Consider the following 112,359-nt stretch of genomic DNA (forward strand, 5'->3'; position numbering starts at 1 on the left):
CAGCACGGGTCAACAGGTCAACATCGCAAGCGGCCACCGCATCAAAGGCAGCCCGCAACGCCGACACCGCCTCCCGCAACTCCGTCCCCGACATAACCCGAACATACATTCGACCACCGACAAAAACGACGGCCTCGTTGCCTCATTGGGATATGCGCGCTTAGGCCCAGCGGATGAGGTTGACGTGGGCAGAGCGCCGAGCATCACCGTGATCACCGCGGCTCGTGATCCAACCGGCGAAGAGGCGTGGTAAGAGTCGGATTCTCGAGGAGTTGTGCGCCAAGACCGGCTGGCACCGCCACCATGCCCGCAGGGCGCTCCTGCGCAGTCCCGGATGGGCCCGACGTCGTCGCTGCACTGACTCACCCTGGGCCGTATGGCGCGGGTCCGTCGCGCGGGGTGTAGAGCATCACCCATTGATCACGCTCGGGATCGTGCAACACCTCACTGTCGAAACTCAGCCAACCGCGGGTCGGGTGGCGCAAGAAACCTCCGGCGCCGAGCTTCCCGCTCTGCGGGGCATCGTCTGCAAATGGATGGAGGAGGCAAGCACTTCTGCCGACCACTAGGACTCCCAGACGTCTGGCGGATCAGCGAACCGCGAGCTGCGCGAGTTTCGCGGCTGCGTCGCTGCCAGGTGCGGCGTGGTAGATCTGCAGGTGCTGGCCGTCCGAATCGGGTATGGGAAATCGGTTGCGGCCCAAATGTAATTCGCCGACTCGCGGATGCTGCAGGTGGCTAGTGCCCGCTGGGCGATATCCGATATCGGCCCGGGACCAGAGCAGCTGGAATCGTTCGCTTCTGGCAGAGAGCTCATCGACGATGGCGTCGAGGCGCGGGTCGGCGGCCTCGCCGCCGGCAATCTGCCGCAGACCGCCCACCACACCCGCGGTCGCCTCGTCCCAGTCCAGGTGCAGTCGACGTTCCGCCGGATCAAGGAACAGCTGTCGCAATAGGTTCTGCCCGGGCGTGAAATTCGGCGAAAGTGCCTGCGCGAGAGGGTTCGATGCGAGGCAGTCCAGGCATCGTCCCGCGACGAACGCGGGCACGGAGAGTTGGTCGAGTAGATTCGACATGTCGTCGCTGACGTGCTCGATGCCGGTGTACGAGTGGCGGTTGCCGCGAGCTAGTTGATGCAGGTGCGCGCTCGCCGCGGCGTCCATGCGAAGCGCCCGAGCCAGTGCATCGAGAATCTGCGGTGACGGATGGGCGTTGCGCCCCTGCTCGATACGTAGGTAGTAGTCGGCGCTGATACCGGCCAGCGCGGCCAGTTCTTCACGTCTCAACCCCTCGACCCGTCGGCGAGGGCCGGGCACCAGTCCGACATCTTCTGGCCGGACCTGGCCACGTCGCAGCCTGAGGTACTCACCGAGCGCATCACCGCTGGTCATTACCTCATCGTAGCCAAGGGTGGGTTTGCCAGTACCCGGGATGACCGGGGCGTACCCAGGCCGATGCCGAACCTCTGAGACTTGATGCAGAGCGCACCCACTGGGTGAACACCAGCGACACAAGGAGGTCCGAGCCATGACCGCCACGGTTACCGATCTGGTCCAGGTCATCGCACGCGAACGGGAAGGACGCGACCGGGGTTGGTGGGACCAGATGGCCAGTTGTTATCACCCCGATTCCCAGGTGCGGTCGATGTGGTTCACCGGAACCGGCCGACAGTTCGCCCTCGCGTCACGCGAGATGGCAGCGCGGGGGGACCACGCCCGACACCGGCTCTCGGTTCCCAGCGTTCACCACCATGGAGAACGTGCGGTGGTGACGATGCCGATGGCGATCGAGCTTCGCATCAAAATCCGAGGCGTTGAAGCCGATCTCGTCAGCTACGCCCGCGGCATCTACCGGATGGAGCGGCGCGACGGCTGGTTCGGAATCTGCGAACTCTCCACAATCTACGAACGCGACACACTGACTCCGGTCGTGCCTGGCGAGGCCATCCCCATCGACCGCCAACGCCTGGCGGCGCAGCCCCCCAGCTATCGGATGCTTGCCTACTACTTCGACGGGCGAGGTTACGACGTCGATCCGGATCTGCCCGGTGACGACAGACCAGAATCGGGCGACGCCTTGCTCGCCGACGCCTTCGACTGGCTCAGGAACTGAGAATTGGAGCTTCCATGCGCACCATCACGCTTGAAGAACACTACGTATCGGGGGCGTTTCTCGAGCTGGCCGGCGTGGATCTCGGGCCTCAGCAGGCGGTCGACATGTCCGCAGCAGCGGTCACCGACTTGGGCGAACTACGGCTGAACGACATGGACGTCGCCGGTATCGACATGCAGGTACTGAGCCACGTGCTACCGACCTTCAACGCGATTCCGGTCGATCGCCAAGCAGAGATCGCGACACGCGCCAACGACCAGGCCGCGGAAGCTGTTGCGGCACATCCTGATCGCTTCGCGGCCTTCGCCGCACTGCCCATGGGTGACACCCCGGCCGCGGTGCACGAATTGGATCGGGCGGTCAGCGAGTTGGGTTTCAAGGGGGCGTTGGTCAACGGCCGCGAAGGCGGACGCTTCCTCGACGATCCGGAACTGTTTCCCATTCTGGAACAGGCTGCGACGCTGCAGGTGCCGCTGTACCTGCATCCCGGCCTGCCATCGGATTCCATCCGGCGCGAGTACTACTCCGGCCTTCCACCCGAGGTGGCGTATGCGTTGGCGGCGCCGGCGTGGGGCTGGCACGCCGAAACCGGGCTGCACCTCTTGCGGCTGATCGCCACCGGCACATTCGATCGGCTCCCCGAATTGCAGATCATCATCGGCCACATGGGCGAGATGCTGCCCTTCATGCTCGACCGGATCGACGCCTACCTCACCCCACCAGCACGCCGAAACGGTGTGCAGCGCAGCATCACCGAAACATTCCGAGGCAATGTCTGGGTCACTACCAGCGGAATGTTCAGTACCGGGCCGCTGCGGCTGTTGATCGACGTCATCGGGATCGACCGCGTGCTGTTCTCCGTGGACTATCCCTTCTGCGCCACCACGCAAGGCCGCGACTTCCTCGACCGACTGCCGATGAGCACCGACGACAAGGCCAAGATCAGCCACCTCAACGCCGAGAAACTACTCAGTATCACGCCTGTACCGGGCGCAACCACAACACAGTAGAAGAGGAGATTCCATCATGACCACAACACTCATCACCGGCGCCAACAAAGGCCTCGGCTACGAGACCGCCCGCCAATTGATCGCGGCCGGTCACACCGTCTACCTCGGCTGCCGAGATGCAACACGCGGGCAAGCGGCCGCTGATCAACTCGGTGCCCGACTGGTCCAGCTCGACGTCACCGATGACGAGTCCGTCACGGCCGCAGCCAGCTTCATCGCTGAACAAGGCGGCCTCGACGTGCTCGTCAACAACGCCGGCATCGAGGGTCGCGGCGAGCACAACTCGATCATCGACGCCGCCGCCGTCACGGCCGACATGGTGCGCGAGGTCTTCGACACCAACGTCTTCGGTGTTGTCCGCGTCACCCACGCCTTCCTGCCGCTGCTGCAACGGTCATCGGCGCCGGTGGTGGTCAACGTCAGTAGCAGCCTCGGTTCCTTGAACCTGGCCGGATCGCCCGAAAGCCCTAACTATCACTACCCGGGGGTGGCCTACCCGGCGTCCAAGTCCGCACTCAACATGATCACCGTGCAGTTCGCCAAGCAGTTCCCGGGCATCCGGATCAACGCCGTCGAGCCCGGTTACACCAACACCGACCTCAACGGGCGCACCGGCACTCAAACTGTCGAAGAAGGCGCACGCATCATCGTCGAGATGGCTCAAACCCCGCCCGACGGACGCACCGGCGGCTATTGCTCCACCCACGGTGAGATCCCCTGGTGACCACCAGGACCCTGATCACCGGCGCCAACAAAGGCCTCGGCTACGAGGCAGCCCGTAGGTTGATCGCCGCGGGCCACACCGTCTACGTCGGCGCCCGAAACCCCGTCCGCGGCCGTGAAGCCGCCGCGCGGATCGGAGCACGCTTCGTCGAAATCGACGTCACCGATGACGCTTCGGTGTCAGCGGCGGCCACGGCCATCGCAGACGACGGCGGGTTGGACGTCTTGATCAACAACGCAGGGGTCGCTGAGCGGACGCCAGCAGGCGAGTATCTGCCGGCCGCCGACGAGACCGCCGATTCGGTCCGGTCGACGTTCGAGACCAATGTGGTCGGTGTGGTGCGGGTGATCCATGCATTCTTGCCGTTGCTGGAGATGTCGAACGCCCCGGTCATCGTCAACGTCAGTAGCGGGTTATCGCTGACGCGTGACCTCATTCGCGGAGACGCACCGGCTCATGCGTTCCCGGGGATCGGCTATCCCGCCTCCAAGGCCGCCCTGAACTCGCTCACCGTTCAATATGCCAAGGCATATCCCGACATCCGGATCAACGCCGCCGGGCCGGGATTCACTGCCACCGACATCAACGGCCACACAGGCACACAATCGGTCGAAGAAGGCGCAGAGATCGTCGTGCGCATGGCTCAGATCAGTCCCGACGGGCCAAGCGGGGGATTCTTCGATCTCCGCGGCTCCATCCCCTGGTAGTGGGGTCTCACGCTGCGCTGCAAGGCGACTGCAAGCTATTACACCTACTCCCAGTTAACCTCGCCAGGCACCTTGTCCGGGCGCAGCCCGCGCCAACTCGGTTGGCGCAGCCGGCCGTCAGATGTCCGCTCGCTGTAGCGGACCTCCCCCACCAACTCCGGCCGCACGAACGTCACGCCCTTGGCATCCTGTCTGGGAAGGTCTGCAGCAAACGGTGATTCGTCGGTTCGCAGCGGTTCGAGCGTCTCCTTCAGAGAGGTCAACTCCTTGTCGGTGAAGCCGGTGCCCACCCTTCCGACGAACTGCAATCCGTCCTCGCCGGGAATGCCCAGCATCAGTGCTCCGAGTCCGCTGGTTCGGCCGCCGGTGCCTTCGCGCCAACCGCCGATCACCACCTCCTGGGTCTTCCAGATCTTGTCCTTGATCCACGACGACGACCGTCGACCCGGCTGATACGTGGAATCGCGCTTCTTGGCGACGACGCCCTCCCACCCCTTCTTCCGGGCGAACTCGAGGGCATCGGGTCCGTCACCGTCCAGTACGTCGGGAACGATCAGACCACCGCCCTCGGCGAGCGCCTCGAGCAACCGCCGGCGGTCGGAATACTTGGCCCGCATCAGCGATCGCCCGTCGAGATGCAGGATGTCGAAGGCCCAGAACTCCACCCGGGTGGAGCGCGCCCGGTTCTGCATCTCGCGGAAACTGGGCACCCCGGACTCGTCGAGAGCGACCGCTTCGCCGTCGAGGATCACGTGATGGTCGGCGAGATCGGCGGCCAGTGCCTGTAGTTGCGGGTACTCGTCGGTGACGTCGCGGCCTCGCCGGGAGCGCAGCGTGAGCCTGCCCCGGTCTGCGTCGACGAGCAACCGGTAGCCGTCCCACTTTCCCTCGAACGCCCACTGGGCGGATTTGAGTCGCTGCACCGAACCTTCCGTGGACAACATGGGGGCGAGATCGGCTGCCGTCGGCCGCTTCTGGTCCTTCATCCGGTGAGCCAGCCAGTTCTTGCCATCGGTCTGGATCAACGCGTAGCGGCCGTTGATCTTCTCGCCGTGCAGCGTCACGATCACCTCGCCGCCCCTGTCGGGCCCGTCCGGTGCGTTGTCGTTGAACTTCTCGGCCTCATACGTGCCGGTGTCCCAGACATGGACCTGCCCGCCTCCGTACTCGCCCTTCGGGATCTCGCCGGCGAAGGTCAAATACTCCATCGGGTGGTCCTCGGTGTGCACGGCGAGGTGGTTGACCGACGGTCTGTCGGGCAGGTTCTTCGGCACCGCCCAGCTGACCAGCACGCCGTCGCGTTCCAGCCGGAAGTCGTAGTGCAGCCGCCGGGCGTGGTGTTCCTGGATGACGAACTTGTCGTTGTTGCCGACGGTGGGCGCCTTGGCAGGAACGGGCTCCGGGGTCTTGGCCCGGTCCCGCATCCCACGGTAGGTGGTCAGGCGATCGGCGACCGGCGCCGACGGATCGAGGTCGGCCAGAAGATCACCATCGGAGTCCAAGCGGTCGAGCACCTCGTCGAAGGTCAGATGGCGCAGCTCCGGATCGTCGATCTCGTCCCACGTCCGTGGTGCGGCAACGGTCGGATGATCGCGTCCCCGAAGCGAATACGGTGCGATCGTGGTCTTGTTGCCGTTGTTCTGGCTCCAGTCGACGAACACCTTGCCTGCCCGCAGGCTCTTGGTCATCGTCGCGGTGACCTGCTTGGGCATGGCCTGCTCCAGCTGCTGGGCGACCCTCTTGGCGAGCAGCGATGCCCCGCGAGAGCTGATCGGGTCCTGCAGCGGCACATACAGATGCAGGCCCTTGCTTCCACTCGTCAGCGGGAAGGTCCGCAGGCCGATGTCGGTGATCAGGGCCCGCACCTCGTGGGCGACCTCGCAGAGTTGGCGCATCGTGACACCCTCTCCGGGGTCGAGGTCGAACACGATGCGCGTCGCCGGTCCAACCGTATTTTTGCCCGCCCGCCCCCCGGCCGCCTCGACAAACCGCCACTGCGGCACATGCACCTCCAACGCCGCCTGCTGAGCGATCCAGGCCAGCCCTTCGACGGTGTCGATGACCGGATAGGTGGTGGTGCCCGACCTGTGCGCAATGGTGGCGCGGTCCAGCCAGTCAGGGGCCGAGGACGCCAGTTGCTTCTCGAAGAACGACGCCTGCTCCACCCCGTTTGGCCAGCGTTTGCGCGTCACCGCCCGGCCGGCGATGTGGGGCAGCATCGCCTCGGCCACACCGACGTAGTAGTCGAACACGTGGCCTTTGGTGGTGCCGGTAGCCGGGTACAGCACCTTGTCCGGGTTGGTCAGCTTCACCCGGCCGTAGCGGTCCACCCCTTCCGGCATGAGTCCACGGTATAAGGCTCGGCCCCTGGCGCAGTGCCGGTAGCGTCGGGTCGGTGAGGGCACTGGTCATCGGTGAAGCGCTGATAGACATCGTCGAGCGAGAATCGAGCACGGCACGGGAGGCCACCGAGCACGTCGGTGGCAGTCCGCTCAATGTCGCGGTCGGGCTGGCCCGGCTGGGTCGCGAGGTCGACTTTCTCACCCACATCGGAACCGACGAGCGTGGACGGCGAATCATCGACTACGTCGAATCAGCTGGTGCGCAACTCGTTCCGGGCAGCAACACTGCCTCGCGCACCCCTACCGCGCGGGCCACCGTCGACCGGGCGGGCTCGGCGACGTACACCTTCGACATCGACTGGCAACTGTCAGGGACGCCCGAGGTGGCGCCTCCTCTGGTCCTGCACACCGGCTCGATCGCCGCGGTGCTGGAACCCGGCTGCCTGGCCACCGCGGCGCTGGTGGACACCTACCATCTGTCGGCGACGTGCACGTTCGATCCGAATGTCCGGTCGGCACTGATCGACGACGCCGATTCGGCGAGGGCCCGCATCGACCGGCTCGTCGAACGCGCGGACGTGGTCAAGGCCAGCGACGAGGACCTGCGCTGGATCGATCCGACCCGGCCGCCGGAAGAGGTCGCCACCGGGTGGCTCGCTCTGGGACCGTCGATCGTCGTGGTGACGACCGGTAGCGGCGGGGCGGTCGCGATGTGTGCGGCCGGCACCGCACGGGTACCTGCTTTCGATGTGGACGTGGCGGACACCGTGGGCGCAGGTGATGCGTTCATGACCGGGTTGATCGATGCGCTGTGGTCGCAGGACCTACTCGGCGCCGACCGCCGTCCCCGCCTGGCGGCCATCGGGCTGGACGACCTGACACGCGCCGTGCGCGCGGCGGCGACGGCCGCGGCGCTGACCGTGACACGCGAAGGGGCCGACCTGCCCGACCGCGCATCTCTGAGCCGCTTTTCTCCTCGCGTCCGAGGTGAATCGGCCGGTCCGTCGGACATACTGGGCTGATGCGATCCATCTGGAAGGGTTCGATCGCCTTCGGGCTGGTTAACGTGCCGGTGAAGGTGTACACCGCCACCGAGGACCACGACATCAAGTTCCACCAGGTCCACGCCAAGGACAACGGCCGCATCCGCTACAAGCGGGTCTGCGAGGTGTGCGGTGAGGTGGTCGAGTACCGCGACATCGCCCGCGCCTACGACTCGGACGATGGTCAGACTGTGATCATCACCGACGACGACATCTCCACGCTGCCCGAGGAACGCAGTCGTGAGATCGAGGTACTCGAGTTCGTGCCTGCCGGCGATCTCGATCCGATGATGTATGACCGCAGCTACTTTCTGGAGCCCGACGGTAAATCGTCGAAGTCCTATGTGCTGCTTGCGAAGACGCTGATGGAGACCGATCGGGTCGCCATCGTGAACTTCGCGCTTCGCAACAAGACCCGGCTGGCGGCCCTGCGGGTCAAGGACTTCAGCAAGCGCGACGTGATGATGATCCACACGCTGTTATGGCCTGACGAGATCCGTGATCCCGACTTCCCGGTGCTGGACAAGGAAGTCGAAGTCAAGCCGGCCGAACTGAAAATGGCCAGCCAGGTCGTCGACTCGATGACCGACGACTTCAACCCCGACCGGTACCACGACGACTACCAGGAACATCTACGCGAACTGGTCCAGGCGAAGCTCGAAGGTGGCGAGGCGTTCACCACCGAGGAGGAGCCCCAGGAACTCGACGAGACCGAAGACGTCTCCGACCTGCTCGCCAAACTCGAGGCCAGCGTGAAGGCACGCAACCAGCAGGGTGACACGAAGGCCCCAGCCAAGAAGGCGGCGAAAAAGGCCGCGGCAAAGAAAACTCCGGCGAAGAAGGCCGCCAAGAAGTAGGCGCAGCTGCCGACTTCTGCGTAATGGTTGCCGGGCCGGGCATCTGACGACCTTCATGCAGATCTCGGCATCGTCCAGCCCCGCCGAGCCAGCGCTGATCGCACGCGGTGCAGGATGAAGGACCGGCTGTGTTCCGCCACCACCTTGATATCGATCCAGCCCTGGCTTTCGATGAACTCCGATCGGCCGATATCGCGGACGTACCGCCGCCGCTGGGCGCTGTGATGGGCTCCCTCGTAGTCCAGCCCGACCTTCGGTTCTTCGTAGCCGAGGTCGAGGAAAGCCTCGTTGCAGCCATCACTGACCCGCACCTGCGTCGACGGAACGGGAAGACCGTCGTCGATGAGCATGAGCCGCAGCCGGGTCTCCCGCGGCGACTGCGCACCGGCATCCATCAGCGCCAGCGCCGCCCGCGCCCGTCGCACACCACGTGCTCCGCGATACCGGTTAGCGATCTCCAGCGCCTCGGCGGCGGTGACGCCGGTAGCGCCCGCCAGCGAGTCCAGGTGGGCGACGGCGAGGTCGCGCGGAAGATGGCGCGCGAGATCGAGTGCGGTGCGCGCCGGAGTGGTCACCGCCATATCGCCGATCACCGTGTATTCGTCTTCGGCGATTCGCTCTTCGCGCACGATGACGCCGGATCGCGGCCTGGTGTGTTCGGCGATGAGCTCGACCGGCGTGTCGACGTCGACCCACTTCGCTCCGAGTACTGCAGCGGCCACCCTGCCCGCGATGATGCCGCGCCGACCGGACCACAACCAGGCCGCCTGCGCGTTGCCGAGCACACTGGCCGCCGCACCGTTGGGAACGTAAACCCCGGGCTGCACCGCCCGGTAGTTCCAGCGCAGCTGGCCGCGTGTCAGCCTGCCGTCGGCGACGGCCTCGGCGCCCAGGAACGGATACCGCATGCCGCTGATACTCGGGCGGGCAACCGACAAAACCGGGCGCAGTAGCCCACTTCTGCACCCTGGCTGTGGATAACCCTGCGCCACTGCCATCACGCCGAAACCGCGACAAACTAGAACAGGTTCTTGTTACGGTGGCCCGCGTGATTCTGGACAGATTCCGACTCGACGACCGAGTGGCAGTGGTGACCGGAGCGGGCAGGGGTCTCGGCGCCGCCATGGCCCTCGCGTTCGCCGAAGCCGGCGCAGACGTGCTGATCGCAGCTCGCACTCAAGCCCAGCTCGAGGAGGTCGCCGAGCAGATCGGCAACGCCGGGCGCCGTGCTCACATCGTCGTCGCCGACCTGGCCCGCCCAGAAGACACGGCAGCCCTCGCGGCGCAGGCCGTCGAGGCGTTCGGCAAACTAGACATCGTCGTCAACAACGTCGGCGGCACCATGCCCAACGCACTTCTGGACACCTCGACCAAGGACCTGCGCGACGCCTTCGCGTTCAACGTGGCGACCGCCCACGCGCTGACCACCGCTGCGGTGCCACTGATGTTGGAGCATTCCGGTGGCGGCAGCGTCATCAACATCACCTCGACGATGGCTCGGGCCGCCGGGCGCGGTTTTGCCGCCTACGGCACCGCGAAGGCTGCGCTGGCGCACTACACGCGGCTGTCGGCGCTCGACCTCGCACCGCGCATCAGGGTCAACGCCATCGCACCCGGGTCGATCCTCACCTCGGCACTTGACATCGTGGCCAGCAACGACGACCTGCGTACCCCGATGGAGCAGGCCACCCCGATGCGCCGGCTCGGCGACCCACTCGACATCGCCGCCGCGGCGGTCTATCTGGCCTCGCCGGCGGGGAGCTATCTGACCGGCAAGACCCTCGAGGTCGACGGCGGCCTCACCTTCCCCAACCTCGAGTTGCCCATCCCAGACCTGTGAGGACCCAGACATGGCCATCAAAGTCGCTGCCATCGGCACCGGAAACGTCGGCAGGCACGCGCTGACCCAACTGATCACCGACCCGCGATTCGAGCTCACCGCGGTCTGGGTGTCCTCGGAGGCCAAAGCCGGCAAGGATGCGGCCGAACTTGCGGGACTGCAGGATTCGACGGGCGTGCTCGCCACCACCGACCTGGACGCGGTGTTGGCGACGAATCCGTCGTGTGCGGTCTACACCGCGATGGCCGACAACCGGCTGACCGAGGCGCTCGAGGACTACCGGCGCATCCTGGCAGCCGGTGTCAACGTCGTCGGCAGCGCCGCGGTCTTCCTGCAGTACCCGTGGCAGGTGCTCCCCGACGAGATGGTCACACCCATCGAGGACGCGGCCAAGGCCGGAAACGCGAGCATCTTCGTGAACGGCATCGATCCGGGCTTCGCCAACGACCTGCTGCCGATGGCGCTGGCCGGCACGTGCCAGAGCGTCCAGCAGATCCGCTGCATGGAGATCATCAACTACGACACCTACGACAGCGCGACGGTGATGTTCGACGTCATGGGCTTCGGCGGCAGCCTCGACGACACCCCGATGCTGCTGCAGCCCGGCGTGCTGAGCCTGGCGTGGGGTTCGGTGGTACGACAGTTGGCGGCCGGCCTGGGCATCGAACTCGACGAGGTGACCGAGACCCACGTCCGGGTCCCCGCACCGGAGGACTTCGACATCGCCGCCGGCCGGATCGCCAAGGGCACCACCGCCGCAATGCGGTTCGAGGTGCGCGGCATGAAAGACGGCGAGGTCGCGGTCGTCCTCGAACACGTGACCCGGCTGCGCGACGACCTGTGTCCGGACTGGCCACAGCCCGCCCAACAGGGCGGCTCCTATCGGATCGAGATCACCGGCGAACCCTCCTACGCTCTCGACCTGTGCCTGAACAGCCCGAACGGTGACCACAACCACGCCGGTCTGGTGGCCACGGCGGCGCGTGTGGTCAACGCCATCCCTGCCGTGTTGAGCGCTCCGGCGGGAATCGTCACCGCGCTCGACTTGCCTCCCATAACTGGCAAGGGGCTGTACGCTAAGCGATAACCCACGCTGGAAGGATCTGAAGAACATGAAGTCTCGCCTCAGCACCCTCGCCGCTTTCCTGGTCGCCGGCGGTGCGTCCGTGGCGATTGCTGCCGCACCAGCCGCACTCGCCCAGCCGAACTGCGTCGAGACCGGCCAGGGTGGCGGCTATCAGGGCGGCTCGACCACCGTGTGCCAGTCACCCGGCAACGCCCAGATCGATTCGCGGCCAAGCGTTCTCGCGCCCAACGTCGACCAGGGGATGTTCCCGTGGGGCATGGGGATGTTCATCCTCTGACGAGGACGGACAGACACCACAGCGAGTAGCCGGTCATGAGAATACTTGCACTGGCCGCGGCCGGAGCCGCCCTCGCCATCTGCGGCGCGCCCAGCGCTGCCGCAGCACCCGAATGCACTGACGTCGGGGCGACGATGACGTTCTGTGAGACCAACGGCAGCACGCAACTGACCACCACCCCGCCGCCGTGGAATTACGGCGGCTGGCAGGGCATCGGGTTCTGGCCGCTCGTCGGCGGCTTCGGCATCGGCGACTGACACCGCCGCGCCGTCCGCGGCGCACATTGGCCCATCGCGAAGGTTTCGTTTACCCTAACTTTTCTGTTCGTCGAACCGGATAGAAGAGGGGTGTGGTGACGCGAGACCTCCGTCCACGGACGCGGCCCGGCTTGCTGTTGCTCGGACCCGCGTTCGTCGCATCGATCGCCTACGTCGACCCCGGCAACGTCGCCGCCAACGTCAGCGCCGGAGCACAGTTCGGCTTCCTGCTCGTCTGGGTGATCGTCGTCGCCAACCTGATGGCGGTTCTCGTCCAGTACCTGTCGGCGAAGCTCGGGCTGGTGACCGGCCTCTCGCTGCCGGAAGCCGTCGGGGCGCGGATGGGGCGACCCAGCCGCCTGGCGTACTGGATGCAGGCCGAATTGGTGGCCATGGCAACAGATCTCGCCGAAGTGGTGGGCGGCGCGATAGCCCTGTATCTGCTGTTCGACCTGCCGCTGCTGGTCGGCGGCGTGATCACCGGCGCGGTGTCGTTGCTGCTTTTGATGGTGAAGGACCGCCGCGGTCAGCAGACCTTCGAGCGGGTCATCACCGGCCTGCTGCTCATCATCGCGATCGGCTTCCTGACCAGCCTGGTGGCCGCGCCTCCACCGGTCGACGACGCCGCGGCCGGCCTGATACCGCGGTTCGACGGCGCGGAGAGCATTCTGCTGGCGGCGGCGATGCTCGGCGCCACCGTGATGCCCCATGCGGTGTATCTGCATTCCGGTCTGGCCCGCGACCGTCACGGTCATGAGCCGCCCGGCCCGGCCCGGCGGCGACTGCTGCGCGCGACGCGCTGGGATGTCGGCATCGCCATGTTGCTCGCCGGCGCGGTGAACCTGTCGATGTTGCTGGTCGCCGCCACCAATCTGCAGGGTATCGAGAACACCGATTCCATCGAGGGCGCCCATCAAGCAGTGCAGGACGCGCTCGGATACACCGTGGCGCTGTTGTTCGCGATCGGCCTGCTGGCCTCCGGCCTCGCGTCCTCGTCGGTGGGCGCCTACGCCGGGGCGATGATCATGCAGGGGTTGCTGCGCCGCTCGGTGCCGCTGTTGACCCGCCGACTGGTCACGCTGTTGCCGGCCCTGGCGATCCTTGCCGTCGGCGTCGACCCGAGTCGGGCACTGGTGTTGTCGCAGGTCGTGCTGTCCTTCGGGATACCGTTCGCACTCATCCCGCTGGTACGGCTGACCGCGAACGCGACTTTGATGGGCGGCGACATCAACCATCGCGTCACCACAGCTCTGGGCTGGACGGTTGCGGGAGTCATTAGTCTTCTGAACGTGGTCCTGATCTATCTGACGCTGACGGGCTGAGTGGCAGCCCGGCACATCTACTTCGCGTACGGGTCCAACCTGTGCGTGCGGCAGATGGCGCAGCGATGCCCCGATGCGACCGATCCGCAGCCTGCGACACTCGCCGACCACGACTGGCTGATCAACGAGCGCGGCGTGGCCACCGTCGAACCGTTCACCGGCAGCGAGGTCCACGGCGTCATCTGGCAGGTGTCCGACCGCGACCTGGCCACCCTCGACAGCGCCGAGGGGGTGCCGCTGCGCTACCGCCGGGACCGGCTCACCGTGGCCACCGGGAACGGCTTCTCGCCGGCCTGGGTCTACATCGACCACCGCGTCGAACCGGGGCCGCCCAGGCCCGGGTATCTGGAACGCATTCTCGACGGCGCCCGCCACCACGGTCTACCGCACCGCTGGATCGCGTTTCTGGAACGCTGGGACCCGGCACGCTGGCCGCAGCGCAGGGACCACTCCGATACCGCTGCGCCACAGACGCTTTCAGAGTTGCTCTCCGACCCGGCGGTCACCGAGGACAGCACGCTGCGGTCCAGGTTCGGGTTCCTGGCCATCCACGGCGGCGGGCTGGAGCAGATGACCGACGTCATCGCCGAACGCGCCGCCGACGCCGCAGGCGCATCGCTGTATGTGGTCCGCCATCCCGATCACTATCCACACCACCTTCCGTCGGCGCTCTACCGCCGCGACGAGTCGCCACGGCTCGCCGAGTTCCTCGACCACGTCGACGTGGCGGTGTCGTTGCACGGCTACGGCCGGTTGGGTCGCAGCACCCACCTGCTGGCCGGCGGGCGGCACCGCGAACTGGCCGAGCACCTCGCTCACCACGTTGACATCCCGGGCTACCGGGTGATCACCGACCTCGACGCGATCCCGCGGGAACTCCGGGGACTGCACCCCGACAACCCGGTCAACCGGATCCGCGGCGGTGGCGCCCAGCTGGAATTGCCGGCCCGGGTACGCGGCATCAGCCCCCGCAGCGCCATGCCCGGCGACGACGGTCTGTCGCCGGCCACTTCGGCGTTGGTGCAGGGACTGGCGCAGGGTGCCCGATCCTGGAAACCCCGTTTGTGACGTTAGCTACGCTGCACCTGATCGGCCCGCACCACACCCATCCGTCGGTCACGCCGCTCCGAATAGGCGTATGTGGAACCCATGTACGCAGGAAAGCAGTCGATCCCCGTCATCGACGCCGGCGCGGTGAGTGCCGCGCTGTACCGCACCCGCATCACCCACCTGCGTCGGGCACCGGTGCACCATTACTTCGAGCACCGCAGCTACAGCTGGTTCGTCGACCTCGACGCTTTGCCCCGGCTGCCGCGCTGGCTGCGTCCGTTCGCCACCTTCGATGCTCGCGACCATCTGCGGGGCGCTGAGGACGACACGCTCCGGGATCGCGTGGACGCGTTCCTGGCCGACAAGGACATCGACCTCGGCGGGGGGCGGGTGACCGCGCTGATGCAGCCCCGGGTGCTCGGCTACGTGTTCAATCCGCTGAGCCTGTACTGGTGCCACGACACACGCGGGGTGCTGCGCTACGTCATCGCCGAAGTGCAGAACACGTCGGGCGGACGCCACGCCTACCTGCTGCCCCCGTCCGACGACCGGCCGGCGATGGTGTGCAAGAAGCTCTATGCCTCGCCGTTCACCGGTATGGACGGCCACTACCTGGTCAGGGCGCCACAGCCGGATGACCAGCTCAACATCCGGATCTCGCTGCACCGTGACGACCACCCCGCCTTTGTGGCGACGCTGCGCGGCACCAGGAAGCCGGCGGGCGTCGCCCAGATCCTGGCCATGCAGGTCGTCGCTCCGCTGGCCCCGCTGATGAACGCTCTGAGCATGCGGGTGCAGGGGATCCTGCTGTGGCTGCGACGGGTACCGGTGGTACCGAAGCCGAGCGTGGAGCGGGAAAAGGTGGACCAGCTGTGAGGATTCCGCGCAGGCCGATGACCACCTGTCGGGCGTTCGGTGAATATCGTTCGCGGACTTCATTTTTCATAGCGACACCACCGAAGCACCGATTAACGTGACTATGAATGCGCTGGTAGCTAGGCTACCGCTCGTGACCGCCGAACTCGACGCACTGTTGCGCCAGGTGGCCCGGCAGGACGTGGACGCGTTCGCCGCCTTCTACGATTTGACCCGCTCGCGGGTGTTCGGCCTGGTCACGAGGGTGCTGCGGGACCCTGGCTACAGCGAGGAGACCACCCAGGACGTCTACCTGCAGGTGTGGCGCACCGCCGAGAGTTATGACCCGTCGGCCGGATCTCCGCTGGCCTGGCTGATGACGCTGGCCCACCGTCGCGCGGTCGACCGGGTGCGCTCCGAGCAGGCAGCCAGCACGCGGGAGTCCCGCTACGGCGCCGCGAACGTGGAGCCGGTCTCAGACCACGTCGCCGAGACCGTCATCCGCGGCGACGAGCATCGTCAGGTGACCGAGTGCCTGGGGGCGCTGACCGACCACCAGCGCGAATGCATCCAACTCGCCTACTACGACGGGCTGACCTACGCCCAGGTCTCCGAGCGGCTGTCGGCGAACCTGGCCACCATCAAGTCGCGGATGCGTGACGCCATCCGCGGCCTACGCAGATGTCTGGGGGTCGCATGACCTATCCGCCTGGTCCGTCTGGCCCTCCCGGGTCCACCGGCCCCCTCGACATGGACCTGCTGTCCTTGGCGACGCCCTACGCGTTGCACGCGCTGACCGACGCCGAGATCGCCGAGATCGACAGGCGCCTCGCCGAGGCGCCTCCCGACGTGGCGGAGGCGTTCGTCTCCGAGGTGCGGGCCGCGCGGGAGACGATGGCGGTGATCGCGGCGGCCACCGCCATCGAACCTCCCACGCATCTGCGCGACCGATTGCTCGAGCAGATCTCCGACGGTCGCATCCAGCAGATCAGGCCCGCCGAGCGCCGGACCAGCCGCTGGGCCAAGCCGGTGCTGGCTGCAGCGGCGACCGTGGTGGTGGGTCTCGGCGCGCTCGGTGTCGGGCTCGCGATGCGACCGACCCCGGCACCGTCGACCGCCGATCAGGTGTTCGCCGCACCCGATGTGCGCACCATCTCCGGCGAGATCCCCGGCGGTGGGGTCGCCACGGTGGTGTTCTCCCGTGAGCGGGACTCCGGCGTGCTGGTGATGAACAACGTGCCGCCGCCGCAACCGGGCACCGTCTACCAGATGTGGCTGGTCGACGCCGAGGGGCCGCACTCGGCCGGGACCATGGACGCCGAAGCCGTCGCACCGTCGACCACTGCGGTGCTCCCCGATCTGGGTTCGTCGCGGGCGCTGGCGTTCACCGTCGAACCTCCCGGAGGTTCGACACAACCCACCGGCCCGGTGTTCGCCGAACTGCCGCTCACCTAGGGCGCTTCCAGCGTCGCCGCCGCGGCCGCGGCCAGCACATCACCCATGTCGTGGCGACGCTCCCAGGCCCGCCGCTGACGCATCGCACCATTGCCCAGCTCGGCGATCCGTGCCAGCCCGGTCGTCACCAACTCGTAGTCACCGGCGGCCTCCAACGCTGGGCGGACCCTGTCCACCAGACCTTCGAGGAGCTCGAGGGCGGGCGCCGTGGCGCGGTTCTGCAGATCAACACCGTCGCCGTCGAGTCCGTCGCGGGCGGCCTTCCAGTACGCGGCCTTCAGCAGGAACGGCGCCAGCGACAACGTGTGTTCACCGCGCCGGGCGTCGTCGAGGGCCGTGGTCACGCATCCCCGGACCAGCGCGGCGAACAACACCGTCTCGGCCACCGTGGCGGGGACGTCGGCGACCCGAACCTCCACGGTCGGGAAGTTCGCCGACGGCCGGACATCCCAGTAGACCATTCCGGGGTCGCGCATCACTCCGGTGTCGCACAACAGCTGTACCGCTGCGTCGTACTCCTCGGCGGAGCCGAACTGGGGCGGCGGGCCGGCGCTGGGCCAGCGCGCCCACAGCACGCTTCGCCAGCTGGCATGGCCGGTGTCGGTGTTGCGGTAGATGGCCGAGTTCGCGGTCAGCGCCAGCAGCTGCGGCAACCAGGGCCGCAACCGGTTGCTGACGGCGATGGCGGCGTCGCGATCGGGTACCGCGACGTGCACGTGGGCGCCACAGATGCCTTGCTCGTGGGCGATCATGCCGAACATCTCGCCGATGTCGCGGTAGCGCGGGGTGTCGGTCACCGGAAACTCCCGGGGCAGCGTCGGAGGTAACCCGACGGCGAGCAGCTGCGCCCTGGTTCGTTCGGCGGCGTTGGCCGCGGTGCGGCGCAACCGAACCAGTTGCTCGCGTAGCTCGTCGGTCTCGGTGACGACGCCGGTCGCGGTCTCGACCTGGCAGCTGGTCAGCTCGAGCTGCAGTTCGACGCCGTGCTCGGCGGCGCGGTCGGCCACCGACTTGTTGCGCGCCACCGGCGCGCCCGAGGTCGGGTCGACGAGGAGGAACTCCTCCTCGACGCCGAGCGTGGGTGTGGTCGTCATGGTGAAAAACCGATCCGGCCCGTCGGATGGTTCAACGACGGGCCGGATCTGGGTGAGAAAGTCACTCGCCCATATGCCCGGCGCCCGTCCGCCTCAAACATGGCGCCTACGATCACTTTTGTGGCCAAAGATTTCCGGTTCGGCGTGGGCGTCACGCGGGGTGGCTCACGGACGGCGCTCGAGGAGACGGCGCGCCGGGCCGAGGGGCTCGGATTCGACATCATGCACGTCCCCGACCATCTCGGCGGTGTCGCACCGTTCCCGGTCATGACCGCCATCGCGATGGCAACCTCGACGCTGCGGGTGGGCACGTTCGTCATCAACTCCGCGTTCTATCGGCCCGCACTGCTGGCCCGCGATGTGGCCGCGCTGCACGAGCTCAGCGACGGCCGGTTCGAGCTCGGGCTGGGCACCGGCTACGTCAGGGAAGAGTTCGACGCCGCGGGGATCCCGTTTCCGAGTGCGGGCGAGCGCGTCGACCACCTCAAGCACACCACCGCCTACCTGGCCGAGCACCTGCCTGAGGTGCCGATCATGATCGCTGGCAATGGCGACCGGGTGCTGCGTACCGCCGCGCGCTGCGCCGACATCATCGGGCTGACCGGCGGAGACCGGGCCCCGAGTGGCGACGAGGATCCGCTGGCCGACCGGATCGCGTTCGTACGTGCGGCCGCTGGTGAGCGCTTCGACGAACTGGAGCTCAACGTGGCCGTCACCGCGATGCCGGTCGACGACTCCGGACGGCCCGATCTGACGATCACCCGTTACTCCCTGCCGGGGCTGTCCGACGACGAGCTGCTGCGCCACCCCGGGGTGCTGTCCGGGTCGACACCGGCGATCGCCGAGCGGATTCGCGGCTATCGCGACACGTACGGCATCAGCTACGTGATCGTGCAGGCACGCCACGCCGAGGCGTTCGCGAAGGTGATCGCGCTGCTGAAGTAGCGGCCGCGGTCACAGATAGAGGTACAGGGCCGACAGGAGCGCCCACATTCCCACGCAGTAGAGCTCGAACGCGGCCCGCAGCGGCAGCGGCGCATGGCGCAGTTCCATGAAGTCCAGTCCCACCAGGCGCACCTTGATCGCGGCGATGCCCAGGACGAGGACCGCCACCAGGGAACCCGTGCCGTGTTCGGCGCCAACGGCCCAGGACAGCACCGTCGCGGCGACCAGGATCAGCCAACTGACCCCGGCGCGGTTCTTCAGCAGGTTGAGGGCGGTCATCAGCTCACCAGATACAGCAGTGCGAACAGGAAGATCCACAGCAGGTCGACCAGGTGCCAGAAGCAGGCGGCGCCTTCGACGAGTGCGGTGCGGGTCGCGGTGAGTTCGGCCCGCCGGGTCTGGGTGAGCACAAACGACAGCGCGGCCAGGCCGAGGCAGACGTGGAACAGGTGCAGCCCGGTGAGGATGAAGTAGTACAGGTAGAAGTCGTTGGCGCCGGGTCCGTGTCCTGCGGCGGCCAACGAGACGTACTCGAACACCTTCAGCGCGATGAAGACCAGACCGCACGCGATCCCCCCAGCTACCGCGCGGGTAGCGATCGATCCGGCGCCGGCCCGCAGGGCGTTCAGCGCCAGCACCACCAGCAGCGAGCTGGTGAGCAGGACCAGGGTGTTGAGCACGCCGACGCCTAGGTGCAGGGTGGTGCGCGCGACGTCGAACACCTCGGGGGCTTTAGCGCGCTCGACGAGAAAGGTGACGAAGAAGGCGCCGAAAACCAGCATGTCGCCGAACAGGAAGACCCAGGTGCCACTCTCCCCGGGGATCCGCCGGGTGTCCGGCGGCGTCACGGTGTCTGTCACGCCAGCGCGGCCTGCTCGGCCTTGATCGACTTCAGCATCACCGCGGTGGTGGAGAACAGCCACACCACCAGAACCAGACCCGGGATGTAGAAGGCGAACACGCCGTTCCAGGCCAGCGGCCCGTCGTTGAACACCACCACCACGCAACCCGGCAGCGACAGCGTGGCCACCCACAGGTTGAGGTAGCCGTACCAGCGCGGGAACGTCGGCGGGTCGGCCTTGTCGGTGAACGCCGCGATCGCCAGGGTGATGTTCTGGACGATGATCGTGCCGACGATGCCGATGAACCACAGCCAGAACACGTCGTTGAGCGCCTGGGTGAGTTCGGCGGACCGCTCTTCGGGACGGTAGGCGGCCACGCCGAGGAAGAACTGCGGGAACAGCAGTGCCGGGACGAAGACCGTCGCGGCCATCAGCTGGGTCATCGACAGCATCCCCCAGCCGCCCTCGGCCCGGCGGATCCGCAACACGATCGTCGCCAGGAACGGCAGCGCGAGCGCCGCGCTCAGCAGCGCTCCGGAGACGCCGAAGCGGATCCACAGCTTCTGGTCGACGAAGAACGCGGCGATCTCGTCGGCCGGAGCCGCCGGGGACAGCGGCGGGAAGAGCTGGGCGATACCGGAGAAGCTGGCGCCGTACAGAAGGATCATGATGCTGCCCGACCAGGCGCCGATGCGTTGCAGTGTCAGCTCCACGGCTGGCACGCTACCGGCCATCCCCGATGTTTTGACACTTTTGCCAAAACTTGGTGCTGCCGCGGTTCCCGGACCGCGCCGGCACCCGGGTAAGCTGCCAGCGGTGTCAGCCCCCGTAGCTCAGGGGATAGAGCACGGCTCTCCTAAAGCCGGTGTCGCAGGTTCGAATCCTGCCGGGGGCACCACCTTAGTTCGCAGGCGCACCCACACGAGCCGCGCCTAGTGTGCGGCCAGAGCGGAATTCGGGGCCGTCTGACGCGCTGAGTACACACTCGGTGAGGATGGTGACGTGCGCCTGCTGCTGATCGCCGACACGCATGTCCCGACCAGGCCACCGCCGCCGCAACCACCTCGCAGGCAAGCACCCCGAAGCCCGAAGCGGTTGATGACGGCGAAGGCCCCCAGAAACGGGAAATGCGTTCCGCCGCCACCTGGTCCGGAGATCCATTTGAACCGGGGCCCTCGTATCTGACTCTGTACCCAGTCCCCCAGGAATCCGACGAAGAACACCGCCACCACCCGCGCCTCCGCCGGGTGAAGTCGGTCGGGCGTCACTTGCCCCTGGTCTCGATCACCCGCGCCGCGACCTCGGTGAGCCGGGTGTTGCTGTCCTGCGACAGCTTGCGCAACATGTCGAACGCCGCGACGTCGTCGACGTCGTAGCGCTCCATGATGATGCCCTTGGCCTGCCCGATCCGGTCTCTGGTCGACAGCGCCGATTCCAGCTGCTCGCTCTGCCGGCTGGCCAGAATCGCGGCGGCGGCGTGGGCGGCGAGCACCGCGCCGATCGTCTCGGCCTCTGCGTTGAACACGTTCGGCTCGAAGGCGAACAGGTTCAGCGCACCCGCGGTCTGCGAGCTCGTGTAGAGCTTGAACGACAAGCCGCTCAGCACCCCGAGCTCGGCGGCCGCGGCCGAGTACATCGGCCAGCGCTCCTCGGAGCGGAAGTCGTCGGTGCGCACGATGAGGTCGTCGAGCGCCGCCTGTACACACGGGCCCTCGCGATACTTCATCTGCATCTCATCGAGCCGATGCGGTAGCTCGTCGGTGCCCGCCAGGGAGTCGAACCTGCCTCCTTTGCCGATGAGCAGCACGCCCGCTGCATCAACGCCCGCGATCAGCTTCTTGGCCTCTGCGGTGACGTCGGACAGCACGTCTTCGGCCCGCCGCGGCGTGGCCGCCGTCCGTGCGAGCTCGGCCATTCTGTGCGCCAGCTCATGGTTCGCGGATTCGTCCATTCCCCCAGACTCCCCCATCCGGAGCACGTCGTACAACCAGCGGGGTTTGCGGTGCTCCTGCGCGGGCAATGCAGCCATGAGGCAGAAGCGACGGTCGACCGTCACCTCTGTCAGGTCTCGTCGGTTCAGACACGCAGCCGGCGGGGCCGCCCGCCTTTCGCTCCAGTCACTCCGTTAGTTGTAGTAACGTGCCGGGCATGGGTACGCAGAGTGTGTGGATCCTGGGCGGGTACCAGAGCGACTTCGCCCGCAACTTCGACCGCGAAGGCCTCGATTTCTCCGATCTGACCGGCGAGATCGTCGACGCCACCCTCGATGCGGCGGGTCTCGATGCCACCGACGTCGACGTCGTCCACGTCGCCAACGCGTTTGGTGAACTGTTCGCCCATCAGGGCCACCTGGGCGCGATGCCCGCCAGCGTCAACGAGGGACTCTGGAACACCCCCGCGACCCGCCACGAAGCAGCGTGCGCATCGGGCAGCGTCGCGACCCTCGCGGCGATCGCCGACCTCCGCTCCGGCGCCTACCGCACCGCGCTCGTCGCCGGGATCGAACTGGAGAAGACGGTGCCGGGCACCACCGCGACGGCGATTCTCGGCGCGGCTGCATGGACCGGTCACGAGGGCCAGGACGCCAAATTCATGTGGCCGCACATGTTCGATTGTGTCGCCGCCGAGTACGACCTCCGGTACGGCCTGGACGAGGCACACCTGCGCGCCATCGCGGCGCTCAACTTCGCCAACGCCCGCGCCAACCCCAATGCCCAGACGCGAAGCTGGGCGGTTCCCCAGCCGATCACCGCCGAGGATCCCGACAACCCCGTGGTCGAAGGCCGGCTGCGACGCCTGGACTGCAGCCAGATCACCGACGGCGGCGCCGGGGTCGTCCTGGTCAGCGACGACTGGTTGGACGAGCACCCCGGAGTCCGCCCTCTGGGCCGGATCGACGGCTGGGGTCATCGAACCGTCGGCCTCGGGTTGCGGCGGAAGCTCGACCGCTCCCGCGACGACCCCGACGAGCAGTACGTGCTGCCCCACGTGCGCCTCGCCGTGCTCGACGCGTTCCGGCGCGGCGGCGTCACCCTCGACGACGTCGACGGATTCGAGGTGCACGACTGCTTCACACCGAGCGAGTACCTGGCGATCGACCACATCGGGCTCACCGGCCCGGGCGAATCGTGGAAGGCGATCGAGAACGGGGAGATCGAGATCGGCGGCCGGTTGCCCATCAATCCCAGCGGGGGCCTGATCGGCGGCGGCCATCCCGTCGGCGCCTCGGGGGTCAGGATGCTGCTCGATGCCACCCGGCAGGTCAGTGGGACCGCCGGCGACTATCAGGTCGAAGGCGCAAAAACGTTCGGCACGCTCAATTTCGGCGGCAGCACCGCCACCACCGTCAGCTTCGTCATCGGGAGTCCACAGTGAGCCTTCACACCCACCCAGAGGTCGTCGGCAAGTTCCTGTCCACCCTGCCCGAGCAGGACGACCATCCCTATCGCACCGGCCCGTGGCGACCCCAGACCACCGAGTGGGACGCCGACGACCTCGCTGTCGTCGAAGGCGAGATCCCGCGCGACCTCGACGGGGTGTATCTGCGCAACACGGAGAATCCGCTGCACCCCGCGCTGAAGCACTACCACCCGTTCGACGGGGATGGCATGCTGCACATCGTCGGGTTTCGGGACGGAAAAGCCTTCTACCGCAACAGATTCGTCCGTACTGACGCGTTCGACGAGGAGAACGCCGCAGGCGGTCCACTGTGGCCCGGCATCGGCGAACCGGTGGAACTGGCACAGCGCGACTACGGTTGGGGCGCACGCACTCTGATGAAGGACGCCTCGTCGACCGACGTCGTGGTGCACCGCGGCACCGCGTTGACAAGCCACTACCAATGCGGCGACCTGTACCGCACCGATCCGTGTTCCGGTGACGCCCTCGGCAAAGAGGACTGGCACGGAGCCTTCCCCTCGGAGTGGGGCGTGTCCGCTCATCCGAAGGTCGACGACCGCACCGGAGAACTGCTGTACTTCAGCTACAGCAAGCACGCCCCGCACCTGCGCTACGGCGTCGTCGACGACACCGGCCATGTCGTGCACCGCGTCGACGTCCCGCTGCCCGGTCCCCGACTGCCGCACGACATGGCGTTCACTGACAACTACGTGATACTCAACGACTTTCCGATGTTCTGGGATCCGGCGCTGCTCGAGTTCAATGTGCACGTTCCCGGCTTCCACCCCGACATACCGTCCCGGTTCGCGGTCCTCCCACGGCGCGGCGACACCTCGCAGATCAGGTGGTTCGAGGCCGACCCCACCTATGTGCTGCACTTCCCCAACGCCTACGAGGACGGCGACGAGATCGTGCTCGACGGGTTCTTCCAGGGTGACCCCGAACCCGCCGACGACGGCCGGGGTGACAAGTGGCAACGGCGATTCCGGTTCCTTGCCATGGACCGCATGCAGTCACGGCTGCACCGGTGGCGCTTCAACCTGGTCACCGGCGAGGTGCGGGAGGAGCAGTTGTCGGACAGCATCAGTGAGTTCGGCATGATCAACTCCGGTCACGCCGGACGTGCCTACCGCTACACCCACGCGGCCACCGCCAAACCCGGCTGGTTCCTGTTCGACGGGTTGGTCCGCCACGACGTGGAGACCGGCACCGAGGAACGATTCACCTTTGGCGACGGGGTGTTCGGCAGCGAAACGGCGATGGCGCCACGCACAGGCGACGGCACCGGCACGGCCGAGGACGACGGATACCTGGTGACACTCACCACCGACATGGCCGCCGACGCGTCCTACTGCCTGGTGTTCGACGCCGCGCGGGTCAGTGACGGTCCTGTGTGCAAACTCGCCCTGCCCGAGCGCATCTCGAGCGGAACCCACTCGACATGGGCACCGGGAGCCGACCTACGCCGATGGCGCGAGACCGACAGCGCGGCAGCCGCGATCGGCCTGTAGTTGGCGCCACCACCCAACGCCGTGGCCCAGATGCTCGGGATGCTGGGCGATGAATGGACGCTGCTGCTCATCCAGCGTGCACTGCTGGGCGCCAGGCGCTACGGCGAATTCGCTGCGGCGCTTCCGGTCTCGAACTCGGTACTGAGCGCCAGGCTGCAATCGCTGGTCACCGATGGGTTCCTGATCCGCCTCGAGTACCAGACCAATCCATCACGTTCCGAATACCTGGTGACGCCGCGCAGTCGTTCACTGTGGCCGATGCTGGTCTCGATCTGGGAATGGGAGCGCCGCTGGGTCGCCGACCATGCCGAGCAACTGCCCGGCATGCGGCACGAGGTGTGTGGCGGTGATTTCGCACCGCAGACTACCTGCCTGTCCTGCAACGGTGCGGCGAGTGAGAAAGACGTCACCGCACAATGGGGGCCGAGCGGCGGCTGGGGGCGATCCATCCCGGCGACCTCGAACCGCCGCCGGTCAGGTGGGCGCCGCAGCGGCGCCGTCGCGCTCTTCCCGCAGACGATGAGCGTGATCGGCGACCGGTGGGCGTTCGCCCTGCTGGTCGCGGCCTTCGTCGGGGTGTCCCGGTTCACCGACTTCCAGGCCCAACTCGGCGCCCCGCCCAGTACCGTCGCCGCACGCCTGTCGGTGTTCACCGACGAAGGAATCCTCCTCAGCACAGGTAACGGGTACCGGCTCACCGACAAGGGCCGGGCGTTCTTTCCCGTGCTGGTGACCGCGCTGCAGTGGACGCAACGCTGGTATCCCGACCCCGACGGTCCGGCAGTGGTCCTCACCCACACGGTGTGCGGCGGCCGGTTCGCCCCGGTTCTGGTCTGCGACCAGTGTCGCAAGCCGCTGCGCGGCGCACAGGTGGCGCCGGCCTAGCCGCGTCCGCCAGATCGTGGCCCAACCGGCACTGAAGCTGTTGCGGGACAGGGTGAGCCGAGGACAAGCGCGAATGCTGCCGGGTGAATTTCCCCAGAAACTGGGCTGGCACTCTCGCACCGAGAGTGCTAATCTCGGCGGTGCACAGTGATTGGGTCGCCCGCCAGGGTGGCGGGCTCTGGATGACATAGGAGGTGGATTGCTGTGCTTCGCTTCGATCCTTTCGGCGACCTTGATGCCGTGACCCGGAGCTTGCTCACCAGCCAGACCGGATCAAATCGCACCCCACGGTTCATGCCGATGGACCTGTGCAAGATCGACGACCACTACATCCTGACTGCCGACCTCCCCGGAATCGACCCCGGATCGGTGGACGTGAATGTGGACAACGGCACGCTCACCGTTTCGGCCCACCGAACCGCCCGCTCCGAGGAGTCCGTGCAGTGGCTGGCCAACGAGCGGTTCTTCGGCACCTACCGCAGGCAGCTGTCGCTCGGCGAAGGCGTTGACACGTCGGCGATCTCGGCGACCTACGAGAATGGCGTGCTCACCGTGACCATCCCGGTCGCCGAACGCGCCAAGCCTCGCAAGATCGACGTCGCCCACTCAGGGGCACAGAAGTCGATTCAGCCGACCACCGTCGACTCGGGCTAACCGACGATCGATCGAGACTGCGGGCAGCTCGCGGATCGTGCAGATATCGCGATCTGCCCGCACATCGGCGGCTCAGGAGTGCCGGTCCAGCCGGAACTGCAGGTTGTTGCGCACCGCGGGCCATTCGATGTCCAGAATCGAGTAGACGACGGTATCCCGGCGGGACCCGTCGGAGGAGATCTGGTGGCTGCGCAACACCCCGTCGAGCTTGGCGCCCAGCCGCTCGATCCCGGCCCGGCTTGTGGAGTTGAAAAAATGCGTGCGGAACTCCACTGCGACACAACCCAACCCGTCGAATGCGTGGCCCAGCATCAATAGCTTGGTCTCGGAGTTGATGCCGGTTCGCCGGGACGCCGCCGAATACCAGGTGTTTCCGATCTCGAGGCGGCGATTGGGCCCGTCGACGTTGAGATAACTCGACGACCCGACCAGGACGCCGTCCCGGCGGCTGCGCACCACGAACGTCAACCCGGTGTCCGGATGCTGCACCGACAGCCGCGTTTCGACCCAGTCTGCGGCACCGCCCATCTTCGGCGCGAAGGTGAACCACAGCCGCCCCAGCTCACCGTCGGCGGCGGCTGCTTCGATCTCGGGAATGTGTTCGCGGCCAAGAGGTTCCAGCGTCACCCAGCGGTCACCGACAAGCGTCACCGGTTCGACGAAACCGGTCATGACGGCGCGCTCCCGGCCGCCGCATGCTTCCATGCGGCCAGCATCGTCCACACCGACAGCAGAACGGCCAGCAGCGCGACCGCCCCGCCGAGATAGAGCCCGTAACCCGCCGCGATGGGCGGATAGACATAGAGCCGATAGAACCACACCGCCAGCACCACCAGGACCACCGAAATCCCCAGCGCCACCGTGGAAGCCATTCGCGCCGAGATTCCACGGGCAGACATCGCCCCGGCGACCACCAGCGACGACGCCAGCAGCACGATGAACTGTCCGACCCCGAACCCGGGAGGCGGCACCGGCATGGCTCCGGCGACCCCGCCGATCGCATTGGCCCGTCCACCGCCGTCGGCCGTGGACGTCAGCCAGGGAAACCAGGCGCTCACGGCGACGACCAGCGCGCACAACGCCACCAACCAGCCGGGACGCACGCGAGCCATGCCCGCACCCTACTAGGGTGGGGCGATGAGCGATCTTCCGGAATGGGCGCGTCGGCTGGAGCTTTCCCCGCATCCCGAGGGCGGCTGGTACCGGGAGACCTGGCGCAGCGACCTGACTGTCCCGCAGTCGGTGCTGCCGACGGACTACGCCGGCCCCCGCAACGCCGGCACCGCGATCCTGTTCCTGCTCATGGCCGGCCAACAATCCGCGTGGCACACGGTGCGCAGCGCCGAGTTGTGGCTGTATCACTCCGGTGGTCCGCTGCTGCTGGAGGTCGGCGAGGAACAGGACTCCGCCGAGACGCATCTCCTCGGCGCGGACATCATGGCCGGGGAGAACCCCCAGTTCGTCGTCCCGCCCGGGTACTGGCAGCGGGCGCGTCCCCGCGACGACCAGCCCTGCCTGGTCAGCTGCGTGGTGGTGCCGGGGTTCGACTTCGCGGACTTCGCCCTGGGGGCCCCTAGCGACTGAGCAGGTCGATGGCGGCCGACACCAGCGCGGCGTTACCCGTGGTGACGGAGCCGTCCGGAAGCGACAGCGTGTCCTCCATCCCGATGCGGGTCTGCACACCCCGCACGCCTGCATGTTCCAGTAGCGGCCAACAGCTTTCGTCCAGTCCGTGCAGCAGCACCGGCGCGGGCGATCTCGCCTCGGCCACCATGGCGAGCAGTTCGTCGGCAGTGGCGACATCGCCGTCGGCTCCGAGTTCGATCATCACCCGCAGGCAGTGCGGGGCCAGCGCCGACGCGGCCCACGACTGCGCCGCCTCGGCGTGGAAGATGCCGACCTCCACGCCGAGCCCGCGGCCGAGCAACACCTCGGCCAGCTCGGGCGATCCGGGCTCATGCCAGTTCAGCGACGCGAAGTCGGGCAACACGCTCCAGCTCTCGACGGCCTTGCACCGCTGTCGCGCGTCCGGCAGCGCCCAGAACCCCGTCGTCACCCCCAGCGGCAGACCGGGCGCGGCGTGGCGGACCGCGGCCACCGCGGCGTCCACCTGTTCGGGCAACAACGAATCGACACCGTCTGCGGTCTTGGGGTGCATGTGCACGGCTTTGGCTCCCGCTCCGTGGGCGGCCAGAGCCTCGGCCGCGAGCTGCTCCGGGGTGACGGGCAGGTCGGGATGCTGGTCTGGGGTGCGGGCACCGTTGATGCATGCCTTGACGTAGATCTTCGGGCTGCGGGGCATACCTCAATCTTGACCTACGTGTCGAGACTCGGCAGGTCGCGCCCGGCGCCCAACACCCGCAGCACACGAAGCCGGTGGTGGCCGGCGACGTGCTGACCTGCTGAGCTCGCAGTGGCCCGAAGTCGTTAGGGTCGTCGGAGGACACGCCCGGCAGGCCGTTTTCCGCAGCGGCAGGACGGGTAGTAGAAAGGCACAGGCGTGCCGTGGGGCACGTCACAATGGTTTTTGCAGACAGGATGAGTCGATGCCGAACAGCTCAAGCGGAGAGTCGAACACCGCACAGTCCGCGTGGTTGTCGAAGTCCGCGTCGCAGACACGCGGGTCGGACAAGAAGGAAGTCCAGTTCCACTACGACATCTCCAATGACTTCTTCAAGCTGTGGCAGGACCCCAACCAGGTCTACAGCTGCGCGTACTTCGAGAAGGACGACTACACGCTCGAACAGGCGCAGATGGCCAAGATCGACCTCTCGCTCGGCAAGCTGGGCCTGGAGCCGGGGATGACGCTGCTCGACATCGGCTGCGGCTGGGGCGCCACCATCATGCGGGCGGTCGAGAAATACGACGTCAACGTCATCGGTCTGACGCTGTCGGAGAACCAGAAGCGGCACATCGAGAATCACTGGTTCGCCAACTCCACGAGCGATCGCACGATGGAAGTGCGGTTGCAGCCCTGGGAGGACTTCGACGGCAAGGTCGACCGGATCGTCTCGATCGGCGCGTTCGAGCACTTCGGCTTCAACAAGTACGACGACTACTTCAAGAAGACCTACAACTGGATGCCCGACGACGGCGTCCAGATGCTGCACACGATCACCATCCCGGAGGACGAGGAGATCAAGGCCAAGGGCCTGCCCCTGACGATGTCGCGGGTGCGTTTCATCAAATTCATCATGGACGAGATCTACCCCGGCGGCCGTCTGCCGCTGGCGTCGATGGTCACGGACCACGCCGTCAAGGCCGGCTACACCGTCACCCGGGAGCAGCACCTGCAGCCGCACTACGTCAAGACGCTGGACACCTGGGCGAGGAACCTCGAGGCCAACAAGGATGAGGCCATTGCGATCACCTCCGAGGAGATCTACCAGCGATTCCTCAAGTACCTGGACGGATGTGCCGATTTGTTCCGTGAAGGCTACACCGACGTCGTCCAGTTCACCTGCGAGAAGAAGTAACTGACGGCCGTGTAGTAACTTGTGGCCACAGACGTAGCCTGATTGTCAGCGCACGAGAACAGTGGCCGCACGGTTCGGATGGAGGTCGGTCGACCTATGGTCGAGAGCACGGGGGAACCGCGGGAAACAGGCAACACGATGGAGCCCCACTTCGAAGAGGTCCAGGCACACTACGACCTCTCCGACGTGTTCTTCGGACTCTTCCAGGATCCGTCCCGCACCTACAGCTGCGCGTACTACGAGCGTGACGACATGACGCTCGGCGAGGCGCAGATGGCGAAGATCGATCTCGCCCTCGGCAAGCTGGATCTGCAGCCCGGGATGACGCTGCTCGACATCGGCTGCGGCTGGGGCTCGGTGATGCAACGGGCGGTGGAGAAGTACGACGTCAACGTCGTCGGCCTGACCCTGAGCAAGAACCAGGCCAAGTTCGTCCAGGAGCTTCTCGACGGCATCGACACCGACCGCACCCGGCGGGTGCTGCTGCGCGGCTGGGAGCAGTTCGACGAGCCCGTCGACCGCATCATCAGCCTGGAGGCGATCGAGGCGTTCCCGCAGGAGCGGTACGCGCCGTTCTTCAAGGCGTGCCACAGCTTCCTGCCCAGCGGCGGCCGGTTCGTCATCCAGGCGATCCTGGGGCACCCGTTGAAGCGCTGGCCCGAGCTGGGCATCCCGATCGTGATGTCGGACCTGAAGTTCATGCGGTTCATCGCCAAGGAGATCTTCCCCGGCGGCTCGGTGCCGTGCGACGACGACATCATCGGACTCTCAGCCGACGCGGGGTTCTCGCTGGAGCAGAAGCAGCTTCTCAACGAGCATTATGTCCGCACCCTCGACACGTGGGCCGAGGCGCTGGAGGCCCACCACGACGAGGCCGTCGCCGCCACGTCCGAGGAGGTCTACCAGCGGTACATGAAGTACCTGGTCGGCTGCAGCGACTTCTTCAAGCGCGGTATCAGCGAGCTCGGGCAGTTCACCCTCACCAAGGCCTGATCGGCTCCGCTCAGGCGCGGCCGAGCACCAAGGCCACGTTGTGGCCGCCGAACCCGAACGAGTTGGTGACCGCGTACTGATAGTTGCCGGGGCGCGGGCTGCCGGCCACCACGTCGAGGTGGATGTCCGGGTCGAGGTTCTTCAGGTTGCGGGTGGCAGGCACGATGCCGTCGCGCAGGGCCAGCAGCGTCAGGATCGCTTCGACCGCACCCACCGCTCCGACCGAGTGCCCGAGCGCGCTCTTGGGGGCGTACACCGCCGGAGCGTGGCTGCCGAGCGCGTTGTTGATCGCAACCGACTCGGCGACGTCGCCGACCGTGGTTCCGGTGGCATGCGCGTTGACGTGGTCGATGTCGGTCGGGGCCAGGCCCGCCAGCTGTATCGCCCTGCTCATCGCAAACCCGGCACGCCTGCCGTCCGGATCGGGAGCCACCATGTGGAAGCCGTCGGAGGTGATGCTGGCTCCCATCAACCGGCCCAGGATCTTCGCGCCGCGCGCTTTGGCGTGCGCCTCGGTCTCGATCACCAGCAGCGCCCCACCCTCGCCGAACACGAACCCGTCCCGGTCCCGGTCGAACGGCCGGCATGCGCCCTCGGGATCGTCGTTGTTCTTCGACAGCACGATGCGCATCTTGGCGAACCCGGCGATCGGGACCGCCTCGATCCTGGATTCGACGCCGCCGCAGATGGCGATGTCGGCCTCACCGAGCACGATCTGCCGCCAGGCCTGGGCGACGCCTTCCGATCCCGACGCGCAGGCTGAGATGGGGGCGAGCGCCCCGGCGCGGGCGTGACGTTCCAGCGCGACCGCTGCCGCAGGACCGCTCGGCGCGTACTGCTGTACCGCGGTCGGGGACACCTGATCGAGCCGTCCCTCACGCAGATGTTCGTAGGCGAACAGGATCTCTTCGATACCGCCCATGCCGGTCCCGATGGAGACCGCGAGCCGGCGGGTGTCGACGTCCGGTGACCCGGCGTTCTCCCACACCCGCCGTCCCAGGACGACCGCCATGTGCTGCAGATAAGACCACTGCTCGACCTCCTCGGGGGTGAGCTGATGGTCGAACGTCTCCAATAGATGACCGCCGATGCGCACCGGCAGATCGAATTCGTCGACGAACGAGTCCTGCAGCCTGCGGATGCCGCTCCGGCCGTCGAGCAGTGCCTGCCATGTGGTCTCGGGGTCGGTCCCCAGGGCTGTTGTCATCGCAACCCCGGTCACCACCACGTCCGGGAACTTGCTGTCCATCGTCATCGCCACCCTTATCCCTGCGAAGCTTCTCGCCGGGTCTACCCGCTGTGTCAGCGTTTACTCACGGATACCCGGCGTCGCCACGGGGTATCCGCCCCTCCATGAAACAGCATAATTTCCGTAGCGGCGACAAAGTCACCTGCGAGGTCACCTGCGAGCGGTAGCGAGGCCGAGGGCACCGTCCGCGCGTATGCGCCCGAGAGTACGGTTTCTGACGGAAAACCGCCGAGATCCGTCAAAAACCGTACATTCGCTGGTTACTGGGGCGTGTAGCCGAGCGCCGCCTTGGTCTCCAGGTACTCGTCGAACCCGAAATTCCCCCATTCGCGGCCGTTGCCGCTGCGCTTGTAGCCGCCGAACGGCGCGTTCAGGTCGAAACCGTGGTTGATCGCGACCGACCCGGCGCGGATCCGGCGGGCCACCGAACGCGCCTTGTCGAGATCGGCCCCCGAGACGTAGCCGGCCAGTCCGTACTCCGTGTCGTTGGCGATCTCGAGGGCCTGGTCGAGGTCGTCGTAGCCGAGGATGCACAGCACCGGGCCGAAGATCTCCTCGCGGGCGATCGTCATGTCGTTGGTGACGTTGGCGAAGACCGTCGGCTTCACGTAGTAGCCGGTGTCGAGTCCATCGGGGCGGCCCACACCACCGACGACGACGGTGGCGCCCTCGTCGATGCCCTTCTGCAGCAACGCCTGAATCTTGTCGAACTGCGCCTTCGACGCCACCGGACCGATCGCGGTCTTGTCGTCCGGGTCACCGACCTTCACCGCTCCTGCGGTCTCCGCGGCGATCGCAATTGCCTCGTCCATCCGGGAGTTCGGCACCAGCATGCGCGACGGAGCATTGCAGCTCTGGCCGCTGTTCATCATCATCACCTTCGTCCCGGCGGCCACGCTCCTGGCGAAGTCGTCGTCGTCGAGCACGATGTTGGGGCTCTTGCCGCCGAGTTCCTGAGTGACCCGTTTGACCGTCGGTGCCGCGTTCTTGGCCACGTCGATGCCGGCGCGGGTGGACCCGGTGAACGACACCATGTCGATGTCCGGGTGGCTCGACAGTGCCGCACCGACACCCGGGCCGTCGCCGTAGACCATGTTGAACACGCCGGCGGGAACGCCTGCGGCGTCGATGATCTCGGCGAAGATCTGCGCCGAGTACGGGGCCACCTCCGACGGCTTGAGTACCATGGTGCAGCCGGTGGCCAGCGCCGGGTAGACCTTGCACGCGATCTGGTTGATCGGCCAGTTCCACGGTGTGATCAGGCCGCAGACGCCGATCGGCTCCTTGACCACGAGGGTGCTGCCGTGCTGCTGCTCGAACTCGAAGTTCTTCAACACGTCGATCGCGGTGGCCAGGTGCCCGAGGCCCATGTTCACCTGCGGACCAGCGGCCAGCGATGCGGGGGCGCCCATCTCCTCGCTGACCGCGTCGGCGAGATCGGAGGCGCGCTTCTGGTACTCGGTCAGGATGTTGCCGAGCACCTCGAGGCGTTCCTCGCGGGTGGATTGTGACCAGGTCGTGAAAGCTTTGCGGGCGGCCTCGACCGCCTTGTCGACGTCGGCCGCACTCCCGATGGCGATCTGGCCGGAGACCTGCTCGGTGGTCGGGTTGTCGACGTCGAGGGATCGCTTCTCGACCGGGTCCACCCACTGGCCGTTGATGTAGAACTTCAGGTACTCACGCATGGGTCTAGCCTTCCCTAAATCGCCCGGCTACTGGGTGCCTTCTGCATACCAGGTCCGGAACCGGTCGTACTTGGGCATCTCCTCGGAATTGGCGGTCGGGTCGATGCACACATGCACCACACCCACCTTGCCGCTGGCGTAGGCGCGGGCGATCGCCGGCCCGATCTCCTCTTCCTTCTCGACGTACTCACCGTGGCAGCCGAAGCCCTCGGCGATCTTGTCCATCCGGACATCCTTGCTCCAGTGCACGCCGGGTTGTGGGGACGGCTGTTCGAAGGTGCGCTTGTACACGCCCACCTCCAGACCCCACTGGTGATCGACACCCACGACACACACCAGCGGCAACTTCCGGCGCGCTGCGGTCTCCAACTCTGCGATGTGGAACAGGAACGCCGAGTCACTGGTCAGCAGCATGACCGGACGCTTACCGCCTTCGGCGACCGAGGCGCCGACGGCATACGGCAGGCCGGTGCCGAGGTGCCCGAAGTTCTGGTTCCAGATCACGTCGCGCGGTTTGGACTGCGAGTACGTCCACTGGAAGATCACGGTGGCACCGCCGTCACGCACCATGATGCCGTCGTCGAGTTCGGCGAACGCCTTCGTCGCCTCGACCACGTAGCGCGCCGGGTGCACCGGCGTCCGGCCACTGGGGGCCTCGTCGGCCACCCGCGCCAGTTCGGCGGCGTCGGCCTTGACCAGGGCCTCGAGTGTCGCCGACGGTGCCCGCGGGGTCTCCCGCAACGCCTCGACCAGCTGCGGGACCACGCCACGCAGATCGCCGACCAGCGGCACGTCGACGGGCCGGTTCACGCCGATCGCGGTCGGGTCCTGCTCGACCAGAACCCACTTGCGATTCGCGTCGTTGCCGGCCCAGTGCTGGGTGCGGCCGTAGTGCATCGGCTCACCGAGCTCGGTGCCCAGCGCGACGCACAGGTCGGACTCCTCGACCGCCTCGTTGGCGGCCGGCGAGAACAGATAGGGAAACGTGCGCTCCTGCAGTCCCGGGATGAACGATGTGCCGCCGGAGGTCTGGATCACCGGGCAGGCCATCAGCTCGGCCAGCTCCTTGACCTGCTGCTGGGTGCGAGACGTGTGGACACCGTGGCCGACGAGCAGGATCGGGCTCTTGGCGTCGCGGATCAGCCTGGCCGCCTCGGCGACCTCCCGTTCCCCTGCACCCTGGTCGACCAGGCGATACCTGTTGGGCGGCAACGGATCCGGGACGTCGAGCTCTTCGAGGATGACGTGCGACGGGTACTCGATGTAGCTGGGCCCGGGCGTTCCGGACATCGAGCGGCGGACGGCCTCGCGGATGATCTCGTCGGTCTGGTCGGCGTACTCGATCGAGCTGCTGTACTTGACCGACGGCGTGAAAAGCCCTTCCTGTTGGATGAACTGGATGCGTCCGCGGCGCACCCGACGTTCGGTGACGCGAGCGCGCTGGCCACCGAGGAAGATCACCGGTGAGTTCTCCACGAGCGCGCACATCATCGCCCCGGCGATGTTGGCCACGCCGGGTCCGAGGGTGCCGATGCACAGCCCGGGCTTACCGGTCATCCGGGACGCGGCTTCGGCCATGAAGCCGGCACTGAGCTCGTGGTGCGGCGCGACGACAGACCATCCCCTGGCTTCGGCCTCGGTGAACATGTGCACGAAGTTGGGGTCGGGGATGCCGAACAGCGTGTTGACCCCCTCAGCCTCGAAGAGGTCGAGAATTCGTTTGTATACGGGTACGCCCATCAGTGCTCCTTCATCGGTATCGCTGTGCGAGTTTTTGTCGTTGTGCTGCAGGCGAACCGAAGAGGGAACGGTTCAACGCGGCGCGCTTGAGGTAGATGTGGATGCCGCTCTCCCACGTGTAGCCGATGCCGCCGTGTAGCTGCATGGCCTTGCCTGCGACGTCGACGGCCGCCAAGCACGTGTACGACTTCGCCATCGCCGCCGCCACCCCCGCGTCGGCGTTATCGGAGACTGCGCCCACCGCTTCAGCGACGAGCTGCCGCGACACCTCGACGGCGACGAGCATGTCCGCGCACGCGTGCTTGACGGCCTGGAAGGACCCGATCGGACGGCCGAACTGGTGGCGTACTTTCAGGTAATCGACGGTGGCTGTAAGCATCTGCGCGGCCACGCCCAGGCTGTCGCAGGCGATCGCCACCGCGGCTCGGTCGTGGAAGGCCTGGGTGGCCGCCGCAGGATCACCGGCGAACTCCAGAACCTGGTCGATCTCGACGGCATCGGCGGTGACCGCGGCCAGCCGGCGCGTCTCGTCGACGACGGGCTGCGCCTGCACGGTCAGCCCGGTGGGCGGCACCACCGCGACCCCGGTCGCGGTGATCAGCAGCAGGCGGTCCGCACCGACGGCGTCGGCGACGAATTCCGCGCGCCCACTCACCCGCCCGTCGTCGATCACGAAGTCACCGGCCACTGCGCACAGCCTGCTGGGACCGTCGGCGACGGTGGTGAACAGTTCGTCGCGTATCTGGCTGTCCTGCAGCAGGTTCAGCAGACCACCCGCGAGCACCGCCGAGCCCAGGTAGCTGTTGGCGCTGGATGCCCGGCCGATCTGCTCGAGGATGACAGCGGTCTCGCCGAAGGTCGCCCCGGCGCCGCCGAGCGCGTCGGGCACCTCCAGCCCGGTCCAGCCGGCGTCGACGAGCATCGCCCAACCGACCTCGCGATCCTTGGCCAGTAGGTCACCTGCGACCGAACGCAACTCGTCGTGAAACTCGGTGAACTCGTCGGCGGCCATCACACCACGCTCGGCTCTCGCGGCAGGCCGAGCGCGCGTTCAGCGATGATGGTCCGCTGGATCTCGCTGGCGCCGCCGGGAATCGTCCATTCCCAGGAGCCGACGAAATCGAGTACCCACGCGCCCGACTCCCAACCGCTGGACATCGGTTTCGTCAACACGGTGTGCGCCGCAGGCCCGCCGATCTCGGCGGCGAAGTCGGTGAGCCGCTGCAGAAGCTCGCTGTAGTAGAGCTTGACGATCGACGCGTCCGCCGGCCCACGGGGGCCGTGCTCCACAAGTCGCCGGCACAGGCCGCGCAACCCGGTGATCTCGGTCTCGAACCCGGCGAGCCGGTCGGCCACAATCGGATCGTCGACCGGCGCGGACCGCACCAGCCGCCGGAGCCCGGCGTTGGCGAGGCGTTCGGCGAGCTCCAGCATTGTCATCCCCCGCTCGGCGCCGAGCGTCTCCTGCGCTACCCGCCAGCCGGCGTTCTCGGCTCCGATCAGATTGGCGGCCGGGACTCTCACCTCGTCGAGGAAGATCTCGCAGAAGTGTGAGTCGCCGACGGCGTTGCGGATCGGGCGCACCTCGACACCGGGCGTCGTCATGTCGAGCAGAAAGTACGAGATGCCTTTTCGTTTCGGGGCTTCGGGATCGGTGCGGACCAGCAGCAGGCACCAGTCGGCGTGCATGCCGCCGCTCGCCCACAACTTCTGCCCGCTGACCACGAACTCGTCGCCGACGCGGCGTGCGGTGGTGCGCAATGACGCGAGGTCGGACCCGGCCTCGGGTTCGGAGAAGCCCTGCACCCAGATCTCGCCGTCGAGGATCGCCGGCAGATGCCGTCGCCGTTGCTCTTCGGTGCCGGCGACCAGCAACGTCGATGCCGCGTGGTGGATTCCGACGAAGGCGAGCACCAACCGCGGGGCGTCGTGGGCGGCCAGTTCCTGGTAGAGCACCACCTGTTTCTCCACCGGCATGGACATTTCTGCTCCTCGCGTCCGCGTCGACATTTCTGCTCCTCGCGTCCGCGGACCCCCGCCCCACTCCGCCGGCCAGTGCGGGACCGCGAAGCCCGCGCTGTGCAGTTCGGCGAACCATGCCTTCTGGAACCGGACGAACTCCTCGTCGGCGACCCCGGACTGCGCGGTGCGCCAGTCCGCCGGAACGTGCTCGGCGCACCAGGCCCGCACCTCGGTACGGAAGTCGTCCAGTTCGTTCACGAGTACAGTCCTGACAGGCCGCGCCGCCCGGCGGTGCGCGTGAGGTGATCGCGGGTGGCGGACAGCCCGAACGGAAGGCGCCGCAGCGGCTGGCTGTAGCGCGACAGCCACGACAGGGTGGTCTCGTCGCAGAAGCCGACCGCGCCGTGCAACTGATGGCACACCCGGAACACCACGTCGGCTGCCTCGATCGCGGACATCCGCAGCGCCAGTGCGTCATAGAGTGCTCCGTGCTGACCGGTGGCGATGCTCCACAGCGCATGTTTGGCCAGAACGTCCAGCCCGCTGCGCTCGACCTCGGCGTCGGTCAGTTGGAACTGCACGCCCTGGAACGACGACAGCGACTGGCCGAACTGCTTGCGCAGCGTCACATGCGCCACCGTCAGCTCCAGCGCACGGTCGAGCATGCCGAGCAGAGTCCAGCACGGCAGCACCAGACCCAGCGCCACATCCCGTGAGCCGGCATCGTCGATCGGCGCCAATTCCAGTTCGGCGACGAATCCCGCCCCGGCCGGTCCGACCGCGGTGACCCGGCTGCGGTGTCCGTCCACGGTGACCGCTGCCCAGTGTGATCGGAGTCCGGCGACCGTGCCGGCCGGCCGGGTCGCGCCGACGACGATCAGGCCGTCGACCTCCAGATCGACCGGTTTGGACAGGCGCTCGGCCAACGGATAGGGCAGCGCCCAGTAACCCGCGCTGCGGCACAGTGCGGCGGCCGCTTCCAGGCCGTCGGTGTCGGCGCGCGGATCGAGCTCCCACGCGCCGAGCCCGGAGAGCACCGGCGCAACCAACGACTCCCGGACATCCGGGGCCGCTTGGGCCTGTTCCACGAGTCGGTCCCCGCCGGCGGTCTCAAAAGCGTGCCGGGCCTGGCGCCCGTACTCGAGTGCGTCTTCGCTGAGGTCCAGGATCACTTCCTGCCTCCCGCCAGCATCGCACGGGACAGCAGAATTCGTTGCATCTCAATGCTTCCCGACGACACCGTGGAGGCCTGAGAGTAGCGCCAATGGTCCTCGACCTCAGCGAGGAACCATTCCGCGCGGGCATCGGAGTGCCGCACCTCCGCCGCGATGTCCATCAGGACCTCGGCGCTGTCCTGGTCAAGCTTCGTCACCGCGATGCGGTAGGCGGCCGCGTCGCCAGGCGTGATCTGACCGCTGGCCTGCAGGGCGACCACCCGGTAGGCCAGCAGCCGGGCGCGACGGCAGTGCGTAAGCATCCGGACCCAGCGGCCGCGCAACTCGGCGGGCAGCTCGTCCCACCGCACCCCCAGCACCTCGGGAGCGGCAGCGAGCAGCCGTTCACACCGGGCATACCTGGCGATGCCAACCCTTTCGAAAGACATCACGTCCTGCACGATCGACCAGCCCTGATCGACCGTGCCCAGCACGTCGGCCTCGGTGACCCGCAGGTCGTCGAAGAACACCTCGTTGAGGTGGTGCGGGCCCATCATGCAGCCGATGGGCCGCACCGTGATGGCCGGATCGTCCATCGGCACAAGGAAGACGGTCAGGCCCTGTTGCTTCTTCTGGGTGGCGCCTTCTCCGACCCGGGACGTGCGGGCCAGCAGGAAGCACCACTGCGCCATCGTCGCGTACGACGTCCAGATCTTCTGGCCGCTGACCAGCCAGCCCTCGGATCCATCGTCGGCGCGCCGGGCATAGGTCCGAAGCGACGCCAGATCCGAACCCGCCTCGGGTTCGGAGAAGCCCTGGCACCAGATCACCTCCCCGGCGGCGATCGGCGGCAGGTGGGTGCTCTGCTGTTCGGCGGTGCCGTGGCGCATGATGATCGGCCCGACCCAGTTGACGCCCATGTACTGAGCACCGCGCGGTTCGTGGTGCGCCCACATCTCCTCGCGAACCACCGTCTGTTCCCAGACCGTCGCTCCCCCGCCACCGAACTCCTCGGGCCACGCCAGGCACAGCAGGTTGCGTGCGGCCAGGGTGCGACAGAACCGCTGCGCGGTCTGCAGGTCAGCAGGATCGTCGGTGAACGCGCCGAGAAAGTGTTCGGGTACCTCTTCGTCGACCAGATCCCGTAGTTCTCGGCGCAGAGCGGCGGCCCGCTTGCCCATGTCGAAATCCATTGGCGCCCCTACCCCGGACCTATCGCATCGAATGTCGGCGTCGGGGCGCCTCCGGCGGCCGCGGGGTCCAGCCCGAGCTCCTCGAGCACCGTCGCGGTGTCGGCACCCAGTTCCGGCGCCGGACCGCGCACCTTGCCAGGAGTTCGGGAGAACCACGTCGGCACGCCGGGGAACCGCACCTTGCCGTGCGGGGTGTCGACGGTCTCGAACAGGCCCACGGCGTTGAGGTGAGGGTTGTCGAACAACGAATCGGGAGTGTTCAGCGGTGCCGCAGGAATCTCCAGTTCACCGAACAGCGCCAACCATTCGGCGGTCGTCCGCTCTGCCAGGGTCTCGGCGACCAGTCCGTACACCGCGTCGATCTGGTGGGCGCGCATCTCGAGGGTCGCGTACAGGTCCGACGCCCACGGCGGCTGCACCGCGGCGATGAAGGCGTTCCAATGCTTGTCGTTGTAGATCAGCACGGCGATGTGGCCGTCCTTGGTGCGGTACGGACGCCGGTTCGGCGCCACCGTGCGGGGATAGACGGCAGGCCCGAGCGGGGGGTCGAACATGGCACCGTTGGCATGTTCGACCAGCATGAAGGACGCCATCGTCTCGAACATGGCGACCTCGACTTCTTGTCCCTCGCCGGTCCTCTCGCGGTGGAACAGCGCCATCATCGTCGCGTACAGCGCCGTCAACCCGGCCACCTTGTCGGCGATGATGGTGCCGACGTAGTCGGCCTCACCGGTGAGTTGCTGTTGCACATAGGGCAATCCGCACTCTGCCTGGATGGTGTCGTCGTAGGCCGGACGGTCCCGTTCGGGCCCCCGCCGCCCGTATCCGTAGCAGTTCGTGTAGACGATCGCGGGGTTGATGTCCGCGACGTCGGCATAACCGAACCCGAGCTTGGTCACGGCCTTGGACCGCATCGAGTGGATGAAGACGTCGGCGCGTTCGATCAGCGCCCGCATCGCGGCCTTGCCCGATTCCTCCTGTAGATCCAGCACCACGCTGCGCTTGCCGCGGTTGACGTTGACGAACACCCCGCTCATCCCCGATACCGGACCCACCGAGATATAGCGCGTGTTATCACCCTGCGGCGGTTCGATTTTGATGACCTCGGCGCCCATGTCAGCCATGATCTGTGTGCAGTAGGGGCCCATTACCATCGCGGTGAGGTCGACCACGCGCACCCCGGCCAACGGACCAGGCTTCGGTTCAGGCATGGCCGGCCGCCGCCATCGCGAAGCTGTACCTGATGTGGTCCCCGTGTCCGTCCGGCACCACCGGGAACCTGACGGGTTCGGACATGTCTCGGATCGTCGAGAGGTGCTCGGCGACGTCGGCGATCGTCCACGAGGGACGGTACACGCCCGGCGCCTCCGCGACGGTGGCAGCCGCCACCCGGCCGGCCAGCGCGATGAACATCTCCCCTGTGACCGAACAGGTTTCGTGTGCGAGATAACCCACGACCGGGGCGACGAGTTCGGGACCCATCGGCGGGTAGGCCGAGGTGTCGATGCCTTCGGCCATCCGGGTCACCGCCGCAGGGACGATCACATTGCTGGCCACGTTGCGCGCGGCGCCCTCCATCGCCGCGACGTTGGACAACCCGATCACCCCCGCCTTCGCGACCGCGTAGTTGGCCACTTCGTGGTTTCCGTAGAGACCTCCGATCGAGGACGTCAGCACGATGCGCCCGTAGCCCGCGTCGCACATCCGCGGGAACGCGGGTCGGACCACGTGGAAGGCGCCGCGCAGATGCACGTCGAGCACCGCCTCGAAGTCGTCGTAGGTCATCTGCGCCAGCGACGCCCGGCGCACGATTCCGGCGTTGTGCACCAGGATGTCGAGGCCGTCGAAGCGCTCGAGTGCGGTGTCGATGATCGCCTGTCCACCGGCGGGGGTCGCAACCGAGTCGGTGCTGGCCACGGCTTCACCGCCGGCGCCGGCGATCTCGCGCACCACGTCGTGGGCGGGGCCCGAGTCGGCACCGTCACCGTCGAGTGCACTGCCGGGGTCGTTGACGACGACCTTCGCTCCCTGCGATGCCAGCAGCAGGGCGTAGGCGCGGCCCAGGCCTCTGCCGCCGCCGGTGACGACGGCGACGCGGCCGTCGAATCTCAGGTCACCCATTCCCACTCTTCAGGGTCAGGCCGTCGAGATCACCCGCGTCGCGCCATTCAGCGAGCAGCTCATCGAAGGCGTAGAAACCGGGCGAGTAGAAGTCGCCGAGGAACGAGCCGTTGCCTTCCGCACCGCCACGGCCCTCGTTGTTGTAATAGCCGGGTGTGCAGGAGAGTTCGAACGCCGAGTTGTCGATCGCCAGTTCCCTGACCGTCGCGACCCAGGCGCTCTGTCCCTCATCGCTCGGCTCGACCGTGGTGGCGCCGCGATTCTGCGCCTCGGCGAGGATGTAGGCGATGTGCTTTGCCTGCTGCTCGAACATCGCGGTGGTGTTGGCTGAAACCCCACCCTGGATGAAACCGGTGAAGAACATGTTCGGAAAGCCCTGGGTGGTCATGCCGTGCAGCGTCTTGTAGCTGTCCTGCCAGTACTCGAAGAGTGACAGCCCGTCGCGCCCTTCGATGGCATCGATCGCATATCGTCGGCTGATCTCGGTGGAGATCTCGAACCCGCTCGCGAAGATCACACAGTCGACGTCGTACTCGACACCGTCGGCGACGATCCCGTTCTCCGTCAACCGTTCCACTCCCTTGGTGGCGGACACGTCGACGAGCGTCACGTTCGGCCGGTTGAAGGCCGTCAGATACTCCTCGCTCGAACACGGTCGCTTGCACATGAACCGGTAGTACGGCTTGAGGGCCTCCGCCGTCGCGGGATCGTCGACCACGGCTGCGACGCGGCGCCGCAGCCGCTCCATGATCTTGTAATCCTCCTCTTCCCGGAAGGCCATGATCTGTTCGATCGTCACCGCCGTGGGATCCTCGCTGCCCGCGATGCGCGCGGTCAGGTTGCGGCCGAGCTCGGTCCAGAAGTCGCACACCAGATCCGGCTCGCCGAACACCACTCCGACGAACGGTGACCAGTTGTGGAAGTTGCGCTTGCGCTCCTCCTGCCAGCCCGGCTGCAGGCCGGCGGCCCAGTGCGGGTCGGTCGGCGTGTTCGCGCGCTCGTCCACCGATGAAGGGGTTCGCTGGAATACGTAGAGCTGCTTGGCGTCTCGGCTCAGGTGCGGCACCAGCTGCACACCGGTGGCACCGGTGCCGACCAGTGCGACGCGCTTGTCCGCCAGCTTGTCCAGGCCGCCGTCGGCGTCGCCGCCGGTGTAGTCGTAATCCCAGCGGGCGGAGTGGAAGACGTGCCCCGCGAAGTTCTTGATGCCCGGGATGTCGGGCAGCTTCGGACGGTTGTACGACCCTTGGGCCATGACCACGAAGCGGGCCTTGATGTCGTCACCGCGGTCCGTGCTGATCTGCCACCGCTCGAGGGAGTCGTCCCAGCGCAGTTCGCGGACCTGGGTGGAGAACAATGCGCCGTCATACAGGCCGAAGTGCTTACCGATGTTGCGGCAGTGCTGAAAGATCTCCGCGCCGTCGGCGAACTTCTTGCTCGGCATGAAGTCGAGCTCTTCGAGCAGCGGGATGTAGCAGTAGGCGTCGTTGTCACACTGGATTCCGGGGAAGCGGTTCCAGTACCACACGCCGCCGAAGTCGCCGGCCATCTCGATCACGCGGACGCCCTCGACCCCGGCCTTCTTCAGGTACGCGCCGGCCAGCAGCCCGGCGAAACCTCCGCCGAGGATCACGACCTCGGCGTTCTCGACCACGGGGTCGCGCTCCGTCACCGTGGTGTAGGGATCGATCTCGTAGAACTCGGCGAAATCGTCCTTGAGCTCCAGATACTGCTTGGCGCCTTCTGGTCGCAGTCGCTTGGCCCGCTCCTGCGCGTATTTCTCGCGCAGTGCCGCAATGTCGATGTCGGTGGGCGTGTCAGTGGGACCGCAGGTCTCCATGTCTCTCCTCTTCGTGGCGATTTCGGCGTGTTCATCGTCGGTGGGCGGCGACAAGCACGCCCAAATCGCTCAGAGTTCCTGGGGTTCGCCGGTTCCCATGTACTTGGACAGCTGGTAGTGCAGGTTGACGGTGCTTCGCTCGCGGTACGGGTTGGGCTTGGTCCCGGGGAAGCCCGCCGACTTCATGCCCTGCTGAACCGCGGCCATGTTGGAGAAGTCCTGCGGAAGCACCGACAACCAGTTCGGGCTGTCCTTGGGGGTGTACTGCCATTCGGTCTGCGGCTCTTGGTCTTTGGGGTACAGCTCGAACACGGCAACCTCGAAGATGCATTTGTCGGGGTTGTAGCTCGGATCTGGCCGGGCGGAGTAGCACAGCGCGCTGGTCAGGCCCTGACCGATCTGGAGGTTCGGGAAGATCTGCCACGCCGTCCCGCTCTGGCCGAGAATGTCGGGCGGGATCGTCGGCCAGATCACGCCGCGGGCCTCGTCGTCGCGACGGGCCGAGGCCAGCCAGTGCTGCAGCACCTTGTCGGCCGGGGTGCCCTCGGGCAGTTCGTCGACCAGTCGCTTGGCCGCGTTCACCAGCGTTTCCGTGGTGGTGGCGTTGGTCTGTTCCCAGGTGTACATCTGCATCTCCGCGGTGGAGACGCGCGGGTCGTCGCCGGTGCCGAGGCGGATCTTGGACTTGGTCTCGTCCATCCCCTTGGGTGCGTCGTAGCCGATGTTGCTGTGCCTGCCCTGCGCCTTGGCCCAGCCCTTGAACTCCCCGAACTTGTTGAACTCCGGGTGCGTGGTGAACACGTGGTAGGTCTCATTGAAGGCCTCGAGCGCGACTTTCCAGTTGCAGTCGAAGTACAGCCACTTGCGCCACTTGTAGCGCATGTTCTCCAGCCCGAAGGGGTCGAGGATCTTCGCCGCCGGGAACAGGTAGTCCGCCAGCGGCTCGCAGTCGGGATCCATGTTGACGAAAAGCCAACCCCCCCAGGTGTCCACCCGGACGGGAACGAGGTGGGTGTTCTGCGGTGTCAGCGCGCCCTTCCAGTCGTCCTGTTCGCGGATGTGGGTGCACGATCCGTCCAAACCGTATGTCCAGCCGTGGAATCCGCACACGAAGGATTTCCGGGTGCGACCGACCGTGTTCTTGTCGCCTTCGGGCGTGTCGACCAGCTTTCGACCACGGTGCATGCACACGTTGTGGTGGGCGGAAAAGGTGTTCGCGCCCGTTCGTACGACGATGATCGAGTCGTCCAGGATGTCGTAGGTCAGGTAGCTGCCGATTTCGGGGATCTCCGCGACCCGCCCGACCTGCTGCCACACCTTTCGCCACAGTCGGTCCCGCTCGGCTCGGGCGTACTCTTCCGAGATGTAGGCGTCGACACCGATGGTCATCGGCTCCGACAATTCCTCGGCGACATCCACGTTCGCGTCGAGATCGGTCATCAGATCCTCCTCATGGCTGCTCGGAAGGACTCGTCTTTGAGGAACAGCGACGTGTTGTCGGCGCCCAGATGGGTCCACTTCAGGTTCAGGCCGCCATCGACCAACAGGGTCTGGCCGGTGATGTAGCTCGACAGGTCCGACAGCAGGAACAGAATGGCCCCGGCCTGCTCGTCGGGTGTGCCGCGACGACCCATGGCGATCGCGGTTCGGTCACGCTCAGGGTCCTCGTCTACGTAGGTGGCCGACGCCGCCGTCTCGGTGACGCCGGGAGCGACGGCGTTGACCCGGATGCCTTCCGTGGCCAACTCGACGGCCATGGTGCGCGTCATCGCGACGACCGCGGCCTTCGCCGTCCCGTAGGCGATATGGAACGGGGCGGTGTTCATGCCGCTGATGGAGGAGACCGACACGATCGACCCCGGGTTCCCCTGAGCGCGGACCTCGGTGGCGACTGCCTGGCTCATGAAGAACGCCGTCTCCAGGTTCGCGGTGAACAGGGCGCGCCAGTCGTCCCGGTTCACGCGGGTGGCGGGCATCCAGGTCGCGGGAGCGGCACCGCCCGCGATGTTCACCAGTCCGTGGAGATTTCCGTCGGTGCGCCGGACCTGATCGATGACCGTCGCGATGCCGTCGTCGGTGGATGCGTCAGCAGCGACGGGCACGACGGACAGCCCGCGCTGCGCCAGGGGAGCCACGTGCTGTTCGAGATTCTCCGTGGAGCGACTCACCGCCACGACCGTGGCGCCCGCCTCGGCGGCCAGCCGCGTCACCGTCGTTCCGATACCGCCACCACCTGCGCCGGAGACGACGACCACGCGGCCGCCGAGGTTGATTTCCAGGCCTGGCGACATCTCACTTGTCCGGACAAATAATGATACTCTGCATATTGCAGAACACTATTCCGCAGGACTTATACGGCCGTCAAGGCCGATTCTGTCGCCGCGTGCGCGCTATTGTCTGGACTAGGGCAGCTTGCTAACGTCCGAACGCATGAACGCCAGGTACGTTGCGCAGGACCCGACCACGGCTGCGGGATGGCAGCTCCAGCGGGTCACTGCACCGAGCCGGCTGTTCGGCGCCAACGGCCTGCGCACGGGCCCCGATGGACGCATCTATGTCGCGCAGGTGACGGGCAGCCAGATCAGCGCTCTCGACCTGGAGACCGGGGTGGTGGACACCGTCAGCGCCAAGGGCGGGGACATCGTCGCGCCCGACGACGTCGCCTTCGGCGCCGACGGCACGCTGTACGCGACCGAGGTGATGGACGGCCGGGTCAGCGCGCGCGACCCCGCGGGTCGCACCCGGGTGCTGCGCGCCGACCTACCGTGCGCGAACGGCATCACCGTGCACCGGGGCCGCCTGTTCGTCGGAGAGTGCCGGGACGGCGGCCGGCTGATGGAACTCCCGCTCGACGGCGGCGAACCGCGGATCCTGCTCGACGACCTGGCCTCTCCCAATGCGATGGAGGTGGGCCCCGACGGGTTGTTGTACTTCCCGCTGATGACGGCCAACGAGATCTGGCGAATCGATCCCGACGGTGGCGAGCCGCAGCGCGTCGCAGGCGACCTCGGGGTTCCCGACGCCGTGAAGTTCGACTCCCACGGATACCTGGTGTCGACGCAGGTGGCCAGCGGGCAGGTGCTGCGCATCGATCCGCGCACCGGTGACCAGGCGCTGCTGGCCCAATTGAGCCCGGGGTTGGACAATCTCACGTTTGTCGGCGATCGGTTGTTCGCGTCCAACTTCACCGGTGAAATCACCGAGATCCTTCCCGGGCAGCACACACAAACGGTGCTGCCAGGTGGCCTGAACTGGCCGCTCGACCTCACCGTCGCCGACGACGGGCAGCTGTACGTCGCCGATGGCACGTACTTCTATGCCGTCACCCCCGAGGGCGCACTGCAGACCGTCGGCATGCTGTTCTCTCCGGGCTACCCCGGCTTCCTGCGCGGCGTCGCGGCGGTCGGCTCCGGTGAGTTCGTCGTGACCACCTCTGGCGGACAGGTCGCGCGATACCGGCCGGCGGCGGGCGAGACCGACTATCTGGCAACCGACTTCGATCAGCTCTACGGCGTCGCCGTCGACCGTGACGGCGCGATCGTGTTCGCCGAACTCGGTACCGGACGGGTCCTGAGTCTGCGCGGTGACGCCGTGGAGACGCTGACCTCCGGGCTGCGGCAGCCTGTCGGTGTGGCCTTCGATCTCGACGGCGCCCCACTGGTGGCCGAGTCCGGGGCGGGCCGGGTGGTGCGGTTGACCGGCGGCGGGGCGGAGACGGTGGCCGAAGGCCTGCAGCGGCCGCAGGGCATCCACGTCCACGACGGTCGGCTCTACATCGTGGACGCGGGCGCGAAGGAACTCGTCGAGATCGACCTGAACACGAACGATCGGAGCACCATCGCGAGGGGCCTGCCCGTCGGTCCCCCGCCCGGCGTCGAGCCCAAGCCACTCAAGGGGATGCCGCCGTTCTCCGGTCCACAGGGTCCGTTCGCCGGGGTGACCAGCGGACCCGATGGCACGCTGTACATCTCGGCCGACGGTGACGGCAGTGTGCTGGCGGTGCGCCGAACATGACCACCACGGCCGGCGAACACCGCTACCTGCAGGTGGCACGCGCGCTCCGCAAGGAGATCGTCGACGGGGTCTACCCGGTGGGCTCGCAGCTTCCCACCGAACACGAGCTCTGTGAACGGTTCTCGGTGAGCCGCTACACCATTCGCGAGGCGTTGCGCCGGCTGCGGGACGACCATCTGGTCTCGTCCCGTCCGCGGGCGGGCACCCTGGTGGTCCCCCGCCCCAACACGAACTCCTACGAGCAGGACGTCATGTCGATCGACGACCTGCTCGCCTTCGCCCAGGGCGCCCGCTTCGCGATCGACACCAACGCCATGATCACCGTCGACCGCACGCTCTCGGAGCTCACCGGGCTGGCGGCGGGCACCGAATGGCTTGCGGTGAGCGGATACCGACGCGCCGATGAAGACTCGGCGCCGATCTGCCGGACCGAGTACTACATCAATCGCGGCTTCGCGGCGGTCGGCAGGCTGCTGCACCGCCACACCGGACCGATCTTCCCGCTCATCGAAGATCTGTTCGGCGTCAGCGTCGTCGAGGTCCACCAGGAGATCTCCGCAGTGATCCTCGACGCCGAGATCGCCGAGCACCTGCAGGTCGAGGCAGGCACCGCTGCGCTGCAGATGCAGCGTAGCTACACCACTTCCGACGGTCAGATCGCCCAGGTGACGGTCAACACGCATCCGGCGTCGAGGTTCAGGCACACGATGACGATGCGCCGCGTGCGGGACGCACAATGAAGCCGGAGCCGGGACGCACAATGAAGCCGGAGCCGGGACGCACAATGAGGCCGGGGCCGGGACGCACAGAGAGCCCCGGGAGCGCGACTTTGGCCGACGCGCTGCGTCACGCGGCACGTGCCACCCCCGACCGAGTTCTGTTGCGGGACGACGCTAACAGGGTGACTTGTGCGCAACTGCTGGATCAGGCGACCGCGCTGGCGCACGCACTGCTCGCGCGGATGCCGGTCGGCAGCGTGGTGTCGTTCATGGTGCCGAACTGGCGCGAGGCCGCGGTCATCTACCTGGGAACCACGCTGGCGGGCATGGTCGTCAACCCGATCCTGCCGTCGTTACGTGACCACGAGCTTGCCTTCATCCTGTCCGACGCCGAGAGCCGGATGATCTTCATCCCGCACACCTTCGCCGGCCACGGCTACGCCGCGATGCTCGACCGGGTGGTCCGTGGGTTGCCGTCACCTCCGCAGGTCGTGGTGGTACGCGGCGACGCAGGGGAACACACCGCGTTCGAGGATCTGTTCGGCGAGTCGACCAGCGGGACGCTGCCGGCCCTGGACCCCGGCGCCACCCGCATGATCCTCTACACCTCCGGAACCACCGGCCGGCCGAAAGGCGTTCTGCACAGCCATGCCTCACTGAACGCGCTGATCACTCAGCTGGGTGAGCACTGGATGATCGCGCCCGGCGACACGTTTCTCGTGCCGTCTCCGATCGCCCACATCGGTGGATCGATCTACGCGTTCGAGTGCCCGCTGCTACTGGGCGCCGAGGCCGTTCTGATGCAACGCTGGGATCCCGACGCCGCTGTGGCGCTCATGCTGGAGCACCGATGCAGCCACATGGCCGGGGCGACAACGTTTCTCGAGGGGCTGCTGGCCGCTGCGCAGCGGGCCGACACCCGCCTTCCGGATCTCAAGGTGTTCATCTGTGGTGGCGCCTCGGTCCCGCCGTCGCTGATCCGCCGCGCCGCAGACTACTTCGAGCGTGCTTGCGTGACCCGGGTGTACGGCTCCACAGAGGTGCCGGTGACCACCGTCGGTTCCCTCGGTGACGTCGACAGCGCCGCCGACACCGACGGCCGTCCCGGCATCGCCGACATCAGGCTTGTCGACGGTGAGATCCGCGCCCGCGGACCCCAGATGCTCGCCGGCTATCTGCATCCGGAGGACAATCGCGACTCCTTCGACGACGCAGGCTATTTCCGCACCGGAGATCTCGGCCGCTTCACCGACGACGGCTGCCTGGTGGTGACCGGCCGCGCCAAGGACATCATCATTCGCAACGGCGAGAACATCTCTCCCAAAGAGGTCGAGGACATTCTGATCACGCATCCACAGATCACCGAGATCGCGATCGTCGGCGTCCCCGACACCCGCACCGGTGAGCGGGCCTGCGCGGCCCTCGTTCCCACCACCCCACCCGGGCCCGACGTCTCAGAGCTGCGGAAGTTCCTGGCCGATCGCGGGGTCGCGAAGTTCAAGGCGCCCGAGGACGTGGTGCTGTTCGAGGCGCTACCGAAAAACGCTGCGGGCAAGGTCCTCAAACACACGATCAAGGCGAAGCTCATGGAAGGTGCTTGACATGCAGGTGGCGATTGTCACGGGTGCCAGCAGCGGCATCGGGTTCGGCTGCGCGACCATGCTTGCCGAGCAGGGCATGGCGGTGTTGGGCACCGGCCGCGATCCCGACCGGCTCGCAGAGCTCGAGCGAGCCGTCGGCGATCCCGATCGGATCGCGACGCTGGCGGTGGATCTCACCGCGGACGACGGGCCACAGCAGATCGTCGCTGCGGCCCTCGATCGGTGGGGGCGCATCGACTTCCTGATCAACAATGCCGGTGTGGGCAGCCCGAAACCGCTGCACGAGACCGACGACGAGTCGCTGGACTATTTCCTGGGTCTCATGCTGCGCGCACCGTTCCGGCTGGCACGCGACGTCGTCGTCCACATGGAGCCGGGGTCGGCGATCATCAACGTGACGTCGACGTTCGCGGTGGTCGGCGGCCTGCGAGGCGGCGCCTACTCGGCCGCCAAGGGTGGCCTGACGTCGCTGACCACCCACATCGCCTGCCAGTACGGCGCGCAGGGAATCCGGTGCAACGCAGTCGCTCCCGGTGTGACCCTCACGCCAATGGTGGCCACCCGCCTCGAGGATGAGCGCTTCCGCAAGATCAACACCGAGATGACGCCGCATCAACGGCTGGGCAAGATCGAGGACATCGCATCCACGGTGGCGTTCCTGTGCTCTGAGGGTGGCAGCTTCATCAACGGGCAGACCATCGTCGTCGACGGCGGGTGGAGTTCGACTAAGTACCTGTCCGATTTTGCGCTGAACGCCGAATGGATCCCGCGTGGGTCTTCATCATGAACCTGTTCGCCCTGCTCGACCAGGCCGCAGCCCGGCACGGTGACCGGGGCGCGGTGTATCACGGCGAGCGCCAAGTGCATTCGTGGTCCTCTCTGCGGGAGCGGGCGCTGCGGCTGGCTGGTTCGTTTCGTGAGCTCGGGTACGGCGCACGGGTCGCGGTGGCCAGCGAAAACTGCCCGGAGATCGTCGAGTTGATGTTCGCGATCTGGGCGGCAGAGTGTGTCTTCGTGCCGATCAACTACAAGCTGCATCCCCGCGAGATGGAACAGATCGTCGCCGACTCGGGTGCCACCCGCATCTTCGCCTCCTCCAAGATCGGCGCCCAGCTGGAGGCCGGGACTGCCGTTCCTGTCGAGACCATCGGCGGCGAGCGGTACCAAAGCCGCTGTGCCGCTGAGATGCCGGACCCACCCCGGTTCACCGACCCCGGGACCCTGGCCTGGCTGTTCTACACCAGCGGCACCACAGGACGCTCCAAGGGCGCGATGCTGTCGCACCGCAACCTGATGGCGATGACGGTGTCACACCTCGCCGACTTCGATGCACCGGACCAGAACTGCAGCCTGATCCACGGCGCCCCGATGTCACACGGATCGGGACTGTATGTGCCGCCCTATGTGTTACGCGGTGCCCGGCAGGTGGTGCCGGCGTCGGGGGTGTTCGAGCCGACGGAATTCCTCGACCTGTGCGAACAGCACCCCGGGTGCAGCGCCTTTCTGGCACCGACGATGGTGGCCCGGCTGGTTCAGACCGGGCGTGCCAAACCCCGCAATCTGCAGACGATCGTGTACGGGGGCGGACCGATGTACGTCGAGAGCCTGAAGAAGGCGATGGCGGCGTTCGGTCCGATCTTCGTCCAGCTCTACGGGCAGGGCGAGGTACCGATGACCATCACCGGTCTGCGCCGGGCCGACCATGTCGCCGCTGACGGATGGGCTTCCGACGCGGTGCTCGGCTCGGTCGGGTACGCGCGCTCCGGCGTCGACGTCGCGGTGCTCGGTCCCGACGGCGCGCCCGCCGGTATCGGGGAGATCGGCGAGATCGTCTGCCGCGGAGACGTGGTGATGTCCGGGTACTGGCACAACCCGGACGCCACCGACGCGACATTGCAGGGCGGCTGGCTGCACACCGGCGACATGGGGTCCTTCGACGCCAACGGCTTCCTCACGCTGCGCGACCGGTCCAAGGACGTGGTGATCAGCGGTGGCAGCAACATCTACCCGCGCGAGGTCGAGGAGGTACTGCTCGAGCACCCCGCGGTCGTGGAGGCCGGCGTGGTGGGCGCTCCCGATGAGGAGTGGGGCGAGGTCGTCGTCGCGTTCATCGTCGGCGAGGTCGCGGCGGCCGACCTGGACGCGCACCTGCTCGAACGCATCGCGAGGTTCAAGCGGCCCAAGCGCTACGAGTTCGTCGACGAGCTGCCGAAGAACAGCTACGGCAAGGTCCTCAAGCGGGAGTTGCGCGCCCGAGTTCAGTGAGGCGAATGGTCCGTAGGATGGCGCCATGGGTGTCTTCGCCTCTGCGATCCCGCGGTTTCATCTGGCGGTGCCGGTCGACGATCTGGCCGCCGCCCGCCACTTCTACGGTGAAGTGCTCGGTCTCGAGCAAGGACGCAGCGACCAGACCTGGGTTGACTGGAACCTGCACGGGCACCAACTCGTCACCCATCTGGCGCCCGACCGGATGGCTGCGGTCCACAACCCCGTCGACGGACACGACGTGCCGGTCCCCCACTTCGGATTGATCCTTTCCCAGACGGCTTTCCACGAGCTCAGCGACCGGCTGCGCACCGCGGGCGTCGATTTTGTCATCGAGCCGTACGTGCGATTCGCGGGTGAACCCGGCGAGCAGTGGACGATGTTTCTTCTCGACCCCGCCGGGAATGCTCTGGAGTTCAAAGCGTTCGCCGACGATTCACAGGTCTTCGCGACCTAGGAGGTACGACGATCTAGGAGGTACGACGATGCACGTGGTGATCGCCGGAGGGCACGGCAAGATCGCGATGTCCCTGGAACGGTTGCTGTCCCAGCGCGGCGACACGGTGACGGGCTTCGTCCGCAACCCGGCGCACTCTTCGGACCTGGAGCGCGTCGGAGCAGACGCCGTCGTGGTGGACCTCGAGGAGGCGTCGGCCGACGACGTCGCCACCCATCTGCGTGGGGCCGATGCGGTGGTGTTCGCCGCCGGCGCCGGTCCGGGCAGCGGAGCGGCACGCAAAGAAACCGTGGACCGAAACGCGGCGATCCTGCTGGCCGACGCCGCCGAACAGGCAGGGGTTCGCCGCTACGTGATGATCTCGTCGATGGGAGCCGACGCGGACGCACCCGATGATGTCGGGGATCCCGTTTTTGTCACCTACCTGCGCGCGAAAGGCGCCGCCGACGACAACATCCGCAGCCGCGACACACTCGACGCCACCATTGTGCGTCCGGGTCTGCTCACCGACGACCCGGGGACCGGCCTGGTGACGATCGCTACTGAGACCGGTCGCGCCAGCATCCCCCGCGAGGACGTGGCGGCCGTCCTGCTCGCGGTGCTCGACACCCCGGAGACCGCCGGTCAGACGTTCGAGGTCATCTCCGGTGACACCGCGATCGCCCAGGCGGTCAACGCGCCGACCCGCACTTGACGACGGATTCCGTCGCACCTGAGCGCCTGAGCGCTACATGGTGGCCGCTGCCGGGGCCGCCTCCGACGGGAACCGGCAGCTAGCGCGGCAGAATCAGAGTTTTCTCAAGGTGCGGACAGACAACTGAATCCGCACTATCCTCACAAGCGGTTGAGTTCCCAGCCTGGGTACGTCGGCGCCGTTGGCGTACCGCAACAGCTCTGATGCAACACAACCCGGGGGATGTGAGCGATGACCGCACACGGTGACAACCTGATCTTCCGACCGGACCCGGCATCAGCGGTCGGGACACAACGGTGCGGCGGGGCGACCTTCGCCGTTCGACAGCCATCGTCGACCAGGATCTGTGTGGCCGTCATGGGCGATGTCGACGCGGTCAACGGACGTGCCCTGGGCCGCTACGTCGAACGCCACACGAGAGGTTCCAGACAACTGGTTCTCGACCTGCGCGCCGTCGACTTCTTCGGGACTGCCGGGTTCACCGCGCTTCATTTCACCAGCGTGCACTGCACCCGCAGCGATGTGGACTGGGTGATCGTCGGCAACCGCTCGGTGCGGCGTCTTCTCTCCGCATGCGATCCGAACGGCGAATTGCCACTGGTCGATGAGCTTTCGTCAGCTCTGCTGCGACTCGACCGCCTCGCGCAGTGCTGTCATCCCGTGGTCTGGACCGGACGATCCGGGTGGCACACCGACAATGGGCCACGGGCTCCCGTCGACCATCCGTCGGTTGCCAGCTGACCGTCTCACCACATCAACCCGCGGATCAGCTCGGTCGGCGGGATGTCCTCCACCGGCCGGGTCTCCCCCAGCGCCGTGTAGACGACACAGTCCGGCTTCAGCGCGATCAACGCGTCCAGGTCGCCGGTGGCGACCGATCTTGTTCGCACCGGAGGCGTGCACACCCACCAGTTCAAGATCGGGTCTGCCGATGATCGCCCGTAACGCATGGCGTCCCGCGTTGCCGGTGGAGAACTGCACTACTCTGCGCATCACCCGCGCGATGTCCTGGCCGACGCCTTGCCTGCCCCGGTCACGATGGCGACCTCACCACTCAGGTCGAACTGTTTCAACGCCATCAGCGATTCCCCTCCACGAGTGCTGCCCATCTAACGGGTCCTTCTGACTTAAGTCAATCAAAAGCTCGTGCGGATCGCCCTGCCAGACGATACTGTTCGCGAATGGCACTGGTAGGCAGGCCCTCTCTCCGGCAGACGCGGCGCCTCCAGACTCGCGAACGGTTGTTGGGAGCAGCAATCGCCGAGTTCAAGCGGTCAGGACTCGCCGCGGCAGACGTCGGTGCCATAGTGTCGGCCGCCGGGGTCGCGCACGGCACGTTCTTCTTTCATTTCCGGACAAAGGAACACGTGCTACTGGAGTTGGAGCGCCGCGAAGAGGAGCGCATTGCCAAGCAACTCACCCGCTTCGCCCGCTCACCTCGCGATCTGGAATCCATCCTCCACGAGTCGGTCCGACTGGTGATGGGATTGGAACGTCGACTCGGTGCGCTGTTGTTCAAAGATTTTCTTGCTCTGCACTTCTCACAGACGCGACCGCCAGCCGAGGCGGTCGACCACCATCCCGTGGTCGTCGCGGTGGCCCAAGAGATCGAGCACGCCCGAACACTGGGCACGGTTGATCCGGATGCCGACCCGATGAACTGCGCGGTGTTCTTCCTGCTCGGTCTGTACGCGCTACTGACTACCACGCACGAGTGGCCCGGCCAGGCCGCGATGCTCGATGAGTACCTGGCGCGGACATTGCGCAGCATCTGCGCGGAGTAGCGGATTGACTCCTTCGTTTCATTGACTATAGTCAGCTCGCATGAAGCTGCCCACGGTCGGAGGGCGCCGGGATTCCGGCGGTGCGGCCACCCCCACACGCTCCCCGAGTGGACTCGACGAACACATGGAGGCGTCCCAGCGGGCACAGCGCCAGGCGGACAAATGGCTCATTTCCGGCAGCCTTCTGATCGGGACCGCCGCTCTGGGAATCTTCGGCCTCCCACTGTTCCTGAGGGGCGTCTGGTTGCTCCGCAGGGCGCAACGCCAAGGCCTGTCCGTGCGCCCGATGCTGGTGACCCTGATCGGCTATCTCGTCATCATCGACGCGGCGATCAACACCGTCGGATGGGCCCTGGACCTGGTCGCCAACCACACCATCCTCGCCCGAATCCTGTTGAACGGCTGGGGGGCGATGTTCGACGCCGGCTACTTCTGGCACTACAACGAGCTCTGGTTGGGTGGCGCCGCCGGGCCCGGTGAAAAGGCCATGGAAGTCGGCATGATCCTGACCGTCTTCACCATGCGTATCGCGGCAGCCATCGGTTTCCTCCAGATGAAGCGATGGGGCCACCAGTGGATGATCATCACATGTTGGATGGGCATCCTCATCTGGTGCCTGTACGTGTTCAACATGACGATGTACGCCGATGTCCGGTTTGCCGGCGTCGTGCTGCCCGTCGTCGGATGGTGGCTCTACGACATCTTCTACATCACCCCCTTCCTCGCGATCCCGTACCTCCACTCGGTGAACCGTGAAATCTTCTCCGACTAGCTGTAATGACTTCACTCATTGACGACACTCAATGCCAATCGACGACTGGAGGTCCGATGACCAACCCCAGCTACGAGGAGAACTGACGTGGGCGGCTGGATCTGGGAGATACTGCGCTACGTGGCCGCCTGGGGCGGAACCGCACTCATCATCTGGTTCTGGTACTGGATGTTCTCCAATATCGGCACCTTCTGAGGCCGGACACGCGATGTCTGAACTCTCCGACGCGCACGCCATGGCGATCGAGCGCAGTTGCGCCCTGAGCGCCGTCGCGCTGAGCGAGCAGCGCCGCACCGGTGCGCATCTGGTCACCGGGCAGCACCGTGGCTTCGGTTTGAGTTCGATGCTCGACGTGGTGCATGTTCCCTACCCGGTGACAGATCGTCTGTGGACACGCCGGACACTGACATGCGGTGTAGCCCTGCAGTGTTCGCCCTCCAAGGATCGACTCACCGACTATCGACTCAACGAACTGTCCGGGCGTGAACTGAGCGCGCTCGCGCTCGTCGAGGCCGGCGTCGCCCTCGGGTGGATAGCCGCCAACTGGCCCGGGCTGCTCACCGAGATGCGGCGCCTTCTCCCCGACCTCGAGATCTCATCGGCCGATATGGACGCCAAAGAGATGCTCAACCGCGCGGTCGTGTTGGCCCGCACCAAGCATCCGCTTGTCGTCGACCCTATCCTGGGCAGCTTGCCGCGGGCGTACACGATGCCGCAGGGACTGTCGGACAAGCTGCGACGCTCCTTCGGGCGCCTGCCGTGGACGACGAACCAGAAACGGGCACCGCAACCGCATTCGGTCCCGGCAGGCGGCGATGGCGGGGTACGCAATCCGAACCTGCCGCCACCGAGCCGCCCGCAGGACAACGACCTCGACGTCACCCCGGAGCACCGCCCCGGTATCCCGTACCCGGAATGGAATGCGTGGACCGAGAGCTTCATGCCCGATCACGTCGCTGTGCTCGAGCAGGCACACAACGGCAGCGGCGGACCGCCCGGCGCCATCGCCGTCGACATCCGCAGGTGGTTCGAGAAGAACACCCACCGTGCGATGACGAACCGGCTGGAAGACGGATCCGATATCGACATCGACCAGTACGTCAGCCATTACATCGACGTGACCACCGGTGAGGCGGTGGAGCCGCGCATCTTCCGCGAACTGCTGCCCGCCTGCCGCGACGTCACGACGGCGGTGCTCCTCGACGGCAGCTCCTCGCTCGGAGTGCACGGCGGTTCGGTCTTCAAACTCGAACTGGCCTGCGCTGACGCGCTGTCCCGAGCGATGACGTCGGCCCGCGAGCGGCACGGCATCTTCACCTTCACCGGGAACACCCGGCACCGTGTCGAGGTCACCTGCCTCAAGGACTTCCCCGATCGCCGGTTCGTCCCGCCCGGCAGTCTCGGTCTGGCCACCGGCGGCTACACCCGGCTCGGTGCGCCGCTGCGCCACATGACGAGTCGCCTTCTCGCTCAGCCGAGTGAACGACGTCTGCTGATCGTCATCGGCGACGGCCTGATCTCCGATGAGGGCTACGAAGGGCGGTACGCCTGGGCGGACGCCGCCCACGCCGTCGAGGAAGCCAATGACGCCGGTGTCTGCATGTACTACGTCGGCGTCGGCCCGACCCGGGTCGATCCCCTTCCTGAAGTCTTCGGGCCGCGACGGTCCCAGCGAATCCGCCGGGTCGAAGACCTTCCGCGTGTTCTCGCCCACGTCCACAGGGAGCTGGTGACCGCATGAATACCGACAACTATTACGCGAACGGCAATGAGGTCCAGCTGTTCGAGCAGGCCTATCGGCAACGGCTGCCCGTGATGCTCACCGGCCCCACCGGATGCGGGAAAACCCGGCTGGTCGAGCACATGGGAACGCTCCTGGGCCGCCCTGTCGTCACCATCAGCTGCCATGACGACCTGACCAGCTCTGATCTGGTGGGGCGGTTCGTGGTCACCGGCGGTGACGTCACGTGGACCGACGGCCCGCTCACCCGCGCGGTCAAGGCGGGTGCGATCTGCTACCTGGACGAGGTCGTCGAAGCGCGGCATGACTCACTGGCCGTCCTGCACTCCCTCACCGACCACCGGCGCACCCTCTACCTCGATCGCGCCGGGGAAGTGGTCCAGGCACCGGAGACGTTCATGCTGGTGTCTTCGTACAACCCCGCCTACCGCAGCTCGCTCAAGGAGCTGAAGCCGTCGTTCCGACAGCGGTTCGTCACGCTGCCCATGCGTTACCTGCCACCGGAGCGCGAAGCCGAGGTGATCGTGGCCGAAGCGGGCATCGGGCTGCCGACCGCTCAGCGCCTGGTCCGATGTGCCACCGCGATCCGGACGGCGGACGAGGCGTTCCATTTCGAGCCGCCCTCCACCCGCGTTCTGGTCACGGCCGCACTACTGATCGCCGCGGGCGCAACGGAATTGGAAGCCGCACAGGCATGCGTACTCGCGCCCCTGTCCAGTGACGGCGCCATCTCCGAGGGGTTGCGCGAGGTGGCCGCGGCCAGCCTGGCCGATGCCGACAGCCCCCGACCGAACCGCTAGAAGGGAATCGCCGACATGGTCGATCAGAAGGAAAAGAACCGCAAGAAGGCCCTGATCATTCTGCAGGTCGTGATCTACGGGTATCTGCTGACGATGTTCCTGATCCAGCTCTACATGTCGTTCACACGCGGCTGGTGGGATCTGTGAATTTCCCTCCCCTCAAACGGAAGCCGGCGGTCGCGGTGACCGCCTCCGTTCCAGCCGAGGGTTCGATCAGCCTCGAGGGGCACCATGAGGAGTCCCGGCTGGCGCAGCGGCGCGCCGACAAGTGGATGATCGTCGGCGCGGGCCTGATGGGGATGTGGGCGCCGGGGCTGATCGGCTTTCCCATCTTCATGCGCGGAGTGTGGCTACAACGCCAGGCACTGCGTGCCGGCTACTCCGTCCGACCGATGATCGTCACGCTCATCGGCTACCTCGTGCTGATCGACGGCATGCTCAACAGCCTCGGGTGGGCCCTCGACCTGGTCGCCAACCACACCCTGATCAACCGGGTGCTGATGGTCGGCTGGGGCGCGATGTTCGACGCCGGCTACTTCTGGCACTACAACGAAGCGTGGGTCGGCGGTGCCGCCGGACCCGGCGAGAAATCCATGGTGTTCGGCATGATCCTCACCGTCTTCGCGATGCGTTGCGCCGCGGCGATCGGCTTCCTGCAAATGAAGCGGTGGGGCCATCAGTGGATGATCATCACCTGCTGGATGGGCGTACTCATCTGGTGTCTGTACGTCTTCAACATGACGATGTACGCCGATGTCCGTTATGCGGGCACCGTGTTCCCGGTCATCGGCTGGTGGCTCTACGACATCTTCTACATCACCCCCTTCCTCGCGATCCCGTACCTGCACACGGTGAATCGTGAAATCTTCTCCGACTGAACACCTTCGAGGAGTAACTGTGAGCACCACACCCGAGACCATCGACGAGAAGCCCGAGGATCTTCCCCCGGGCACCACCCCCTACTACGCGCGGATGCACAAGTGGATCAAGCGCGCCGTTTTGGTGTGCCTGGTCGCGCTCGTCATCGAGGGCGCCTTCACGCTGCCGTTCATGGCGGTGTACTACGGCTACCCGACGCTGAGCCTCACTGAGATCTGCAGTGAGCTCCTCAAGGTCCGCTACTCCGACGATGAACTGGAGTGCAAGGTTCCGTACCCAGCGTTCGGTCCGCCGGAAGGCGCCGAGGGCAAGGACACCGCCCGCGACGAATGGGGTATCCAGCCCGTACCCAGGTACGAACGGATCGGTTTCCGTGAGCTGGTGCGCAATCACGAAGAGCGTGAGGCGCGACGGGCCGCCGAACAGCAGGAGGCCGGGAATCCATGACTGACCTCGAAGCGCACGCCGAGAACTGGGACCTGCGCCACCAGGACTTCAACGATCCCGACTTCTTGTACGACGTCTACGCGGTGATGCGCCAACAGTCGCCGTTCGCCCGCACCGACAATCCATTTCTCAGCGCGACGCCGACGGGCGCCTGGGTGGCGGTGCGGTACGCCGAATGCGTCAAGATTCTGCAGGACTGGGAACACTTCTCCAGCAACCCGACGCCTGAGGGGGCCGAACAGCTCGCCGGTGATCTGGTGATCACGCTCGACCCGCCGCGGCAGCAGAAGTTCCGCAAAGTACTGAACCCGTACTTCTCGCCGGCGCGGATGAAGGCCCTGCGGCCCGAGATCGGCGCTGAAACCGACCAGCTGATCGATGATTTCATCGAGTCGGGGTCAGGCGATCTCGCGCAGGTCGCCTGGCGTCAGCCCGGCATCGTGTTCTTCAAGTACCTGCTCGGCATGCCGGTCGAGGATGTCGCGTTGTGCATCGAACTCACCGACACCTCGCTCAACGGCGCCACCGAGCAAGACCGCATGGGCGCCTGGGGTGGGCTGTATCAACATCTGCACGACGCTGTGACGACGCGGGTGCATCAGCCGCCCCGAGACGACATGATCGACGTACTGCTGTCCGCCGAGATCGACGGTGAGAAACTGTCGTTTCCCGACGTCGTGTCCAACGCGATGCTGCTGGTCCAGGCTGGTCTCGAGACAACCGCCAGCGCAATGTCTTTCGCCTACCACTATCTCGCCACCAACCCCGCTGAGCGGGACCGGCTGATCGAAGAACCAGAGCTGCTGGCCAGAGCGGTGGAGGAGTTCATCCGGTTCGCCGGTTCGATCCATGGCATCCCCCGCACCGTCACCAAAGAAGTCGAGATGAGTGGATGCACCTTCGCCCGCGGCGCGTCGGTGATCGTCAACTACGCCGCCGCCAACCGCGACGAGCAGGAGTTCCCCGATGCGCACCGGTGCATCATGGACCGTCGGGAGAACCGGCACCTCGGGTTCGGCGCCGGGGTGCACCGTTGCCTCGGCTCCAATCTCGCGCGACTCGAATTTCAGGTCGGTCTCGAGCGGGTGCTGTCCCGGATGCCCGATTTCACCATCGCGCCCGGGCAGGAGGCGAAGTTCCACGGCAACTCCGTGACACGTGGATTCCGCTCGGTCCCGGTGATATTCAGCCCCGGCGAACGGTCGAGGCCGTGACCTACAACGATCTTCCGCCGCTTCTGCCCCGCGGGGTTCTGTCAACAAGCTGAGAGGGTGCCCATGAAGACCTACCGAGTGATCCAATGGATGACCGGCGACGTAGGCCGGGTCGGAGTCCGCCACTTCGCTGACAACCCCGTGTATGACCTCGTCGGCGTTCTCGTCCACAGTAAGGACAAGGTGGGCAGGGACGCCGGCGAGATCGCCGGTATTGCGCCGACAGGCATCACCGCAACCGACGACATCGAGTCGATGATCGCACTCGTTGCCGACTGTGTGTTCTACACACCGATCATCATGGACGTCGACACCCTGTGCCGGTTGTTGAGGTCCGGTAAGAATGTCGTCACCACGAGCGGATTCTTCCATCCCTCACCGGACTTCGAAGAGCCCGCCAGGGCGATACGCGCGGCATGCGAGGAGGGCGGCTCGTCGTTCCACGGTGGAGGCATCCATCCGGGATATGCGGGCGACGTCCTGCCACTCACGCTGGCACGGGTGATGAGCCGGGTCGACTCCATCAACGTGTACGAGGTGGTCAACATCCTCGACGACGCACCGGTCGACCACATCGACTGGATGGGGTTCGGCAAGGACAAGGAAAAGTTCCTCGCCGAGCCGACGATCCTGGGTCTCGGTCTGCCGTTCTTCGCCCAATCGATGTACATGATCGCCGACGGCCTCGGCGTGACCATCGACGAGGTCACCGCCGCGGAGGTCGCGGTCGCGACGGCGGTGCGGGACATCCCGCACGACGAGGGAGCGATTCCGGCCGGAACGGTTGCTGCGCAGCGGCATGAGTGGACAGCATGGGTAGGTGGACAGCCGCTGATCGTCTTCCATGCCATCTATGTGAGCGCCGGGCCCGAACAACTGGAGCCGGCATGGGATTGGGGCAAGACGCGGTACGAGATCGTCATCGACGGAGATCCGCCGACAGAGCTGACGCTGCAGGGTGTCCGGCAGCCCGACGGGACGATGGCCCACCCCGGCTACAACTGGACGGCGATGGGTGCGATCAACGCGATTCCCGACGTCTGCGACGCCGCACCCGGGTGGGTCACCCACCACGACCTCGGCATGGTCCGGCCCCGGGGCCTGGTGCGGCAATGACCGCCGAGCAGGTGCCGCACCCGTCGGTCGATCTCCCCCATGTCCGCTATGCCGACCTGCCCATGGAGCGCGACCGCGGCGAGGGGTGGGCGGCGCTACGCCGGTTGGGTCCGGTGCTGTACGGGGACGGGTGGTACTACCTCACCCGGCGGGAGGATGTGCTCGCCGCGCTGCGTGATCCCGAGGTCTTCTCGTCCAGAATCGGTTACGACGAGATGATCAGCCCGGTGCCGTTGGTTCCCTTGGGGTTCGACCCACCGGAACACACCCGGTACCGCCGGATCCTGCACTCGTACTTCAGCCCCCAGACCCTGAACGCGGCGCTGCCGTCGCTGCAGGCTCAAGCTGCCGAGATCATCTCGTCGATCGCCCGACGCGACCACTGTGAGGTGATGGCGGACCTCGCGACTCCGTACCCGTCGCAGGTCTTCCTCACGCTGTTCGGGCTGCCGCTCGAGGACCGAAACCGTCTGATCGCCTGGAAGGACGCGATCATCGGATTCAGTCTCACCACCGATCCCGACAGCGTCGACCTCACCCCTGCCGCCGAGCTGTACGGCTATCTGACGGAGGCGGTTTCGACACTGAGGGCGCAGCCACGGGACGGAATGCTGTCGGACCTGCTGCGTGGGGACGACCCACTCTCGGACGCCGAGGCCGTCGGTCTGTCCTTGGTGTTCGTTCTCGCCGGTCTCGACACCGTCACCTCGACCATCGGCGCGACCATGCTGGAGCTGGCACGACGGCCGGAACTGCGCGCCTCACTGCGCGAGAATCCGGGCGGCATCGCCGCCTTCGTCGAGGAGATGATCAGGCTCGAACCGTCGGCGCCGGTGGTCGGTCGGGTCACGACGCGGCCCGTGACGGTCGCGGGCGTCGACCTTCCCGCCGGCGCCGAGGTTCGGTTGTGTCTGGGCGCGATCAACCGCGACGGCAGTGATGCGCAGTCCGGCGACGACTTCGTACTGGACGGCAAACTGCACAAGCACTGGGGCTTCGGTGGCGGCCCGCACAGATGCCTGGGTTCACACCTGGCTCGGATGGAGCTGAAACTCGTTGTCAGCGAATGGCTCTCACGGATACCGGAGTTCGAGCTGGTATCCGGATTCATCCCGGAGATCACCTGGCCGTCCGCAACCTGCACATTGCCCGAGCTGCCGCTGCGGATACTTCGCTAGGGAAAACCATGGATCTCGGCACCGCAAAGCGCCCTAGAATTCGATCGATGAGCTACCAGATCGACCCGAACGTGCTGCATCGCGTCGCCAAGCAGATTGCCGGTCTGCAACTCGACGGCGATGAGCTCATCACCAGGACTGTGGAGTTGCTCAACGGCGAGTATCCCGACCTCGTCGACGCCGCACCGGGGCGGTGGGTGGGCAGCAAGGCCGGCGGAATCCTGGGAAAGGTCCGATTCCTGCACTTCAGCCCGCGCGAATACCTCGTGATCTTCGGGTCTCCCACGGGCACCCAGGGTTTCTCCGGTCGCTACAAGCACGTCGACATCCACAAGTTCCTCATCGCGGGCCGGATCGACTCCTATGATCTGGAATCCGACGACACCGCCCCGCTGCCCCCGCTGCTACCGGGTGAGCGCACCTGCCTGGAGAGGGGACATGCCCGGGGTCTGACCATTCATCCCGGCTCCTGGCATATCGAGTACGGCCGCGGAGCCGTGATCACCACGCTGCCGTTCGCCATGGTGGACACCCTGCTGGTGTCACTGGAGGTCGAGTCGGTGCGCCGCTCCACGGTGGAATTCGCGAAGCTCGTGCGGCGACGACTTCGCCGCTGACTCGCGTCGAGCGCGACTATCCTTGGCCTGTCGTCCTGATACAGAATCCAGTGAGGAATTCCATGCCGGCTGCCGACCGCCCGGCCACCCTTCCGGAAGCCTTTCAACGCACCGCATGCATCGCTCCCGACGCGGTGGCACTGCGCACGGTCGGTGACACAGAGACCTTGGTGTGGCGCGACTATGTGACCCGCGTGCGCCAAGTGGCCGCGGGCCTCGCCGCGCTCGGTGTCGGTCGCGGCGACACGGTGGCGTTCATGATGGCCAACCGGATCGCGTTCTACCCGCTGGAGGTCGCCGCGCAGCACGTCGGCGCCACCTCGTTCTCGGTCTACAACACGTCGACCGCGGAACGCCTGGCTCGTGTGTTCGCCAACACCGGCACCAGGTTGGTGTTCTGTGAACATCGCTATGTCGACCGGATAAAAGCCGGCGGCACACCGATCGACGTCATCGTCTGCATCGATGACTCCCCCGACGGCACCATCTCGGTCGAACATCTCATCGGTGGTGGCACAGCGGATTTCGACTTCGACGCGACATGGCAGGCGGTGCGGCCCGACGACGTCGCCACACTGATCCACACCTCCGGCACCACCGGTGATCCCAAGGCGGTGGAGGCCACACACACCAACCTGTTGTGCGAAGTGTTCGGCCTCGACGAGGTGCTTGGTCTGCGGTACGGGGACCGGATCACCTCGTTCCTGCCGACCGCACACACCGTCGACCGAGTGACCGCCCTTTACCTTCACGAGGTCATCGGAGCTCAGGTGACCGTCGTTCCGGATACCGCCGACATTCTCACCGCGCTGCCGGATGTGCGACCGACCGTGTGGGGCGCAATGCCTCTGCTGTGGGAAAAGCTCAGGACCGAAATAGAAGCCGAGGTCGCGGCCCGCACCGGTGTGAAGAAGGCACTGGGCGCCTGGGCGCTGGGCGCGGCGAACATCCGCGCCCGTGCGCTGCTCGACGGCCGCCGACCGGTCCTCGGCGACCGAATTCAGTACGCGCTTGCCGACAAGCTGGTGCTCGGCAGGATCCGCGCGGCGGTCGGACTCGATCGCGCCCAGTGGTTGATCTCCGGGGACGCCCCCATCCCCAAGGAGACGTTGGCCTTTTTTGTCGGCCTGGGCCTGCCGATGACCGAGGTCTGGGGGATGTCCGAACTGAGCGGTATCGCAACCGCTAGCCACCCCCGCGATGCCGTCTTGGGCTCCGTCGGACGACCACTGCCCGGCCTGCAGACAAAGGTGGCCTCCGACGGCGAGTTCCTCGTTCGCGGGCCGCTGGTCATGAGGGGCTATCGCAACCAACCCGAGAGGACCGCCGAGGCCATTGACTCCGATGGGTGGCTGCACACCGGCGACATCGCCACCCTCGATGACAACGGCGACGTGTGGATCATCGACCGCAAGGAGGAACTGATCACCAGTGCGGCCGGCACGACGATGTCACCGTGCCGCATCGAGAAGGCGATCAAGGCCGAGTGCGATCTGATCGGGGCGATGACCACCATCGGCGCCGCTCGTTCCTTCAACACCGCGCTCATCGTGCTCGACGCGCAAACCGCGATCGCCTATGCAGCCCGCAACGGTCTCGCCGACGCCTCCGCGCAGGCACTGGCCGCCGATGCCGAGGTGATCGCGCAGATCGCGACCGACGTCGGGCGGGGAAACACGAAGCTGTCCCGCGCGGAGCGGATCGAGCGGTTCACGGTGCTACCGGTCTTCTGGGAGCCGGGCGGCGACGAGATGACGCTCACGATGAAGCTCAAACGCAAACGGATCGCTCAGAAGTACGCCGCCGAGATCGCCGACCTGTACTCGGCCGAGCCCCCGTCGACAGTGCACGAGCCCTGCACGGCCACGCTGCCAGGGAGAATTAGCTGCTCGCGCGCCACCCCGCTCAGGCGAACACGGTCTTGAAGCGCTCCAGAGACTCCCGGATATCACCCTTCAACGAGCTGGCGACGACCATCCCGATCGGACCGAACAATGCCGGCCCGCCCAGGTGCACGTCGAACGTCACCGTGGACAGATCGTCACCACTGGGCTTGACCTTGCCGATCAGCTTGACCTTCACGCCGCCCTTGCCGTCGCCGTTGAGCGTCATCGCCTCCGGCGGCCGGTAGTGCACGACCGTCCACCGCATCCGGTTGGGCATGCCCTTGACCTCGACGATCGAGTCCAGAACCGTGCCCTTTTCGATGGTGTCCGGCAGCGTGGAACGCCACACCCGGTGGATGGACAGCCATTCCCGGTAGCGGGACAGATCCGATGCGCTCTCCCATGCCTTCTCCGGTGGCAGCGGTACGTCGACGGAGACCGATAACTTGGCCACGCGCGAACCGTCCTAGGAGGAAGGCGGCGCCGTCGGGGGTTGCTGCTGCTGCGGCGTCCCCGGCGGTGTCTCGGAGGTGGGGGGCTGACCGGACTGCTGTCCGGGCGGCACCGGTCCGGACGGGGCGGTGTTGTCCTGGACGGCCTTCTTGGCGGCATCCTGCACCTTGTCCACCTGCGAGGCGTACTTGCCCTGCGTCTTCTTGTCGACGAGGTCACCGGCCTTGTCGATCACGGTGTCGACCTTGTCGGCGTTCTTGCCCAGCAGATCCTTGGCCTTGTCGAGAAATCCCATGTGCCCAGGCTACCGTTCGCGCTGGCGCCACAACCCGCGGCGTTCGCCGAGGGCGGCGCCCTGTACCCACCAGATCACCTCGATGGCGAGCGCGCCGAGCAGGCCGATGCCCAGGGCCGTCGACGTGGCCGCGACGTTGGCCGTGTCCAGGATGAACAGCTCCCGAGCCGCCGGGATGCTGAAGATGACGAGGTAGGCCAGGGCGGACGCCGCGACCAGCGCCACCCGCCACCACTCGTAGGGTCTGGCCACCACAGCCAGCACCCACAACGCGGCGACCAGCAGGGTGATCAGCGCTGCGGTGGACGCCTGGGTCTGCTCGGTCTCGGTGGCCGCGCGGCCCTCGTAGGCCAACAGGTACGAGGTGAACGTCGCGACGCCGACGACGATCCCCGACGGCAGGGCCGAGGTCATCACCCGCCGCACGAAGCCCGGGCGGGCCCGTTCCTTGTTCGGGGCCAACGACAGCACAAACGCCGGGATCCCGATGGTGAACCACGCCGCGATGGTGACGTGGATGGGCTGGAACGGGAAGGGCAGTGGGTCGGAGCCGAACAACTCCGCAGACAGCCCGGCCAGGCCCACGAGAACGGCGAGCAACACCGAGTAGACCGTCTTGGTGAGGAACAGATTCGAAACGCGCTCGATGTTGCCGATGACCCGGCGTCCCTCACCCACCACATAGGGCAGGGTGGCGAACTTGTTGTCCAGCAACACGATCTGCGCCACCGCCCGCGACGCCGAGCTCCCCGAACCCATCGCGACCCCGATGTCGGCGTCCTTGAGAGCCAAGACGTCGTTCACGCCGTCTCCGGTCATCGCGACGGTGTGCCCGCGTGACTGCAGCGCGTGCACCATCGCACGCTTCTGATCGGGCCGCACCCGGCCGAACGTCGTGCACTCCTCGAGGGTGTCGGCGAGGTCGTCGGGGCGTTCGGGTAGTTCACGGGCATCCATGGTGTGTCCGGCGAGACCGAGCGAACCTGCCACCGCCCCCACCGACACCGCGTTGTCACCCGAGATCACCTTGACCGACACCTGCTGTGAGGCAAAGTAATCCAGAGTGTCCCGGGCGTCTGGACGGATGCGCTGCTCGAGCACCACCAGCGCCGCGGGGGTTACCGTGCCCGGAGCGGCGGGATCGTCGACGGGGCAGTCGCTGGAACCGAGCAGCAACACCCGAAGGCCCCGCGCACCGATCTGTTCGGCCGCCTCGGCCGCCGGGGACGCCGGGTCCAGCAGCACGTCCGGCGCGCCGATCACCCAGTCACCGTGCCCCGCGTAGGACGTACCACTCCATTTGGTCGCCGACTTGAAGGGCGCGGTGGCGGTGGCGAGCCAGCCGGGCGGACTGGTGAACGCCTCGGCGATCGCGGTCATGCTGGCGTTCGGGCGGGGGTCGTCGGCGGCCAACTGGGCCAGGACGTCACCCACATCTACTGGGGCCACTTCAACTCGGGCCAGCATCTTCAGATCGCAGACCCGCATCCCGTTCTCGGTCAGCGTTCCGGTCTTGTCGGCACACACCACATCGACGCGGGCCAGCCCCTCGATGGCCGGAAGCTCGTTGACCAGGCACTGCCTGCGACCGAGCCGGATCACCCCGACCGCGAACGCGATCGAGGTCATCAGCACCAACCCCTCGGGGACCATCGGTACCAGCGCTCCGACCATCCGCAGCACCGATTCCTGCCAACCCGCACCGGTGGTGAACAGCTGGGTGTAGATGATCAACGCGCCGGCGGGGACCAGCAGATAGGTGATGAACTGCAGGATCTTGTTGATGCCGCTGCGCAGTTCGGATTTCACCAGCGTGAACTTGGAGGCCTCTTCGGCGAGCTTGGCGGCGTACGCCTCGCGACCGACCTTGGTGGCGCGGTAGGCGCCGGTTCCGGCGACCACGAAGCTGCCCGACATCACCTGGTCACCGGCGTCCTTGGCGATCGGGTCGGCCTCCCCGGTCAACAGGGACTCGTCGATCTCGAGGTTGACCTCTTCGAGGACCACCCCGTCCACCACGATCTGGTCACCGGGCCCCAGCTCGATGACGTCGTCGAGCACCACACCACTGGGGGCCATCGCGTGGGTGCCGGATTGCCTGCGCACCAGCGGTTTCGCCTGGCTGACGATGGCCAGTTCGTCCAGGGTCCGCTTGGCGCGCAGCTCCTGGATGATGCCGATCGCGCTGTTGGCGATGATCAACAGACCGAACGCGCCGTTGATCACCGAGCCGGTGGACAGCACGATGATCAGCAACACGCCGAGGATCGCGTTGATGCGCGTGAACACGTTGCCGCGGACGATCTCCGATACGCTGCGCGCCGCCCGGGTGGGGACGTCGTTGGTCTTGCCCTCGGCGACGCGCTGGGCGACTTCGTCGTCGGACAGGCCGACGACGACAGCGCTACTCATCGGGTGAAGGTTCCTTTGCCGTCCTGGTCGTAGTACTCCAGCTCCAGCCAGTCACCGTCGAACGTCGCCTTCGAGATGGTGCCCGGCGGCGCGTTCTCGGTGACGAACGAGAACGTGAACACGTCACCGTCCCAGTGCTTCAGCGGCACCACCATCTTCGGCCCGAGCGCCAGCTGCAACCCGCCGTCCTCCTCTGTCACCCTTGCCGGACCCCAGAAGAAATTCGAGTACTGACCCACATAACTCGCCAGCGGTGCCGGCGGAGCGGGGTCGGCCGGCGGTCGCTGACCGACCAGCGACCCGACGGGTTGCTCCATCTCCTCGAAGGCGCCCTTGTAGAGCGCGTACCAGTCCTCGCGGACCTCACCGAACTGCACCAGGTCGGCGAACTGGGCCGTGAGCGCCTCCGGTACGCCGGACGGGGTGGCGTTGGTGAGCGCCACGATCGCCACGTCGGCCGCGGGCAACATCACGAAGTTCGTGCCCGAACCCAGCTCGAACGCTCCAGAGTGCGAGATCTCCATGCGTGCCGAGGCCGTCGCGTTGACGTTGAACCCGAACCCGTAGAAGCCCGATCGCATCGCGGGTTCGCTCGCCCGACTCGACACGCTCTGCGGGGTCAGCGCGGGCAGCAACGCATCGGGGTCGACGATCTGCTTTCCCTGGTAGCTCCCGTTGCCGAGCATCATCGTCAGCCACTTCGACATGTCGTTGAGCGAACTGCTGACCCCGCCGGCGGGCGCCTCGGCCTGCGGGTCGCGGACGAAGTCGGGTTGGTACCCGCCGTCGACGTGGATGTGCCCGACGGCGCGATTCGCTCGGACCACGTACTCGTCGAACCGCGAACTGGTCGAACCCATCCCCAGGGGTTGGTACAGCACCTGCTGGCTGAGTTCCTCCCACGACCTCCCGGCCGCGACGGCGACTGCCTCGGCTCCGGCAGTCAACCCGAAGTTGGTGTATGCGTAGGAGATCCGGAACGGGTCGAGCGGGTACTCACGCAGCTTCTCCAGTACCAGGCGCCGGTCGTAGCCGAGATCCTCCAGCAGGTCGCCGGCGTGGTCGGGCAGACCCGACCGGTGCGAATACATGTCGCCGACGGTGACCATCCTGGTGACGGCGGGATCAGAGAGCGAAAACCAGGGCAGATGGTCGACGATCGGGGTGTCCCAGCTGATCGCACCCTCGCCGACCTGGTGGGCGACCACGGTCGCGCCCAACGGCTTCGACAGCGACGCCAACTGGAACACGGTATCCGGGTCCACCCGGTTGTCCGGTCCGTCGCCATTGCGCACATCCTTGACGCCGAAACCCTTGCTGTACACGGTTTCTCCACCGTGTACGACGGCGACCGCCATCCCGGGCACGCCTGACTTCGTCATCAGGTCCTCGACCATGCCGTCGAGCTGGGACACAGCGTCGGCCACCGCGTTCTCGGGCAGCGGCATCGCGGGCACCAGGGGTGGCGGCAACTCCGGGGACGGCCCTGCCGACGGCGACGCAGAGGTCGTCGGCCCGGCGGGTTCGGCACCGTCGGTGCTGCAACCGGCGAGCAGCGTGACCAGCAATGCGACCGCCACCAGCCGGCCCGAGGGTTTCATGTTCAGACCGTAGCGCGTCGGGCCGGTCTACATCCGCCACCACGGGTCATATGTCGACTCGGAATCGACCCGCGCACCCGGAATGGGCACCACGATGCGAACCCGCTCTGCGTCGGCAGCCGACACCAGCCGCTCGGCCGGCTCCGCCCACGGGTGTGGCGCCAGGCGGTAGGTCGCCCAGTGGATCGGCACCATCAGGCCGGCATCGACGTCGGTCAGGTCGCGGNGCGCGCGCACCGCGTCCTCGGGGTTCATGTGGATGTCGGCGAACGCCGGGTGGTATGCCCCGATCGGCAGCAGCGTCAGATCGAACGGGCCGTGCTCGGCCCCGATCTCGGCGAAGCTCTTGGTGTACCCGGTGTCGCCGCCGAAGAACGCACGGTGCGCCGGCCCGGCGATCACCCACGACGCCCACAACGTGGTGTCACGTGCGAGCAGCCGGCCGGAGAAGTGCCGGGCCGGGGTGCAGACCAACGTCAGCTCACCGATCCGGTGGCTCTCGTCCCAGTCGAGTTCGACGATCCGGCCCTCGGGTATCCCCCACTTGCGCAGGTGGGCGCCGATTCCCAGCGGCACCACAAAGGGCGCGCGCTGAGTGCGGGCCAGTGCGACGATCGTGTCGATGTCGAGGTGGTCGTAGTGGTCGTGGCTGATCACCACCGCGTCCACGGCGGGCAGCGCCTCCAGCAGCAGCGGCACGTCGTGCATCCGCTGGGGGCCTACGGCGCGCGACGGCGAGCAGCGCTGGCTCCAGATCGGGTCGGCCAGCACCCGGTAGCCGTCGATCTCGATCAACACGCTGGAGTGCCCGTACCAGCTGACGGCAGCCTGTGACGGCGCGATGTCGGCGGGCGGTACCTCGGCCAATGGGATGGGGCCGGGCGGTTTGCCGTGCGACCCGGCGTTGGCGAGGTCGCGCAGCAGCATGCGTTGCATTTCACGATTCATCGTCAGGCCCGACGGCGGCTCGAGGTTGGTGAACACCCCGTCGCGAAAGTGCGGAGAGCGGGACGCCACCGCGGCGATCTCGGCCGGGCCGGCGCCCAGGGCCGCCGGGGTTCCGTGCAACGCCCGCAGCACCCACCCGCCGGCCAGCAGGGACGCCGTGCCGAACCCGAACCGAAGCGCCGCCAGCAACATCGTCAGGCGCCCTGGAACCGTGGCGGGCGCTTCTCGATGCGCGCCACCTGGGCCTCGATCACGTCCTGGCTCGCCCATGCCCGGTCGAACAGTTCCTGATGCTGCGGCCAGGGATCCTCGTAGGCACCGTCGTCGTTGAGCACCCGCTTGGCGTGCTGCAGAGCCAGCGGCGCGAAGCCGGCGATCTCGGCGGCCCACGCCTGCGCGTCGGCGAGGGTGCCGACCCGGTTGGCCATCCCGGTCTGCAGCGCGACGTCGACCGTGAGCCGCTCGGCGGCCAGCAGCATCCCCCGCGCCCGGCCCGCCCCGACCAGCGAGGTCAAGCGGCGGATGCTCCAGTTGTCCAGCGCCAGACCGTACCTGGCGACCGGGAACTGGAAGTACGCCTCCGGCGCGACCACGCGCAGATCGCAGATCATCGCCAGGATCACCCCGGCCCCGATCGCGGGTCCGTTGATCGCGCCGATCACCGGGACCGGCGCCTGATCGATCGCGATGTTGAGGGCCTTGGCCTTCTCGGGCAGCGCCTCGGCCACACCCGCGGCGTCGGACAGATCCGCACCCGAGCTGAACACGTGGCCCTGGCCGGTGAGCACGATCGCGCGCACATCCTCGGCGGCGGCTTTCTCGATGGCGTCGCGCAGCGCGTCGACGAGTTCGACGTTCAACGCGTTGCGACGCTCGGCACGCTGCATCTCCAAGGTCATCACGGCGCCGTCACGGGTCACACCAATCATGGGCGCAAGCCTATATAAAGCGCTCTAGCCTGCTTGTGTGAGTCGGATCGGTGCGCTCAGGTTGCGCGACACATTGCTGGACCAGGGGTCTTTCCGCAGCTGGGACGACCCTCCGCTGGACATCGGTGCCGGTCAGGACTACCGGCGGGAGTTGTCCGCCGCCGCCGCGAAGACCGGTCTGGACGAGTCGGTGCTGACCGGGGAAGGCCGGGTGTTCGGCCGCCGAGTGGCGCTGGTGGCCTGCGAGTTCGACTTTCTGGCCGGGTCGATCGGGGTGGCCGCGGCGGAACGAATCACCGCGGCGGTATTGCGCGCCACCGCCGAGAAACTGCCACTGCTGGCGTCGCCGAGTTCGGGCGGCACCCGCATGCAGGAGGGCACCGTGGCGTTTCTGCAGATGGTCAAGATCGCCGCCGCCGTCGAACTGCACAAGCAGGCCCACCTGCCCTACCTCGTTTATCTGCGGCACCCCACCACCGGCGGGGTGTTCGCCTCGTGGGGCTCGCTCGGGCACGTCACCGCCGCCGAGCCCGGCGCCCTCATCGGGTTTCTCGGGCCGCGGGTCTACGAACACCTCTACGGCGAGCCGTTTCCGTCCGGGGTACAGACCGCGGAGAACCTGCAGCGCCACGGCGTCATCGACGCCGTCGTCCCCGTCGAGGTGTTGCGGTCCACCCTCGACCGCACGCTCAAGGTCGTCTCCGACGCGCCCGGGGAACCACCACCGGCACCCGAGCCCGAACCACTTCCGGACATCCCCGCCTGGCAGTCGGTGGAGATCTCGCGCCGCCCTGACCGGCCCGGTGTCGGCCACCTGCTGCGGCACGGCACCACCGAACGGGTGCTGCTGTCGGGAACCGGAGGCGGCGAGGCCGCGACCACCGTGCTGGCGCTCGCCCGATTCGGCGGCCAGCCCGCCGTCGTGCTGGGCCAGCAGCGGGTGGTGGGTGGCCTGGTGGGTCCGGCGGCGCTGCGGGAAGCCCGCCGCGGCATGGCGCTGGCCGCCGGCCTGAGGCTGCCGCTCGTGCTTGTCATCGACACCGCCGGACCGGCGCTGTCCACCGAAGCCGAACAGGGCGGGCTGGCCGGTGAGATCGCCCGCTGCCTGGCCGAACTGGTCACGCTGGACACTCCGACGGTGTCGGTACTGCTCGGGCAGGGCAGCGGCGGGCCCGCCCTGGCGATGGTGCCCGCGGACCGGGTGTTGGCCGCGCTACACGGCTGGCTGGCGCCACTGCCGCCGGAGGGGGCCAGCGCGATCGTGTTCCGCGATCTCGAGCACGCACCGGAACTCGCTGCTGCACAAGGCATTCGATCAGCCGACCTGCTGCGCAACGGCATCGTCGACGCGATCGTCGCCGAGCGACCCGATGCCGCCGACGAACCCGAGGAGTTCACCCGTCGGCTGTCGGCCACCATCGCAGACGAGCTGCATCGGTTGCGGTCGGTCCCGACCGAACAGCGGCGCGCTGCCCGGTTCGAGCGCTACCGCCGCATCGGCCTGCCGAATTGACGTTGAGGCGGCGCTCACGCAGACAAAGTGCGAGTAGTCAGCCGCGTGGCTGCAGTCTCAACGGCTCCGAACTCATCCGGCCGCGAGTGCCGCCAGCATCGCCGCACAGGTGATCAGGCTCAGCGGCAGCCGCAGCAGGCTGCGCCGGGTCCAGCGGACGGCCGCAGCCTCGTCGACGTCCGCAGGATCCCTCCGCTCGAACGCCGCGGCCTTCGGCAGGAGGTCGAAGGCCGACCAGATCCGCATCACCGCGTGGCTGACCAAGGCCACCAGCAGTGCCGCGCCGACATCGGCGTCCCCCCAGGTGAGGACCAGGGTGACGACGAGCAGCACCTCGAACACGGTGTGTACCGGCAGCCAGAACCGCACCCGCGAGATGCCACCGTTGTGCGATTGCACGATGCCGGGCCGTTTGGGCCAGTAGGGGTCGACGACGACCGCCTCGTAGACGGCACCGCCCAGCGAGATACACGCCGCAAGCGTCGTGGCGGCGATCAGGACGAGAGTCGGGGTACCCACAGCCAACGATTATCCTTGCTGCACCATGGCCCAGATCCAGCCTTTCCGAATCGCCGTATCCGATGAAGACCTCGTCGACCTCGCCGCGCGATTGAAACGCACCCGCTGGCCCGAGGCCGAATGCGTCGACGACTGGAGCCAGGGCATCCCCCTGGCCTACACCCAGGAGCTCGCGCGGTACTGGGCCGACGAGTACGACTGGCGCGCCAGGGAAGCGGCACTGAACCGGTTCGACCAGTTCACCACCGAGATCGACGGTCTGCCAATCCATTTCATTCACCAGCGATGCGGGCGCGACAACGCGTTCCCGCTGGTGATCACCCACGGCTGGCCGGGTTCAGTGGTCGAGTTCCACAAGGTGATCGAACCACTGAACGACGCCGGATTCGACGTCGTCTGCCCGTCGCTGCCCGGCTACGGGTTCTCCGGCAAGCCGACCGCCACGGGCTGGGGCGTCGAGCGCATCGCCGAGGCGTGGGATGAACTGATGGTCCGTCTCGGCTACAAACACTACGGCGCGCAGGGCGGGGACTGGGGCGCCGCGGTGACCACCGCGATCGGCCGCAACGGCCGACACTGCGTGGCGATTCACACCAACATGCCGTTCGGCCGCCCGCCGAAGGACCTGCGGGAACCCACCTCAGAGGAGGCCGCCGCCCTCGAGCGACTCGGCTACTACCGGCAGTGGGATTCGGGCTATTCGAAGCAACAGGCGACCCGGCCGCAGACGCTCGGCTACGGGCTGGTCGACTCACCGGCCGGGCAACTGGCCTGGATCGTGGAGAAGTTCTGGTCGTGGATGGACTGCGATGGTCACCCCGAGAACATCCTCACCAAAGACGAACTGCTCGACAACGTGATGCTGTACTGGGTCAACGGCGCAGCCGCCTCCTCGGCCCGGCTGTACTGGGAGAGCTTCGGCAGCTTCGGCGGCGGCGCACCGGTGGTGCTACCCACCGGCGTCGCGGCCTTCCCCAAGGAGATCCTGCGGGCGCCGCGACATTGGTGCGAGGCCAACTACAACATCACCCGGTGGACCGACATGCCACGCGGCGGCCATTTCGCCGCCTTCGAACAGCCCGCCCTGTTCGTCGAGGAGGTCAGCGGCTTCTTCGCCGGTTTCCGTTAGCCCTCACAGCACCGAGGGCGGTGTGACCGTGTGCACCGTGGTGACATACCCGGTGCCGACCCGTTCCGTCACTGTCACATACGGCGTGCCGTCGCGCCCGAAGGTGACCGGTTCGACCGTGTCAGCCGGGCCCAGGTCGAGATCGAGGACCTGGCTGGCACCGCCCTGCGTCAGGGCCCACACCCCGGCATCCGCACCGCGGACGGTGATGTACGCGGTGCCGTCGGCGCCGAATGCCAACGCCGACTGTTCGAACACGTAGTTCGACTGTTGCGGCACAAGCGCACCCGTGACGTCGAGGGTGGCGACTGTCGAGCCGTTCTGATCGAAGCCGAGGATGTGGTGGGTGAATGTTGCCGATTCGACGGTGACGAGATACGCCGTGCCATCGGGACCGTATTGCAGTCCCGGGAAGTTGGGCCGCAGCGGACCACCCGGGAGTGCCGGGGTCACCGCGTCGTTGGTCAGTGTGAGCACGGCCTGTGACGTGACCTTGCCCTGTGCATCCTTGAACTGGATGACCTGGTAAGGCACGCCGTTGGGAGCGAAACTCACCGGATTCCCGACAGTGCCGCCCTCGGGGAGGGGCACCGTTCGTGTGATCGTCCCGTCGGCATCGAGCACTGCGAGATAGGTGGTGCTACCGGAGGTATAGGCGACGTAGCCGCTCTCGCCGCTGTTCGGGTTGCCCGCCTGACCATCGCCGACCACGGCAGGAATCGCGCCGGGGACGGCCACGGTGGTGACGCCACCGTCGCTGTCGACGACGGCAACGCTGAACACCTCGGTGGCGGAATCGCGCACCGGGACATACACGGTGCCATCGGCAGTCACGCTGATCGGATTCCAGATTCGGCCCTCGATGGGATCAGAGGTCGTGATGGTGTCCGCGGTGATCTTCGAGATGTAGGTTCTGCCGGTCGCTTCGTCGTAGGTGGCCTGGTAGACGCCGTCGGCAGTCACCATCTCGGCGGTGACCGGAGATCCGGGGATCTCGCGCACCGTATTCGATGTCCCGGTCAAGGTGTAGACGCGAGTCGTCGTGGTCCCGAAGTAGTTTCGCGCGACCGTGAGGTATCCGCGACCGTCCGGACCGATCACGATGTTCTCGGGCGCTGAAGTCCCCGACGGCAGCGACACCCGTCGCGAGTTCCCGTCACGGTCGACTGCCAACAACAGCGGATTGCCGAACAGTGGGGTTGCGCCCACGATGTAGGCGCTGCCGTCCGGCGCCACGGCCAGCTCTCCGCCGGCTCTGCCGACCTGAAACACCCTTACGGAGTTGGTTTCCGAGATGCGGACGAGGCGATCGCCGGACAACGAGAACTGGCGGGTCTGCAGGAACACCGAACCGTTCGGCGCCACCTTCATCGGCAACGAAGGCTGCCCGATCACCGTCCCGATGGTTTTCACCGTCCCGAAGCCGTCCACGGCCGAGATGGTCGACGTGTTGGTGGACTCGCGGTAGGTCACCAGGACAAGGCTGCCGTCGGCGCGCACCACCGCAGGCGCCTGTTCCCGCGGCGCACCGGAGATGTTGCCTGTCGTCGTCAGCACCTGCCCGTTCTCGTCCAGAATGCTGACCCTGGTGCCGATGGGCGACATCGTGGTCGGGTCCACGTCGTAGGTCACCTGGTAGATGGTGCCGTTGGATCCGACGATGACGGGCCCGGCGGATTTTCCGGGTGTCGACGCGCTTGCCTCGATGACGGGCGTCACGCCGACATCGATTGTCGTGGTCCGAATCCCACCGTGCCCGTCGCTGACCGTGAAGACCAAGGTGTCGGTGCGGGCAGAGGCAGGTGCGCCCGGTTCGCCCGCGGCCGCGCGTGCCGCCGCGGTGGGTGTGTAGGTGAAGGTGCCGTCGCCGTTGTCGACCACGGCGCCTTTGTCGGTCGGCGCGGGACCGGTGAAAGTGAGTGTGTCGCGGTCGAAGTCGAAAGCATCGACCGTGACGATCACCGATCCGGTGCTGAGATTGCCGGCACTGGCGCGGGCCCGGGCACCAAAAGGGACCACATTGGCCGGCGAGATGTCCACGCTGACGTTCTGTGTCGCAATGTTCCCGGCACTGTCGGTGATCGTGACCGTGAAGGTGGTGGTCTTCTGTTCGTCGGTGGCGTCGTCGGCTGCTGCAGCGTGCCGGGCAGCAGCGGTCGGTGTGTAGGAGAAGCGGCCGGAGGAGTACACCGTCACCCGACCCCTGTCCGTGGCCGTCGATCCCGTGAAGGTGAGCCGGTCGCCGTCAGGATCCGTCGCCGTCACCCGACCGCTGACCGAACCGGTGAAAAAGCCTGGATCGCTCGTGGTCACCTCTACGGGCACGGGAGCCGTGTTGTCTGTGTCCTCGACCAGTTCGGTGAGGCCTGGCTGCGCCCACGACTCACCGATCTTTGCCTTCTGCGGGTCGAACTGGCGTCGCGCGTACGCCAGAACCGCCCACAGCAGCGGTGATTCGGCCGGCCCCTCAGGGGAAGTGGCGCTGGAAAGCGGGGCGAAAGCCGTCTCAGGGACGCTGATCGGGGTGGTGGACGTCTCCTCGACCGCCGGTACCGTCGTAGTTTCCTGAGCCGGCACGGTGGGCCCGGAAATGACCACGTCACGTCCGCCGTCGCCCTGCACAGCCGGCTGCTCATCGGGAACCGTCCTCGGAATGTCCGGCTCCGCAGCGGGTACGGACTCGTCGGCATCGCCGCTGAACGAATCGGTCAGGCGCTCCTGCGTCTCATCCTGTTCGCTCTCACGGGAGGAGCGTTTCCGTGGCTTCGCCGGCTCCTCTTCGGCGTCCTCGTCACCATCACCGACCGACTCATCGTCGTCGGTGTCGTCGGTGGGGTCGGTCCGCGGGGCGTCGGCGTCCTCACCGTCCGCTTTCTCCGGCCTTGATTCCTGTGAACGCTTGTCGGTGGTGTTCTCGGAGCTGCTGTCAGCGGTGTCACTGGAGGACGCCTCCTCGCCGGACTGAGCCCATACCTGCCCGGGAGCGGTGACCACAGCGGTCCCGATTCCCAATGCGACAGCCAGCGCGCCGACCCGGCCGACATAGTTTGCTTTCGCCACCGACAATTTCCCCCCGGACCCGCAGACATTGACCAGGCAACATTAAGGCACGATTCCCGAATGTGGGCAAAAACGTTGAGAAGACGCCAGACCCGGGCCGCCATGACGGTGCGCTGACAGTCGGCTGCGTCAGCTGATCGGCAACCTCGTCGTAGCAAAACACCGTTGCTGTAACGCGGCCGCCACGCTCGGTCCCGGCACGGCAGCGCGGTCGACACAGCGCATCGTGTCCCGCGAAACATCGCGAGGTGCGAGTACGGGCGATGGCCGCCCCCAACGAGGAGGTACTAGAGCACGAGTTCGACGGCGTCGCCCACGTTCACGGTGACGACGTCACCGGAGGCCGCGACCGACAGGTCCTGTGGGAGCGCGTCACCGGCAAGGCGGGCGAGTTCGGCCACGCCGTTGGCGATCGGTGTCGCCGCGACGCCGAGGAGCTGGTTCTTCCCGGCGTCGAGGAAATCGCCCTTGGGCCTGCCGGGTGACCGGGGGACGTCGATGCTGAAAGTCTCGGCACGAGAAAACAATTCATGGACGTCGAACACCTTCACCCGGACCGTCTCCTCGGACAGCCTTCCCAGGACGCGGCCGGACTCCGGATCGGTGACCACCTGGCCCGTCCCCGAGAACACCGCGAAGACCATGCCGGGCGCCACGCCCGCTCCCGCGCCCCGGTTGATGACGAGCGTGTACTCGTCCTCCACGAGCGCCACCGATCCGGTGATCGGCTCGTTCATGAACGTTCCGGGTCCGCAGCGGCGACCTGCCGCGAAATCGTCGGCGTGCCACCGTCTCTGATCCGCGGCCTGGCGGACGGGACGGCCACTGGCGCTGTCGACCTCGCGAGCTCGGTGGCGGTCTTGGCCTGGATCAGCGCGATCACGGCCTGCTGATGCCGCTCGGTGCCGAACGAGTTGAGGGCGAACGCCAGCTTGGTGTCGACGAACTCGACGGAGCGCTCCAGCTCGCCGGTCGGACGGGCGACGTGGTGGGCGTCCTCACCGGGCACGGCTTCCTCACCGGGCACGGCGTACCACTTGTGAGCGACGACGCCGAGCGCAAGCGAGAAGCACGGGACCAGCACGACGGCGAACATCGTTCCGAGCGCGCCGTCGAACGTCACCGACCCGAAGACGCTCAACACCACCGACAGCGCGAGGGCACCGAACAGCCGAAGCGCGGGCGGTATCTCGGCGACGATGCGCCACCCGAACGTGACGAGGCGGGCAAAGGCCTTGACGAAGGCCGCACCGAATCGGGCCACCCGCACACCGAAGCGGGACATCGCCGAGCCGGCGGTGGTCGCGAACCGCCCGAACTCGGCGGCGTAGTCCCGCGGTGGACGGGCCGGTTTCGGGGTCGGTTCCTGCCGAGGTTCGGGTTGTTCCTGCGCCGTGTCGGGCTGTGCCGCCGGCTGTTCTGCGAGTGCTACTGCCACAGTGCCGGCTCGAGCCGTCGGCCTCTCGTCGATCGCGCCGATGCTAACCACTTCTGCATCATCCATTAACACCCGTCACAGGTACACCTGACGCGCCGTGTCCGGAGCAGAAACCGCGTGAGGCGGTCAGGCCAGTGACTGCACCCACGACTGGTGCAGTGCGGCGTAATGGCCGCCCTCACGGGAGGTGAGCTCTTCCGGCGACCCGTCCTCGACGATGCGGCCGTGCTCGAGCACCAGCACCCGGTCGGCGATCTGCACCGTCGACAACCGGTGGGCGATCACCAGCGCGGTCCGGTCGGCCAACACCGTCTCCAGGGCCCGTTGCACCATCCGCTCGCTCGGAATGTCCAGCGACGACGTCGCCTCGTCGAGGATCAGAACCGCGGGATCGGCCAGGAACGCCCGCGCGAACGCGACGAGCTGCCGCTGCCCCGCCGACAGCCGCCCGCCCCGCTTGGCGACGTCGGTGTCGTATCCCTCGGGCAGGGCCTCGATGAAGCTGTGCGCGCCCACCGCCTCGGCCGCGCCCCGGACCTCTTCGTCGGTGGCATCCGGTCTACCGAAGCGGATGTTGTCGGCGACGGTGCCGTCGAACATGAAGTTCTCCTGCGTCACCATCACCGCGTGGCGGCGCAGTTCGGCCTGTGTCATCTGGCGCAGGTCCACCCCGTCGAGCGTCACCGATCCCGACACCGGGTCGTAGAACCGGGTGACCAGTTTGGCGATCGTCGTCTTGCCCGCACCCGTGGTGCCGACCAGGGCCACCGTCTGGCCTGCCGGCACCACCAGGTCCAGGCCGGGCAACACCGGCCGGCCCCGTGCATACTCGAAATACACGTCGTCGAAGGCGATCTCGCCGCGGACCGGGTCGAGGGTGACGGGGTGCTCGGGGTCCCTGATGCCCGGCTTCTCGGCGAGCACGCCGGCGAGTTTCTCCAGCGCCGACGAGGCTGACTGGAAGGTGTTGAAGAACTGCGAGATCTCCTGCATCGGCTCGAAGAACATCCGCAGGTAGAGCAGGAACGCGGTCAGCGTGCCGATCGTCATCTCGCCCTGCAGCACCCGGTAGCCGCCGTAGAGCAGCACCACCCCGGTGGTCAGGTTGCCGACCAGCTTGACGCCCGGCATGAACACCGCCAGCAGCCGAAACGTCTTCTCGTTGATCACCCGGTAGCGGTCGGCGACGTCTTCGAAGATCTCCTGGTTGCGCGGCTCGCGCCGGTAGGCCTGGACCGCCTTGATCCCGGTCATCGTCTCCACGAACTGGACGATGACCAGCGCCGAGATCTCGCGCACCTCGCGGTAGATCTTCGACGAGCGATCGTGGAACCACCAGACCAGCACCACCAGCACGGGGAATGCCGCCAGGCACATCAGCCCGAGTTTGGCGTCGAGCACCACCAGCAGAACCGCGGTGCCGAACAGCGTGAGCACCGCGGTGATCAGGCTGTCGAACCCGGTTTCCAGCATGTCCTGGATGGCCTCGACGTCGTTGGTGGATCGGCTCACCACCCGGCCGGAGGTGTAGCGGTCGTGAAACGCGATGTCCAGACGGCCGAAATGGCGGAACACCCGCCGGCGCAGCTCACGCAGCACCTTCTGGCCGATGCGCCCGGAACGACGCAGGAAGAACATCCGGCTGACCGCCTGCACCACCACCACGGCGCACAACGCGCCGACGATCATCAGCAGGGTGTTCGCCGGGCCCCCGTCGACCAGCGGCGGGATCCCGTCGTCGATGCCCTTCTGCACCAGCAGCGGAACCGACAGCCGGGCAACGTTCTCCACGACGACGACGACGGCCAGTGCCGACAAGCTCCACTTGTACGGCCGCAGCAGCGAACCCAGCAGCGCCCGCGCTTCGCGCCGTCGCGGCACCGTCTCATCGATCGGCAGGTCACCCTGCTCGTCGAACTTGCCGCGCCAGTCGGTGGTCGTCTTCTCCTCGCGCGAGCGCTCGTCGGTGGTCGTCTTCTCCTCGCGCGAGCGCTCGTCGGTGGTCGTCTTCTCCTCGCGCGCGCTCACCGGCCCTCCAGCACTCGGTCTTCGAGCTGCGAACGCGCATCGTCGTCATCGCCTTCGATCCGCGCGACCGGCTTGTCGGCCTCCCAGACACAATCACGCTCGGCGCCGTCGTCGAGCTCGTCGTCGGCGGCCAGCAGGTACCGGTATTCGGGAACCTCGCTGAGCATCTCCGCGTGGGTACCGACGTGGGTGATGGTGCCGTCCTGCAGCAACGCCACCCGGTCGGCGAGCATCACCGTCGACGCCCGGTGCGCCACCACGATGCCGGTCACGTCATGGAGCACCCGGCGCAGCGCCTCCTCGACCACCGCCTCGGTATGGACGTCCAGCGCGGACAGCGTGTCGTCGAGCACCAGGATCCTCGGATCAGCCAGGATCGCGCGGGCCAGCGAAAGCCGTTGGCGCTGACCACCGGACAGGCTCATCCCCTGCTCGCCGATGCGGGTGTCCAAGCCGAACGGCAGGTCGTAGACGAACTGCGCCGCGGCCACGTCGATCGCCTGGCGCAGCTCGGCGTCGGTGGCGCCCGGACGACCCAGCCGCAGGTTCTCCGCGACCGACATCGAGAACAGCGTCGGATCCTCGAACGCGGTGGCCACCGCGTCCCGCAGCGCATCGAGGGACAACTCGCGGATGTCCTGGGCGTCGATGCGGATCTCCCCTTCGCTGACGTCGTACAACCGCGAGATCAGTCCGATCAGCACCGACTTGCCCGCACCGGTGGCGCCGACGAGCGCCAGCGTCTCCCCGGGTTCGACGGTGACGGTGACGTGTCGCAGCACCCAGTCCTCGGCTCCCGCTGCTTCGTCCGGCCCGCCGGACGCGGGGAACTTGAAGCCGACGTCGATGAGCTCGAGCCGCCCGCCTCGCGGCGTCTGGTCCCGTGGGCCGTCGGTGATGTCGCGGGGTGCGTCGAAGATCTCGGCGATGCGGTTGGCCGCGGTGAAGGACTCCTGCGTCATCGACAGCAGAAAACCCAACGAGGCGATCGGCCACACCAGGGACAACATCATCGTGATGAAGGCGACCAGCGTGCCCATCGTGACGTACCCGTGGCCGGCGGCGTATGCGCCGAAACCGAGCACGACGATCAGCGTCAGGTTCGGGATGATCTCCAACAACGTCCAGAACTTCGCCGACACCGACACCCGGCGCACCTGGGTGTCGTACAGATCCGTGAGTTGGTCGTCGAACCGCTGGTAGACGTAGTCCTCGCGGCCGAACGACTTGACGACCCGAAGACCGAGGGCCGACTCCTCGACGTGTGTGGCCACGTGGCCGGCCTGGTCCTGGGCCTGTCGCGACAGCCGGGTGTATTCCTGCTGGAAGTGCAGCACCGTCAGCGTGATCGGGACGATCGACACCAGCACGACCACCCCGAGCGGCCAGTACATCGCCAGCAGGATCGAGGTGACCACCACGATCTGCAGGACGTTGAGCATCAGGAAGATCAGCCCGAACGACATGAACCGGCGAATCGTGCCCAGATCGTTCATGATCCGCGACAGCAGCTGACCGGACTGCCACCGGCCGTGAAACGACATCGGCAGGATCTGCAGCCGCGCATAGAGGTCCTTGCGGATGTCGGCCTCGACACCCATCGTCGCGCGCGACACCAGCCAGCGCCGGATGAACCACAGCACCGCCTCGGCGACGCCCACCGCCATCGCCGCGGCGCCGACCACCCACAGCCCCTGCTGGTCCTGATGACGGACCGGGCCGTCGATGACCGCCTTCGTCATCAGCGGGATGGCCACGGTGGCGCCCAGGCTGGCGAGCGCGGTGACGATCATCGCGATCCAGCGCACCCGGTAGGGCATCAGGTACGGCAGCATCCGCCACAGGTCCGAGCTGGGCCTGACACGCCTGGCCGGCGGGCCGATTGCGGGCGCAGCCCGAAGCGCGTTCAAGGAGTCACTCACTTAGAACATCTTCCCATTGCGCGCAACCGATTAACCCCTCCGCCGGAATTGCATTCCGTGCGCAAGAAGGCGAGTGAGGACCACGCGGAACACAGTTCCGGCGGGAGGTGCCGAACTGGGTGCGGTACAGCTCGGCGTACCGGCCGCCGCGGGACAGCAGCTGCTCATGGGTGCCACGCTCCACGATCCGTCCGTCCTCGACGACCAGGATCACGTCGGCGGCCCGCACCGTGGACAGCCGGTGGGCGATGACGATCGACGTCCGGCCGGCCAGCGCCTCCGCCAGCGCCTGCTGCACCGCGACCTCCGACTCCGAGTCCAGCGACGCCGTCGCCTCGTCGAGGACCACCACCTGCGGGGACGCCAGCAGCACCCGCGCGATCGTCAGCCGCTGCCGCTGCCCACCGGACAGCCGGTAGCCGCGCTCACCCACCACCGTGTCCAGCCCGTCGGGCATGTCGGCGACGAGGTCGGCGAGCCGGGCCCGGTCCAGCGCCTCCCACAGCTGGTCGTCGGTCGCGTGTGGCGCGGCCAACAACAGGTTCGACCGGATCGACTCGTGGAACAGGTGGCCGTCCTGGGTGACCATGCCGACGGTGTCCTTCAGCGACGCGAACGTCAGGTCGCGCACGTCGACCCCGTTCAGCCGCACGGCGCCGGAGTCGACGTCGTACAGCCGCGCCAGCAGAGCCGCCGTCGTGGACTTGCCGGCTCCGGAGGATCCGACCAGCGCCACCATCTGACCCGGCTGGGCGGTGAACGACATGCCGTGCAGCACCTCCTCGCCGCCACGGTCGTCCAGCTCGGCCACCTCCTCCAGCGAGGCCAGCGACACCTTGTCCGCGGCCGGGTAGGAGAACCGGACAGAATCGAATTCCACGGCGACCCCCGCGTGATCCGGCCCGGCCGGGACGACGGTCGCACCCGGCCGCTCCCGGATCAGTGGAACCAGATCCAGCACCTCGAAGACCCGCTCGAAGCTGACCAACGCGGTGGCGACCTCCACCCGCGCATTGGCCAGCGCGGTCAGCGGCGCGTACAGCCGGGTGAGCAGCAGCGCCAGCGACACGATCGCGCCGGCCTGCAGCTGCCCGCCGATGGCCAGCGCCCCGCCCAGTCCGTACACCAGCGCCAGGGCCAGCGCCGACATCAGCGTCAGCGAGTTCATGAACGTCGCCTGCAGCATCGCGGTACGCACCCCGATGTCGCGCACCCGCCCGGCCCGCACCCGGAACTCCCGGGATTCGCTGGTCGCGTCGCCGAACAGCTTCACCAGCGTCGCCCCCGGCGCGGAGAACCGCTCGGTCATCTGGGTGTTCATCGTCGCGTTGTGCGCGGCCGCCTCCCGCGACAGCCGGGCCATCGTGACGCCGATCCGACGGGCCGGAATCAGGAACAGCGGCATCAGCGCCAGCGAGGCCAACGTGATCTGCCACGAGATGCTCAGCATCACCGCCAGCGTCAGCGTCAGCGTGACGAGGTTGGACACCACCCCGGACAGCGTGTCGGAGAACGCCCGCTGAGCGCCCATCACGTCATTGCCCAGCCGGCTCACCAGAGCGCCGGTTCTTGTTCGGGTGAAAAATGCCACCGGCATCCGCTGGACGTGGTCGAAGACCGCGGTGCGCAGATCGAGGATCAGACCTTCGCCGATCCTCGAGGACAACCAGCGCGTGACCAACGACACGCCCGCTTCGGCGACAGCGACAACGGCGATCACCACGGCCAGCGCCACGACCACCGCCGAACTGCCCGCCCCGGTGATCTCATCAACGACACGCCCCGCCAACAGGGGCGTCACCACGGTCAGTACCGCGCCGATGACGCTGACCCCCAGGAACACGGCCAGCCTGCGGTGATGCCGCGCGGCGAACCGCCAGATCCGGCGCAGCAGGCGGCGGTCGGTCAGCGATCGCAGATCTCCGCCCCGCGCCCGCGTCTGCCGGTACAGCGATTGCCGGGCCACCGTTTCCAAACTCATGTTTTCACCGTAGAACCTCAACGATGGATGAGGTCAAAGCCTTCCCCGGCGGTGATCGGTGATCATTCGATGACGAGGTCCGGGTTTTGCCGGGCTGGTGCGGGCAGACAGCGCCAATAGTCGGATCTCGTGCGCTGGCGCCGCCGAACGCACAGCCTCCCCCAGCCTGGGCCTCGCATCGGGCAAGATTGCAGGCATGGACAGTGGTGTGGGGTCGCCCAGAGTGCTCGTGGTCGACGACGATCCCGACGTCCTGGCCTCGCTGGAGCGGGGACTGCGACTGTCCGGGTTCGAGGTGTTCACCGCGGTTGATGGGGCCGAGGCGTTGCGCAGCGCGACCGAGACCCGTCCCGACGCGATCGTGCTCGACATCAACATGCCGGTGCTCGACGGCGTCTCGGTGGTGACCGCGCTGCGCGCGATGGACAACGATGTGCCGGTGTGCGTGCTGTCGGCGCGCTCGTCGGTCGACGACCGGGTGGCGGGGCTGGAGGCCGGCGCCGACGACTACCTGGTCAAGCCGTTCGTGCTGGCCGAGCTGGTGGCTCGGGTGAAGGCGCTGCTGCGCAGGCGGGGCTCGACGGCGACGTTCTCGTCGGAGACCATTGCGGTCGGCCCGCTCGAGGTCGACATCCCCGGCAGGCGGGCGCGGGTCGACGGGGTCGACGTCGATCTGACCAAGCGGGAGTTCGACCTGCTCGCGGTGCTCGCCGAGCACAAGACCGCCGTGCTGTCCCGCGCCCAGCTGCTCGAGCTGGTCTGGGGTTACGACTTCGCGGCAGACACCAACGTCGTCGATGTCTTCATCGGGTATCTGCGACGCAAACTCGAGGCCAATGGGGCACCGCGGCTGCTGCACACCGTCCGCGGCGTGGGGTTCGTCCTCAGACAGCAGTAGGTTGCCGTGATGAGCGCTTGCGCGAAGAACCCACAGTCGTGATCGCGCTGTCGCGGATCTTCCGGCGCACCCCGTCGCTGCGCACCCGCGTCGCGCTGGCCACCGCGCTAGGCGCGGCGATCGTCGTCGTCATCGTCGGCAGCGTGGTGTGGATCGGCATCACCAATGACCGTAAGGAACGCCTCGACCGGCGGCTCGATGAGGCTGCCGGTTTCGCCGTTCCGTTCCTGCCCCGCGGCCTCGACGAGATCCCACCATCACCCAACGACGAGGACGTCATCATCACGGTGCGCCGCCCCGGCGGCCCGGAGACCTCGAACTCCAAGGTGGTGCTGCCGCAGCTGGAACCCGGCTACGCCGACACCTATGTCGGGGATGTCCGCTACCGGGTGCGCACGGTCGACATCCGGGTGCCGGAGCCGATGTCGGTGGCGGTCGGCGCGACCTACGACGCGACCATCGCCGACACCAACAACCTGCATCGCAGAGTGCTGATCCTGTGTGTGTTCTCGGTGGGCGCGGCGACCCTGCTCGGCTGGTTGCTCGCGGCGTTTGCGGTGCGACCGCTCAAACGGCTGGCCCAGCAGACCCGCCAGATCGACGCAGGCGACGAAGCGCCCGATGTCGAGGTGCGGGGCGCCAGCGAGGCGGTGGAGATCGCCGACGCCGTCAACGGCATGCTGCAGCGCATCTGGAAGGAACAGGGCAATACCAAGGCCGCGCTGGACTCGGCGCGGGACTTCGCGTCGGTCTCGGCGCATGAGCTGCGGACACCGCTGACCGCGATGCGCACCAACCTCGAGGTGCTCTCGACGCTGGACCTCGCCGAGGACCAGCGCAAGGAAGTCGTCGGTGACGTCATCCGCACACAGACCCGCATCGAGGCCACGCTGGGAGCGCTGGAACGTCTCGCGCAGGGCGAGTTGTCCACCCAGGACGACCACGTTCCGGTCGACATCACCGAACTGCTCGACCGGGCCGCTTTCGACGCGATGCGGGTCTTCCCCGACCTGGATGTGTCGCTGGTACCGGCGCCGACGGTGATCATCGTCGGCCTGCCCGCCGGCCTGCGACTGGCGATCGACAACGCGATCGCCAACGCCGTCAAGCACGGCGGCGCCACCCGGGTGCAGCTGTCGGCGGTCAGCTCGCGGGCCGGGGTCGAGATCGCCATCGACGACGACGGTGTCGGGGTGCCCGAGGAGGAACGCACCGTGGTGTTCGACAGGTTCTCCCGCGGGTCCACCGCGTCACACTCGGGCTCGGGACTGGGCCTCGCGCTGGTGGCCCAGCAGGCCGAGTTGCACGGCGGCACCGCGACGTTGGAGGCCAGCCCGTTGGGCGGGGCGCGGCTGCTGCTGCGACTCCCCGGCCCGCGCTAGTTCAGCTCCGCCGGAACGGTATTCCAGGCGGGAAATCCGGCGCCGAGACCGCGTGGAATACCGTTCCGGCGGAGTGTCAGCGCGTGGCCAGCAGGTCGATGACGAAGATCAGCGTCTTGCCGGAGAGTCGGTGCCCGCCCCCGGCCGGTCCGTACGCCTGCGCCGGCGGAACGGTCAGCTTGCGTCGCCCACCGACTTTCATGCCGGGGATGCCGTCCTGCCATCCCTGGATCAGTCCACGCAGCGGGAACTCGATCGACTCGCCCCGGTTCCACGAGCTGTCGAATTCCTCGCCGGTGTCGTACTCGACGCCGACGTAGTGCACCTCCACATTGGCACCCGGGACGGCCTCGATGCCGTCGCCGACGACGATCTCCTCGATCACCAATTCGGTCGGGGCGGGGCCGTCGGGGAAGTCGATTTCTGGTTTGGTAGCCACCACGTCACCCTACTGCGAGGTCACACGGCATGCCGTCATCGACGAGAACGCTCATCGCGGGCGGCGGGGGCCGCAGGGACATCCTCTGGTAGCAGCAGCCTTTCGCGACACCGAGCTCGCCGATGATCACCGAGACCGTCGGTTTGTCGACAGTCCTTGGGGTGGGCGCCGCCATCCGGCAGACTGGTCAGGTGGCATCCGACAGAGACATCCTGGACCGCGTCAACGAGTTGATCAGCCAGGAGAACGAGCTACGCGACAAGCTGCAGCACCGCGAGATCGACGAATCCGAGGAGCACCGCAGGCTGCAGTCGATCGAGGTGCAACTCGACCAGTGCTGGGACCTGCTGCGTCAGCGCCGCGCGCTGCGGAACAGCGGCGGCGATCCCCGGGACGCGCAGGTGCGCCCCGCCGGCGAGGTCGAGGGCTACCTCGGCTGACCGGGGCGCAGCCGGTGACGCAGACTGACGTCGTCATCGTCGGCGGCGGACACAACGGCCTGGTCGCCGCGGCGTATCTGGCCCGGGCAGGTCGCCGTGTCCAGGTGCTCGAGCGCCTCGACCACGTGGGCGGAGCGGCGGTGTCGGCGCACGCCTTCGAGGGGGTCGAGGCGCGCCTGTCGCGCTACTCCTACCTCGTCAGCCTGCTGCCGAAGAGCATCGTTGACGACCTCGGCGTCCGGATCAGGCTGTCCCGTCGGCGGTACTCCTCCTACACCCCCGACCCGGGCGACGGCGGGCGGACCGGGTTGCTGATCGGGCCCGAGTCGACCTTCGGCGCCGTCGGGGCAGCCGCCGACGAGCCCGGTTTCGACGACTTCTACCGCCGCGCCGCAACGGTGACCTCACGCCTGTGGCCGACGATGACCGAGCCGCTACGCACCCGCGCCGACCTGCGCCGGGCAGTCGTCGCCGACGGTGGAACAGACGCAGACGCCGCATGGCAGGCGATGATCGACCGTCCCATCGGCGAGGCGATCACCGCGGCGGTGGGCAGCGACCTGGTGCGCGGGGTGATGGCGACCGACGCGCTGATCGGCACGTTCGACCGGGTCGACGACGAATCGTTGCGCCAGAACGTGTGCTTTCTGTATCACCTGATCGGCGGGGGAAGCGGGGATTGGGACGTGCCGATCGGCGGGATGGGCGCTGTCAGCGGGGCGCTGGCGGCCGCCGCCACCGGGTTCGGCGCCGAAGTCATCACCGGCGCCGATGTTTTCGCGATCGAACCGGACGGCCAGGTGCGATACCGAAGCGGCGACGCCGAGCATCGAGTCGTCGCCGACCGAGTGCTGGCCAACGTGACGCCCGCCGTCCTGGCCCGGCTGCTCGGCACAGCCGAACCCGAACTGGCCCCCGGCGCGCAGATCAAGGTCAACCTGATGCTGCGACGCCTACCGCGGCTGCGCGATCAAACCGTCACGCCGGAACAGGCTTTCGGCGGCACCTTCCACATCAACGAAACGTTCAGCCATCTCGACACCGCGTACCACCAGGCCGCGGCTGGCTCCGTGCCCGACCCGCTGCCCTGTGAAATCTACTGCCATTCGCTGGCCGACCCCACGATCCTCTCCGACGCGCTGCGTGCCGCCGGCGCTCAGACACTGACCGTGTTCGGGCTGCACACCCCCCACAGCCTGGCGCGTTCAGGGACACCCGAGCGGATCCGCGATTCGCTGACCTCGGCGGTGCTCACATCGTTGAACTCCGTGCTCGCCGAACCCATTCAGGATGTGCTGATGGAGGATTCCGCGGGCAGGTTGTGCATCGAGGCCAAGACGACGTTCGACCTCGAGCGCTCCCTGAACATGACGAACGGCAACATCTTCCACGGCGCGCTGACGTGGCCGTTCGCCGAGGACGACGAGCCGCTGCAGACGCCGGCGCAGCGGTGGGGCGTGGCGACGGCCCATGACCGGATCTTGTTGTGCGGATCGGGATCTCGACGCGGCGGTGCCGTGTCGGGCATCGGCGGCCACAACGCCGCGATGGCCGTGCTGCAGCGTTAACGCGCGCTCAACTTGTCCAGGATCGCCCGCAAGGTCGCGACGTCGTGATCGTCGAGTTCGGCGAGGACCTCAGGAGCAGGATTGCGCACATCGTCGATCATGCCGAGCATGTCGCTGCCCGCGACGGTCAGCGAAACCACCTTGCACCTGCGGTTCGTGGGGTCCGTCCGCCGCGCCACGAGCCCGCGATCCTCGAGATCGTTGACGGCCACCGTGGCCGCGGGCGCGTCGACGGTGGCGGCCGCAGCGAGTTGCTTCACTGTCAGCGGGGATCGACTCAGACGCTTGAGGATCCGGATCCTGCTGAACGGCAACCCCGATCGCTCGACGACCGCATGTTTCCAGACATCCTGGTGATCGAGGACGAATGCGGCGAGGTCTTTCCACACCGCGTCGGCGAGCTGTCTACTGGACATGCGCCTCCTTCGGAGGAAGTAACGGACCGGCGATCAGCGGCGCCAACCGTTGCGCCGAGCGCAGGCCACGTTGCGACGTCGAGTACAGGCCGAGCACCAGGATCACCAATCCCATTGCCGCGCAGATGAACCACAGCGGTCGCGCCGCCGTCGCGAAGTCGGTGCCGTCCATCGCCAGCGCCGGGCCGGCAACCGAACCGCAGAGCGCGACACCGATGCTCACACCGACCTGGCGGCTGGTGGACGTCACCGCCGAGGCCGCGCCCGCACGGTCGAGCGGCATACCGCTCACCGCGGCGTTGGTGATCGGCGCGTTGACCATCGAGAAGCCGATGCCGAAGACGGTGAAGATCACCAGCAGCGACCATACCGGCGTCGTCGCGGTCAGGAAGGTGAGCATCACCGCGGCCACCGAGATCAACACCCCCGCCACGACCAACGACGGCCGGGCACCGTAGCGGCCCACCAGACGTCCCGACAACGGGGAGAACAGCAACGCACCGAGCGCGATCGGCAGATACACGAGCCCGGTGTGCATCGCCGAGAAACCACGTTCGCCCTGCAGGTACAACGACATCATGAACAGGAACGCACCCCACGCGGCGAAGCCGCTGACGGCGGTCACCGTCGCCGCGCTGAAAGGGATGCTCCGGAAGAATCGCAGATCGAGGAACGGGTCGGTACGCCGCGATTCGTACCGCAGGAAGGCCGCGAAGACACCCGCGGCGACAGCGGCGATGGCGATGACCCGGGCACTGGTCCAGCCCAGCACGGGACCTTCGATGAGGGCGAAGACCACCCCGAACAGGAAGAGCACGGCCAAGCCCTGTCCGACCGGGTCGATGTTGCGCATGGTGCCCGATTTGGACTCCGGCACGAACAACGCGGTCAGCAGGATGGCCACCGCGCAGATCGGCAGGTTGATCCAGAAGACCGAGCGCCAGCCGATGGTTTCGATGAGCAACCCGCCCACGATCGGACCGAGCGACATCGAGATCCCGACCACCGCGCCCCAGGCTCCCAACGCGCGTGCTCGCTCCACGCGGCCGGTGAAGATCTGCGAGATGATGGACAGCGCAACGGGGTTGAGCATCGATCCGCCGATCCCCTGCAGGAAGCGGGCGCCGATGAGCGCGTCGATGGACGGCGCCAGGCTGCACGCCAGCGAACCGATGGCAAAGAGCGCCAGACCGGTCTGGAACACCCGCCGGCGACCGAGGCGGTCCCCGGCCGCGCCCGCGAGCATCAGCAGCGAGGCCAGCACCAGCGTGTAGATGTCCACGACCCACTGCAGTTGTGCCGGCGAGGCGGACAGGTCGGTGCGGATCGCCGGGATCGCGACGTTGACGATGGTCGCGTCCATCGAGACGATGAGCAGGCTCAGGCAGCAGGAGACCAGGATGATGGCCTTGCGCCTGGGCGTCATCGCCGCGACGGTTTCATTCACACAACTATTGTGAAAGTACAACTGTTTGTCGGCAAGCGACAGAGTTGTGACGTTCGACGCAGACGAGCGCGCGCGGAATGACAGTGTTTACGGCGCGTCGGCGTGCAGACGTGCGCGCTCGCGGAGACTAGCGGCTGTCGAGGTCCGAGTAGTCGCGCTCGGTGTAACCGGTGTAGATCTGGCGCGGACGGCCGATCTTGTTGGGTTCGCCGTGCATCTCCCGCCAGTGGGCGATCCAGCCCGGCAGCCGGCCCAGCGCGAACAGCACCGTGAACATCCGCGTCGGGAAGCCCATGGCCCGATAGATCACGCCGGTGTAGTAGTCCACGTTCGGGTAGAGCTTGCGCTCGACGAAGAAGTCGTCGGTCAGCGCGATCTCCTCGAGCTCCTTGGCGATGTCCAGCAGCGGATCCTGGACGCCGATCTTGGCGAGGATCTTGTCGGCCTGCTCCTTGACGATGCGCGCGCGGGGATCGTAATTCTTGTAGACGCGGTGCCCGAAGCCCATGAGCTTGACGTTGTCTTCGCGGTCCTTGACGCGCTTGACGAAGGTCGCCACGTCGTCGTCACCGTCGCGGATCTTCGACAGCATCTCCAACACCGCCTGGTTCGCGCCGCCGTGCAGCGGGCCCCACAGTGCGTTGATGCCACCGGAGATCGACGTGAACAGGTTGGCCTGCGACGAACCGACCAGCCGCACGGTCGACGTCGAGCAGTTCTGCTCGTGATCGGCGTGCAGGATGAACAGCATGTCGAGAGCCCGCACGATCTCGGGATCGACCTCGTAGGGCTCGGCGGGGAAACCGAAGGTCATCCGCAGGAAGTTCTCGACAAGGGTCAGCGAGTTGTCCGGGTACAGGAACGGCTGCCCCTCAGACTTCTTGTAGGCGTACGCCGCGATGGTCGGCAGCTTTGCCAGCAGCCGGATGGTCGACAGCTCCACCTGGCCGGGATCGAACGGATCGAGCGAGTCCTGGTAGTAGGCACTCAGCGCGTTGACGGCGCTGGAGAGCACCGGCATCGGGTGCGCATTACGCGGGAAGCCATCGAAGAAGCGCTTGAGGTCCTCGTGCAGCAGAGTGTGCCGCTGGATCTGGGTGGTGAACTTCTCCAACTGCTCGGCCGTGGGCAGTTCGCCGAAGATCAGCAGGTAGCTGACCTCGATGAACGTCGACTTCTCGGCGAGCTGCTCGATCGGGTATCCGCGGTACCGCAGGATGCCGGCGTCACCGTCGATGTAGGTGATGGCGCTCTTGGTCGAGGCGGTGTTGACAAAACCACCGTCGAACGTCGTGTAGCCGCTCTTGGCCAGCAATGACCCCAGCGCGATGCCATCCGCGCCCTCAGTGGCCTCGACGATGTCAAGGTCGAGCTCGCCACCTGGGTACTTCAGGGTGGCATGTTCCTGCCCGGCTTCGGCGTTATCGGCCACTGGGATCCCTTCTTGCTTCTATTGGATCTGTCGGGGAATCGCTGAGTCTGCCTACAAAAGGTAGTCCCATTGCACCAGTCACGCCCGCGGGGGGCGGACAGGGGGTCAGACGGCCTGTCCGAGGCCGGCGATTTCACCGGCGAACTCGGCGTAGGTGAGGTCGAGGACGGCCACCATGTCGTCGATCTCGACCCTGCCTCCCGTGGTCAGATCATCGGTCAACTCGGTCAGCGCGGTCATCAGAACTGCCGCCCAGACCGCAGCGATCAGCTTGATCCGCCGGTCGCCGACGGTGGTACCCAGGCGCTGCGCCATCACGGTGTCCACGGCACTGGCCCGGTATTCGGTTGCCGCATGCCGCAGTGCCGGGGAGGTCACGATGATGCGCATGATCTGCAGCAGCCGATCCGAGGTCAGCGCACCGGCGGGCGCCCGCCGGGTGCCCTGGGCCATCGCGATGTACGCGCGCCGCAGTGCTTCGAACTGGCCCAATTCGCGCGGTAGACGCACGAGTTCGCGGGCCACCGTCGAGAGGACCTCGTCGATCAACGCCGTGGCGATGGCATCCTTGGTGGCGAAGTAACGGCTGAACGTGCGCGGTGACACATCGGCGACGGCGGCGATCTGGTCGACCGTGGTGCCGTCGAAACCTTGCCGGTCGCACAGGGCGACGGCCGCGTCGATCAGGGTGGCGCGAGTCCGGCGTTTCTTGCGCTCGCGCAGACCGAGGGCCGGCTCCCCCCTGACTTCAGCCACCTCTGGATGCTATCTCGGCCGCCTATGAATTCAGTGAGAAAATGGCACCCCCGGACATGTTGTACCGCTCAGCGGGACGCTTCAGGGCTGCAGGCGTTCGACCCTTCCATCGCAGACCCGAATCCTGTTGTGCACCCGGTTCTCCCGGCCCTGCCAGAACTCGACCGCCTCGGGGGCGATCAGGTAGCCACCCCAGTGCGGCGGCACCGGGACGTCGTCGACGTCGGCGAACCGTTCGGTGACGTCGGCCAGTCGTCGCAGCAGCGCCGCCCGCGACGCGATCGGCCGACTCTGCAGCGAAGCCCAGGCGCCGAGCTGCGACCCCCGCGGCCGGTTGGCCCAGTACGCTGCCGTCGCCTCGGGCGACACCTTCGTGACCGGGCCGCGCACGTGCACCTGGCGGCCCAGCAGATACCACGGGAACGTCGCCGACGCGTGGGGAGTGCCGGCCAGCTGCTCGCCCTTGTCGGAGTCGTAGTTGGTGTAAAACGAGATGCCGGATTCGTCCACGCTCTTGCACAGCACCGTGCGGGTGACCGGCCGTCCCCCGGCATCGACGGTGCCGACCACCATCGCGTTGGGCTCGGCGACACCCCCCTGTTCGGCCTCCGACATCCAGGTGCTCAGCAGCGCCACCCAGCCGGCGTCGAGCCAGCCGACGTCCAGGTCGCTGCTGCCGTCCTTTTCCACCGACCCGTATTCCACCCGCATCCCGGCCAGGTGATCAGAAGTGCCCACGTGACAACGCTACCGCCGGCGGACAGACTGACGACGAGGCCGACGGGGCGGGGTGCAAGAATCGGCCCATGACTGCGGTGCCGAAAGATTTCGCTCCAGGGTTGGCGGGCGTGGTGGCGTTCGAGACCGAGATCGCCGAACCGGACAAAGACGGCGGCGCCCTGCGCTACCGCGGCGTGGACATCGAGGATCTGGTCGCGAACCGGGTCACTTTCGGTGACGTCTGGGGGCTGCTGGTCGACGGCCGGTTCGGGCGCGGCCTGCCTCCTGCCGAACCGTTCCCCCTGCCGATCCACAGCGGCGACGTCCGCGTCGACGTTCAGGCGGGCCTGGCGATGCTGGCGCCGATCTGGGGTTATCCCCCGCTGCTGGACATCGACGACCAGACGGCGCGCGACCAGCTCGCACGCGCCTCGGTGATGGCACTGTCCTACGTCGCCCAGTCTGCGCGCGGCATCTATCAACCCGCGGTGCCGCAACGCACGGTCGACGAATGTCAGACCGTCACAGCACGATTCATGACCCGATGGCAGGGCGAGCCTGATCCTCGCCACGTCGAGGCCATCGACGCCTATTGGGTGAGCGCCGCCGAACACGGGATGAATGCCTCCACCTTCACCGCCCGCGTCATCGCGTCGACGGGCGCCGACGTGGCCGCCGCGCTGTCAGGTGCCATCGGGGCGATGAGTGGGCCGCTGCACGGTGGCGCTCCGGCTCGGGTGATCCCGATGATCGAAGAGGCCGAGCAGACCGGCGACGCACGCTCGGTGGTCAAGGGCATCCTTGACCGCAACGAGAAGCTGATGGGTTTCGGCCACCGCGTGTACCAGGCCGAGGATCCGCGGGCGCGGGTGTTGCGTGCCACCGCCCAGCGGCTCGCGGCGCCGCGGTACGAGGTGGCCGCCGCGTTGGAGCAGGCCGCGCTCACCGAGCTGCGGGAGCGCCGTCCCGACCGCGCCATCGAGACCAACGTCGAGTTCTGGGCGGCGGTGATCCTCGACTTCGCGCAGGTGCCGCCGAACATGATGCCCGCGATGTTCACGTGTGGACGCACCGCAGGATGGTGCGCACACATTCTCGAACAGAAGAGGCTCGGCAAGCTGGTGCGGCCGTCGGCGATTTATGTCGGGCCGGCGCCGCGAAAGCCCGAGTCGGTCGAGGGTTGGGATCTACTCGGCTGACATGACCGGTAGCCAACCGCGGGTGGTGTTCGCCTCGGCGGCAGACAGTTTCGCGGCGCTGGTGCGGCGAATTCCGGACGGTTGCTGGGACGGACCGGGCCTGGGCGACTGGGATCTGCGCTCACTGGTCGGCCACACGTCCCGGTCCCTGGTCACGGTGAGCAGCTATCTGCAGACCGCCGCCGAGCGCGAAGACGTGCTCGACGCGGCCGACTACTACGCGAAGATCCGCGACGTCGCCGCAGGGATGGCGTCCTCAGCCATCGTCGAGCGGGGCCGGCAGGCCGGGCGTGACCTGGGCGCGGATCCGGCTGCCACGATCGACACGCTGGTGGCGCGGGTGCGTTCCGATCTGGACCGGGCCGGCGACCCACTGATCGAGGTGATCGGCGGTCTGGGCATCCGGCTCGACAGCTACCTGCCGACCCGGACGTTCGAGTTGGCCGTGCACGGAACGGACATCGCCCGCGCCGTCGGGGTCGAGTTCGTAGCGCCGGACGAGGTACTGACCGAAGCCGCGACGCTGGCGGCCCGCATCGGCGTCCGGCTGGGTCACGGACCCGAGGTGCTGCTCGCGCTGACGGGGCGGGCGGACCTGCCTGCCGGATTTTCGGTGGTCTGAAGCCCCCGATGAGTTTCCTCCGCCCGGCTGGTCTCTATCCACGTCCCATCCCGATCTGTTGAGGAGACCCCATGGCCGTCAGCCCTGAAGCCAACCAGCCGATGCTGGTGCCGCACCTCGTCGTCGACGACGCAGCCGCCGCGCTCGACTTCTACGCCAAGGCGTTCGGTGCCGAGGAGATGGCGCGGCTGCCCGGACCCGGCGGCAAGCTGATGCACGCGGCGTTCCAGATCAACGGTTCCATGGTGTTCCTCAACGATGACTTCCCCGAGTTCAACGACGGCAAGTCGACCACCCCGACCGCGCTGGGCGGCTCACCGGTGACCCTGCACCTGCACGGTCGCGACGTCGACGGACGGTTCCAGCGGGCGCTCGATGCCGGTGCCACCGTGGTGAATCCCCTCGAGGACCAGTTCTGGGGTGACCGCTACGGCGTGGTCCGCGATCCGTTCGGTCACCAGTGGTCGCTGGCCGAGACGGTGCGCGAGGTCGACTTCGCCGAGATGACCGCGAACATGGGCAGCGAAGGCTAGCTCGTCACCGCATTCGGGACGTACTGCCCGAGCAGCCACCACGGCAGTCCGTAGGACGCCGCGGCGATTCCACTGAACGCGGCGATGCTGTCCGGTTTCGGGGTGCGCACCAATTCGGGAGTGTTCGGATCCGAGTCGTACAGACCGAATTTCAGGTCGAGCTTGGGCGCAGGTGACGGTTCAGCGCCGGAGACCGGCGAGCAGTCGCTGATGCACCGGCGGCGAAGGTGCGCAGGCCGCGGCCTCGACCATGCCGGCGACAGTGGTGAACTTGACCCGAGGTCGCAGTTCGCCGCCGCGGCCGATCTCGGCGTCGTCGATCGCCTTCCACCCGGCGGCGTCGACGACCGCGGGCTGCCTACCCCGCACGAACCGGTCCAGCGAGGCGACCTTGTGGACGGGGTCGGTCAACAGCCCGTTGTTGTAGTCGGCGACCAGGTTGTGGACCGTCTGGGCGGCGCACGACTTGTTGGTCCCGATGAACCCCGTCGGGCCGCGCTTGATCCACCCCGCGACAAAGCTGCCCGGCACCGGGCGGCTGGTCTGCGGATCGAGCACCCGGCCGCCGTCGTTGGGCACCACCGCGGCGACGTCGTCGAACGGCAGACCGCGGATCGGCTTGCCGCGGTACCCGATCGACGTCAGCACCAGGTCGGCGGAGATCTCGCGGACCTCGTCGGTGCCCGTCACTGCGAACTCCACCCCGGTGGCCGCGTGCTCACCGAGCACCCGCTTGGGCGTCAGCCCGTAGGTCAACCGGATTCTGGGCCGTCCCCCCCGGGAGTCGCAGGCCTGGCCCAGTCCGGCCAGGATCTCGAGCTTGTTGCGGGTCAACGGGTCGGCTTCGTGTGCGAGATCGCGGATCACCAGATCGTGGTCGGCGGTGTCGAGTACCACCTCGCACGCCGACGTCAGACCGATGAGTTCGGGCAGGGTGAAGGCTGACGCTGCCGGTCCGCGGCGGGCTGCGATCACCACCTCCCGTACCTGGGACGCTCGCAGGGCGTCCAGAGCATGGTCGGCGATGTCGGTGCGCGCCAAGGCATCCGGTTCAGTCGTCAGGATGCGCGCCACGTCCAGCGCCACGTTCCCGTTGCCCACTATGAGGACACGTTCGCCACTGAGGTCGACGGGCAGCCCGGCGTACTCCGGATGCCCGTTGAACCAGGCCACGATTTCGGTCGCGGTCGACGTCCCGGGCAGCCCCATCCCCGGCACGTCGAGACGACGGTCGTCGGGGGCGCCGACCGCGTACAGCACTGCGTGATGGTGCTCGAGAAGTTCGTCGTGGGTGAGGTCCGACCCCACCTCGCAGTTGAGATAGAAGGAGAACCCGGGCAGTCGGGCAACGCGCTCGAAGAGCTTGGTCACCCTCTTGGTGCTCTGATGGTCGGGTGCCACACCCGCGCGTACCAGGCCGTAGGGCGTCGGGAGCTTCTCGAAGACGTTGACCCGAACGCCCTGCTGCGTCAACAGTTCGTCGGCGGCATACATCGCCGCGGGACCCGATCCCACAACGGCGACCCGGAGCGGGCCGCCCGGCCGCGGGTGCACCACCGGCGCCTCGAGCACCGGAGCGAGCTTGGAAGTCGGCGGCAGCTTGGTCTCCCGCTTCGGATAGAACGCCGCGTTCAGCTCGATGAACGGCAGCTGCGTGTCGGTCAGTCGGGTATCCGGAGCGATCGCACCGACCGGACAGGCGGATACGCAGGCACCACAGTCGACGCACGCCACCGGATCGATGTAGAGCATCTCCGCGGTGGCGAAGCCCGGCTCGTCGGGGGACGGGTGGATGCAGTTGACGGGGCATGCATAAACACACGACCCGTCGCTGCAGCACGACTGGGTGATGACGTGAGGCATGGGAAACCCTGGGTTCCTATCCGAGATGAGGTGGCCGGGCGATGACCACCTAGGCGGCGGTCACCACGTGCTGACGGGCCGGCTCACTGCGGTAGCGGCTGGGCGGTCCGTCGATCCGGCAGGCCCGCCACATCAGCTTGGCAGCCGGATTCATCAGCCCCGTCTCGTGGCACAGCATCCGGACATCGCCGAACATGTCACGCAGGAACTGCCGCGACTCGGGTGACCGGAAGAACAGCTCTCGCTTGACCTCGCGCGGGATGTCGAATTCCTTCCAGAAGGATTTCGGTGGCTTCACGATCGCCTGACACAGCACCCGCATGATGATCGGCACGTGCAGTGACAGCCAGAAGCGCTTGCGGCGCGGCAGGTGCGGAACCCGCTTGCGCAGGTACTCGTGGGCGAACGAGATATGGCGGGCCTCCTCGGCCACATGAATGGCCATCACGCGCTCCATGATCGGATGCAGCGTCTTTCCCTCCCGCAGGATGTTCTTCTGGGTGTGGTCGATGGGCTCCTCGCCGGCGAGCACCCCGAAGAAGAACGGGATGGGTAGCGGGCCGGCGGCCAGCGGGATGAACTGCGACAGCCACTTGAGCATCCGCGGCATACCCGGCACGTCAGCGCCGATGCGGTTCACCATCTCCTGGAACATCATCGTGTGGTTGCACTCTTCGACCGATTCATGCAGGCAGTACCGGTATTCCGGGGAGCCGTTCGGAACCCAGAACGAGTAGTTCATCAGCCCGCGGATCAGGATCGACTCGAAGTGCAGGCCGACTTTGGCCACGTTCGCCTGGCGCCACATCCCGATCTCGATCTGCCGCTCGACGGACTGCGACTTGTACCAGGGGTGGCGGCCGATCGGGTCGGTGCCGGGCAGGATCCAGCGGGTGTCGCCGGGAACCACCTCGAACTCGGGCGAATCCCAGTCGATGTCGGTGTACGGATTGAAGTTCCGCCGCACCGAGCCCTCGGACAGGATGGTCAGCATGTCGACGTACTCCCGGTCCTCAGGGCTGTCGCCGATCTCCATGTTCTTGCGCCAGCGCCGGATGATCGGCGTTCGAGCTTCCTTGACAGCCATCTTGAGCCTCCCGTGAGGTTTACATTCGTCCGGTCGCTGTCCAAGAACAGTACCCGTGGTCCCAGGAATTGAACAGGCCGTTTTGCGTCAGTGTGGCCGCCCGGGGTTACCTGCGTCACATGTGAGCCAGATCACATGCGATGGGCGGCACTGTGGCCTCGACCGTGGGGCCTGTGCTCGCAGCTGGAGCGTCTTGTGTACCCGGGACCCACGCTCGGCGGACCGGACGGCGGAACTTAGGCTGGTCGCATGGCCGACGCGTCGACTTCTGAGTCTTCCCTGATCATCCCGCCCGGGCTCAAACCCGCAGACGGCCGCTTCGGCTGCGGACCGTCCAAGGTCAGGCCCGAACAACTGCAGGCGCTGGCCGCCGCCGGCGAGTTGTTCGGCACCTCTCACCGGCAGGCGCCGGTGAAGAACCTGGTGGGCCGCGTGCGCGACGGACTGCGCCAACTGTTCTCCCTGCCCGAGGGCTATGAGGTGGTCCTCGGCAACGGCGGATCCACCGCGTTCTGGGACGCCGCGGCGTTCGGATTGATCGACAAGCGCTCACTGCACCTCACCTACGGCGAGTTCAGTGCCAAGTTCGCCTCAGCCGTGGCCAAGAACCCGTTCGTCGGCGACCCGATCGTCGTCAAGGCGGATGCCGGCAGTGCGCCCGAACCGGTGTCGGACCCCTCCGTCGATTTGATCGCATGGGCACACAACGAGACCTCCACCGGCGTCGCGGTCCCGGTGGTGCGCCCCGAGGGTGCGGGTGACGCGCTGATCGCGATCGACGCCACCTCCGCGGCCGGCGGCCTGCCGGTCGACGTCAACAACGCCGATGTCTACTACTTCGCACCGCAGAAGAACTTCGCCGGCGACGGGGGCCTGTGGATCGCGCTGCTGTCTCCGGCAGCGCTCGCCCGCGTGGAGGCGATCGCCGGTTCGGGACGGTGGGTGCCGGAGTTCCTGTCTCTGCCGATCGCCATCGACAACAGCGTCAAGAACCAGACGTACAACACCCCGGCCATCGGCACGCTGGTGCTGCTGGCCGAACAGATCGACTGGCTACTCGGCAACGGTGGTCTGGATTGGGCCACCGCGCGCACCGCGGATTCCTCGGGGCGGCTGTATTCGTGGGCGGAGGCGTCACCGTTCGCGACGCCGTTCGTCACCGACCCGAAGCTGCGCTCGCAGGTCGTGGGGACCATCGACTTCACCGAGGCCGTCGATGCCGCGGCTGTCGCCAAGATCCTGCGTGCGAACGGCATCGTCGACACCGAGCCGTACCGCAAGCTCGGCCGCAACCAACTCCGCGTCGGGATGTTCCCCGCGGTCGAGCCGGACGACGTGAGCGCGCTGACTGCGTGCGTCGACTTTGTGGTGGAGCGGCTTTAGCCGCGACAGAAGGTGGCGAGCGGCTTTAGCCGCGACAGAAGGTGGCGAGCGGCTTTAGCCGCGACAGAAGGTGGCGAGCGGCTGCCGCGTGTCACCTCGGTTACGGACTGATAACGCAGTAGGGTCACCTGCGTATCGGGTTTGACATCAGCCCGGAGGAGGTCGCAATGCGGGAACTCAGGGTCCTAGGACTCGACGTCGACAGCCGACGGATCATCTGCGAGACCGACGACTCCACGGAGAAGTTCATCCTGCGCTCCGACGAGCGCCTCAAGGCCGCTGTGCGCGGTGATCAAGTCGGCTCAAACCAAACCACGATCGAGGTCGAGGCCAAAAACGTGTTGCGCCCCAAAGAGATTCAGGCAAAGATCCGCTCGGGCGCGTCGGTCGAGCAGGTTGCGTCGGCGTCCGGCATGGACATCTCCCGCGTCGAGCGATTCGCCCACCCGGTTCTGTTGGAGCGTGCCCGCGCCGCCGAACTGGCCACCGCCGCGCATCCGGTGCTCGCCGACGGACCGTCGGTGTTGACCCTGCTGGAGACCGTGACCACCGCACTGGTCGCCCGCGGCCTCGACCCCGACGTCACCAACTGGGACGCCTGGCGCAACGAGGACGGTCGCTGGACCGTGCAGATGTCATGGACCGCCGGCCGGTCCGACCTGCAGGCACACTTCCGGTTCGCCCCGGGGGCACACGGCGGCACCGTCACCGCCTTCGATGATGCGGCCTGCGAGCTGATCGACCCGAGCTTCGCCCGTCCCCTGCGGCCCCTGGCGCCGGTGGCGCAACTGGCTCTCGATGAGCCGGACACCCCCCTGACGCCGCCGGCCGAGGCACCCGAGCCGCCCCCGACGACAAAGCCGCCACGCCCCAAGAAGGGCCGGCCTGCCGTCCCGGCGTGGGAAGACGTGCTGCTAGGCGTTCGTTCCAGCGGCGGCCAGCGCTAACAGCGCAATCCAGGAAACCCCGACGCCGACAGCTGCTCCGAGCACGAACCAGCGCCAGACCGGCACCGTGCGCCACCCCCATACCGTCGGGGCCAGGCCGCCGACGGCGACGAGGTTCAGCCCGACCGCGAGCAGTGGATGCACCCGCGTCAACCCGATGCTGAGCACGACGATCGCCGATCCGATCACGGCGGCGACAAACGCCGCCACCGTCAGCCCTGTTGCCCACGGCTTGGAATCGTCGGTCATTGCTCCTCGCGCAAGCGCTCGTCGGGTGTCACTGCTCCCCCACCCCGCCGAGCCTATCCCGCTCATAGAAGGCCAGCGCCGCGGCTGTCGCCACGTTGAGCGAGTCGGTCCCCCGCGACATCGGGATCCGCACGCGGACATCGCTCGATCGCATCGTCCGCTCCTGCAGGCCCGGACCCTCCGCACCGACCATGACGGCCACCCGCTGCGCCGCCAGCCCCGGCATCGCCTCGGCCAGCGACAGCGCGCCCGGGTCGGGCGTCATCGCCAGCAACTGAAAATCGGCTTCCCGCAACAGTTCCAGATCGGCCGGCCACTCCTGCGCCCTGGCGAACGGCACCAGCAACGCGTGTCCCATCGACACCCGGACAGCGCGCCGGTACAGCGGGTCGGCGCATCCACTGCCGAAGATCACCGCATCCACTCCGAGTCCCGCGGCGTTGCGAAAGACGGCACCGAGGTTCTCGTGGTCGTTGACACCTTCGAGGACCGCGACGGTTCGGGCGCCAGCGAGCACCTGCGGCACCGTCAGCTCGGTCGCACGCGACGCCGAGGCGAGCACCCCCCGGTTCAGATGGAATCCGACGACCTCGGCCATCACCTCTGCGGTCACCCGGTAGAACGGCGCGGCCACACCGTCGAGGTCGGCACCGAGTTCAACTCGCCGCCGCTCGGTGCCGAGGAACGCCCGCGTCGTGAACCGGGAGGCGAGCATGCGCTGCACCACCAAGACACCCTCGGCGATCACCAGCCCTTTGCCGGTCGGCAGGTCCGGCCGCCGGTCGACGCTGTTGAGGTCCCGGAAATCGTCGAGCCGGGAGTCGCGCGGGTCGGCGACGTCGATCACGTTGGCCATCACGCGTTTTCGTCACCATCGACAACAGATCCGACGGCACTCACAACGTGGAGACTACCCAGTTGGTCTCGAGCGCCGTTCATCGATCGACTACGTTGAACGCAGTGACCAGCGACCATCGACCCCCGGAGCCTCCCGCGCTGCCCACGGCGCTGCTCGCGCCGTGGCCCGTCATCGTGGCCATCACCTGTGGCTGGTTGACCGCGGCAGTGCTGGCGTTCACCGTGAGCCCGCTGCACGACTGGCGGCCGATCACGATCGCCGGGCTGGGTGTCGGCGTTCTTGGCACCTCGATATTTCTGTGGCAACGTCACGCCGTGCGTCGCGGGTCTCGTGGCGCCCAGAGCGGCCTCACCTAGGAGAAGCGATGGCAGCACCCGTCCTGCAAGCCCAGATCGACATCAACGCCCCGGTTTCCAAGGTATGGGCCCTGGTTTCCGATCTGAGCAAGATGCCGCAGTGGAGCCCGCAGTGTCGCCTGATGAAACCGATCGGAGGGCTGCGCCAAGGCGCGCGCACCGTCAACGTCAACCGGCGCGGCCTGCTGTTCTGGCCGACCACGAGTCGCATCACCGAGCTGATCCCCGAGCAGAAGCTGGCGTTTCGGGTCAACGAGAACCACACCGTCTGGAGCTACGAACTCGAGCCCACCGAGTCGGGCACCCGGCTGGTCGAGACGCGCCACGCCGAGAACGGCACGACAGCGGTGTCGAACTTCCTGGTCAATTCCGTGATGGGTGGTGTGCCCAGCTTCGAGGACGAACTCGTCGAGGGCATGAACGCCTCGCTGACCCGCATCAAGGCGGCCGCGGAGAGCTAACTGTCGGCGGGCTCGACCACGTCGAGCACCCCGTCGTCGTACGGGTCGTGCACCGGCGACCCCGTCCCCGCGGGCGCCGGAGTGTCCGAGTGTGCGCCGCATCCGTACTCGGCGTCGACCACGTGACCGTCGGAAGCCAATTCGTTGGCGCACACGCCGAACATCACACCCAGTGCCCCACCGAGAGGCACATAGAAACCGCAGTCGCGACACAACCGCCTGGTGGCCCTGGCCATCGACGACCCGGGCCCGTGGTCGCCGTCGTGCCAGCGTTGCGCGGCCTCGTGACGACCCCACAGGCTCAGCACCTGTCGACGTCCCAGCCCGACCTCGACGGCGACGTCGTCGATCTGCGGATCCCCGGTCGCCGTATAGCCCGGCGCCAGGCGGGGGTCGTCGGTCGCTGGGGCGAGGAGATCACCGGGGCCCAGATCACCGGGCCGGACCCGTTCGTCCCAGGGCACCCATTTCGGTGCGAGCAACGCGGTCGGGCCCGGCACCAGCACCACCTCGCTGATGGTGGCCTGCGCCGCTCCGGGACATGCGGCGACGACAACCGCCCACTGCCACCCCTGATAGCCCGGCAGCTGGGCCAGGAAGCGGTGGGTGGCCGCCGTCGGATCCTCGAAGCCGGCGCCGAGGTACTCGCCGACGGTGTCCTCCCCGCTGAACTCGACGATCGCCGCGCGGGCCTCGTCGACAGCACCCATCAGCACCGCCTCGAGGCCAGGGGAGGCATCGCCGGACGACGGGTCCGGATCCGCCGCCTCGGGCGTATCCACGTTCTGCTGGTCGGGTTCGGTCACGCTGTCCATCGCCTCCAATCTTGCACGACAGGACCAAGGTGTAGCCACACCGGCCGCCCACACGCCCACCGTCGTCCGCATAGGGGAGAATCAACGCGTGACCGGAGCGCGGCGTGACCACCGGGACCCCGACGGTCAACAGGGTGAACGCTACTACCCACCGCGTCCACCTGCGGGGGAACACCCGGGGATGGCCAATTACCCCAGCGACCCGTTGCACACCTCCGGCCATCGCTCGTCGCGCCGCTCTCCCCCGTCCAACCACAGCGCCAATCGGTGGCTGCCGCCCTTGGATGAAAACGCCCGTCACGCCAGGGCACACCGCGACCGCTTCGATCCGCCGCCCGGCCGGCTGGGGGCGGGCGCCGGCGAGAAGGTGACCGTGACGCGGGCGGCCGCCCAGCGCAGCCGGGAGATGGGCTCGCGGATGTACGGCCTCGTGCACCGCGCCGCCACCGCCGACGGTGCGGACAAGTCCGGTCTGACCGCCCTGACCTGGCCGGTGGTCGCCAACTTCGCGGTGGACGCGGCGATGGCGGTCGCTCTCGCCAACACATTGTTCTTCGCCGCGGCGTCCGGGGAGAGCAAGGGCAAGGTCGCCCTGTATCTGCTCATCACGATCGCACCGTTCGCCGTCATCGCCCCGCTGATCGGACCGGCGCTGGACCGGCTGCAGCACGGCCGCAGGGTCGCGCTGGCCACCTCGTTCGCGCTCCGCACCGTCCTTGCCGTGGTTCTCATCGCCAACTTCGACAGCGCCACGGGCAGCTTCCCGTCCTGGGTGCTCTACCCGTGTGCCCTCGGCATGATGGTGCTGTCGAAGTCGTTCTCGGTGCTTCGCGGGGCCGTCACCCCGCGGGTACTGCCGCCGTCGATCGACCTCGTCCGGGTGAACTCACGGTTGACCACGTTCGGGCTGCTGGGCGGCACCCTCGTCGGCGGCGGCATCGCAGCGGCCGCCGAATGGGGTTTCCAGCTCTTCGCGATGCCCGGCGCGCTGTACATCGTCGTGGCAGTGACCGTCGCCGGTGCCGGGTTGGCGATGCGCATCCCCAAGTGGGTCGAGGTCACCGAGGGCGAGGTGCCGACCACCCTGAGCTACCACGGCGGGGCCGATGAACTGCGCCGCCAGCCCGAACCGTACAGCTCGACGACAAAAGCCCGGCAACCCCTGGGTCGCAACATCATCACCGCGCTCTGGGGCAACTGCACCGTCAAGGTGATGGTGGGCTTCCTGTTCCTGTATCCGGCGTTCGTCGCCAAGGCGCATGACGCGAGCGGCTGGGAGCAGTTGCGCATCCTCGGTCTGATCGGAGCTGCGGCGGCCATCGGTAACTTCACCGGCAACTTCACCGCCGCGCGCCTGAAACTGGGTCACCCCGCGAGGCTGGTGGTGCGCTGCGCCATCGCGGTCACCGCGGTGGCGCTGGTGACCGCGTTGACCGGCAACCTGATGGTCGCAGCGGCGGCCACCTTGATCACGTCTGGAGCAAGCGCGATCGCCAAGGCGTCGTTGGACGCGTCGCTGCAAGACGACCTGCCGGAGGAGTCGCGGGCCTCGGCGTTCGGACGGTCAGAATCGTTGCTGCAGCTCGCCTGGGTTGCCGGCGGCGCGACCGGGGTGTTGATCTACACCGACCTGTGGGCGGGCTTCACCACGATCACCGCCATCCTGATGCTCGGCCTCGCCCAGACGATCGTGAGCTACCGCGGCGAATCGTTGATCCCCGGCCTTGGTGGCAACCGACCGGTGTTCGCCGAACAGGAAGGCGTTCGGTCAGGCGCGGCGGCGGTGACGCACGAGTGAAACGTGTTGTCGCCGTGCTCGCGGCGGTGGCGCTGCTCGCGTCCACCGGCACCGGGGTGCTGGTGTGGCAGCTCACCACAGACCACGAACCGCAGCTGCCCGAGATCTCGGCGTACTCGAACGGGGAGCTGACCCGGGTGGGTCCCTATCGCTTCTGTGAGGTGCTCAACCCCACAGACTGTGTGGTGCCCGGCGAGCAGGGCGAGCTGCCGGTGACGGGCCGCCACCCTGTCCAGCTGTCGGTCCCTGCAGCGGTCGCGCAGGCACCGTGGATACTGCTGCGTGCCTACGAGGACGACGATGTGATCGAGGAGTTCCGTCCCGACAGCAGGCTCGCGGTGACCATTCCCACCGTCGACCCACAGCGGGGCCGGCTCAACGGCATCGCCGTGCAGCTGCCGACATTGGTCCGCGACGAATCGGGCAACGAGTTCCCGGTACCGCACGCCGAGTGGTCGGTGCGGACCGTCTGGAGCTAGCCGGCAGAATGGGCGGCCGGCACGCGCTCGGCCTCCCGCGGCGGGCCCGGGGGCGTTCCGTCCCCGAACGGCCTGCCACCCAAGGATTCCCGACCGTGCGGCGTCAGCCAGTTCGCGAGGTCCGGGCCCTTCGGCACTACGCGGGTGGGGTTGATGTCGGTGTGGACGATGTAATAGTGCTGCTTGATCTGGACGAAGTCTGTGGTGTCACCGAAACCCGGTGTCTGGAAGAGGTCTCGCGCGTAGGCCCACAGCACCGGCATCTCGGCGAGTTTGCTCCGGTTGGCCTTGAAGTGACCGTGGTAGACGGCGTCGAAGCGGGCCAGTGTGGTGAACAGCCGCACATCGGCTTCGGTAATGGTGTCCCCCACGAGATATCGCTGGTCGGCCAGCCGCTCGGAAAGCCAGTCGAGTGCGGTGAACAACCGGTCGTAGGCCCGCTCATAGGCTTTCTGCGATCCGGCGAACCCGCATCGATAGACACCGTTGTTGATCTCGGTGTAGACCCGCTGCGAGACCTCGTCGATCTCCGCGCGCCAGCGCTCCGGGTACAACTGCGGCGCACCGTCGCGGTGGTAGGCGGTCCACTCAGTCGAGAAGTCCAGGGTGATCTGGGCGAAGTCGTTGGTCACCACCTGTCCCCTCGCAACGTCGACGACCGCGGGAACCGTCACCCCTTTCGGATAGTCGGGGATGCGCTTGTTGTAGGCGTCGCGCAGGTAGTGGATCCCCAACACCGGATCGACCCCCTCCGGGTCGAGGTCGAAGGTCCAGCTCCGCTCATCGTGGGTGGGGCCACAGAAACCAATGGAGAGTGCATCTTCCAGACCCAACAGCCGTCGCACGATGATGGTGCGGTTGGCCCACGGACACGCCCTGGCGACGACGAGCCGGTAGCGACCGGGCTCGACGGGATATCCGTCGCGCCCGTCGGCGGTGATCCGGGTGTCGATGTAGGCGGTGTCGCGGGTGAAGTCACCATCGGCGGTCGAAGAATCGGCGACGTAGCTCATGCCTCAGTCATACCCGAGTCATACCCGCCGGAATCGAACTCATGTGTGTCGTCCGGTGACGAGTCTGGCGCGAAACTCAGTTTCGGTGCAACCTCAGGCGTCGAGTTCGCGGGCGACGGCCTTGACCACTTCGGAGACCCGGCGAGCCACCTTGCGGTCCGGGTAGCGACCTTTGCGCAGCTCTGGCTGCACCGCACCCTCCAACAGCGTGATCATGTCCTCGACCATGCCGTGCAATTCGTCGGGGGTGTGCTTGTGCTCGGCGGCCGATGCTTCCCGGCGGGTCTTGCTCAAGCTCGGCGGCGGATCGATGAGCTTCAGGGTCAGCGCCTGCGGGCCGCGGCGGCCGGCGGCCACCCCGAACTCGACACGTTGCCCGGCCTTGAGGCCGTCAACACCGGCGGGCAACGCCGAGGACCGCACGTAGACGTCCTCGCCGTCTTCCTGCGACAGGAACCCGAAGCCCTTCTCCGCGTCGTACCACTTCACCCGGCCGGTCGGCACTGGTCTCACCCGCTTGTCTCTTTGAAGCCAATAAATGTCTGCACCTGTCGGGGTACATAACTAACGCGCCCCGCCTGCGCCGGGACGCGTCCGAAGAGATCTTACTCGGACGCTGGCACGGCCAGCATCCCCTGATGTCGGTAGGCTGCAGTCACCGTTGGAGGAAGAAGATGCGACTGATACTCAATGTCATCTGGTTGATCTTCGGCGGCCTGTGGCTCGCGTTGGGGTACCTGTTGGCTGCCCTGATCTGCTTCATCCTGATCGTCACGATCCCGTTCGGGTTCGCGGCCCTGCGCATCGCGTCGTATGCGCTGTGGCCGTTCGGTCGCACGATCGTCGACAAGCCGGGCACCCGCCCCGGCGCCCTGGTGGGCAACGTCATCTGGGTCATCCTGTGCGGGGTGTGGCTGGCCATCGGCCACATCGTCAGTGCGGTCGCGATGGCCATCACCATCATCGGTATCCCGTTGGCGTTGGCCAACCTCAAGATGATCCCGGTGTCCCTGATGCCCCTGGGCAAGGAGATCGTGCCCGTCGACTCGGTCAACGCAACCGCCGGAGCCCTGCGGTGACGGTGGTGGCGCTCGGGCTGCCGTCCCTGCACCGCCCCCGCGCGCCTGCCCCGTCCGACGGCCCACTGGTCGACACCTTCGGCCGGGTCGCGACCGACCTGCGCGTCTCGCTGACCGACCTGTGCAATCTGCGCTGCACCTACTGCATGCCCGCCGAAGGTCTCGACTGGCTGCCGAGCGACCAGAAGCTGAGTTCTGAGGAACTCACCCGGCTGCTGCGCATCGCGGTGACCCGGCTGGGTATCACCAGCGTGCGTTTCACCGGGGGCGAGCCGCTGGTGGTCCCCCATCTGGAGGATGTGATCGCCAGGACGGCGGCGCTGCACCCGCGCCCGGAGATCACATTGACCACCAACGGTGTCGGGCTCGAGCGCCGCGCTGCCGGGCTCAAGGCCGCCGGCCTCGACCGCATCAACGTCTCACTCGACACCGTCGATGCCGCCCACTTCGCGGCGATCACCCGCCGCGACCGGTTGGCCGACGTACTGGCCGGACTGCGCGCCGCTAAGGCCGCCGGGCTGAGCCCGGTGAAGGTCAACGCCGTGCTCGACCCGGTCACCGGACTCGACGACGCGGTGGCGCTGTTGCGCTTCTGCCTCGAGCACGGCTACCAGCTGCGCATCATCGAACAGATGCCGCTCGACGCCGGCCACTCGTGGCAGCGAGAGCACACCATCAGCGCCGAGGACGTGCGGCGCACGCTGAAACGGCATTTCACGTTGACCCCCGACCCGGCCCCGCGGGGCTCCGCCCCCGCGCAGCTGTGGCAGGTCTCGTCGGCCGAGACGGGCGACCGGGTGCTCGGTCGGGTGGGCATCATCGCCTCGGTCTCGCAGGCGTTCTGTGCCGCCTGCGACCGGAGCAGGCTCACTGCCGACGGGCAGGTCCGTAACTGCCTGTTCTCCAGTGAGGAGACCGATCTGCGCGCGCTGCTGCGCGCCGGGGCCGACGACGCCGCCCTCGAGGCTGCGTGGCGGGCTGCGATGTGGGCCAAAGCCGCGGGGCACGGCATCAACGACCCCGACTTCGTCCAACCCGACCGGCCGATGAGCGCGATCGGCGGCTGATCGAATGCAGACAGACCTCGACGTACGTGTCACCGTCCGGTACTTCGCCGCGGCACGCGCCGCCGCAGGCACCGAAACCGAGACGATCGCGGTGACCGCCGGAACGACGATCGCCGAATTGATCGGCACGCTCCAGGCCCGAGACTCGGGGCTGTCCCGGGTGCTCGCCCGATGTTCGTTCCTGTGTGACGGAATCGCGGTGCGTGACATGGAATCTGCGCTCGCAAATGCGCAGACCGTGGACGTGTTGCCGCCATTCGCCGGCGGTTGAGACGGTCCCGTGATCAAAGTATTCCGTGATATGCGTCACATAACAGAACGGTCACGGGATGGCTACGCCGCGGTTTCGACGTGCGGCACCTGCAGGAACAACGCAGTTTCCTGGGTTTTTAGAGTTTTTTTAGTATTTGCCCGGGTCAGAAACGCCGGAGTCGCCAGAAGGTGACGGGACCAGGGTCACCGATTACCGTCTTGACTCAGGTCGTCGACCCCAAACCCGACGGCTCGCTGTGTGACCAATTGCGCCGAGCTCCATCCGTTGGTCCGCGGGGACATCGAGAAACAACCTGGATGGAGGCGGGGGACCCACCGGTCCACCGAACACAAGGGACCTGGGGCCGTTTCCGGCTCCTAGGGGTGAAGCCGTCCTCGTTTCGACGATGCCGGCCGGGCGACCTCTCCAGCCCGAACCCGACAGCTGACCTCGCGGGCGCTTCAGAGAGGACCACACGCACTATGAGTGGACGGCATCGCAAGCCCACTTCGTCATCTGTCAGCGTCGCCAAGATCGCCTTCACCGGCGCGGTCATCGGCGGCGGTAGCGTCGTACTCGCCGGGCAGGCCGGAGCGGCAACCGACAGCGAATGGGACCGCGTCGCCAGCTGCGAATCCGGAGGCAACTGGGCCATCAACACCGGTAACGGTTACCACGGTGGTCTCCAGTTCTCGCCGAGCACCT

Annotated in this window: 111 protein-coding genes, 1 tRNA gene, 1 pseudogene and 1 riboswitch (1 of these 114 only partly in view); of the genes and pseudogenes, 63 read left to right on the forward strand and 50 right to left on the reverse strand. The window is 67.1% G+C overall.

Translation table 11 applies throughout. From position 1 onward, the window contains the following. Positions 1 to 590 precede the first annotated feature (590 nt). Positions 591 to 1,391, reverse strand: coding sequence for a helix-turn-helix transcriptional regulator (locus BEMPMBAN_RS10615; RefSeq protein ID WP_159230351.1), 801 nt, complete (start codon positions 1,389 to 1,391; stop codon positions 591 to 593). A gap of 136 nt (positions 1,392 to 1,527) precedes the next feature. On the opposite strand from BEMPMBAN_RS10615, the gene BEMPMBAN_RS10620 reads away from it, so the two are divergent. The 4 genes from BEMPMBAN_RS10620 to BEMPMBAN_RS10635 are packed head-to-tail and all read left to right on the forward strand — an operon-like array spanning position 1,528 to position 4,553. Beyond that, positions 1,528 to 2,112, forward strand: coding sequence for a nuclear transport factor 2 family protein (locus BEMPMBAN_RS10620; RefSeq protein ID WP_159230352.1), 585 nt, complete (start codon positions 1,528 to 1,530; stop codon positions 2,110 to 2,112). Positions 2,113 to 2,126: 14 nt separating this feature from the next. Next, a complete protein-coding gene (locus BEMPMBAN_RS10625) occupies positions 2,127 to 3,122 on the forward strand; it encodes an amidohydrolase family protein (protein WP_159230353.1) in 996 nt (331 codons plus the stop codon). Positions 3,123 to 3,138: 16 nt separating this feature from the next. Further along, complete coding sequence (locus BEMPMBAN_RS10630; RefSeq protein WP_159230354.1) at positions 3,139 to 3,846, forward strand: SDR family oxidoreductase; 708 nt, start codon at positions 3,139 to 3,141, stop codon at positions 3,844 to 3,846. Further along, positions 3,843 to 4,553 carry an SDR family NAD(P)-dependent oxidoreductase gene (locus BEMPMBAN_RS10635; RefSeq protein WP_159230355.1) on the forward strand — a complete coding sequence of 237 codons (711 nt, stop codon included), beginning with the start codon at positions 3,843 to 3,845 and terminating at the stop codon, positions 4,551 to 4,553. The genes BEMPMBAN_RS10630 and BEMPMBAN_RS10635 overlap by 4 nt, the downstream gene beginning before the upstream one ends. Positions 4,554 to 4,597: 44 nt before the next feature. Here the strand turns inward: BEMPMBAN_RS10635 and BEMPMBAN_RS10640 are convergent, their stop codons facing one another. Next, a complete protein-coding gene (locus tag BEMPMBAN_RS10640; RefSeq protein WP_159230356.1) occupies positions 4,598 to 6,895 on the reverse strand; it encodes an ATP-dependent DNA ligase in 2,298 nt (765 codons plus the stop codon). Between the two features lie 53 nt (positions 6,896 to 6,948). On the opposite strand from BEMPMBAN_RS10640, the gene BEMPMBAN_RS10645 reads away from it, so the two are divergent. Both BEMPMBAN_RS10645 and ku read left to right on the forward strand, forming a co-directional pair. Further along, positions 6,949 to 7,917, forward strand: a complete 969-nt coding sequence (locus BEMPMBAN_RS10645) for a carbohydrate kinase family protein (RefSeq protein ID WP_159230357.1) — start codon at positions 6,949 to 6,951, stop codon at positions 7,915 to 7,917. Further along, on the forward strand, positions 7,917 to 8,795 hold the full coding sequence (gene ku / locus BEMPMBAN_RS10650; RefSeq protein ID WP_159230358.1) for a non-homologous end joining protein Ku: 879 nt from the start codon (positions 7,917 to 7,919) through the stop codon (positions 8,793 to 8,795). Before BEMPMBAN_RS10645 ends, ku begins: the two co-directional genes overlap by 1 nt. 53 nt (positions 8,796 to 8,848) lie before the next feature. On the opposite strand, the gene BEMPMBAN_RS10655 is transcribed toward ku, so the two are convergent. Next, positions 8,849 to 9,703 (reverse strand): type IV toxin-antitoxin system AbiEi family antitoxin, encoded by an 855-nt coding sequence (locus BEMPMBAN_RS10655; protein ID WP_159230359.1) that lies wholly within the window; start codon positions 9,701 to 9,703, stop codon positions 8,849 to 8,851. Positions 9,704 to 9,843: 140 nt separating this feature from the next. On the opposite strand from BEMPMBAN_RS10655, the gene BEMPMBAN_RS10660 reads away from it, so the two are divergent. From BEMPMBAN_RS10660 to BEMPMBAN_RS10700, 9 genes are all read left to right on the forward strand, one after another. Beyond that, on the forward strand, positions 9,844 to 10,635 hold the full coding sequence (locus BEMPMBAN_RS10660) for an SDR family oxidoreductase (protein ID WP_159230360.1): 792 nt from the start codon (positions 9,844 to 9,846) through the stop codon (positions 10,633 to 10,635). 10 nt (positions 10,636 to 10,645) lie between these two features. After that, the gene (locus BEMPMBAN_RS10665; protein ID WP_159230361.1) at positions 10,646 to 11,722 is read left to right on the forward strand and encodes an NAD(P)H-dependent amine dehydrogenase family protein; all 1,077 of its coding nucleotides are present in this window, start codon (positions 10,646 to 10,648) and stop codon (positions 11,720 to 11,722) included. Between the two features lie 25 nt (positions 11,723 to 11,747). Continuing rightward, on the forward strand, positions 11,748 to 11,999 hold the full coding sequence (locus BEMPMBAN_RS10670; RefSeq protein WP_159230362.1) for a hypothetical protein: 252 nt from the start codon (positions 11,748 to 11,750) through the stop codon (positions 11,997 to 11,999). Between the two features lie 35 nt (positions 12,000 to 12,034). After that, positions 12,035 to 12,256 (forward strand): hypothetical protein, encoded by a 222-nt coding sequence (locus tag BEMPMBAN_RS10675; protein ID WP_159230363.1) that lies wholly within the window; start codon positions 12,035 to 12,037, stop codon positions 12,254 to 12,256. Positions 12,257 to 12,351: 95 nt separating this feature from the next. Continuing rightward, positions 12,352 to 13,578 (forward strand): Nramp family divalent metal transporter, encoded by a 1,227-nt coding sequence (locus BEMPMBAN_RS10680; protein ID WP_159230364.1) that lies wholly within the window; start codon positions 12,352 to 12,354, stop codon positions 13,576 to 13,578. Next, positions 13,579 to 14,646: a poly-gamma-glutamate hydrolase family protein gene (locus tag BEMPMBAN_RS10685; RefSeq protein ID WP_159230365.1), complete on the forward strand. Its 1,068-nt coding sequence runs from the start codon at positions 13,579 to 13,581 to the stop codon at positions 14,644 to 14,646. Positions 14,647 to 14,727: 81 nt separating this feature from the next. Beyond that, positions 14,728 to 15,504, forward strand: coding sequence for a DUF1365 domain-containing protein (locus tag BEMPMBAN_RS10690; RefSeq protein ID WP_159230366.1), 777 nt, complete (start codon positions 14,728 to 14,730; stop codon positions 15,502 to 15,504). Positions 15,505 to 15,607: 103 nt separating this feature from the next. After that, positions 15,608 to 16,183: a sigma-70 family RNA polymerase sigma factor gene (locus tag BEMPMBAN_RS10695; protein ID WP_200845941.1), complete on the forward strand. Its 576-nt coding sequence runs from the start codon at positions 15,608 to 15,610 to the stop codon at positions 16,181 to 16,183. Next, the gene (locus BEMPMBAN_RS10700) at positions 16,180 to 16,938 is read left to right on the forward strand and encodes an anti-sigma factor (protein ID WP_159230368.1); all 759 of its coding nucleotides are present in this window, start codon (positions 16,180 to 16,182) and stop codon (positions 16,936 to 16,938) included. Before BEMPMBAN_RS10695 ends, BEMPMBAN_RS10700 begins: the two co-directional genes overlap by 4 nt. Here BEMPMBAN_RS10700 and BEMPMBAN_RS10705 read toward each other — a convergent pair. Further along, positions 16,935 to 18,032: a glutamate--cysteine ligase 2 gene (locus tag BEMPMBAN_RS10705; RefSeq protein ID WP_159230369.1), complete on the reverse strand. Its 1,098-nt coding sequence runs from the start codon at positions 18,030 to 18,032 to the stop codon at positions 16,935 to 16,937. The two genes, BEMPMBAN_RS10700 and BEMPMBAN_RS10705, sit on opposite strands and share 4 nt — an antisense overlap. A gap of 120 nt (positions 18,033 to 18,152) precedes the next feature. On the opposite strand from BEMPMBAN_RS10705, the gene BEMPMBAN_RS10710 reads away from it, so the two are divergent. Next, on the forward strand, positions 18,153 to 18,977 hold the full coding sequence (locus tag BEMPMBAN_RS10710; RefSeq protein WP_159230370.1) for an LLM class F420-dependent oxidoreductase: 825 nt from the start codon (positions 18,153 to 18,155) through the stop codon (positions 18,975 to 18,977). 9 nt (positions 18,978 to 18,986) lie between these two features. Here the strand turns inward: BEMPMBAN_RS10710 and BEMPMBAN_RS10715 are convergent, their stop codons facing one another. Genes BEMPMBAN_RS10715 through BEMPMBAN_RS10725 form a run of 3 tightly spaced genes read right to left on the reverse strand, consistent with a single transcriptional unit; the run spans position 18,987 to position 20,487 of the window. Further along, positions 18,987 to 19,256: a cytochrome C oxidase subunit IV family protein gene (locus tag BEMPMBAN_RS10715; protein ID WP_159230371.1), complete on the reverse strand. Its 270-nt coding sequence runs from the start codon at positions 19,254 to 19,256 to the stop codon at positions 18,987 to 18,989. After that, positions 19,256 to 19,837 carry a cytochrome c oxidase subunit 3 gene (locus BEMPMBAN_RS10720; RefSeq protein ID WP_159230372.1) on the reverse strand — a complete coding sequence of 194 codons (582 nt, stop codon included), beginning with the start codon at positions 19,835 to 19,837 and terminating at the stop codon, positions 19,256 to 19,258. The genes BEMPMBAN_RS10715 and BEMPMBAN_RS10720 overlap by 1 nt, the downstream gene beginning before the upstream one ends. Next, positions 19,834 to 20,487, reverse strand: a complete 654-nt coding sequence (locus BEMPMBAN_RS10725; protein ID WP_200845942.1) for a hypothetical protein — start codon at positions 20,485 to 20,487, stop codon at positions 19,834 to 19,836. The genes BEMPMBAN_RS10720 and BEMPMBAN_RS10725 overlap by 4 nt, the downstream gene beginning before the upstream one ends. Before the next feature lie 154 nt (positions 20,488 to 20,641). On the opposite strand from BEMPMBAN_RS10725, the gene BEMPMBAN_RS10730 reads away from it, so the two are divergent. After that, positions 20,642 to 20,717 (forward strand) — tRNA-Arg (locus tag BEMPMBAN_RS10730). Positions 20,718 to 21,083: 366 nt separating this feature from the next. Here BEMPMBAN_RS10730 and BEMPMBAN_RS10735 read toward each other — a convergent pair. Beyond that, positions 21,084 to 21,770 (reverse strand): GAF and ANTAR domain-containing protein, encoded by a 687-nt coding sequence (locus tag BEMPMBAN_RS10735; RefSeq protein WP_159230453.1) that lies wholly within the window; start codon positions 21,768 to 21,770, stop codon positions 21,084 to 21,086. 197 nt (positions 21,771 to 21,967) lie between these two features. Between BEMPMBAN_RS10735 and BEMPMBAN_RS10740 the strand changes: the two genes are divergently transcribed. The 4 genes from BEMPMBAN_RS10740 (at position 21,968) to BEMPMBAN_RS10755 (ending at position 26,268) form a co-directional block, all read left to right on the forward strand. Beyond that, positions 21,968 to 23,194: an acetyl-CoA acetyltransferase gene (locus tag BEMPMBAN_RS10740; protein WP_159230374.1), complete on the forward strand. Its 1,227-nt coding sequence runs from the start codon at positions 21,968 to 21,970 to the stop codon at positions 23,192 to 23,194. After that, positions 23,191 to 24,729: a carotenoid oxygenase family protein gene (locus BEMPMBAN_RS10745; RefSeq protein WP_159230375.1), complete on the forward strand. Its 1,539-nt coding sequence runs from the start codon at positions 23,191 to 23,193 to the stop codon at positions 24,727 to 24,729. Before BEMPMBAN_RS10740 ends, BEMPMBAN_RS10745 begins: the two co-directional genes overlap by 4 nt. Positions 24,730 to 24,759: 30 nt before the next feature. Continuing rightward, positions 24,760 to 25,614: a winged helix-turn-helix transcriptional regulator gene (locus BEMPMBAN_RS10750; protein ID WP_159230454.1), complete on the forward strand. Its 855-nt coding sequence runs from the start codon at positions 24,760 to 24,762 to the stop codon at positions 25,612 to 25,614. A gap of 204 nt (positions 25,615 to 25,818) precedes the next feature. Next, entirely contained in the window at positions 25,819 to 26,268 is a 450-nt protein-coding gene (locus BEMPMBAN_RS10755) for an Hsp20/alpha crystallin family protein (RefSeq protein ID WP_159230376.1), read from the forward strand. A gap of 72 nt (positions 26,269 to 26,340) precedes the next feature. On the opposite strand, the gene BEMPMBAN_RS10760 is transcribed toward BEMPMBAN_RS10755, so the two are convergent. Both BEMPMBAN_RS10760 and BEMPMBAN_RS10765 read right to left on the reverse strand, forming a co-directional pair. Then, entirely contained in the window at positions 26,341 to 26,940 is a 600-nt protein-coding gene (locus BEMPMBAN_RS10760; RefSeq protein ID WP_159230377.1) for a GNAT family N-acetyltransferase, read from the reverse strand. Then, entirely contained in the window at positions 26,937 to 27,380 is a 444-nt protein-coding gene (locus BEMPMBAN_RS10765; protein WP_159230378.1) for a hypothetical protein, read from the reverse strand. The genes BEMPMBAN_RS10760 and BEMPMBAN_RS10765 overlap by 4 nt, the downstream gene beginning before the upstream one ends. Positions 27,381 to 27,405: 25 nt before the next feature. Between BEMPMBAN_RS10765 and BEMPMBAN_RS10770 the strand changes: the two genes are divergently transcribed. After that, positions 27,406 to 27,852 (forward strand): cupin domain-containing protein, encoded by a 447-nt coding sequence (locus tag BEMPMBAN_RS10770; protein WP_159230379.1) that lies wholly within the window; start codon positions 27,406 to 27,408, stop codon positions 27,850 to 27,852. On the opposite strand, the gene BEMPMBAN_RS10775 is transcribed toward BEMPMBAN_RS10770, so the two are convergent. Beyond that, entirely contained in the window at positions 27,842 to 28,570 is a 729-nt protein-coding gene (locus tag BEMPMBAN_RS10775) for a 3-keto-5-aminohexanoate cleavage protein (protein WP_159230380.1), read from the reverse strand. The two genes, BEMPMBAN_RS10770 and BEMPMBAN_RS10775, sit on opposite strands and share 11 nt — an antisense overlap. A 244-nt stretch (positions 28,571 to 28,814) precedes the next feature. Between BEMPMBAN_RS10775 and BEMPMBAN_RS10780 the strand changes: the two genes are divergently transcribed. Together BEMPMBAN_RS10780 and BEMPMBAN_RS10785 are read left to right on the forward strand one after the other, a co-directional pair. Then, positions 28,815 to 29,744 carry a cyclopropane mycolic acid synthase family methyltransferase gene (locus BEMPMBAN_RS10780; protein WP_159230381.1) on the forward strand — a complete coding sequence of 310 codons (930 nt, stop codon included), beginning with the start codon at positions 28,815 to 28,817 and terminating at the stop codon, positions 29,742 to 29,744. Between the two features lie 96 nt (positions 29,745 to 29,840). Continuing rightward, positions 29,841 to 30,737, forward strand: coding sequence for a cyclopropane mycolic acid synthase family methyltransferase (locus BEMPMBAN_RS10785; RefSeq protein ID WP_159230382.1), 897 nt, complete (start codon positions 29,841 to 29,843; stop codon positions 30,735 to 30,737). Positions 30,738 to 30,747: 10 nt separating this feature from the next. Here BEMPMBAN_RS10785 and BEMPMBAN_RS10790 read toward each other — a convergent pair whose 3' ends face one another. From BEMPMBAN_RS10790 to BEMPMBAN_RS10845, 12 genes are all read right to left on the reverse strand, one after another. Next, on the reverse strand, positions 30,748 to 31,986 hold the full coding sequence (locus BEMPMBAN_RS10790) for a KasA/KasB family beta-ketoacyl-ACP synthase (protein ID WP_425294961.1): 1,239 nt from the start codon (positions 31,984 to 31,986) through the stop codon (positions 30,748 to 30,750). 260 nt (positions 31,987 to 32,246) lie between these two features. Beyond that, complete coding sequence (locus tag BEMPMBAN_RS10795; protein ID WP_159230384.1) at positions 32,247 to 33,671, reverse strand: aldehyde dehydrogenase family protein; 1,425 nt, start codon at positions 33,669 to 33,671, stop codon at positions 32,247 to 32,249. A 27-nt stretch (positions 33,672 to 33,698) separates the two neighbouring features. Continuing rightward, the gene (locus BEMPMBAN_RS10800; protein ID WP_159230385.1) at positions 33,699 to 35,411 is read right to left on the reverse strand and encodes a thiamine pyrophosphate-binding protein; all 1,713 of its coding nucleotides are present in this window, start codon (positions 35,409 to 35,411) and stop codon (positions 33,699 to 33,701) included. A 10-nt stretch (positions 35,412 to 35,421) separates the two neighbouring features. Beyond that, entirely contained in the window at positions 35,422 to 36,423 is a 1,002-nt protein-coding gene (locus BEMPMBAN_RS10805; protein WP_159230386.1) for an acyl-CoA dehydrogenase family protein, read from the reverse strand. Then, entirely contained in the window at positions 36,423 to 37,631 is a 1,209-nt protein-coding gene (locus BEMPMBAN_RS10810; protein ID WP_159230387.1) for an acyl-CoA dehydrogenase family protein, read from the reverse strand. The genes BEMPMBAN_RS10805 and BEMPMBAN_RS10810 overlap by 1 nt, the downstream gene beginning before the upstream one ends. Next, positions 37,628 to 38,545 carry an acyl-CoA dehydrogenase family protein gene (locus BEMPMBAN_RS10815; protein ID WP_159230388.1) on the reverse strand — a complete coding sequence of 306 codons (918 nt, stop codon included), beginning with the start codon at positions 38,543 to 38,545 and terminating at the stop codon, positions 37,628 to 37,630. The genes BEMPMBAN_RS10810 and BEMPMBAN_RS10815 overlap by 4 nt, the downstream gene beginning before the upstream one ends. Continuing rightward, positions 38,542 to 39,720, reverse strand: coding sequence for an acyl-CoA dehydrogenase family protein (locus BEMPMBAN_RS10820; RefSeq protein ID WP_159230389.1), 1,179 nt, complete (start codon positions 39,718 to 39,720; stop codon positions 38,542 to 38,544). The genes BEMPMBAN_RS10815 and BEMPMBAN_RS10820 overlap by 4 nt, the downstream gene beginning before the upstream one ends. Before the next feature lie 8 nt (positions 39,721 to 39,728). Next, positions 39,729 to 40,931, reverse strand: a complete 1,203-nt coding sequence (locus BEMPMBAN_RS10825; RefSeq protein ID WP_159230390.1) for a CaiB/BaiF CoA transferase family protein — start codon at positions 40,929 to 40,931, stop codon at positions 39,729 to 39,731. Beyond that, positions 40,924 to 41,841, reverse strand: a complete 918-nt coding sequence (locus BEMPMBAN_RS10830) for an SDR family NAD(P)-dependent oxidoreductase (protein ID WP_159230391.1) — start codon at positions 41,839 to 41,841, stop codon at positions 40,924 to 40,926. Before BEMPMBAN_RS10830 ends, BEMPMBAN_RS10825 begins: the two co-directional genes overlap by 8 nt. Further along, complete coding sequence (locus BEMPMBAN_RS10835) at positions 41,834 to 43,681, reverse strand: flavin-containing monooxygenase (protein ID WP_159230392.1); 1,848 nt, start codon at positions 43,679 to 43,681, stop codon at positions 41,834 to 41,836. Before BEMPMBAN_RS10835 ends, BEMPMBAN_RS10830 begins: the two co-directional genes overlap by 8 nt. A gap of 69 nt (positions 43,682 to 43,750) precedes the next feature. Then, positions 43,751 to 45,121: an aromatic ring-hydroxylating oxygenase subunit alpha gene (locus tag BEMPMBAN_RS10840; RefSeq protein ID WP_159230393.1), complete on the reverse strand. Its 1,371-nt coding sequence runs from the start codon at positions 45,119 to 45,121 to the stop codon at positions 43,751 to 43,753. Next, entirely contained in the window at positions 45,121 to 45,972 is an 852-nt protein-coding gene (locus tag BEMPMBAN_RS10845; RefSeq protein ID WP_159230394.1) for an SDR family NAD(P)-dependent oxidoreductase, read from the reverse strand. The genes BEMPMBAN_RS10840 and BEMPMBAN_RS10845 overlap by 1 nt, the downstream gene beginning before the upstream one ends. A 139-nt stretch (positions 45,973 to 46,111) precedes the next feature. Between BEMPMBAN_RS10845 and BEMPMBAN_RS10850 the strand changes: the two genes are divergently transcribed. From BEMPMBAN_RS10850 to BEMPMBAN_RS10885, 8 genes are all read left to right on the forward strand, one after another. After that, on the forward strand, positions 46,112 to 47,695 hold the full coding sequence (locus tag BEMPMBAN_RS10850) for an SMP-30/gluconolactonase/LRE family protein (protein ID WP_159230395.1): 1,584 nt from the start codon (positions 46,112 to 46,114) through the stop codon (positions 47,693 to 47,695). After that, positions 47,692 to 48,435 (forward strand): GntR family transcriptional regulator, encoded by a 744-nt coding sequence (locus tag BEMPMBAN_RS10855; RefSeq protein ID WP_159230396.1) that lies wholly within the window; start codon positions 47,692 to 47,694, stop codon positions 48,433 to 48,435. Before BEMPMBAN_RS10850 ends, BEMPMBAN_RS10855 begins: the two co-directional genes overlap by 4 nt. A 44-nt stretch (positions 48,436 to 48,479) precedes the next feature. Then, a complete protein-coding gene (locus tag BEMPMBAN_RS10860) occupies positions 48,480 to 50,015 on the forward strand; it encodes an AMP-binding protein (protein ID WP_159230397.1) in 1,536 nt (511 codons plus the stop codon). Position 50,016: 1 nt separating this feature from the next. Next, complete coding sequence (locus BEMPMBAN_RS10865; protein WP_159230398.1) at positions 50,017 to 50,802, forward strand: SDR family NAD(P)-dependent oxidoreductase; 786 nt, start codon at positions 50,017 to 50,019, stop codon at positions 50,800 to 50,802. Then, a complete protein-coding gene (locus tag BEMPMBAN_RS10870) occupies positions 50,799 to 52,280 on the forward strand; it encodes an acyl-CoA synthetase (RefSeq protein ID WP_159230399.1) in 1,482 nt (493 codons plus the stop codon). Before BEMPMBAN_RS10865 ends, BEMPMBAN_RS10870 begins: the two co-directional genes overlap by 4 nt. A gap of 25 nt (positions 52,281 to 52,305) precedes the next feature. Beyond that, positions 52,306 to 52,737 carry a VOC family protein gene (locus tag BEMPMBAN_RS10875; RefSeq protein ID WP_159230400.1) on the forward strand — a complete coding sequence of 144 codons (432 nt, stop codon included), beginning with the start codon at positions 52,306 to 52,308 and terminating at the stop codon, positions 52,735 to 52,737. 28 nt (positions 52,738 to 52,765) lie between these two features. Continuing rightward, positions 52,766 to 53,431 (forward strand): SDR family oxidoreductase, encoded by a 666-nt coding sequence (locus BEMPMBAN_RS10880; RefSeq protein WP_159230401.1) that lies wholly within the window; start codon positions 52,766 to 52,768, stop codon positions 53,429 to 53,431. 231 nt (positions 53,432 to 53,662) lie between these two features. Beyond that, positions 53,663 to 54,172 (forward strand): STAS domain-containing protein, encoded by a 510-nt coding sequence (locus tag BEMPMBAN_RS10885; RefSeq protein WP_159230402.1) that lies wholly within the window; start codon positions 53,663 to 53,665, stop codon positions 54,170 to 54,172. 41 nt (positions 54,173 to 54,213) lie between these two features. Here the strand turns inward: BEMPMBAN_RS10885 and BEMPMBAN_RS10890 are convergent. Beyond that, positions 54,214 to 54,424 (reverse strand): annotated as a pseudogene (locus tag BEMPMBAN_RS10890) (dihydrodipicolinate reductase); the annotation flags it as partial. A gap of 188 nt (positions 54,425 to 54,612) precedes the next feature. Between BEMPMBAN_RS10890 and BEMPMBAN_RS10895 the strand changes: the two are divergent. The 12 genes from BEMPMBAN_RS10895 to BEMPMBAN_RS10945 all read left to right on the forward strand — a co-directional run bounded on the left by BEMPMBAN_RS10895 (position 54,613) and on the right by BEMPMBAN_RS10945 (position 65,904). Next, a complete protein-coding gene (locus BEMPMBAN_RS10895) occupies positions 54,613 to 55,215 on the forward strand; it encodes a TetR/AcrR family transcriptional regulator (protein WP_159230403.1) in 603 nt (200 codons plus the stop codon). A 124-nt stretch (positions 55,216 to 55,339) separates the two neighbouring features. Continuing rightward, the gene (locus BEMPMBAN_RS10900; protein ID WP_425294964.1) at positions 55,340 to 55,987 is read left to right on the forward strand and encodes a hypothetical protein; all 648 of its coding nucleotides are present in this window, start codon (positions 55,340 to 55,342) and stop codon (positions 55,985 to 55,987) included. Between the two features lie 208 nt (positions 55,988 to 56,195). Then, positions 56,196 to 57,728, forward strand: coding sequence for a nitric oxide reductase activation protein NorD (locus BEMPMBAN_RS10905; protein WP_159230405.1), 1,533 nt, complete (start codon positions 56,196 to 56,198; stop codon positions 57,726 to 57,728). Next, a complete protein-coding gene (locus BEMPMBAN_RS10910; RefSeq protein WP_159230406.1) occupies positions 57,725 to 58,528 on the forward strand; it encodes a CbbQ/NirQ/NorQ/GpvN family protein in 804 nt (267 codons plus the stop codon). The genes BEMPMBAN_RS10905 and BEMPMBAN_RS10910 overlap by 4 nt, the downstream gene beginning before the upstream one ends. A gap of 15 nt (positions 58,529 to 58,543) precedes the next feature. Further along, positions 58,544 to 58,675, forward strand: coding sequence for a hypothetical protein (locus BEMPMBAN_RS32945; RefSeq protein WP_272818853.1), 132 nt, complete (start codon positions 58,544 to 58,546; stop codon positions 58,673 to 58,675). Continuing rightward, a complete protein-coding gene (locus tag BEMPMBAN_RS10915; RefSeq protein ID WP_234897403.1) occupies positions 58,672 to 59,406 on the forward strand; it encodes a hypothetical protein in 735 nt (244 codons plus the stop codon). The genes BEMPMBAN_RS32945 and BEMPMBAN_RS10915 overlap by 4 nt, the downstream gene beginning before the upstream one ends. Before the next feature lie 19 nt (positions 59,407 to 59,425). Beyond that, the gene (locus tag BEMPMBAN_RS10920) at positions 59,426 to 59,854 is read left to right on the forward strand and encodes a hypothetical protein (protein WP_159230407.1); all 429 of its coding nucleotides are present in this window, start codon (positions 59,426 to 59,428) and stop codon (positions 59,852 to 59,854) included. Next, positions 59,851 to 61,068, forward strand: a complete 1,218-nt coding sequence (locus tag BEMPMBAN_RS10925; RefSeq protein ID WP_159230408.1) for a cytochrome P450 — start codon at positions 59,851 to 59,853, stop codon at positions 61,066 to 61,068. Before BEMPMBAN_RS10920 ends, BEMPMBAN_RS10925 begins: the two co-directional genes overlap by 4 nt. A gap of 63 nt (positions 61,069 to 61,131) precedes the next feature. Then, a complete protein-coding gene (locus BEMPMBAN_RS10930; RefSeq protein WP_425294962.1) occupies positions 61,132 to 62,184 on the forward strand; it encodes an NAD(P)H-dependent amine dehydrogenase family protein in 1,053 nt (350 codons plus the stop codon). Then, positions 62,181 to 63,362 carry a cytochrome P450 gene (locus BEMPMBAN_RS10935; RefSeq protein WP_159230410.1) on the forward strand — a complete coding sequence of 394 codons (1,182 nt, stop codon included), beginning with the start codon at positions 62,181 to 62,183 and terminating at the stop codon, positions 63,360 to 63,362. Before BEMPMBAN_RS10930 ends, BEMPMBAN_RS10935 begins: the two co-directional genes overlap by 4 nt. Positions 63,363 to 63,409: 47 nt before the next feature. Beyond that, entirely contained in the window at positions 63,410 to 63,979 is a 570-nt protein-coding gene (locus BEMPMBAN_RS10940; RefSeq protein WP_159230411.1) for an isomerase, read from the forward strand. A 62-nt stretch (positions 63,980 to 64,041) separates the two neighbouring features. Then, a complete protein-coding gene (locus BEMPMBAN_RS10945; protein WP_159230412.1) occupies positions 64,042 to 65,904 on the forward strand; it encodes an AMP-binding protein in 1,863 nt (620 codons plus the stop codon). On the opposite strand, the gene BEMPMBAN_RS10950 is transcribed toward BEMPMBAN_RS10945, so the two are convergent. From BEMPMBAN_RS10950 to BEMPMBAN_RS10975, 6 genes are all read right to left on the reverse strand, one after another. Next, entirely contained in the window at positions 65,885 to 66,319 is a 435-nt protein-coding gene (locus BEMPMBAN_RS10950) for a type II toxin-antitoxin system Rv0910 family toxin (RefSeq protein ID WP_159230413.1), read from the reverse strand. The two genes, BEMPMBAN_RS10945 and BEMPMBAN_RS10950, sit on opposite strands and share 20 nt — an antisense overlap. A 12-nt stretch (positions 66,320 to 66,331) precedes the next feature. Next, positions 66,332 to 66,613 (reverse strand): antitoxin, encoded by a 282-nt coding sequence (locus tag BEMPMBAN_RS10955; protein ID WP_159230414.1) that lies wholly within the window; start codon positions 66,611 to 66,613, stop codon positions 66,332 to 66,334. 9 nt (positions 66,614 to 66,622) lie between these two features. After that, positions 66,623 to 69,025, reverse strand: a complete 2,403-nt coding sequence (locus tag BEMPMBAN_RS10960) for a cation-translocating P-type ATPase (RefSeq protein WP_159230415.1) — start codon at positions 69,023 to 69,025, stop codon at positions 66,623 to 66,625. Next, positions 69,022 to 70,626, reverse strand: a complete 1,605-nt coding sequence (locus BEMPMBAN_RS10965) for a serine hydrolase (RefSeq protein ID WP_159230416.1) — start codon at positions 70,624 to 70,626, stop codon at positions 69,022 to 69,024. Before BEMPMBAN_RS10965 ends, BEMPMBAN_RS10960 begins: the two co-directional genes overlap by 4 nt. Positions 70,627 to 70,653: 27 nt before the next feature. After that, the gene (locus BEMPMBAN_RS10970; protein ID WP_159230417.1) at positions 70,654 to 71,766 is read right to left on the reverse strand and encodes an MBL fold metallo-hydrolase; all 1,113 of its coding nucleotides are present in this window, start codon (positions 71,764 to 71,766) and stop codon (positions 70,654 to 70,656) included. A gap of 2 nt (positions 71,767 to 71,768) precedes the next feature. Then, positions 71,769 to 72,503 (reverse strand): enoyl-CoA hydratase, encoded by a 735-nt coding sequence (locus BEMPMBAN_RS10975; RefSeq protein WP_159230418.1) that lies wholly within the window; start codon positions 72,501 to 72,503, stop codon positions 71,769 to 71,771. A gap of 37 nt (positions 72,504 to 72,540) precedes the next feature. Here BEMPMBAN_RS10975 and BEMPMBAN_RS10980 point away from each other — a divergent pair, with 37 nt between their 5' ends. Then, positions 72,541 to 74,016 (forward strand): acetyl-coenzyme A carboxylase carboxyl transferase subunits beta/alpha, encoded by a 1,476-nt coding sequence (locus BEMPMBAN_RS10980; protein WP_159230419.1) that lies wholly within the window; start codon positions 72,541 to 72,543, stop codon positions 74,014 to 74,016. Positions 74,017 to 74,088: 72 nt separating this feature from the next. On the opposite strand, the gene BEMPMBAN_RS10985 is transcribed toward BEMPMBAN_RS10980, so the two are convergent. Continuing rightward, positions 74,089 to 74,535 (reverse strand): hypothetical protein, encoded by a 447-nt coding sequence (locus tag BEMPMBAN_RS10985; RefSeq protein ID WP_159230420.1) that lies wholly within the window; start codon positions 74,533 to 74,535, stop codon positions 74,089 to 74,091. A gap of 25 nt (positions 74,536 to 74,560) precedes the next feature. On the opposite strand from BEMPMBAN_RS10985, the gene BEMPMBAN_RS10990 reads away from it, so the two are divergent. Beyond that, positions 74,561 to 75,664: an epoxide hydrolase family protein gene (locus BEMPMBAN_RS10990; protein WP_159230421.1), complete on the forward strand. Its 1,104-nt coding sequence runs from the start codon at positions 74,561 to 74,563 to the stop codon at positions 75,662 to 75,664. Positions 75,665 to 75,667: 3 nt separating this feature from the next. Here BEMPMBAN_RS10990 and BEMPMBAN_RS10995 read toward each other — a convergent pair whose 3' ends face one another. The 6 genes from BEMPMBAN_RS10995 to BEMPMBAN_RS11020 all read right to left on the reverse strand — a co-directional run bounded on the left by BEMPMBAN_RS10995 (position 75,668) and on the right by BEMPMBAN_RS11020 (position 86,093). Continuing rightward, on the reverse strand, positions 75,668 to 78,724 hold the full coding sequence (locus tag BEMPMBAN_RS10995) for a cadherin-like domain-containing protein (RefSeq protein WP_159230422.1): 3,057 nt from the start codon (positions 78,722 to 78,724) through the stop codon (positions 75,668 to 75,670). A 287-nt stretch (positions 78,725 to 79,011) separates the two neighbouring features. Further along, positions 79,012 to 79,461, reverse strand: a complete 450-nt coding sequence (locus tag BEMPMBAN_RS32555) for a hypothetical protein (RefSeq protein WP_234897404.1) — start codon at positions 79,459 to 79,461, stop codon at positions 79,012 to 79,014. Then, positions 79,458 to 80,162: a hypothetical protein gene (locus BEMPMBAN_RS11005; RefSeq protein WP_159230423.1), complete on the reverse strand. Its 705-nt coding sequence runs from the start codon at positions 80,160 to 80,162 to the stop codon at positions 79,458 to 79,460. The genes BEMPMBAN_RS32555 and BEMPMBAN_RS11005 overlap by 4 nt, the downstream gene beginning before the upstream one ends. Before the next feature lie 126 nt (positions 80,163 to 80,288). Beyond that, positions 80,289 to 82,061, reverse strand: a complete 1,773-nt coding sequence (locus tag BEMPMBAN_RS11010; protein WP_234897407.1) for an ABC transporter ATP-binding protein — start codon at positions 82,059 to 82,061, stop codon at positions 80,289 to 80,291. A 125-nt stretch (positions 82,062 to 82,186) separates the two neighbouring features. Then, on the reverse strand, positions 82,187 to 84,112 hold the full coding sequence (locus tag BEMPMBAN_RS11015) for an ABC transporter ATP-binding protein (protein WP_159230425.1): 1,926 nt from the start codon (positions 84,110 to 84,112) through the stop codon (positions 82,187 to 82,189). Further along, a complete protein-coding gene (locus tag BEMPMBAN_RS11020; protein WP_159230426.1) occupies positions 84,105 to 86,093 on the reverse strand; it encodes an ABC transporter ATP-binding protein in 1,989 nt (662 codons plus the stop codon). Before BEMPMBAN_RS11020 ends, BEMPMBAN_RS11015 begins: the two co-directional genes overlap by 8 nt. 187 nt (positions 86,094 to 86,280) lie before the next feature. Between BEMPMBAN_RS11020 and prrA the strand changes: the two genes are divergently transcribed. Both prrA and BEMPMBAN_RS11030 read left to right on the forward strand, forming a co-directional pair. After that, on the forward strand, positions 86,281 to 86,991 hold the full coding sequence (gene prrA, locus BEMPMBAN_RS11025) for a two-component system response regulator PrrA (protein WP_163896415.1): 711 nt from the start codon (positions 86,281 to 86,283) through the stop codon (positions 86,989 to 86,991). A 38-nt stretch (positions 86,992 to 87,029) separates the two neighbouring features. Then, entirely contained in the window at positions 87,030 to 88,373 is a 1,344-nt protein-coding gene (locus BEMPMBAN_RS11030; RefSeq protein WP_159230428.1) for a HAMP domain-containing sensor histidine kinase, read from the forward strand. A 76-nt stretch (positions 88,374 to 88,449) separates the two neighbouring features. Here BEMPMBAN_RS11030 and BEMPMBAN_RS11035 read toward each other — a convergent pair whose 3' ends face one another. Then, on the reverse strand, positions 88,450 to 88,812 hold the full coding sequence (locus tag BEMPMBAN_RS11035; protein ID WP_159230429.1) for an FKBP-type peptidyl-prolyl cis-trans isomerase: 363 nt from the start codon (positions 88,810 to 88,812) through the stop codon (positions 88,450 to 88,452). Between the two features lie 191 nt (positions 88,813 to 89,003). On the opposite strand from BEMPMBAN_RS11035, the gene BEMPMBAN_RS11040 reads away from it, so the two are divergent. After that, a complete protein-coding gene (locus BEMPMBAN_RS11040; RefSeq protein ID WP_159230430.1) occupies positions 89,004 to 89,252 on the forward strand; it encodes a DUF2630 family protein in 249 nt (82 codons plus the stop codon). A 14-nt stretch (positions 89,253 to 89,266) separates the two neighbouring features. After that, the gene (locus BEMPMBAN_RS11045; RefSeq protein WP_159230431.1) at positions 89,267 to 90,820 is read left to right on the forward strand and encodes a phytoene desaturase family protein; all 1,554 of its coding nucleotides are present in this window, start codon (positions 89,267 to 89,269) and stop codon (positions 90,818 to 90,820) included. On the opposite strand, the gene BEMPMBAN_RS11050 is transcribed toward BEMPMBAN_RS11045, so the two are convergent. The 5 genes from BEMPMBAN_RS11050 to pdxH form a co-directional block, all read right to left on the reverse strand. Further along, the gene (locus BEMPMBAN_RS11050) at positions 90,817 to 91,236 is read right to left on the reverse strand and encodes a MarR family winged helix-turn-helix transcriptional regulator (protein ID WP_159230432.1); all 420 of its coding nucleotides are present in this window, start codon (positions 91,234 to 91,236) and stop codon (positions 90,817 to 90,819) included. The genes BEMPMBAN_RS11045 and BEMPMBAN_RS11050 overlap by 4 nt on opposite strands. Beyond that, the gene (locus BEMPMBAN_RS11055) at positions 91,226 to 92,662 is read right to left on the reverse strand and encodes an MFS transporter (protein WP_200845943.1); all 1,437 of its coding nucleotides are present in this window, start codon (positions 92,660 to 92,662) and stop codon (positions 91,226 to 91,228) included. Before BEMPMBAN_RS11055 ends, BEMPMBAN_RS11050 begins: the two co-directional genes overlap by 11 nt. 148 nt (positions 92,663 to 92,810) lie before the next feature. Then, on the reverse strand, positions 92,811 to 94,115 hold the full coding sequence (locus BEMPMBAN_RS11060) for a citrate synthase (protein WP_159230434.1): 1,305 nt from the start codon (positions 94,113 to 94,115) through the stop codon (positions 92,811 to 92,813). A gap of 105 nt (positions 94,116 to 94,220) precedes the next feature. Next, a complete protein-coding gene (locus BEMPMBAN_RS11065; protein ID WP_159230435.1) occupies positions 94,221 to 94,871 on the reverse strand; it encodes a TetR family transcriptional regulator in 651 nt (216 codons plus the stop codon). Between the two features lie 81 nt (positions 94,872 to 94,952). Further along, the gene (pdxH, locus tag BEMPMBAN_RS11070; RefSeq protein ID WP_159230456.1) at positions 94,953 to 95,582 is read right to left on the reverse strand and encodes a pyridoxamine 5'-phosphate oxidase; all 630 of its coding nucleotides are present in this window, start codon (positions 95,580 to 95,582) and stop codon (positions 94,953 to 94,955) included. Between the two features lie 95 nt (positions 95,583 to 95,677). Here pdxH and BEMPMBAN_RS11075 point away from each other — a divergent pair, with 95 nt between their 5' ends. The 3 genes from BEMPMBAN_RS11075 (at position 95,678) to BEMPMBAN_RS11085 (ending at position 97,945) form a co-directional block, all read left to right on the forward strand. Continuing rightward, a complete protein-coding gene (locus BEMPMBAN_RS11075) occupies positions 95,678 to 96,790 on the forward strand; it encodes a citrate synthase 2 (protein WP_159230436.1) in 1,113 nt (370 codons plus the stop codon). A 1-nt stretch (position 96,791) separates the two neighbouring features. After that, positions 96,792 to 97,412 carry a maleylpyruvate isomerase N-terminal domain-containing protein gene (locus tag BEMPMBAN_RS11080; protein WP_159230437.1) on the forward strand — a complete coding sequence of 207 codons (621 nt, stop codon included), beginning with the start codon at positions 96,792 to 96,794 and terminating at the stop codon, positions 97,410 to 97,412. A 71-nt stretch (positions 97,413 to 97,483) separates the two neighbouring features. Next, on the forward strand, positions 97,484 to 97,945 hold the full coding sequence (locus BEMPMBAN_RS11085; protein ID WP_159230438.1) for a VOC family protein: 462 nt from the start codon (positions 97,484 to 97,486) through the stop codon (positions 97,943 to 97,945). A 180-nt stretch (positions 97,946 to 98,125) separates the two neighbouring features. Here BEMPMBAN_RS11085 and BEMPMBAN_RS11090 read toward each other — a convergent pair whose 3' ends face one another. Both BEMPMBAN_RS11090 and BEMPMBAN_RS11095 read right to left on the reverse strand, forming a co-directional pair. Beyond that, positions 98,126 to 99,808 carry an FAD-dependent oxidoreductase gene (locus BEMPMBAN_RS11090; RefSeq protein WP_159230439.1) on the reverse strand — a complete coding sequence of 561 codons (1,683 nt, stop codon included), beginning with the start codon at positions 99,806 to 99,808 and terminating at the stop codon, positions 98,126 to 98,128. Between the two features lie 49 nt (positions 99,809 to 99,857). Beyond that, the gene (locus BEMPMBAN_RS11095) at positions 99,858 to 100,895 is read right to left on the reverse strand and encodes an AurF N-oxygenase family protein (protein ID WP_159230440.1); all 1,038 of its coding nucleotides are present in this window, start codon (positions 100,893 to 100,895) and stop codon (positions 99,858 to 99,860) included. Between the two features lie 249 nt (positions 100,896 to 101,144). Here BEMPMBAN_RS11095 and serC point away from each other — a divergent pair, with 249 nt between their 5' ends. After that, positions 101,145 to 102,278, forward strand: a complete 1,134-nt coding sequence (gene serC / locus BEMPMBAN_RS11100) for a phosphoserine transaminase (protein WP_159230441.1) — start codon at positions 101,145 to 101,147, stop codon at positions 102,276 to 102,278. A gap of 167 nt (positions 102,279 to 102,445) precedes the next feature. Next, complete coding sequence (sepH, locus tag BEMPMBAN_RS11105) at positions 102,446 to 103,225, forward strand: septation protein SepH (RefSeq protein WP_159230442.1); 780 nt, start codon at positions 102,446 to 102,448, stop codon at positions 103,223 to 103,225. On the opposite strand, the gene BEMPMBAN_RS11110 is transcribed toward sepH, so the two are convergent. Beyond that, the gene (locus tag BEMPMBAN_RS11110) at positions 103,193 to 103,474 is read right to left on the reverse strand and encodes a DUF2537 domain-containing protein (RefSeq protein ID WP_159230443.1); all 282 of its coding nucleotides are present in this window, start codon (positions 103,472 to 103,474) and stop codon (positions 103,193 to 103,195) included. The two genes, sepH and BEMPMBAN_RS11110, sit on opposite strands and share 33 nt — an antisense overlap. A gap of 28 nt (positions 103,475 to 103,502) precedes the next feature. Continuing rightward, complete coding sequence (locus BEMPMBAN_RS11115) at positions 103,503 to 104,330, reverse strand: TrmH family RNA methyltransferase (protein ID WP_159230444.1); 828 nt, start codon at positions 104,328 to 104,330, stop codon at positions 103,503 to 103,505. Positions 104,331 to 104,434: 104 nt separating this feature from the next. Between BEMPMBAN_RS11115 and BEMPMBAN_RS11120 the strand changes: the two genes are divergently transcribed. Together BEMPMBAN_RS11120 and BEMPMBAN_RS11125 are read left to right on the forward strand one after the other, a co-directional pair. Further along, positions 104,435 to 104,689 (forward strand): DUF2530 domain-containing protein, encoded by a 255-nt coding sequence (locus BEMPMBAN_RS11120; protein WP_159230445.1) that lies wholly within the window; start codon positions 104,435 to 104,437, stop codon positions 104,687 to 104,689. Between the two features lie 8 nt (positions 104,690 to 104,697). Beyond that, the gene (locus tag BEMPMBAN_RS11125; protein WP_159230446.1) at positions 104,698 to 105,150 is read left to right on the forward strand and encodes an SRPBCC family protein; all 453 of its coding nucleotides are present in this window, start codon (positions 104,698 to 104,700) and stop codon (positions 105,148 to 105,150) included. On the opposite strand, the gene BEMPMBAN_RS11130 is transcribed toward BEMPMBAN_RS11125, so the two are convergent. Then, a complete protein-coding gene (locus BEMPMBAN_RS11130) occupies positions 105,147 to 105,965 on the reverse strand; it encodes a DUF3027 domain-containing protein (protein WP_159230447.1) in 819 nt (272 codons plus the stop codon). The genes BEMPMBAN_RS11125 and BEMPMBAN_RS11130 overlap by 4 nt on opposite strands. Positions 105,966 to 106,053: 88 nt before the next feature. Between BEMPMBAN_RS11130 and BEMPMBAN_RS11135 the strand changes: the two genes are divergently transcribed. Together BEMPMBAN_RS11135 and BEMPMBAN_RS11140 are read left to right on the forward strand one after the other, a co-directional pair. Then, entirely contained in the window at positions 106,054 to 107,763 is a 1,710-nt protein-coding gene (locus BEMPMBAN_RS11135) for an MFS transporter (protein ID WP_425294963.1), read from the forward strand. After that, the gene (locus BEMPMBAN_RS11140; RefSeq protein ID WP_159230448.1) at positions 107,760 to 108,242 is read left to right on the forward strand and encodes a DUF2771 domain-containing protein; all 483 of its coding nucleotides are present in this window, start codon (positions 107,760 to 107,762) and stop codon (positions 108,240 to 108,242) included. Before BEMPMBAN_RS11135 ends, BEMPMBAN_RS11140 begins: the two co-directional genes overlap by 4 nt. Here the strand turns inward: BEMPMBAN_RS11140 and BEMPMBAN_RS11145 are convergent. After that, entirely contained in the window at positions 108,239 to 109,255 is a 1,017-nt protein-coding gene (locus BEMPMBAN_RS11145) for a glutathione S-transferase family protein (protein ID WP_159230449.1), read from the reverse strand. The two genes, BEMPMBAN_RS11140 and BEMPMBAN_RS11145, sit on opposite strands and share 4 nt — an antisense overlap. A 93-nt stretch (positions 109,256 to 109,348) precedes the next feature. Beyond that, positions 109,349 to 109,759: a cold-shock protein gene (locus tag BEMPMBAN_RS11150; RefSeq protein WP_159230458.1), complete on the reverse strand. Its 411-nt coding sequence runs from the start codon at positions 109,757 to 109,759 to the stop codon at positions 109,349 to 109,351. Positions 109,760 to 109,929: 170 nt separating this feature from the next. Between BEMPMBAN_RS11150 and BEMPMBAN_RS11155 the strand changes: the two genes are divergently transcribed. The 4 genes from BEMPMBAN_RS11155 to BEMPMBAN_RS11170 all read left to right on the forward strand — a co-directional run. Further along, the gene (locus BEMPMBAN_RS11155) at positions 109,930 to 110,334 is read left to right on the forward strand and encodes a YccF domain-containing protein (protein ID WP_159230450.1); all 405 of its coding nucleotides are present in this window, start codon (positions 109,930 to 109,932) and stop codon (positions 110,332 to 110,334) included. Continuing rightward, positions 110,331 to 111,401: a GTP 3',8-cyclase MoaA gene (gene moaA, locus BEMPMBAN_RS11160; RefSeq protein WP_159230451.1), complete on the forward strand. Its 1,071-nt coding sequence runs from the start codon at positions 110,331 to 110,333 to the stop codon at positions 111,399 to 111,401. The genes BEMPMBAN_RS11155 and moaA overlap by 4 nt, the downstream gene beginning before the upstream one ends. A 4-nt stretch (positions 111,402 to 111,405) precedes the next feature. Further along, entirely contained in the window at positions 111,406 to 111,672 is a 267-nt protein-coding gene (locus BEMPMBAN_RS11165; RefSeq protein WP_159230452.1) for a MoaD/ThiS family protein, read from the forward strand. Between the two features lie 282 nt (positions 111,673 to 111,954). Further along, a riboswitch (cyclic di-AMP (ydaO/yuaA leader) is annotated at positions 111,955 to 112,128 on the forward strand. Positions 112,129 to 112,136: 8 nt separating this feature from the next. Then, on the forward strand, positions 112,137 to 112,359 hold part of the coding region annotated (locus tag BEMPMBAN_RS11170) for a transglycosylase family protein (protein ID WP_200845939.1) (this coding region is incomplete at its 3' end). Its footprint extends 360 nt past the window's final position; 223 of 583 annotated nt are visible.

The organism is Mycolicibacterium austroafricanum (assembly GCF_902705885.1).
Taxonomy (GTDB): domain Bacteria; phylum Actinomycetota; class Actinomycetes; order Mycobacteriales; family Mycobacteriaceae; genus Mycobacterium; species Mycobacterium vanbaalenii_A.

Bases quoted from the DNA above. Each gene is read 5' to 3' on its own strand.
- BEMPMBAN_RS10820 (WP_159230389.1), bottom strand. From the start codon at position 39,720: ATGGATTTCGACATGGGCAAGCGGGCCGCCGCTCTGCGCCGAGAACTA.
- BEMPMBAN_RS10835 (WP_159230392.1), bottom strand. From the start codon at position 43,681: ATGGAGACCTGCGGTCCCACTGACACGCCCACCGACATCGACATTGCG.
- BEMPMBAN_RS10630 (WP_159230354.1), top strand. From the start codon at position 3,139: ATGACCACAACACTCATCACCGGCGCCAACAAAGGCCTCGGCTACGAG.
- BEMPMBAN_RS10665 (WP_159230361.1), top strand. From the start codon at position 10,646: ATGGCCATCAAAGTCGCTGCCATCGGCACCGGAAACGTCGGCAGGCAC.
- BEMPMBAN_RS10840 (WP_159230393.1), bottom strand. From the start codon at position 45,121: ATGACCGATCTCGACGCGAACGTGGATGTCGCCGAGGAATTGTCGGAG.
- BEMPMBAN_RS10940 (WP_159230411.1), top strand. From the start codon at position 63,410: ATGAGCTACCAGATCGACCCGAACGTGCTGCATCGCGTCGCCAAGCAG.
- BEMPMBAN_RS11050 (WP_159230432.1), bottom strand. From the start codon at position 91,236: ATGTCCAGTAGACAGCTCGCCGACGCGGTGTGGAAAGACCTCGCCGCA.
- BEMPMBAN_RS10830 (WP_159230391.1), bottom strand. From the start codon at position 41,841: ATGGGTGACCTGAGATTCGACGGCCGCGTCGCCGTCGTCACCGGCGGC.
- BEMPMBAN_RS32555 (WP_234897404.1), bottom strand. From the start codon at position 79,461: ATGAACGAGCCGATCACCGGATCGGTGGCGCTCGTGGAGGACGAGTAC.
- BEMPMBAN_RS10895 (WP_159230403.1), top strand. From the start codon at position 54,613: ATGGCACTGGTAGGCAGGCCCTCTCTCCGGCAGACGCGGCGCCTCCAG.
- BEMPMBAN_RS10700 (WP_159230368.1), top strand. From the start codon at position 16,180: ATGACCTATCCGCCTGGTCCGTCTGGCCCTCCCGGGTCCACCGGCCCC.
- BEMPMBAN_RS32945 (WP_272818853.1), top strand. From the start codon at position 58,544: ATGGTCGATCAGAAGGAAAAGAACCGCAAGAAGGCCCTGATCATTCTG.
- BEMPMBAN_RS11110 (WP_159230443.1), bottom strand. From the start codon at position 103,474: ATGACCGACGATTCCAAGCCGTGGGCAACAGGGCTGACGGTGGCGGCG.
- BEMPMBAN_RS10655 (WP_159230359.1), bottom strand. From the start codon at position 9,703: ATGCGGTATCCGTTCCTGGGCGCCGAGGCCGTCGCCGACGGCAGGCTG.
- BEMPMBAN_RS10775 (WP_159230380.1), bottom strand. From the start codon at position 28,570: ATGCCCCGCAGCCCGAAGATCTACGTCAAGGCATGCATCAACGGTGCC.
- BEMPMBAN_RS10990 (WP_159230421.1), top strand. From the start codon at position 74,561: ATGGCCCAGATCCAGCCTTTCCGAATCGCCGTATCCGATGAAGACCTC.
- BEMPMBAN_RS10795 (WP_159230384.1), bottom strand. From the start codon at position 33,671: ATGCGTGAGTACCTGAAGTTCTACATCAACGGCCAGTGGGTGGACCCG.
- BEMPMBAN_RS11125 (WP_159230446.1), top strand. From the start codon at position 104,698: ATGGCAGCACCCGTCCTGCAAGCCCAGATCGACATCAACGCCCCGGTT.
- BEMPMBAN_RS11155 (WP_159230450.1), top strand. From the start codon at position 109,930: ATGCGACTGATACTCAATGTCATCTGGTTGATCTTCGGCGGCCTGTGG.
- BEMPMBAN_RS10705 (WP_159230369.1), bottom strand. From the start codon at position 18,032: ATGACGACCACACCCACGCTCGGCGTCGAGGAGGAGTTCCTCCTCGTC.
- BEMPMBAN_RS10870 (WP_159230399.1), top strand. From the start codon at position 50,799: ATGAACCTGTTCGCCCTGCTCGACCAGGCCGCAGCCCGGCACGGTGAC.
- BEMPMBAN_RS11090 (WP_159230439.1), bottom strand. From the start codon at position 99,808: ATGCCTCACGTCATCACCCAGTCGTGCTGCAGCGACGGGTCGTGTGTT.
- BEMPMBAN_RS10765 (WP_159230378.1), bottom strand. From the start codon at position 27,380: ATGGCTCGCGTGCGTCCCGGCTGGTTGGTGGCGTTGTGCGCGCTGGTC.
- BEMPMBAN_RS10825 (WP_159230390.1), bottom strand. From the start codon at position 40,931: ATGCCTGAACCGAAGCCTGGTCCGTTGGCCGGGGTGCGCGTGGTCGAC.
- BEMPMBAN_RS10690 (WP_159230366.1), top strand. From the start codon at position 14,728: ATGTACGCAGGAAAGCAGTCGATCCCCGTCATCGACGCCGGCGCGGTG.
- BEMPMBAN_RS10625 (WP_159230353.1), top strand. From the start codon at position 2,127: ATGCGCACCATCACGCTTGAAGAACACTACGTATCGGGGGCGTTTCTC.
- BEMPMBAN_RS10805 (WP_159230386.1), bottom strand. From the start codon at position 36,423: ATGGCCGCCGACGAGTTCACCGAGTTTCACGACGAGTTGCGTTCGGTC.
- BEMPMBAN_RS10880 (WP_159230401.1), top strand. From the start codon at position 52,766: ATGCACGTGGTGATCGCCGGAGGGCACGGCAAGATCGCGATGTCCCTG.
- BEMPMBAN_RS11115 (WP_159230444.1), bottom strand. From the start codon at position 104,330: ATGGCCAACGTGATCGACGTCGCCGACCCGCGCGACTCCCGGCTCGAC.
- BEMPMBAN_RS10945 (WP_159230412.1), top strand. From the start codon at position 64,042: ATGCCGGCTGCCGACCGCCCGGCCACCCTTCCGGAAGCCTTTCAACGC.
- BEMPMBAN_RS10670 (WP_159230362.1), top strand. From the start codon at position 11,748: ATGAAGTCTCGCCTCAGCACCCTCGCCGCTTTCCTGGTCGCCGGCGGT.
- BEMPMBAN_RS10750 (WP_159230454.1), top strand. From the start codon at position 24,760: ATGCTCGGGATGCTGGGCGATGAATGGACGCTGCTGCTCATCCAGCGT.
- BEMPMBAN_RS10780 (WP_159230381.1), top strand. From the start codon at position 28,815: ATGCCGAACAGCTCAAGCGGAGAGTCGAACACCGCACAGTCCGCGTGG.
- BEMPMBAN_RS10885 (WP_159230402.1), top strand. From the start codon at position 53,663: ATGACCGCACACGGTGACAACCTGATCTTCCGACCGGACCCGGCATCA.
- BEMPMBAN_RS11130 (WP_159230447.1), bottom strand. From the start codon at position 105,965: ATGGACAGCGTGACCGAACCCGACCAGCAGAACGTGGATACGCCCGAG.
- BEMPMBAN_RS10620 (WP_159230352.1), top strand. From the start codon at position 1,528: ATGACCGCCACGGTTACCGATCTGGTCCAGGTCATCGCACGCGAACGG.
- BEMPMBAN_RS10855 (WP_159230396.1), top strand. From the start codon at position 47,692: ATGACCACCACGGCCGGCGAACACCGCTACCTGCAGGTGGCACGCGCG.
- BEMPMBAN_RS10965 (WP_159230416.1), bottom strand. From the start codon at position 70,626: ATGAAACCCTCGGGCCGGCTGGTGGCGGTCGCATTGCTGGTCACGCTG.
- BEMPMBAN_RS10615 (WP_159230351.1), bottom strand. From the start codon at position 1,391: ATGACCAGCGGTGATGCGCTCGGTGAGTACCTCAGGCTGCGACGTGGC.
- BEMPMBAN_RS11095 (WP_159230440.1), bottom strand. From the start codon at position 100,895: ATGGCTGTCAAGGAAGCTCGAACGCCGATCATCCGGCGCTGGCGCAAG.
- BEMPMBAN_RS10925 (WP_159230408.1), top strand. From the start codon at position 59,851: ATGACTGACCTCGAAGCGCACGCCGAGAACTGGGACCTGCGCCACCAG.
- BEMPMBAN_RS10905 (WP_159230405.1), top strand. From the start codon at position 56,196: ATGTCTGAACTCTCCGACGCGCACGCCATGGCGATCGAGCGCAGTTGC.
- BEMPMBAN_RS10935 (WP_159230410.1), top strand. From the start codon at position 62,181: ATGACCGCCGAGCAGGTGCCGCACCCGTCGGTCGATCTCCCCCATGTC.
- BEMPMBAN_RS10860 (WP_159230397.1), top strand. From the start codon at position 48,480: ATGAGGCCGGGGCCGGGACGCACAGAGAGCCCCGGGAGCGCGACTTTG.
- BEMPMBAN_RS10740 (WP_159230374.1), top strand. From the start codon at position 21,968: ATGGGTACGCAGAGTGTGTGGATCCTGGGCGGGTACCAGAGCGACTTC.
- BEMPMBAN_RS10770 (WP_159230379.1), top strand. From the start codon at position 27,406: ATGAGCGATCTTCCGGAATGGGCGCGTCGGCTGGAGCTTTCCCCGCAT.
- BEMPMBAN_RS11080 (WP_159230437.1), top strand. From the start codon at position 96,792: ATGACCGGTAGCCAACCGCGGGTGGTGTTCGCCTCGGCGGCAGACAGT.
- ku (WP_159230358.1), top strand. From the start codon at position 7,917: ATGCGATCCATCTGGAAGGGTTCGATCGCCTTCGGGCTGGTTAACGTG.
- BEMPMBAN_RS10735 (WP_159230453.1), bottom strand. From the start codon at position 21,770: ATGGACGAATCCGCGAACCATGAGCTGGCGCACAGAATGGCCGAGCTC.
- BEMPMBAN_RS10790 (WP_425294961.1), bottom strand. From the start codon at position 31,986: ATGGACAGCAAGTTCCCGGACGTGGTGGTGACCGGGGTTGCGATGACA.
- BEMPMBAN_RS11020 (WP_159230426.1), bottom strand. From the start codon at position 86,093: ATGAGTTTGGAAACGGTGGCCCGGCAATCGCTGTACCGGCAGACGCGG.
- BEMPMBAN_RS10725 (WP_200845942.1), bottom strand. From the start codon at position 20,487: ATGATCCTTCTGTACGGCGCCAGCTTCTCCGGTATCGCCCAGCTCTTC.
- BEMPMBAN_RS11165 (WP_159230452.1), top strand. From the start codon at position 111,406: ATGCAGACAGACCTCGACGTACGTGTCACCGTCCGGTACTTCGCCGCG.
- BEMPMBAN_RS11055 (WP_200845943.1), bottom strand. From the start codon at position 92,662: ATGACGCCCAGGCGCAAGGCCATCATCCTGGTCTCCTGCTGCCTGAGC.
- BEMPMBAN_RS10715 (WP_159230371.1), bottom strand. From the start codon at position 19,256: ATGACCGCCCTCAACCTGCTGAAGAACCGCGCCGGGGTCAGTTGGCTG.
- BEMPMBAN_RS10800 (WP_159230385.1), bottom strand. From the start codon at position 35,411: ATGGGCGTACCCGTATACAAACGAATTCTCGACCTCTTCGAGGCTGAG.
- BEMPMBAN_RS10785 (WP_159230382.1), top strand. From the start codon at position 29,841: ATGGTCGAGAGCACGGGGGAACCGCGGGAAACAGGCAACACGATGGAG.
- sepH (WP_159230442.1), top strand. From the start codon at position 102,446: ATGCGGGAACTCAGGGTCCTAGGACTCGACGTCGACAGCCGACGGATC.
- BEMPMBAN_RS10900 (WP_425294964.1), top strand. From the start codon at position 55,340: ATGGAGGCGTCCCAGCGGGCACAGCGCCAGGCGGACAAATGGCTCATT.
- pdxH (WP_159230456.1), bottom strand. From the start codon at position 95,582: ATGCGGGTGGAATACGGGTCGGTGGAAAAGGACGGCAGCAGCGACCTG.
- BEMPMBAN_RS10675 (WP_159230363.1), top strand. From the start codon at position 12,035: ATGAGAATACTTGCACTGGCCGCGGCCGGAGCCGCCCTCGCCATCTGC.
- BEMPMBAN_RS10975 (WP_159230418.1), bottom strand. From the start codon at position 72,503: ATGATTGGTGTGACCCGTGACGGCGCCGTGATGACCTTGGAGATGCAG.
- BEMPMBAN_RS10930 (WP_425294962.1), top strand. From the start codon at position 61,132: ATGAAGACCTACCGAGTGATCCAATGGATGACCGGCGACGTAGGCCGG.
- BEMPMBAN_RS10865 (WP_159230398.1), top strand. From the start codon at position 50,017: ATGCAGGTGGCGATTGTCACGGGTGCCAGCAGCGGCATCGGGTTCGGC.
- BEMPMBAN_RS10695 (WP_200845941.1), top strand. From the start codon at position 15,608: ATGAATGCGCTGGTAGCTAGGCTACCGCTCGTGACCGCCGAACTCGAC.
- BEMPMBAN_RS10960 (WP_159230415.1), bottom strand. From the start codon at position 69,025: ATGAGTAGCGCTGTCGTCGTCGGCCTGTCCGACGACGAAGTCGCCCAG.
- BEMPMBAN_RS10875 (WP_159230400.1), top strand. From the start codon at position 52,306: ATGGGTGTCTTCGCCTCTGCGATCCCGCGGTTTCATCTGGCGGTGCCG.
- BEMPMBAN_RS10910 (WP_159230406.1), top strand. From the start codon at position 57,725: ATGAATACCGACAACTATTACGCGAACGGCAATGAGGTCCAGCTGTTC.
- BEMPMBAN_RS10845 (WP_159230394.1), bottom strand. From the start codon at position 45,972: ATGTCGCCAGGCCTGGAAATCAACCTCGGCGGCCGCGTGGTCGTCGTC.
- BEMPMBAN_RS11075 (WP_159230436.1), top strand. From the start codon at position 95,678: ATGACTGCGGTGCCGAAAGATTTCGCTCCAGGGTTGGCGGGCGTGGTG.
- BEMPMBAN_RS10760 (WP_159230377.1), bottom strand. From the start codon at position 26,940: ATGACCGGTTTCGTCGAACCGGTGACGCTTGTCGGTGACCGCTGGGTG.
- serC (WP_159230441.1), top strand. From the start codon at position 101,145: ATGGCCGACGCGTCGACTTCTGAGTCTTCCCTGATCATCCCGCCCGGG.
- BEMPMBAN_RS10955 (WP_159230414.1), bottom strand. From the start codon at position 66,613: ATGGGATTTCTCGACAAGGCCAAGGATCTGCTGGGCAAGAACGCCGAC.
- BEMPMBAN_RS11085 (WP_159230438.1), top strand. From the start codon at position 97,484: ATGGCCGTCAGCCCTGAAGCCAACCAGCCGATGCTGGTGCCGCACCTC.
- BEMPMBAN_RS10850 (WP_159230395.1), top strand. From the start codon at position 46,112: ATGAACGCCAGGTACGTTGCGCAGGACCCGACCACGGCTGCGGGATGG.
- BEMPMBAN_RS11145 (WP_159230449.1), bottom strand. From the start codon at position 109,255: ATGAGCTACGTCGCCGATTCTTCGACCGCCGATGGTGACTTCACCCGC.
- BEMPMBAN_RS10640 (WP_159230356.1), bottom strand. From the start codon at position 6,895: ATGCCGGAAGGGGTGGACCGCTACGGCCGGGTGAAGCTGACCAACCCG.